The organism is Desulfovibrio sp. ZJ746, assembly GCF_011039155.1.
Taxonomy (GTDB): Bacteria; Desulfobacterota; Desulfovibrionia; order Desulfovibrionales; family Desulfovibrionaceae; genus Desulfovibrio.
The window spans coordinates 115343-224740 of sequence record NZ_JAAKEK010000005.1 but is presented as its reverse complement, the minus strand read 5'-3'; the positions used below and the strand labels follow the sequence as shown (position 1 = coordinate 224740).

The following is a 109398-nucleotide window of genomic DNA, read 5'->3' as shown; positions in this document are numbered from 1 at the left end:
AGCCATTTTGGCAGCCACGGAGTAGAGGGTACACCCGATCCCATTCCGAACTCGGCAGTTAAGCTCTTCCTCGCCGATGATACTGCGCATCTTCGCGCGGGAAAGTAGGAAGCTGCCAAATTCTTCCACCGCCCCCGAAAGGCTCTCGCCTTCCGGGGGCGGTTCGCGTTTAAGGGCGATGGTGAGCCCAGCCCTGCCGGGCCCTTCCCCAGAAGTTCGCCACCTTCACGAAAAAGCTTCGGCACGAGGCCGGCGAGAGCAGGGCCGCACGTCGCCTTGAACTTGCGCCCCGCCCAGCCCGGGGGGCAGCTGGCACACGACTTGTGTCCGTGGGAGGCGCAGCCATAAAGGAGGAGTGGCCAACCCCCTGCGAATGCCGCTCCTGGGCGCTTGAAGCAGTGCCCGCCACTGTCGGCACCACCGGGCAGCCGCTGGCAGGAAACGCCGGACACCAGATACGGGAGCGCATCAGGTGATTCACAGGAAAATGCGCCGCGGGAAGTGGGGGGTGAAGGTGGTAAGGACTTTAACAATTCCTGTGAGGCCTTGTTGCGAAAACAGGCTGGGGAAGTTACAAAAAGGTAACTGGTTGCCTTTTTTCAACTTTGCGGCGATATATCTTGAGCGGTTCCCGCAGTTCCGTTGAATACGTCGAGAAGGGTGGGCCGGGCCGCCAGGGGGGCAGTGGCACCGGACCATCCTCTGCGTCGCGGGCGGCGCATCCGCATACAATCACCCGCTGCCGGAGGAGGGGAAAATGCCGGAGAGCGCAAAGACTCTTGGGCTGCCAAAAAGGTTTCTTGCGGCAGGGTGCCTGCTCTGCATGGTTTTCGCCCTGTGCGCCAATTGCATGGCACGGGAGGGGGGTGGGCCCAGCCAGCTCCGTTACTTCATGCAGCCGCCTCATGTTGAAGGCAGCGCCACGCCCTATGGCAACAATACGGCCGCCGGGCACTACGTGCAGGCGGCCGATGCGAAGATCTGGTATGAAGTCTATGGCGCGGGAAGCCTCATCTTTGTCTTTCATGGCGGGGGCCTGGGCTGCTCCTACGAGCTCGGCGGGCTCATCGACGAACTGCGCAAGCAGCACAAGGTCGTGGTCGTTTCGTCCCGTGGCCACGGGCGTTCGGAAATCGGGCATGGCCCCATGTCGCTCAGGCAGAAGGCCGAAGACATGCTCGCGGTGATGGAAAAGGTCACGGACAGGCCCGCGGCCCTCCTCGGCTTCAGCGACGGCGCGTATACGGCGCTGGAAGTGGCCGCCCTGAAGCCGCAGGCCGTGGAGCGCGTGGTGGCCATTGGCGCCGGCACCCTGGAGCGCGGCTTTTTCCCGGACAAGCTGCCGCTTGTGGGGCTCGAAAAATTGGACAAGGCCTATGTGGCGCAAATGCGGGCCCTGGCGCCCGAGCCTGGGCGGCTGGGCCAGTTCCTGAATGACTACATGCGCATGTGGCACAACACACAGGTGGGCAAGGAGCTCTTCGGCGCCATCCGCTGCCCGGTGCTCTTGGTGGTGGGCGATGGCGATACGCACGCCCCGGTGGGCACGGTGCTCGCGGCGAAGGACATGGCCGCCCATGCCCGGCTGTGCGTCGTGCCCCATGCCGGGCATGCCGCCTTTCTCGACAATTATCCTGTCGCGTGGGCGGCCATCAGCCAGTTCCTGAACGCCCCGTTGCAGGAGCTGGAAGGGGGCGCGGAAAAGGCAAAGCAGTAAGGGAGTGTGCAAGGCGGGTCGAGCCGCCCCCGGCCCTGTTGGCGGATTGCTCCCGCAAGCGGACTCCCTCGCGCGGCCCTAAAAGCCCAGTGAGGTCTCGGGCCCGGGCCTGTCGGGGAGCGGCGCGCGCCCGGCAGTGGCGCTCCCGCCGCCGAAACGCAGCAGGAACATGCCGGAAAAGCGCTTGCCCTTGTAGACCTCCACGCGGAAGAGCCGCCCCCCGCGGTCCACGGAGAAGCGCGGCTGAAAGTCCCTGCGGCGCAGGGCGATGCCGCTTTCATCGGGCCGGCCGCAGTCCATGCCGATGGCATTGACGCGGTAGCCGGGTTCGGGCCGCACCGTGGCCGCGTCGCGCACGTCGAGGATGCTCCCGAAGGGGACGGTCTCCTCGCGGCCGTCCACCTGCACGGTCATGGCGTCGCGGCTCGCGTCCACCTCGCGCCAGTCGGGCCGGATGAGGGTGATGGTGCGGTTGCCGTAGTGGATGCAGATCCTGTCGCTCTTGCCCTCGCAGGGCAGCACCGCCATGATGGGCTTGGAGGTGATGGCGCGGGCCGGGCTGTTCCTCGGCAGGGGCAGGTAGCTGATGGCCGGGCGCACGTCGTCGAGCGGCAGGAAGACGCGGTTCCCGGCAAAGGACACGCCCAAATTGTCCCTGAGGGCCCGGGCCACGCCCGAGGGCGTGAGCTCGAAATCGCGGCTGAAGCGCACGCCCGCGCGCCTGAGGAAGGCCTCCACCATGAGCAGGTGATAATACGCGCGCAGCTCCACGGGAAATTCCTTGCTCGCCTCGAGGCCAAAGGCCGCCTTGCCGTGGCGCACGGCGAAGTAGGAGAGGCTTTTTTCCATCTCCCGGTCGCCCGCTGCAGTGTGCGTGTTGTGCACATGCAGGGCGTGCAGGGGCCGGATGAGGCGGCTGTTGGCCTCCCGGGCCACGGCGTCGGCCTCGGCGGCGAGCGCCCCCATGAAGGTGCCGGGCTCGAGCTCGTCCTGGTCGATGATGACCGACTGCCCCCAGCGCGCCGGGTTGCGCAGCCTGTCTTCGTGGCGGGGACGGTAATAGCCGCTCCCATCGTGCAGGTTGAGCACGAGGCCCACTTCAGGGTGCCGGATGAGCTCCTGGATGCGGCGCACGGTGGCGAATTCCGGGTCGCTCTCAGGAAGGCGGGCGAACTTGCGGTTCATGTCGCCGTAAAGCCCGCGCGAGCGCTTGATGATGCTCGGGAAGTTGAGGTTGGGCACCACCCAGACCGCGCCCTCGGCGATCTCGTAGCGGGTGGCCAGCAGGGTGGCCGCGGAAAAGCCCCCGGGCTCGTCGCCCTGAATGCCACCCACCACGAGCACCGCGCGGGGCGCCGCGCCAAGGCGGATGGTGGTGAAGTCGAGCGGAAAGGTCTCGGCCCGGGCCCAGGGGGCGGGCGCGCACGGCACGAGGGCGCACAACAACAGCGCGAGCCCGCGGAGCAGGGCGCCCATCGTGCGGGTGCCCCGGGCGCCCCCGTGGAGGGCGGAGGCGTGCAAGGAAAGCCCGGGCGCCTGACGGCGGGCCGTGAAAGTTGTGTCTTTCCGCATCACTGCTGCACCATTCCTGATTGGGCGATTTTTACGCCATTCGGCCCCCCCCCGCAAGAGGAAAGGCACCCGGGAGCACCACGGGCGCCGAACCCTTGGCGCGGCTTGACGCGGCCGTGCAAAGCCTCTATAAAGTGCGCTTTCGCCGCCCGTGATCTCTGGTATTTCCGGGCGCTGCGTCGGGGCGTCCCATGCCCTGCCGCGCGCAAGGGCCGCTCCCGGCCGGCGGAGCAAAGAACCTGTTTCGCGCCAGCGGGGAGCCCGCATGTTCGAGAGCCTTTCCGACAGACTTTCCGGCGTTTTCCGCTCCTTCGGGGGGCGCCAGCTCACCGAGGAGAATATTCAGGCGGGCCTGCGGGAGGTGCGCCTGGCCCTGCTCGAGGCGGATGTCAATTTCCGCGTCGTCAAGGATTTTGTGGAAAGCGTGCGCGAAAAGGCCCTCGGCCAGGCCGTGCTCAAGGGCGTGAGCCCGGCGCAGCAGGTGGTCAAGATCGTCCACGACGAGCTTGTCGCCCTTCTGGGCGGCGAGGCGCAGGGGCTCTCCTTCGAGGGCCGCAAGCCGTCGGTGGTCATGCTGGTGGGCCTGCAGGGCTCGGGCAAGACGACTTCCGCCGCCAAGATCGCCAACCTGCTCCGGCGCGGCAAGCACAAGCCCTATCTCGTGCCCGCTGACGTGTACCGGCCCGCGGCCATCGACCAGCTCCAGGTGCTCGCGCGCGAGCTCGACATGCCGGTCTATCCCTCCACGCAGGACATGGACCCCGTGGACATCGCCCGCGATGCCGTGGCCGCGGCCCGGGAGGCCGGCGCCGACGTGGTGCTGCTCGATACCGCCGGCCGCCTGCATGTGGACGCGCCCCTCATGGACGAGCTTTCCGCCATCAAGGAGGCCGTAAAGCCGCAGGAGATCCTCTTTGTCGCGGACGCCATGACCGGCCAGGACGCGGTCACGGTGGCCGAGGCCTTCAACGAGCGGCTCGGGCTCACGGGCGTGGTGCTCACCAAGATGGACGGCGACGCGCGCGGCGGCGCGGCCCTTTCCATCCGCTCGGTGACGGGCGCGCCGGTGAAATTCGTGGGCGTGGGCGAAAAGCTCTCCGAAATGGAGGTCTTCCACCCCGACCGCATCGCCGGGCGCATCCTCGGCATGGGCGATGTGCTCACCCTCGTGGAAAAGGCGCAGGATGCCTTTGACGCCGAGGAAGTGGAAGCCATGGCGCGCAAGATGCGCAAGGCGAGCTTCGACCTCGAGGACTTCCGCACCCAGATGCGCCGCGTCAAGAAGCTGGGCTCGCTGGAAAGCATCCTCAAGATGATTCCGGGGCTCGGCGGCCTCACGGACAAACTGGCCCAGGCCAACGGGGCGCTCCCCGAGGCGGAGCTCGCCCGCACGGAGGCGATCATCAATTCCATGACCCCGGCGGAGCGGCGCGACCCCGACATCCTCAACGGCAGCCGCCGCGCGCGCATCGCCAAGGGCTCGGGCACCAGCGTGGCGCAGGTGAACCAGCTCGTGCGCCAGTTCACCCAGATGCGCAAGATGATGCAGGGCATCATGACCGGCCGCGGGCAGGGCAAGGGACTGCCACGCATGCCGCGCGGCCTGCCCGGCGGGATGCCGGGCGGCTTGCCGGGCATGGGCGGATTTCCCGGGATGCCGCCGATGCCCGGGGGCGCCCCAGCCGGCCATGGCGGCAAGTCGGCCGCGGCGAAGAAACGCAAAAAGAAAGAGCGCCAGCAAAAACGCAAGAAAAAATAACCCGCGGGCACAAGGCCCCGCCCCTTGCCCTTTTTCGGGCGCAACGCTACACTTTGAAACTAACGCAAGGGAGCAGAACACATGGCAGTGAAACTGAAACTTACCCGCCTTGGCAGCAAGAAGCATCCGTTTTACCGCGTGGTCGCCGCCCGGGACGAGACGCGCCGCGACGGGCGCCCGCTGGAATTCCTGGGCTTCTACGACCCCATGACCAACCCCGCGGATGTGCGCCTCGATGCGGACAAGATCCGCGCCTGGCTCGACCGCGGCGCGGAACCCACCAGCACGGTGCGCTCCCTGCTCAAGAAGCACCTGGCCTGACATCCGGCGGGGCCTGCCAGCCAGTCTGCGCCGCGCGTGCCCGTAAGTGGGCGCTGTGGGGCGGATATGCGCCTGCGGCGCGCCTGGCCGCATGTGTGGCCGCCGGGGCAGGCCCAGGCGGCGCCTTTTGGCGTTGCGGTGGAGGTGCCTGATGAAAGCTCTGATCGAAAATATCGCCCGGGCCCTGGTGGACGACCCCGCCGCCGTGGAGGTGCGCGAGGTGGACGGCGACCAGGCCACGGTGCTCGAGCTCAAGGTCGCGAGCGATGACCTCGGCAAGGTCATCGGCCGGCAGGGCCGCACCGTGCGCGCCATGCGCACCCTGCTCGGGGCCGCGTCCATCCGCGCGGGGCGGCGCACCGTCCTCGAGATCCTGGAGTAGGGCGCTGGTGGCCGCACCAGCCGGAAAGCCAGCCCCCGCGAGCCGGGCGGACGCCCCCGTGCCGGAGGGCTTTGTGGACTTGGGCAGCGTGGCCCGGCCCCACGGCATCCGGGGCGAGCTCGCCGTGGACTGGTTTGCGGACGCAGCCCCCGGCGCCTTCAAGCGGCTCTGGCTCTGCCGCGGCGGAAGTGAGCCGCGCGCATGCACCGTGCTTGGCAGCCGGGCGCACAAGGGGCGCCCCCTGCTGCTCCTTGAAGGTGTCACGAGCCGCGACGAGGCCGAGGCCCTGCGCGGCGCGCTGCTGTGCGTGCCCCGCGCCGAGCTTCCCGAGCCTTCCGGGGACGAAGCCTACCTCGCCGACCTCATGGGCGCCGATGTCCTCCTCCCGGACGGCAGCCGCCTCGGGCGCCTCGACCATGTGGAGCTGCCCGCCGGCCAGGAGGTCTGGGCCATCCGCACGGACGACGGCCGCGAGATCCTCTTCCCGGCCCGGCCGGACTTTATCCGCTCCTTCGACCTCAAGGCCCGGCAGGTGTGCATCGACCCGCCCGAGGGCCTTCTGGACGTGTATCTTGCCTGAACTTCCCGAAGTGGAAACCGTGGTGCGCACCCTCGCGCCACATGTGACGGGTTCGCGCATCGTGGGCGCCGAGGTGCTGCGGCCCTCGGCGGTGCATCCGCTGAGCCTCGCGCTGGCGAGCCTCGCCGGCCTTGCCGTCACGGGCGTGCGCCGGCGCGGCAAGCTCATCCTCATGGATGTGGCGCCAGGCCCCGGCCCTGCGCCCGGAAATGCCGGCACCATTCCCACGCTTGTGGCCGTGCACCTGCGCATGACCGGGCGCCTCCTTCCGCGCCCGGCCGGGAGCGCGCCGGGCCCCTATACCCGCTGGTATCTCGACCTTGTGGCGCCGGACGGCACGCCGCAACGCCTGATCTTTGACGATACCCGCGCCTTCGGCACCGTGCTTGCCGCAACCCAGGCCCTGCTGGAACGCTGGGAATTCTGGCGCAGCCTCGGCCCCGAGCCGCTGGAGCTGGACGAAGCCGCCTTTGCGGAGCTCTTGCGCGGCCGCAGGGCCGTCAAGGCGGCCCTGCTCGACCAGCGCGTGGTGGCGGGCATCGGCAATATCTATGCGGACGAGGCGCTCCATCGCGCCGGCATCGACCCGCGCCGCCCGGCGGGTGGGCTCGATGCGCGGGAGCGGCGCGCCCTGCTTGGCGCGCTCAGGGATGTGCTCAGCCTCGCCATCGCCCAGTGCGGCAGCTCCATCCGCGATTACCGCGACGCGGACGGCAATGCCGGCGCCTTCCAGAACAGCTTTGCGGTCTACGGGCGCGCCGGCGAGGCCTGCAAGGGCTGCGGGCGCCCGCTCGCCCGTGTGCGCGTGGCCGGGCGAGCCACGGTGTATTGCCCGCACTGCCAGCGCTGAGGCTGCACAAGGGCCCGGCCGGCGCAGGGAGGAAGGATCCATGGCGGCACAGCCCGTGGTGGACGTTGCGCTCCACATCTTTGGCAAACCGTACCAGACGGCGCTCTGCCTCGCCTCGCTCATGCGGCATATGGGCGACAAGCTGCGCACGGTCTTCTATGTGATGGAACCGAGCCGGCCCAAGTTTGACACGCTTGGGCCCGAGACTCTCGTGGATTTTGTGCCGCGCATGCATTCCTGCATGGTGCCGGAGTGGCTGGTCACCCGGCCGCTGGAGCCGGGGAGGCTGCGCGAAGATGCCTACCGACACTCCCTGCGCTACCAGTACGCGTGGGAAAGCTCCGATGCCGACTGCCTCTTCACCGTGCATAATGACATGGAATTTCGCGGGGATGTGCTTACGCCCCTCTTGGAGGCCCTCCCCGGTCATGTGGCCGTGGGGCCCCTCGGCCAGTGCTGGAACTGCCCGGCGGCGCGCGAGGACATCGTCAAGGCCTGCGGCGTCAACGGGGGCAAGCCCTGCCGGCCGGGGGCCTATGGCGAGTTTCGCTGTTCCGCGGCCGACCTGCAGGCGCTCTATCGCAAGGCCAGGGCCATGGGCATGCGGCTGCGCGTGGAGGGGCGCACCCAGTTCGGGCCGGAGTATGAGCGGCGCCCCTGGCCGCTGCCCGAGTGCCGCGTCAATGAATGGTGCTGCCTCATCGACCTGCGCAAGGCGCGCGCGGCCACGGTGCCCGAGGGGCACGGGCGTCCCTTCGGCTGCTACCTGCCCTTCCAGGACATGGGCGTGGCCTGGTTCCGCGACGTGCACCACCAGGGCATGAAGGCGCGCCATGTGCCCCTGCCGCCCTTTGTACTCCATCGGGGCGGCCACCAGGCGCTCTTTGACGAGGGGGCCTACCGCGCGGCCGAAGCCGACGCCGCGGCCATCCTCGCGCGTGACTATCCCGAACACAGGGCCGAACTTGCCAAACGCGGTTTCGTGCTGCCTGCGGGCTAGGGCGCCTGCCGGGCCGTGCTCACGCGCAGGGGCCCCGTTTCGGGCAGCTCCACGCTGATGCGCCCACGCGTGCCGGTGTCGAGCAGCGGGATGTGCCGCGCCGCGAGCCATGCGCCCAGGCGCCTGCCCGGATAGCCCCAGCGGTTGCGGAAGCCGCAGCCGGCGAGCACCAGTTCCGGCCGCACCGCCTCATGGAAGGCCGGGAGGAAGCTGCGGTCCGAACCGTGATGCGGCGCCACGAGGATGCGCGCGGAGATATCGGCGCCTTCCGCCAGCAGCCGCCGGAGCACCGCGGGTTCCACATCGCCCGTGAACAGCGCGAGACCCTCGCCGTTGCGCGTGAGCCGGAGCACCAGCGAGGCCTTGTTGCCTGCCCATGGTTCCGGCGCGTCGCCTCCGCCATCCCCGCTTTCCGGGGCCATGCGCGGCGGGTGCAGCACTTCCAGCGCATAGCCGCCGGAATCTCCCAACACCAGCTTGTCCCCGGCGGCGAGCGGCGCGCCCGGCGTCCTTTGCCGGGCCTCCCGCCACGGCTGGCGCAGCTCCCCGGCGGCATCGCGGCCGTTGTGGAAGAGCCGCTGCACCCCGAAGCTGCGGAGCAAATGAAAGAGCCCGCCCACATGGTCGAGGTCCGGGTGCGTGTTGATGACGGCATCGAGCCGCGGGGCGTCATTGGCCGTGAGGAGCGGGTCGAGGAGCGCCTTGCCCGTATCGAAGCCGGGCGAGAGCGCGCCGCCGCCATCCACGAGGATGCGGACATGCCCGGGGAGCCGCAGATAAGTGGCAAGGCCCTGGCCCACGTCAAGCACTTCCAGCCGGGGAGTTGGGTCCAGGCGTGACGCCAGCCGCAATGCCGGCCCCACGCAGAGCAGGAGCAGCCCGGCCACGAGCCAGCGCCGCGCCTTGAGCCGCGCTGTGGGGCGTCCGTCCCCGGCCATGACCGCAAGCGCCACGCCGAGGGCCGCGAACGCCGCAAGCGCCGCCCAGTGCGGGCGCAAGCTCCCCGGCCCTTCCAGCAGGCCGTGCCGCTGGAGCATGTCGAGGCAGGCGAGCATGGCCTGGCAGGGGAGTGCGGCCATATCGAGGATGACCCGGGCGCAAGCCTCAAGGCCAGCCACCGCGCAGCCGAGCCCCAGCGCCGCCCCCGGGAGCACCACGAGGTCGACCGCGGGCAGCCAGGGCACATTGAGCGGAAACCAGAGCCCGAGAGTGCCGAAGCGGGCCAGCATGAAGGGCAGCAAGGCGAGCTGGATGCAGAAGGAAACAAGGAAGACGGCCCCGAGCCCGTGCAGGACGGCGCGGCTCCGCCGCGCGAGGCGTGCTTTGAGGGGCGCCCCGGGCGCCGGCGGCCTTCCGCTGCCGGGCGCGGGCCACAGGCGCCGGATGCCCGGCACGGTAAGGCAGATGACCGCCACGCAGAGCACGGAGAGCTGGAGGCTCAGGTCGAAGAGGCTCAGCGGGTCGGCGAGCACGATGCAGGCCAGCGCCCCCAGCAGCGCGTCAAGCGGGGTCGCCGTGCGGCCGCGCAAAAGCCACAGGGTCATGAGGCCCAGCATGCAGGCGGCGCGCAGAAGGGACGCGGGCGCGTTGCCGAGCCAGAGATAGGCCAGAGCCGGAGGCAGGCTCGCCACGGCCACCCACACGGCGCGCGCCCGGAAGAGATAGATGCCGGGACGCACGCGCGCCAGCAGGAGCACGCTGAACAAGCCGACGAGCCCGGCGAGCGCGAGATGCTGCCCGGAAAGGGCGAGGCTGTGCGCGAGGCTCGCGGCGGCGAATTCGTCCACCGTGGCGCGGCTGAGAAAGGAGCGGTCGCCGAAGAGCAGGGCCGGCAGCATGGCCTTGGCCTGCGGCATGTCCATGGAGGGGCCTGCTCCGGCCGTGGGCAGGAGCGCGCGAACCAGATCGCGCCTGAGATCCTCGCGCAGCCGGGCGGACGCCGTGCCAGCCCCTGTGACGGTGGGGCTGCCGCTCCAGCCCCTGCTCCAGAGGCGCCAGAACACGTCCTGCGCGGCCCAGCGGGCTTCCTGCACGGGCTCCGCGCTGTTGGCGAAACCGCGCACGGGCACGGGGCGCCGCTCCAGGCAGACGGACTGCCCGGCGAGCGGCCGGAAGGCGGCTTCGTCCCATGTCCAGGCAACACGCCCGGCAAGAGCTTCCCCACCCGCTTCCGGGCGTACGTTTTCGAGGATGACGCGCAGGCGGCCGTCGGGGAGGCCGGCAACGCGGCGCACTGTGCCGCAGAGGCGCACAGGGGGAGTTTTCGCGGCTTCGCCGGGCGCTCCCGCAAGCCATGCCGGTTCGGCAGGCGGGGAGCGCAGGGGCGCAAGCTGCCAGAGCCCGACAGCGAGGCCGGCCGCGCACACCGCAAGAGCCAGCAGGGCGCGCCGGGGCGCCCTGAGGCGCGGGTCGGCCAGCAGGAGCAGCAAGGCGCCGGTGAGGCCTTCCGCCGGCCAGAGCGCGGCGAGGATGCCCGCGCACCAGAAGAGCAGGCAGACCTGCCAGAAGAGGGGCGGCTGGAGCGGCGGGTGGCGCATGGCGCCTTGGGCTCAGGCGAGCTCGCGCGCCATGTCGCGTTCCTCGGCCCGGCGCTTGAGGGTCTCCCGGTGGTCATGGAGCTTCTTGCCGCGGCCGACGGCGATCTCAACCTTGATCTTGCCGCGGCTGAAATAGAGGCGCACGGGCACCACGGTGAGGCCTTTCTGGGCCACCATGCCGGCGAGGCGCCCGATCTCGCGGGCATGGAGCAGCAGGCGGCGGGGCCGGTCGGGCTCCTGCGGCGCATAGCCCGCATTGGCGTAGGGCGCCACATGCAGCGAGAGGAGCCACGCGCTCCCCTGGCGAAATTCCACGTAGCTGTCGATGAAGTTCACCTTGCCGGCGCGGATGCTCTTGACTTCGGGACCGGTGAGGGAAATGCCGGCCTCGGTGAACTCCGAGAGCTCATAGAGGTGGCGCGCCTTCTTGTTGACGGCGATGGCGTGTGCGGGGGTCTTCTTGCTCATGGCAGGCCGGGTTTTGCGTGGTTGGTGGAGAGGAAGGCGAGCTCCTGCCCGAGCACGCGGTGCAGCCGCTCGTGGATGAGCTGGCGGCCGGCGGCCGCGTCGGGCAGGTTGAGGACGGTATGGACGAGCTCGGCGCAGCCGTCCGCCGAGAGCTTGCGCAACATGTGCTTGATGCCGGGCACGAAGCGCGGCGCCGCCGAGAGCGCGTCCACGCCCATGCCGAGCAGCAGGGCCACGCCATAGGGGTCGGCGGCGAATTCGCCGCAGACCGACACCGGGATGCCCTCGCGGTGGGCCGCGTCCACCACCCGCTTGAGCGAGCGCACCACCGCGGGGTGCAGGGGCTCGTGCAGGTAGGCCACATGGCGGTTGTTGCGGTCGATGGCCATGAGGTAGTGGATGAGGTCATTGGTGCCGATGCTGAAAAAATCGCATTCCCGCGCCAGGGTGTCGGCGGTGAGGATGGCGGCGGGCGTCTCGATCATGACCCCCAGCGGCAGGTGCGCGGCATGGGCCACGCCCCCGGCCGCCAGCTCCTGCCTGAGCTCGTGAAGGATGCGGCGCACGCTCCTCACCTCGCGGGCATCGGTGATCATGGGCAGCATGAGGGCCACGTTGCCGGCCACGCCCGCGCGCAAGAGGGCGCGCAACTGGGTGCGGAACATGTCCTCATGGGCAAGGCAGAAACGGATGCCGCGCAGGCCCAGCGCCGGGTTGGGCTCGCGCAGGGCGGCATGCGCGGCGAGGGCCTTGTCCGCGCCCACGTCCAGCGTGCGAAAGATGACCGGCCGCGGCGCAAGCCGGGCGGCGACGGCGGCGTATTCTCCAAAGAGTTCGTCTTCGCCGGGGAGCTCGCGCCCGAGATAGGAAAATTCCGTGCGGTAAAGGCCCACCCCGTCGGCCCCGCACTCGTCGATGTCGCCGAGCTCGGCGGCGTTTTCAAGGTTGGCGCGCACGGAGAGGGCCACGCCGTCCCTGCTTTCGGCGGGGCGCTGCGCCGCCTGCCGGGCATGGGCCTCCCACTGCCCGTACGCCGCCTTGCGCTCCGCATAGCGCGCAAGGTCGGCCTCGTCCGGCGTGAGCAGGACACGGCCGGAAAGGCCGTCCACGATGGCCGTTTCGCCGTCCCGCGCGGCCTCGGGCAGGCCCGTGACGCCCACAAGGGCCGGCACGCGCAGGCTGCGCGCGAGGATGGCCGTATGCGAGGTGGGGCCGCCCTCGGCGGTGAGGATGGCGAGGACGGTGCCCCCCTCGAGCTCCATGACATCGGCCGGGGCCAGGTCTTCGGCAACCAGAATGCCCGCGTCCTCCCGAAAACCGCCCGCTCCCGAGGCCTCCCCCTGCAGGGCCTCGCCGAGCCTGAGGCCCATGGCGCGCACATCCTGGGCCCGGTCGCGCAGGTAGGGGTCGTCCATGCCGCGAAAGAGCTCGCAAAGCTCCTCCACCGTCTCTTCCAGCGCCCAGGCCGCGCAAATCTTGCGGTGCCGGATGCGCGCGAGCGCCGTGCCCACAAGGCGTGGGTCGCTCGCGAGCTCCATCTGCGCGCCGACGATCTCCGCGTAGTCGGCGAGGGAGGGGGGCATGTCCGCGAGCGTGGCTTCCAGCTCCGCGCGAACGCGGGCCGCGGCCGCGCGCAGGGCCTCCTCTTCGGCGGGGACGGCTTCGTCCGCTATGCGGCGGTGTTCGCCGCGCGGTGCCCCGTGCAGGCGCCGGATTGCCCCGAGGGCCAGGCCCGGAGAAACGGGGATGCCGTAGATGACCGCGCGCGCCATGTCATTCCTGCAGGTCGGCGAACACGGCGCCGAGCTCGAGCAGGGCCTCGCGCGCGTCATCGCCATTGGCAAGGAGGAGTACCTGCGCCTGCGCCGGGGGCGCCAGCGAGAGCAGGTCGAGCATGCTCTTGGCGTCGGCCTCGCCGGTCTCGGTGATGCAGCGGATATCCGCGGAATAGCGGCGCGCCGCCTTGGCGAGCCGCGCCGCGGGCCGTGCGTGCAGGCCGCCGCGCAGGTTGAGGACAAGGTTCAGGGCGAGGCCCCGGGGCGTCTCGCGGATGGAATGGGCCATGGCATCGTCTCCGCCGCCATCTTACATGGAGTGGGCGCCCCCGTCCACGGGGGAGGCCGGGCCGAAGCCCTCAGGCATCGAGGCCCGGGATGAGCGCATAGAGCTCCTTGGCGCTCCAGCCGGAAAGGCGGCTGTGGGCTTCCCGCGCGGCCTCGCGCGGCTTGAGCCCCGCCTCGAGCAGGGCGCGCAGGCAGGCACGGGCCTCCTCTTCGCCGGCACGTTCCGGGGCGCCTTCGGGCGGCCCGATGATGACCGTGATCTCGCCGAGCAGGTCGCGCGCCAGTTCCGCGCCGTCCTCAAGGCGCCCGAGCAGGAATTGCTCGTGCGTCTTGGTGAGCTCGCGGCAGATGGCAAGCTCGCGCGGGCCGAGGATGGCGGCTGCCAGGGCGAGGCTTTCGGCGAGCCTGTCCTTGCGCTCGAAAAAGGCGAGCGAGCCCGGGACGGTGGCATAGGCGCGGAAAAGCGCGCGCCGGCCCCCCACGTCCCGTGGCAGGAAGCCCAGAAAGGTGAAGGGCAAAGGCGGAAGCCCTGCGGCGCTGAGCGCGGCCACGGGCGCGGATGCCCCGGGCACCGGCGAGACCGCGATGCCCTCGCGGCGGCAGGCGCGCACCAGCCGGTAGCCGGGGTCGGCCACAAGCGGGGTGCCGGCATCCGAAATGAGGGCCACCTGCGCGCCCCCGCGAAGCGCCGTGAGCACCTCCTCGCGGCGTTCCTCCTCATTTTGCTCGTAAAAACTCAGGAAGCGGCGGCGGGGCAGGCCCAGGCGGCGAAAGAGCGCGGCCGCGCGGCGCGTGTCTTCCGCAAGCACGAGGTCGGCTGTTTCCAGTACCTCGCGGGCGCGGGGCGAGAGGTCACCAGGGTTGCCAAGCGGCGTGGCGACGATCCAGAGGCGGGGCGAAGTCGAAGGCATGGCGGTAGTGCTCGGCGCTGAAGGTTCCGTCGCGGGCCACGAGGCAGACGACATCGAAACGGCAGGGCGCCTCCCACGCGCCATGGGCGGCAAGCCAGGCCTGGGCCGCGCGGGAGAGGCTGCGTTGCTTGGCGGGCGTGAGCGCGCCTTCCGGGCCGCCGCGCTCCGCGCTTGAGCGCGTCTTCACTTCCACAAAGACCACGGTGGCGCCGTCCTGGCAGACGATGTCGAGCTCGAGGCGCCCGGCGCGCCAGTTGCGGTCGAGGATGCGCAGCCCGGCCCGGCGCAAAAGGCCGCAGGCCGCCTCCTCGCCCCGGCGCCCGAGGACGATATGGCTGCCGTCCCGCTTCAGCACAGGGCGCCCCATGCCGCGGCGCCCAGGGCTGCGGGCCTTTCATCGGCCGGCAAGACGCCGCGGAAGGTGCGCCGGTGGAGGGGGCAGGGGCCGAGGCGCCGCAGGGCTTCCAGATGCTCGCGGGTGCCGTAGCCCATGTGGCGTTCAAGGCCGTAGCCGGGCCAGCGGCGCCCGAGCGCGGCCATGAGGCGGTCACGGAAGGTCTTGGCGAGGACGGAGGCGGCCGAAATGGCCGGTTCGCTCCTGTCGCCGCCCACAAGGGCGCGCTGGCGAGGGGCCGCGCCATGATGCGCCTTGCGCCACATCGTCAGGAGCAGGTCTTCGGGGATGGTCCTGTTGCCGTCGATGAGCAGCAGGGCCGGGGGCGTCCTGAGCGTACAGGCCGCGCGGGCCATGGCCTCGAGCGTGGCCTCAAGGATGTTCACGCGCTCGATGCGCCGGCTCCAGACCACGCCCAGGCCCCAGGCCACGGCGCAGGCGCGGATGGCCGGCGCCAGTTTTTCGCGCTGGCGGGCGCCCAGGAGCTTGGAATCGGTGAGGCCGGGCAAATCGAAGCGGGGGGGGAGGATGACGGCGCAGGCCACCACGGGCCCGGCGAGGCAGCCGCGGCCGGCCTCGTCGATGCCCGCCACAAGAGACGGCTCCTCACGAGGAGCCGCCAGGCCCCCGGAAAATCCGGGCAGATGCGGCCGGGGAGCGTGGAGCCTTCCGGCCATGGTGGACGCCGGGCGCGCCCGGCGTCCCCGGGGGGCGCTCAGTAGCGGGCGCGCGGCTTGATGCGGGCCGCCTTGCCCTTGCGCCCGCGCAGATAGTAGAGGCGGCTGCGGCGCACGCGGCCCTGGGCCACGACCTCCACATGGTCGATGAAGGGCGAGTTGATGGGGAAGATGCGCTCCACGCCCACGCCGTCGGAGATCTTGCGCACCGTGAAGCTGGCATTGGTGGTGCCGCGCTGGATGCGGATGACATTGCCCTGAAAGACCTGGATGCGCTCCTTTTCGCCTTCCACGATGCGCAGGTACACCTTGACGGTATCGCCCGAGCGGAAGGCGGGCATGTCCATGCGCATGTTTTCGCGCTCGATCTTCTTGATGATATCCATGTCAACTCCTTCATCGGGGCCGGCAAAGGGGGCGGGCCGCCGTTTTCAACAAAAATCGCCCAGTATCCTGTCGGCCAGGATGGCCGCCGCGCTGCGCACGGAAAGATGGTTGTCGCCCAAAAAACGCAGGGGCCGCATGCGCCCGTCGCACAGGGCCGTCACTTGGGGCGCGAGGCCGCGCGCCGTGCCGAGCAGGAGCAGCACCGGGCCCTCGCGGCACCAGCCCCGCACCTTTGCGGGCGTGAGCGGCGGCGCGTCGCGCTTTTTCTCCGGCCATGCCGCGGAGGTTGCCACAAGGCGCGGCGCCGTGCCCGCGCGGGCCGTGGCCTCGGCGATGGCCTCCGTGAGCGTGGGCACCCCGCGCACCAGCGAGAGCGCCCGGCTGCGGTCGCGCCGCAAGGGGCCGCGGGCGCCCCAGTGGCGGAGGATGGCCCCAAGCAGCCTTAGCTGGTCCTCAAGGGGCGTCACCACATAGAAGGGGCCCATGCCATAGCTGCGCGAAATCCGGGCTATATCGTGTACGTCAAGATTTGTCAAAGAGGACGCGCCGCATTTTCTCTCTTCGAGGAGGACAGGATAGTGGAGGAGGCAAAAGGAGAGGTTGCGGCCGGGCCGCTCCCGGGGGAGGGCGGCGAGGGCGGCGGCGTCCGCGCGGTCGAGGGGCGCCTCGTCCAGCAGCTCCGGGCGCTGGCGCAGGGTGGCGGCCAGCGCCTCCCTGCGACGCCAGGCCGCGATGGCCGCATGGTCGCCGTTGCGGAGCACGGCGGGAACCTCCAGCCCCTCGAAGACCTCGGGCCGCGTATAGTGGGGGTATTCGAGGACGCCGGCGGAAAAGCTCTCGTCCTCGCCGGAGGCCTCCTTGCCCATGAAGCCGGGCACAAGGCGCCCCACGGCCTCCATGACGGCCAGCGCCGCGGTCTCTCCGCCGTTGAGCACGGCGTCGCCCACACAGACGGGCGTGAGCGGCAGGATGGCGGCAAGGCGCGCGTCAAGGCCCTCGTAGCGGCCGCAGATGAGGGTCAGGTCGGCTTCGCGGGCACATTCGCGGGCGAGGGCCTGGGTGAAGGGGCGCCCCGCCGGCGTGAGGAAGAGGATGCGGCCGGGCGTTGCTATCTCGCGCACGGCCGCGGCCACCGGCCCTGGCTGGAGCACCATGCCCGGCCCGCCGCCATAGGGCCGGTCGTCCACATGATGATGCTTGTCGGTGCTGAACGCGCGGGGGTCGTGAAAGCTCACCTCCACCACGCCGGCCTCGCGCGCGCGTCCCATGAGGCCCGTGGCGAGCGGCGAGGCGAAAAATTCGGGGAAGAGCGTGACCAGATGGAAGCGCATGCCGGGAACTTGCCGGAAAAGCGGCCGCCTGTCCATGCGGGGGAGGGGCTTCAGCAGGGCTTTGTCAGGAGAGGAAGGACTGCCATGCGAGCCAGCGCAGCCCCACGGAAAAGGGTGCGGCCCCCGGGAGGGCAACGCACACCGCATGCCCGGGAACGGCAAGAAAGCGCCATGAGAACGGCGCCCCCGCAAGGGTGCAGCATCCGGCGGCATGCCCTGCCCCGTCATGGGCCGCGCAGGCCGCGTCCTTCCAGCATTCGGGGGCGGCGCCACGGGCCTTGAACAGGGCCTCGGCGAGCAGCCAGCGCCACAGGCCCGCGCGCGGAGTCGGCGCGGGCGCCGCAAAACCCCGGTCAGTGGTGGGGAGGGCGCTTGCCGGCTCGGCGTCCACCGCGCCGTACCCTGCCGGACGTTGCGCCGTCTCCCCGGGCTTGAGCACGAGGCAGAAGGCGGCGGCGCCGCTGTGGCTGAAGGCGATGTGCCAGCCCGGGGCGCCCGCGACGCGCGGGCGGCCGTGGTCATCCCCCTCAAGGGTGGTGCGGCGGGGCAGCGCGCGCAGGGCGAGCAGCCGGGCGAGGAGGCGCGAGGCGCGGGCCCCGGGCGCGCCCCCGCCTTGGCCGAAGCGGCGGCAATGGGCCAGTTGCGCCGGGGCGAGCCGTGGGGCGACGCTCCGCTCCCAGCGGGCGCAGAGCTGCGTGAGGCGTGCTTCGGCCCCGGTGGCGGCGCAATCGGGCAGGGGTGCGGACAGGATAAGTGGCATGGATACTCCGGCGGCCCGGGCACGGCCGCCCGCGCATCCTCGCACAGGGCGGCGCGGCGGGCAAGGGAGCGGCGCCGGCCGCGGGCTGGGGCAGGTCTGGACAAGCGGCGAAATTTCCGCTATGGACTGTCTCCCATAATTCGCCCGTATCGGGCCCGGCGGCGTGCCGCCATGACCAGCCGGCATGGCCAGCCGCCAAAAGGAGACCCCAATGGCTGTTCAGCAAAACAAGAAATCGCGTTCCCGCAAGGGCATGCGCCGTTCCCATGACCGTGTGGCCAAGCCTGCCGTCATCTATTGCTCCTGCGGCGAACCCACCACGCCCCACAGCGTGTGCCCCAACTGCGGCGCCTACCGCGGCCGCCAGGTGATCGCCCGGCCCGAATCCGAGTGATGCGCGAGAAGCCCGTCATCGCCGTGGATGCCATGGGCGGGGATTTCGGCCCCGCCGTGGTCGTTCCCGGGGCCGTGGAGGCGGCGCGCCTCCACGACCTTCATATCCTCCTTGTGGGCGACACCCCCAAGGTGGAGGCCGAGCTTGCCAAGCTCGACCTGGGGGACGCCCGTTGTGACATCGTCCAGGCCGACGACGTGGTGCACATGAACGAAAAGCCGTCGGACATCCTGCGGCGCAAGAAGAACGCCTCCATCCAGGTGGCCTGCCGCCTCGTCCGCGAGGGCGCGGCCGACGGCGTGGTCAGCGCCGGGCATTCCGGCGCCACCGTGGCCTGCGGCATGTTCATCATGGGGCGCCTCCCCGGCGTGGAGCGGCCCGCGCTGGCGGCGCTTTTGCCCACCGAGAAGGACCCTGTGGTCGTGCTCGACGCCGGCGCCAATGTGGACTGCCGGCCCTACCATCTTTTCCAGTTCGGCCTCATGGGCGACGCCTTCGCCCGCGATCTGCTCGGCTATGCCGCGCCCCGCGTGAGCCTGCTCAGCATCGGCGAGGAGGAGGGTAAGGGCAACAGCCAGGTCAAGGAAGCCTATGAGCTGCTGAAGATGGCCCACAACCTGAATTTCATCGGCAATGCCGAAGGCCGCGACATTTTCACCGGCGACGTGGACGTGGTCGTCTGCGACGGCTTTGTGGGCAATGTGGTGGTCAAGATGAGCGAGGGGCTCGCCTCCGCTCTCGTGCGCATGTTGAAGCGCGTCTTCACCACAGGCTTCATCCCCGCGCTCGGGGGCATGCTCGCGCGCGGGGCTTTCCGCAAGTTCGCGCGCACCCTCGACTATGCCGAATACGGCGGCGCGCCGCTTTTGGGCCTCCAGGGGCTCGCCATCGTCTGCCACGGCCGTTCCAACGCCCGCGCCATGACCAACGCCATCCGCATGAGCGGCGCCTATGTCCGCAAGGAGACCAATGCCCGCCTCGCGGAGACCATTCTCGCCAACGAGGAGCTGACGCGGTTTTCCCGCGCCATCTGAGCGCCGCGGGCGCCTTTTTTCCGCAACCTGTACGGACACTTCATGACCCTTACCTGCCATCTGCGCGCCTTGTGCGCCCATGTGCCCGAAACCGTTGTCACCAACGACGACCTGGCCCGCCTGGTGGATACCAACGACCAGTGGATCGTGGAGCGCACGGGCATCCGGCGCCGGCACAGGCTTGCCGATACCGAAAACGCCTCCGACCTCGCCCTTGCCGCGGCGCGCCGCTCCCTCGCGGAGGCCGGGCTTGCTCCGCGCGGCCTCACCCATGTGCTCGCCGCCACCTGCACGCCGGACTATATTTCGCCTTCCATCGCGTGCATCCTCGCGGGCGCGCTGGACGCCGGGCCGGTCATGGCCCTGGATTTCAGCGCGGCCTGCACGGGCTTTATCTATGGGCTTTCGCTGGGGCAGGCCTTCCTCGCCCAGGCGCCGCAAAGCCGCATCCTCTTCGTGTGCGCCGAGGCCATGACGCGGCGTGTCAACTGGCAGGACAGGAGCACCTGCGTCCTCTTCGGCGACGCGGCGACGGCCTGCGTGCTCGACGGCGAGGGCGGCGAGGGCTCGGCGGCGGTGGAGGACGTGCTCTGCCAGAGCGACGGCGCGCAGCGCGACCTCATCATCGTGGGCGGGGGCACCTCCTGCCGCTACGCCGCGGGCGACCCCGTGGACGAGCAGTTCTTCATCACCATGCGCGGGCGCGACACCTACAAGCACGCCGTGCGCCAGATGGTGCAGGTGTGCGAGACCGTGCTTTCCCGCAACGGCCTTGCCATGAAGGACATCGCGCTCTTCGTGCCGCACCAGGCCAACATGCGCATCATTGAGGCCGTGGGCTCGCGGCTCGGCGTCGAAAGGGAAAGGGTATTCGTGAACGTGGCGGAATACGGCAACACCTCCTCCGCCTCCATCCCGCTGGCGCTGGCCGAGGCCCGCGCGGCTGGCCGCATCCGTTCCGGCGACCGCGTGCTGGTCACGGCCTTCGGCGCCGGGCTCACGTGGGGCGCGGCGCTCTTGCGCTTTTAGCGGGTGGCCGGTGCCCCGGCCCGCGCATTGAAATTCCCGGGCGCATGGAGTAGAATGCTCCTTCCCGGCACTGCACAAGGAAGAGGTGGTTCGCCATGACACATTCCAGCACAGGGCAGGCCTCGTGGGCCGAAGCGCCCGTGGCTCTCGTCACCGGGGGTTCGCGCGGCATCGGGCGGGCCATCGCCCGCACGCTCGCCCGTGACGGCTATTTCATTATCCTGACCTATGTGAGCCGCCCCGAAGACGCCGAGCGCACCGTGGAGGACATCCGCGCCGCCGGCGGCGAGGCGCGCGCCTTCGCGCTGGACGTGGGCGACGATGCCGCGGTGGAGGCCTTTTTCGCCTCCGAGATCAAGGACAAGGTCAATCTGGCCGTGCTCGTCAACAATGCGGGCATCACGAGGGACGGCTTCCTCATCCGCATGAAAAGCGAGGACTTTGACCGCGTGCTGGATGTCAACCTCGGCGGCGCTTTCGCGTGCAGCCGCGAGGCAGCGAAAATCATGAGCAGGCGGCGCGCCGGGCGCATCATCAATATCGCCTCGGTGGTCGGCCAGATGGGCAATGCCGGCCAGGCCAACTATTGCGCGGCCAAGGCCGGGCTCATCGGGCTCACCAAGTCCAACGCGCGCGAGCTCGCCGCGCGGGGCATCACGGTCAACGCCGTGGCGCCCGGCTTTATCGAGACGGACATGACGGCCAAGCTCGGCGAGGATGTGGTGAAGTCCTATGTGGAGTCCATCCCCCTGCGCCGCATGGGGACGGCCGAGGACGTGGCCGAGGCCGTGGCCTTCCTTGCGTCGGACAGGGCCGCCTATATCACGGGGCAGGTGCTCGCCGTCAACGGCGGCATGTATTGCTGAGCCGGGGCAAACCGGCGCAGGACGATTCTTGACGATTTTTCAGGGCCGCGCACCGGCGCAGGAAAGCGCCGTGCCGCGCCCCAAAACGAACACGGAACACCGGGAGGATGTCATGTCTGAAGTTGCCGACAAAGTCCAGAAGATCATCGTTGACCAGCTTGGCGTGAGCGCCGACGAAGTGAAGCCCGAAGCCTCCTTTGTGGAAGACCTGGGCGCTGATTCCCTCGACCTCACCGAGCTCATCATGGCCATGGAAGAGGAATTCGACATCGAGATCGCCGACGAGGACGCCCAGAAGATCCTCAAGGTGCAGGACGCCATCAACTATATCGAAAACAACAAGAAGTAGGCCGGGCGCGTCCCGCCGCGGCGCACCATTCGGGGCGCGGCGCTTGGGGGCAGGCCCCGCGCCCCGGCGCCCGGGAATTCCCGGCTGCGCCGGGTGATGCCGTATTCCCCTTTTCCCGCTGGCTCGGCGCCCACGGGCGCCATGATCGGGAATCGGCACGGCTTCGCAGGGCGTGGCGCCTTGCGCCGCCGGCACGGGGCCCCGCTCCCGGCCCATGTCCGCGGCGTCGCGCCCTTGGGCTGCCGATGCGCGGCATGGCGCTGGGGGTTTGGGGCGCAAAAGCCTGTCGCCAAAAGGGCCTGCGGGCACAGGGGCCGGCCAAAGTTGTGGCCGGGAGGGGCAAGACGCCCACCCTGCGCGCGGCCCGGGCGCGCCCATTGCGGTCGCGACCTGCCACGCCCCGGTGCAGCCCGGCGTTGCCGCTGCGCCCGCGGCGAGCCCGGATGTTTCGTTACCAAGGCCAAGGAGCAAGGAGCCGCCCATGAACCGACCCCGCGTAGTGATCACCGGCGTTTCCGGCATCACGCCGCTCGCCAATGACATCGACACCACCTGGAAGCGCCTCCTCGCGGGGGAATCCGGCATCGGCCCCATCACGCTCTTCGATGCGTCCGACTACACCTCGCGCATCGCGGGCGAAGTGAAAGATTTTTCGCCCGAGGAGTGGATACCGGCCAAGCAGGTGCGGCGCATGGACCGCTTCACCCAGTTCGCCGTGGCCGCCGCCAAGATGCTCCTCGCCGACTCGGGCCTTGAGATAACGCCGGAAAACGCCGAAGATGTCGCCGTCATCCTCGGTATCGGCCTCGGCGGCCTGCGCACCATCGAGACCTGGCACGCAAAGCTGCTCGAGGCGGGCCCCAGCAAGATCTCGCCCTTCCTCATCCCCATGCTCATCTCCAACATGGGGCCCGGGCAGATTTCCATCTTCACCGGCGCCAAGGGGCCGAACATCGTCACCACCACGGCCTGCGCCTCGGGCATCCACGCCATCGGCACGGCCTACAGCGAGATAGTGCTCGGCCGCGCGAAAAGCGTCATCACGGGCGGCGTGGAGGCCACCATCACGCCGCTCGGCGTGGCGGGCTTCACGGCGCTCAAGGCCCTCTCCACCCACTACAACGACGAGCCCACCAAGGCTTCGCGGCCCTTTGACGCCAAGCGCGACGGCTTTGTCATCGGCGAGGGCGCGGGCCTCTTGATGCTTGAGGACCTCGAGAGCGCCAAGGCGCGCGGCGCCAGGATCTATGCCGAGGTCGTGGGCTACGGCGCCTCCGGCGACGCCTACCACATGACCGCCCCGCACGAGACGGGCGAGGGCATGGCCGCGGCCATGACGCGCGCCCTGCGCGACGCGGGCCTCAAGCCCGAGGCGGTGGAGCACATCAACGCCCACGGCACCTCCACCCAGCTCAACGACAGCACGGAAACCAAGGCCATGAAGATCGCCTTCGGCGACCATGCGAAAAACCTCAAGATCTCGGCCACCAAGTCCATGACCGGGCATTTGCTCGGCGCGGCCGGCGGCATCGAGTCCGTGTTCACGGCCCTGGCCCTCAGGGACGAGGTGCTGCCCGGCACCATCAACCTGGAATTTCCCGACCCGGCCTGCGACCTCAACTATCTCTCGGGGGGCACGGAGCGCGTGGCCTGCGAATACGGCATGTGCAATTCCTTCGGCTTCGGCGGCACCAACGCCAGCGTCATCTTCAAGAAGTGGACGGACTAAGGTCCACACAGCAGGGGCGCCCCGGCGCCCCTCATTTTGGCGCCCGGGATGCCGCGCGCCCGGCCCTCATGCCCGCGCCGCGCGGGCTGTTTTTCCGCAAAAGGATATGCCTCAATGGATGAACTCATTCTCCAGGACCCCGAACTCGCCAACGCCATCGTTCTCGAATCCGACCGCCAGATGAGCAAGCTCGAGCTCATCGCGTCGGAAAACTTCGTTTCCGCGGCCGTGCGCGAGGCCCAGGGGAGCGTGCTCACCCACAAGTATGCCGAGGGCTATCCCGGCAAGCGCTATTACGGCGGCTGCGAATATGTGGACATGGTGGAGGAGATGGCCCGCGACCGCGCGCGGCGCCTCTTCAACTGCGCCCATGCCAACGTGCAGCCCCATTCCGGCTCGCAGGCCAACATGGCCGTGTATTTCGCCTGCCTCAAGCCCGGCGACACCATCCTCGGCATGAACCTCTCCCACGGCGGCCACCTCACCCACGGCAGCCCGGTGAATTTTTCGGGGCGCCTCTTCAACGTGGTGTCCTACGGCGTGCGCAAGGACACGGGCCGTATCGATTACGACGAAGTGGCGGCGCTCGCGCGGGAGCACATGCCGGCCATGATCGTGGCCGGGGCCAGCGCCTATCCGCGCTTTCTCGACTTCGCGCGCTTCCGCGCCATCGCCGACGAAGTGGGCGCCCTGCTCATGGTGGACATGGCCCATATCGCGGGCCTCGTGGCCGCCGGCCTGCACGAGAGCCCCATCCCCTACGCCCACGTGACCACCACCACCACGCACAAGACCCTGCGCGGTCCCCGCGGCGGCATGATCCTCGCGGACGAGGCCAACATGAAGCGCGTGGACAGCCAGATCTTCCCCGGCATGCAGGGCGGCCCGCTCATGCACGTCATCGCCGCCAAGGCCGCGGCCTTCGGCGAGGCGCTGCGCCCGGCCTTCGCCCGCTACGCGAAGCGCGTGGTGGAGAACGCCGCGGCCCTCGCAGACGGGCTCAAGGCCGCCGGCTTCGAGCTCGTTTCCGGCGGCACGGACAACCACCTGCTCCTCGTGGACCTGACGAACCTCGATGTCACGGGCAAGGATGCGGAAAGCGCGCTGGACGCGGCCGGCATAACGGTCAACAAGAACACCATCCCCTTTGAGACGCGCTCGCCCTTCGTGACTTCCGGCATCCGCCTCGGGAGCGCGGCCCTGACCACGCGCGGCCTCACCCGCGAGGACATGGCGACCGTTGCCGGCTTCATCGCCGAAACTATCGCGAAGCGCGGCGACGCCCAGACCCTTGCGGCCATCCGCGGCCGCGTTACGGAGTTCGCGCGCCAGTTCCCGCTCTTTTCGTGGTAGCGGGCGCCCTTTTGCGAGCACGGCATGGAACGACTGCCCTGGCCTGACTACTTCATGAGCATCACCCGGCTCGTGAGCCTGCGCTCCACCTGCACGAGGCGCCGGGTGGGCGCGGTGGCCGTCAAGGACAAGCGCATCCTCGCCACGGGCTACAACGGGCCCCCGGCCGGCACGCCGCACTGCCTCGAGGTGGGGTGCCTGAGGCAGCGGCTCGGCATCCCCTCGGGCCAGCGGCACGAGATCTGCCGTGGCCTGCACGCGGAGCAGAACGTCATCATCCAGGCGGCCGTCCACGGCATCAGCATCGCCGGGGCCACGCTCTACTGCACCACGCAGCCCTGTGTGCTCTGCGCCAAGATGCTCATCAACTGCGGCATCCGCGAGATCTTCTACGCCGAGGCCTATCCCGACGAGCTCGCCACCACCATGCTCCGCGAGGCCGGCGTGCCCATGGAGCAGCTTGCCGTGGACTGGCTGCCCGAAGGCGCGGGCGCGGCCTGCGCCTGCGGACAGGGGGCGGAATAAGCCATGCAGGGTGCGCCGCAGGGGGCTCACGTGAACCATGAGGCGGGGCGGGAATTCTCCCCCTTCATGCGCGAGGCCATCGCGTTGGCGAAACGCGGACGCTGGCACACCGCGCCCAATCCCATGGTCGGGGCGGTGCTCGTGCGCGATGGCGAGGTCGTTGCGCGCGGCTGGCACCACGGCGCGGGCCAGCCGCATGCCGAGGTGGAATGCCTCAAGGACGCTGCGGAAAGGGGAGTGGACCTCGCGTCGTGCACGCTCGTGGTCACTTTAGAGCCCTGCTGCCATCACGGCAAGACGCCCCCCTGCACGGGCGCCATCCTCGCCGCCGGCATCCGCCGCGTGGTCTACGGCTTCAGGGACCCCAATCCGGTGGCGGGCGGGGGCGCGGCCTTGCTGGCAGCGGCCGGCGTTGAGGTTATCGGCCCGGTGCTGGAGGCGGAATGCCGCGATCTCGTGGCGGATTTCCTCGTCTGGCAGACTACCGAGCGCCCCTATGTGCTGCTCAAGCTGGCCGCCACCCTCGATGGCCGCATCGCCACGCGCAACGGCGTTTCGCAGTGGATCAGCGGGCCCGAATCCCGCCGGAAGGTTCACGGACTGCGCGCGGGTGTGGGGAGGGCCGGCGGGGCCGTGCTGGTGGGCGGGGCCACCTTCCGCGCGGACGACCCGCAACTGACCGCACGGGACGTTGGTGACGCAGATGCGCCCCTGCGCCAGCCGCTCGCCTGCGTCCTCACCTCGCGCCTTCCCGCGCCCGACGGCGCGCGCCTTGTGCGCGAGCGCCCGGAGGAAACGGTCTTCTTCGTCATGCCGGCCGGGGCGGCCTCGGCCGAGGCGCAGGCCCTGCGCGCCATTGGCGTGCGCGTGTTCGCCCTCGCGGCGTCGCCGGGGGGCGTGCCGCATTTTTCCACCATGCTCCGCATCTTGCGGCAGGAGCTGGGCTGCCTCTATGTGCTTTGCGAGGGCGGGAGCTACCTCGCCCTTGGCATGCTCGAGGCGGGCCTCGTGGACGAGTTTCACCTGCACCTCGCGCCGCTCATCTTGGGCGATGCCGAGGCGCGGCCCCTCTTTGCCGGGCGCACGCCGCTGGACCTGGACGAGGGGCTGCGCCTCAGGCTCTGCGGGCTCGAGCGCTGCGGCGAGGACGCGCACCTGCTCCTCCGGCCGCGGCCGGACACCGGGGAGCGGGGCGGGGAGCGGGCCTGATGTTCACCGGCATCATCCAGTGCGAGGGCGAGGTCGTCGGCTTGCGGGAGATGGCGGCGGAACGCCGCTTCCGCATCCGGCCGGCCGAGCCCTTCAGCCACCTCACGGATGGCGAATCCATCGCGGTGAGCGGCGTCTGCCTCTCCGTGGAGGAGCATGACCGCGACACGTTCACGGCCTATGCCTCCGCCGAGACCGTGAGCCGCACCACCCTTGGGGCGCTCGGCGCGGGCGGCCGCGTGAACCTCGAGCGCGCGCTGGCCGTGGGCGACCGCCTGGGCGGCCACATGGTCAGCGGGCATGTGGATTGCGTGGCCGTGGTGAAGAGCATCGGGCGCCGGGGCGAATCCCTGTGCTGCCGGCTCGATTTTCCCGCGGCCTACGGGGGCGAGGTCATCCCCAAGGGCTCGGTGGCGCTCGACGGCATCAGCCTCACGGTGAACGCCTGCGGCCCGGATTTTCTCGAGGTCAACGTCATCCCCGACACGCGGCGGCGCACCACCATGGGCGCCTGGCGCCCCGGGAGCCGCGTCAACATGGAGACCGACCTCGTGGGCAAGTATGTGGCCCACCTGCTCGCGCCCTGGCAGGAAGCGGTGAGGGGAGGGGGCCTTCGCCCCGGCGCGCCCCGCCACAGCGCCCCGGCGGGCGGCCTGACCTTGGACACCCTGCGCGGCGCCGGATTTTTGTGAGCCGGCGCGCCGCGGAAAATTTCTGAACGGGAAACGGAGCGACGCGGCCCCCGGGCCGCGCCTCCACGGGAGCGAACATGAGCGACATCACCACCATCGCCGGGCAGCTCGACGCCCGCGGCCTGAAGGTCGGCCTTGTGGCCGCGCGCTTCAATGACTTCATCGTCGACCGCCTCGTGGCCGGCGCCGTGGACTATCTCACGCGCCACGGCCTCGACCCGGCGACGCTCACCATCGTGCGCGTGCCAGGCGCCTTCGAGCTGCCGCTCGTCTGCCGCAAGCTCGTGACCGCGCACAGGTTCGACGGCCTCGTGGCGCTCGGCGCGGTCATCCGGGGGGCGACGCCGCACTTCGACTATGTGTGCGCCGAGGCCACCAAGGGCATCGCGCACACCATGCTCGAATCGGGCACGCCCATCGGCTTCGGCCTGCTCACCTGCGACACCATCGAGCAGGCCATCGAGCGCGCGGGCTCCAAGGCGGGCAACAAGGGCGTGGAAGCCGCCGCCGCCATGCTGGAGACCGTCCGCGTTTTGGAGCAGCTCTAGGGCATGGCCGCGAACAAGCGCCCCACGCGCAGAAGCGCCCGCGAGCTGGCCTTTCAGGTGCTCTACGGGCTGTGTTTTTCGCCCGCGAAGGACAAGGACGCGCTCTGGCGGCAGTTCGTGCTTTCGCCGCACAACGCGGCCATGAGCGAGGCCGATCTCGACAGCGAGCCCTCGGGCTTCGCCTGGGAGCTCGTGGACGGCGTGTGGAGCCATACGCGGGAGCTCGACGAGGCCATCGGCCGCTTTTCGCACAACTGGCGCGTGGACAGGCTCGGCCGCATCGAGCTCACCATCCTGCGCCTCGCGCTGTTCGAGCTCTTCTGGCGCGACGACGTGCCCCCCAAGGCGGCCATCAACGAGGCCCTGGAGCTGGCGCGCGAGTTCGGCGACGAGAAGGCGCGGGCCTTTCTCAACGGCATCCTTGACGCGGCCGCCCGTTCGGCGGCAAGCCGGGAGGGGGCAGAGGCTCCCGCCCTCCAGAGCGACCGCGAAGCAGGTGGAAAAGAATGATGCAGGAACGCTATCATCCGCAGGAACTGGAAGAAAGGTGGCAGGCCCGCTGGCAGGCCGAAAACGCCTTTGCCTGCACGCACGGCGGCGACAAGCCCAAGTGCTATGTGCTCGAGATGCTGCCCTATCCCTCGGGCAAGATCCACATGGGCCATGTGCGCAACTATTCCATTGGCGACGTGGTGGCGCGGATGCGCCGCATGCAGGGCTTCAACGTGCTGCACCCCATGGGCTGGGACGCCTTCGGCCTGCCCGCGGAAAACGCGGCCATCAAGCATCATGTGCCTCCGGCCGCCTGGACCTACGGCAATATCGCCGAGATGCGCGCCCAGCTCAAGCGCATGGGCTTTTCCTATGACTGGTCGCGCGAGATAGCCACCTGCCGCCCGGAATATTACCGCTGGGAGCAGCTTTTCTTCCTGAAGATGCTGGAAAAGGGCCTCGCCTACCGCAAGAAGGCCCCGCAGAACTGGTGCCCCTCCTGCCACACCGTGCTCGCCAACGAGCAGGTGGAGGAGGGCCGCTGCTGGCGCTGCGACAGCGTGGTGGAGCAGAAGGAGCTCACCCAGTGGTTCCTCGGCATCACGGCCTATGCCGACGAGCTTCTGGCCGACCTCGACCGCCTCGACGGCGGCTGGCCCGACCGCGTGCTCACCATGCAGCGCAACTGGATCGGCCGCTCCGAAGGCGCGCGCATCCGCTTCGGCCTTGAGCGCGACTACGACGGCACGGACCATGTGGAGGTCTTCACCACAAGGCCCGACACGCTCTACGGCGTGACCTTCATGACCCTGGCGCCCGAGCATCCGCTCGTGGAGCGGCTCATCGAGGGCAAGCCCCAGGCCGCTGAGGTGCGCGCCTTTGTGGAGCGCATCCGCAACATGGACCGTCTGGAGCGCCAGTCCGACACGCTGGAGAAGGAGGGCATCTTCACCGGCGCCTATGCCCTGCACCCGCTCACCGGCGAGCGCGTGCCCATCTGGCTCGGCAACTTCGTGCTCGCGGGCTACGGCACGGGCGCGGTCATGGGCGTGCCCGCCGGGGACCAGCGCGATTTCGAGTTCGCCCGCAAATACGGCCTTCCCATCCGCGTGGTGGTGGAGCCCGAGGGCGCGCACCTCGACCCGGCGACGATGCGGGAGGCCTACACGGGCCCGGGCGTCATGGTCAATTCCGGCCCCTTCGACGGCATGGACAACGAGGCCGGCAAGAAGGCCGTGGTGGCCGCGCTCGAGGCAGAGGGCAAGGGCAGCTCGGCCATCCAGTTCCGCTTGAGGGACTGGAACATCTCGCGCCAGCGCTACTGGGGCGCGCCCATCCCGGTGGTCTATTGCGAGCGCTGCGGCATGGTGCCCGAAAAGGAGGAGAACCTGCCCGTCATCCTGCCCCTGGACGTGAAGGTGCGCGACGACGGCCGCTCGCCGCTGCCCGAAACGCCCTCCTTCGTGGACTGCGCCTGCCCGCGCTGCGGGGGGCCGGCGCGCCGCGAGACGGACACGCTCGACACCTTCGTGGAATCCTCGTGGTATTTCTCGCGCTACACCTCGGCGCGCGATACGGAGGCCGCGTTCGACCCGGCCTCGCTTTCCTACTGGATGCCGGTGGACATCTATATCGGCGGCGTGGAGCACGCCATCCTGCACCTGCTCTATGCCCGCTTCTTCACCAAGGCCCTGCGCGACCTCGGCTTCTACCCGGCCGACCTCGCCGAGCCGTTCTCGCGCCTGCTCACCCAGGGCATGGTGCTCAAGGACGGCAGCAAGATGTCCAAGTCCAAGGGCAATGTGGTGGACCCCTCGGAGATGATCGACAAGTACGGCGCGGACACCGTCCGCCTGTTCTGCCTCTTCGCCGCCCCGCCCGAGCGCGACTTTGAATGGACGGACGCCGGCATCGAGGGTTCCTCGCGCTTTCTTGCGCGCATCTGGCGCCTGTTCATGGAGGAACGCGAGCGCCTTGTGCCGCTCGGCGCCTGCGGCGCCACGGGAGAGGACGCGACGACCGAAGCGGCCCGCGACCTGCGCCGCAAGGAGCACGAAACGGTCAAGAAGGTCACGTCCGACATGGCCGTGGGCCGCTTCCAGTACAATACGGCCATCGCGGCCATCATGGAGCTCGTCAACGCGCTCTACCTCGCCCGCGAAAAACTGGGCGCGACGGAGCCGGAGCGGCGCGTCTTCTCCTCGGTCATGGCCACGGTGCTGACCCTGCTCTCGCCGGTGGCGCCGCATATCTGCGCCGAGCTCTGGGAACGCCTCGGCCACAAGGGCGACGTGGGCGCCGAGCCGTGGCCCGTGTGGGACGAGGCCGCCCTCGCGCGCGACACCGTGACCATCGCGCTGCAGGTGAACGGCAAGCTGCGCGGCACCCTTGAGGCCCCGGCCGGCGCCGACAAGGCGGCGCTGGAAGCCGCGGCCCTCGCCGACCCGGCGGCGCAGCGGCACCTCACGGGCCTCACCGTGCGCAAAGTGGTGGTCGTGCCCGGCAAGCTCGTCAACATCGTGGCGTCGTAGGCCGCGCATGGCAGGCCCCGCGCACATGCCCGGCCCGGGGCCGGCCAAGGGGGCGGCGCCCGTCACGGGCGGGGAAAAGCCGGGCTTCAGCTTCCTCGTCTGCCCTGACGGGCACATGCTGCGCCGCGCCCTTGACGACGCGCTCGCCGCCTGCCCGCCGGAGCGCGGCCAGTGGGAGCGCCATGTCTTCTGGGGTGACGAGGAGCCGCCGCCGCGTTTCTGGGAGCTTTTGAGCCTCGAGGAGCTCTTCGGCGCCTCCCGCGCCGTGGTGGTACGGCAGGCGCAGCTCTGGCCCGCGGCCGTGTGGAAAAAGCTCTCCCGGGCCATCGCCCGGCCCTCGGCGCGCGTGTGGCCCGTCTTCTGCCTCGAGGGCGAGTGGGAGAAGCGCCGCCCCAAGATCCCGGCCCATATCACCCGCCTGCGCTGCTTCGCCTTTGCCGACGGGCGCGGCTGGGTGTGGCGCGGCGAGGGCCTCGCCGAGCGCGACGTGCCCCGCCATGTGCGCGAGCGCGCCCGCGCCATTGGCCTCGCCTTCGAGCCGCAGGCGCTGGAACAGTTCTGCGCCTCGGTGCCGCCGGACGGCCTCGCCATCGAGAACGAGCTCGCCAAGCTCAGGCTCATGGCCGGCGACGCGCCCGTAACCTCCGCCATGACCGCCGCCGGCGGCTGGACGCCGGAATGCAATGTCTTCGCCTGCATCCGGCGCATGGAGAGCGGCGACCTCGCGGGCGTGTGGCGCGAGCTTGCGCGCAGCGAGGACGGCGACCGGCTGCTCTTTTCCCTCCTCGCGCTCCTGGCGCGCGAATGGCGCCTGCTCTGGCAGCTCCTGGCGGGCGAGGAGGTGCGGCTGCACCCCTCGGACGCCTCCTTCAAGCGCGCCCTCGCCCAGCGCCTGGGCGCCGCCGGCTTGGCGCGGGGTTTCGCGGCGCTCGCCGATGCGGAATGGCAGGTCAAGAGCGGGCGGCGGAGCCCTTCGCAGTCGCTGGAAAGCCTTGCCGCCGCCATGACCGCGCTCTGCGCGCCGCCGCGCCGGGCCTAATCCCCCCCCACGTCCCCTTCTTTGCTTTTGGGCGGAAGTGCGGTAGACAGGCCCTTCTTCCCCCGAAAGCGCTCTTGTCAAACCCCCAGGACTGCTTACTCTATGTCAGCCGGCCCCAAGGCCCCACCGCCGACCCATACCGGGCACCGCGCCCGGCTCCGCGAAAGGCTTGCCCGCGAACCGCTCGCCGTGGCCGATTATGAGGTGCTGGAGCTCCTCTTGGGCTATGCCCTGCGCCGCACGGATACCAAGCCGCTGGCGCGCGAGCTGCTGCGCCGCTTCGAGACCATCCGCGGCGTGCTGGACGCGAGGCCCGACGAGCTAACGCAGGTACCGGGCTTCGGGCCGGGGCTCCTGGCGTTCTGGCAGGTCCTGCGCGAGGTGCTGGCCCGGCGCGCTTCCGCGCCGCTCAGGCAACGCAAGCAGCTCGGCACGCCAGAGGCCGTGGCCCGCATGGCGCGCGAGCGCCTGTGCGCCTCGCCGCACGAGGAATGCTGGATCGCGCTGGTGGACGGGGCGAACCGCCTCCTCGCGTGGGAGCGCCTCTCCCACGGCGGCGTGAGCGCCGTGCCCCTCCAGCCGCGCAACGTGCTGGAAAGCGCCCTCCTGCGCAGGGCGAGCGGCATCATCCTCGTGCACAACCACCCGGGCGGCGACGCGTGGCCCTCGCAACCCGACCTGGCGCTCACGGCGGAGCTGCAACGCCTCGCCCCGCGCCTCGGCCTCCGTTTCGTGGACCATGTCATCGTCACCGAGGGCGACTGCTACAGCATCACCCAGTGCAAGGTTCTCTGAGTTTTCAGGGGGAAAAATGACCGAAGATACCAAAGATCCCGCCATCTTCCCGGACGGCGCGGAAGATCTCGACGCCGCCCGGACGGCTCCCGCCGCCGATGCCGCCCCGGGCGCCGCTGCCGCCCCCGGGGAGGGGGACGGCCCGGCCGCTGACCGGCCACTGCCGCCCGTGCTGCCCGTGCTGCCCGTGCGCGACGTGGTGGTGTTCAACTACATGATCCTGCCGCTCTTCATCAGCCGCGAAAAATCCGTCAGGGCCGTGGAGGCCGCGGTGCGCCGCGGGCGCCAGCTGCTCGTGGTGGCCCAGCGCGAGGAGGGCGTGGAGGACCCCGGCCCGGCCGACCTTTACCAGACCGGCACCGTGGTGCAGGTCATGCGCATGCTCAAGATGCCGGACGGCCGCATCAAGGTGCTGGTGCAGGGCGTGAGCCGCGCGCGCGTGGCCGGGTACCGCCAGGCCGAGCCCTTCCTCGAGGCCCGCGTGGAGCATGTGGCCGAGGCGCCCGTGCCCGCTGGCGCGGACGTGGAGGCGCTGTTGCGGTCCGTGCGCGAGCAGAGCGAGAAGGTGCTCTCGCTCAGGGGCATCTCCTCGCCGGACATCCTCGGCGTGCTCCAGGGCGTGGACGACCCCGGGCGCCTCGCGGACATCATCGCCGCCAACCTGCACATGAAGATGGCGGAGGCGCAGGCCATCCTCGAAGCCGGGGACCCGCTGGAGCGCCTGCGCCTCGTGCATGAGCGCCTGCAGCACGAGCTCGAGGTGGCCACCGTGCAGGCGCGCATTCAGGGCGCGGCCCGCGAGGGCATGGACAAGGCGCAGAAGGAATATTTCCTGCGCGAACAGCTCAAGGCCATCCGCCACGAGCTCGGCGACGGCGAGGACGATGCCGACGACGACCTCGCGAGCCTCAAGGCGGCGCTGGACAAGGCCGGCCTCAGCGGCGAGGCGCGCACCGAGGCCGACCGGCAGCTCAGGCGCCTTTCCACCATGCACGCGGATTCCTCCGAGGCGTCCGTGCTGAGATCCTATCTGGAATGGCTCGCCGACCTGCCGTGGAAGAAGCAGTCCCGCGACCGGCTCGACATCGCCCGCGCGCGCGACATCCTCGACGAGGACCATTGCGGGCTCGAGAAGGTCAAGGAGCGCATCCTCGAATTCTTGAGCGTGCGCAAGCTCAACCCGCGTTCCAAGGGCAGCATCCTCTGCTTCTCCGGCCCTCCGGGCGTGGGCAAGACCTCGCTCGGCCGGTCCATCGCGCGCGCCCTCGGGCGCAAGTTCCAGCGCCTCTCCTTGGGCGGCATGCACGACGAGGCCGAGATCCGCGGGCACCGGCGCACCTATATCGGCGCCATGCCCGGCCGCATCCTCCAGGCCCTGCGCCAGGCCGGCACGCGCAACCCGGTCATGGTGCTGGACGAGGTGGACAAGCTCGGCGCGGACTTCCGCGGCGACCCCTCCTCGGCGCTTTTGGAGGTGCTCGACCCGGAGCAGAACAACACCTTCAGCGACCATTACCTCAACGTGCCCTTCGACCTCTCGCGCGTGCTCTTCATCTGCACGGCGAACCACGTGGATTCCATCCCCGCGGCCCTGCGCGACCGCATGGAGGTCATCACGCTCCCGGGCTACACGCGGCAGGAAAAGGCCGAGATCGGCAAGCGGCACCTGTTGCCCAAGCGCGTGGAGGACACGGGCCTCAAGGAGGGCGACGTGCGCCTCTCGGACGCGGCCCTCGACAAGATCATCGCCGAATACACGCGCGAGGCCGGCGTGCGCAACCTTGAGCGCGAGCTCGGCGCCGTGTGCCGCAAGCTGGCGCGGCGCAAGGCCCAAGGGGCAAAGGGGCCCTTCCGCGTCAGCCCGGCGGAAGTGGAGAAATTGCTGGGCGCGCCGCGCTTTCTGGAAGACGAGAGCGAGGCCGAGCTCGAGCCCGGCATGGCGCTCGGCCTCGCCTGGACGCCGGCCGGCGGCGAGGTGCTGACCGTGGAGGCCTCGGCCGTCAAGGGCAAGGGCGCGCTCCTGCTGACAGGGCAGCTCGGCGATGTCATGAAGGAGAGCGCGCAGGCAGCCATGAGCTATATCCGCTCCCGGGCGGATGTGCTCGGGCTCGACCCGGCCTTTGCCGCCCGGCGCGACATCCACATTCATGTGCCCGCGGGCGCCACGCCCAAGGACGGTCCCTCGGCGGGCGTGACGCTCACCACGGCGCTCATTTCCGCGCTCACCGGGCAGCCGGCCCGCGCGGACCTGTGCATGACCGGCGAGATCACCCTGCGCGGCCGGGTGCTCCCCGTGGGCGGTATCAAGGAAAAGATCCTCGCCGGCGTGGCGCGCGGCCTCAGGCATGTCATCATCCCGCACCAGAACGTGAAGGATCTGGAAGACGTGCCCAGGGAGCTGCTGAAGCGCATCAAGGTGCATCCCGTGCGCAAGTATGACGAAGTGCTCTCCCTGGCCTTCGCCGGCGGAGCTTTGGCCGGCAACAGCGCCAAGCCCGCCAGCACATGCGGCGAAAAGGCGCCCGCAGAAAAGAAGCGCAAGGAGGCCGTGCCCCCGGCGCCGCCCAGGCGGCGCGCCCCGGCCACGCGGCTGCCCGACAGGCCCTCGGCCTGAGACACGGCCATGCGCCTTGGCGAATACGAGCGAAAGATCGCCCGGCAGTTGACAGAGGCGGGGGTGGACAGCCCCCGCCTTTGCGCGCGCCTGCTCTGCGCGCATGCGCTGGGGCTCACCAAGCTCGGCGTGGCGCTGGCGCCGGAGCGGGAGCTGGACGACGCCGAGGCGGCGCGGCTTATGGCCCTGGCAGCGCGGCGCGCCACGGGCGAGCCCCTGGCGCACATCACGGGCACGCGGGAATTTTTCGGCCGCGATTTCCGCGTCACGCGGCATACGCTGGTGCCGCGGCCGGAAACCGAGCTTCTGGTGGAGACGGCGCTGGAGCTCTTGCCCACAGGCCCGCTCCTGTTCGCGGACATGGGCACGGGCAGCGGCTCAATCGGCGTCACCCTCGCCTGCGAGCGCCCGCTGTGGCGCGGCGTCCTGCTGGAAAAGAGCGCCGAGGCGCTTGCGGTTGTCCGGGAGAATGCCGCGCAACTCCTCGCGGGGGAGGGCGCCGGGGAGGGCCCGGAGCACGGGGCCAGCCGGCTGGCACTGCTGCGCGCCGACCTCTTCGCCCCGCCGCTGCGGGCAGGCGCGTTGGATCTCGTCATCAGCAATCCTCCTTATATAAGTGAACGGGAGCGGGGCTGCGTCATGGACGAGGTGCTCCGCTTCGAGCCGGCATCCGCGCTGTTTTCGCCGGCGGATGGCCTTGCGCATCTCGCGGCCGTGGGCGAAGCGGCCCGGCGGCTGCTCAGGTGGGGCGGCCTCGTCATCCTCGAGCATGGCGCCGGCCAGGGGCCGCCCGTGCGCGGCCTGCTGGCGCAGCAGGGCTTTACGGGCATCGGGACGCGGCGCGACCTCGCGGGCCTCGAGCGCTGCACTTTTGGGCGCCTCGGCTGACGCATTAAGCTCCCGCGGCGGAAAAGATATTTTTTACTTGCCAAGAAAAGGGAAAGCGGTTAAGAAAGCAACTTGCCGCTGGCGTAGCTCAACTGGCAGAGCAGCTGATTTGTAATCAGCAGGTTGCGGGTTCGAGTCCCATCGCCAGCTCCACGAGACGCTGAACAAAAGCCCGAGCGGCTTTTGCGGCACTGTGGGGAGGGGTTCCCGAGTGGCCAAAGGGAACAGACTGTAAATCTGTCGTCGTAAGACTTCGGTGGTTCAAATCCACCCCCCTCCACCAGCCCTGCACATCGCGGAAGCCCGCTTCCGCGCAAGGCCCCAAAGGCCGTGCGGGGTGATACACTGGCTGCCTTGGCTGTAGGAGACAGGACGACTGTCGGGGAACTACGGCGCGGCGGACGCCGGGGCTTGAGGCCCCGGTGCGCGAAAATGCGCCGCCACTGTGCGGGAATAGCTCAACGGCTAGAGCATCAGCCTTCCAAGCTGAGGGTTGCGGGTTCGAATCCCGTTTCCCGCTCCATTCCTGCAAGATTCCCCCCCGTACCGACTCCCGCCAATGCGCTTCCCTGGGAACAGGGAAAGATTCGGGCGCCATGCGCCCATGGTTACGCGAAAGACGCCCCTGCCCCTCCGGCAGCGGCGGAGTGGAACCGCAACAGCAATTTTTTTCCAGGGAGACGTAAGATGGGCAAAGCGAAATACGAACGCAAGAAGCCGCATGTCAACATCGGCACCATCGGCCACATCGACCACGGCAAGACCACCCTCACCGCGGCCATCACCAAGATCGCCGGCCTCAAGGGCGAGGGCAGCTTCGTCTCGTATGACGAGATCGACAAGGCCCCCGAAGAAAAGGAACGCGGCATCACCATCGCCACGGCCCACGTGGAATACGAGACGCCCAAGCGCCATTACGCCCATGTGGACTGCCCCGGCCACGCCGACTACATCAAGAACATGATCACCGGCGCCGCCCAGATGGACGGTGGCATCCTCGTGGTGGCCGCCACCGACGGCCCCATGCCGCAGACCCGTGAGCATATCCTGCTCGCCCGCCAGGTGGGCGTGCCGCAGCTCGTGGTCTTCCTCAACAAGTGCGACCTCGTGGACGACGAGGAACTGCTTGAGCTCGTCGAGCTGGAAGTGCGCGAACTGCTCTCCCAGTACGACTTCCCCGGCGACGAGGTGCCGGTCATTCGCGGCTCCGCCCTCAAGGCGCTGGAGTGCGACAAGGCCGACGACCCGGCCGCCAAGTGCGTGGACGAGCTGCTCGAAGCCTGCGACTCCTTCATCCCCGACCCGGTGCGCGACATCGACAAGCCCTTCCTCATGCCCATCGAAGACGTGTTCTCCATCTCCGGCCGCGGCACCGTGGTGACCGGCCGTGTGGAGCGCGGCGTCATCAAGGTGGGCGACGAAGTGGAGATCGTGGGTATCAAGCCCACCCAGAAGACCACCTGCACGGGCGTCGAAATGTTCCGCAAGCTGCTCGACCAGGGCCAGGCCGGCGATAACATCGGCGTGCTCCTGCGCGGCACCAAGCGTGACGAGGTGGAGCGCGGCCAGGTGCTCGCGGCGCCCAAGTCCATCACGCCGCACAAGAAGTTCAAGGCCGAAGTGTACGTCCTCTCCAAGGAGGAAGGCGGCCGCCACACGCCGTTCTTCTCCGGCTACCGTCCGCAGTTCTACTTCCGCACCACGGACATCACCGGCGTCATCGACCTGCCCGAAGGCGTGGAAATGGTCATGCCCGGCGACAACTCGCAGTTCATCGTCGAGCTCATCGCGCCCATCGCCATGGAAGTGGGCCTGCGCTTCGCCATCCGTGAAGGCGGCCGCACGGTGGGCTCCGGCGTCGTCACCGAGATCCTCGAGTAGGGCCATGAGAGTCAACGTCATCCTGGCTTGCACCGAGTGCAAGCGGCGCAACTACAGCACCCGGAAGAACAAGAAGAACACCACCGGGCGTCTGGAAATGAAAAAGTATTGCCCCTGGGACAAGAAGCACACGGTGCATCGCGAAACCAGGTAGTCACTTTCCGCCGGGAGCGGGTCCCTTCCTCTCCCGGCGGCGCGCAGGGCAGTAGCTCTAACGGCTAGAGCGGCGGTCTCCAAAACCGCAAGTTGGGGGTTCGAATCCCTCCTGCCCTGCCATTTTTTATCTTCCGGGATGCACGCTATGGCAAAGAAACAGGCGCAGGCCGCGGACGACAGGGCCGAATCGGCGCCGAATCCCATCACGCGCTTCATCCGCTATGTGGAAGCCTCCAAAGCCGAGCTGCGCAAGGTCACCTGGCCCACGCTCAAGGAGACGCGCAAGGCGACCCTCGCCGTGCTGGGCTTCGTGGCCGTCATGGCCGTCATTCTGGGCCTGATAGACCTTGGTCTCTCAAGCCTGATCAAGACCATCCTGTCCTGAAGGCCGCTATGAACGATTCCGTCGCAGATACCGCCCCCGAGGGGGTGGCCGCGCCCGCGGCCGCAAACCCGGAAACGGCGGCTCCCGATACGCCCGCCGGCAAAAGGGCGCGCTGGTACATCGTGCACACCTACTCGGGCTTTGAGCAGCGTGTGCAGAAGACCATTGCCGAAATGCAGCGCACCGGCCAGGACCAGGGCCTCATCGAGGAAGTGGTGGTGCCCACCGAAAAGGTGCAGGAGCCTTCCCGCCACGGCGAAAAATCCCGCACGACCACGCGCAAGTTCTATCCCGGCTATATCATGGTGCGCATGGTCATGACCGATCTTTCCTGGCATCTCGTGCAGTCCATCCCCAAGGTCACGGGCTTCGTGGGCGGCAAGAACCGCCCCGCGCCCATGCGCGACGGCGAGGCCGAGCGCATCCTGAAGCTCATGGAGATGCGCCAGGAGACGCCCCGGCCCAAGTTCAACTTTGAGGTCGGCGATGATGTGCGCGTCATTGAAGGGCCTTTTGACGGCTTCAATGGCGTGGTTGAGGAAGTGAACCACGACAAGGGCAAGCTGCGCGTCTCGGTGTCCATCTTCGGGCGCCAGACCCCTGTCGAGCTGGATTTCGGGCAGGTCTCCAAGGGCTAGGCCCGGGCCTCCCCCGCGCGTCCCCCACGGGGCGCGCCTCATGATGAAGGATGTGAGAAATGGCCAAGAAAGAAGTTGCCAAGATCAAGTTGCAGATCCCTGCCGGCGCCGCCAATCCGTCGCCCCCGGTGGGCCCGGCCCTGGGCCAGCACGGCCTGAACATCATGGGCTTCTGCAAGGAATTCAATGCCCGCACCCAGGACCAGAAGGGGATGATCATCCCCGTGGTCATCACCGTCTATGCCGACCGTTCCTTCACCTTCATCACCAAGACGCCGCCCGCGGCGGTGCTGATCATGAAGGCGGCGAAGATCGAGAAAGGTTCCGGCGAGCCCAACCGCAACAAGGTGGGCAGCCTCACCCACGCCCAGGTGGAAGAGATTGCCAAGCTCAAGCTGCCGGACCTCAATGCGGCGAGCCTTGAGGCGGCCGTGAAGTCCATCGCGGGCACCGCCCGGAGCATGGGCATCGACGTGAAGTAGGCGCCGTACGCCATACCGACGGCGGCCGGCTCTCCGCGACGTTGCGCGAGCCCGCCGCCCTGTATCGCCATCACTTGTACTGCCCTGGCCGACCCAGTTCCGGCAACGGCAGGAGATAAGCAAAGGATCGAGACATGCCCAAGCATGGCAAGAATTTTCGGAAGGCGGTGGAAGCCTGTGACGTGCAGGAGCGCTACAGCGTTGAGGACGCGGTGGCCAAGTCACTCGACGCCTCCTTCGCCAAGTTTGACGAAACGGTGGACGTGGCCCTGCGTCTCGGCGTTGACCCCAAGTATTCCGACCAGATGGTGCGCGGCGCCGTGACCCTGCCGCACGGCCTTGGCAAGACGGTACGCGTGGCCGTCTTCTGCAAGGGCGAGAAGCAGGCCGAGGCCAAGGCCGCCGGCGCGGACATCGTGGGCGCGGAGGACCTTGTCGCCAAGATCAAGGACGGCTGGCTCGAGTTCGACGCGGCCGTAGCCACCCCTGATGTCATGGCCCTCGTGGGCCAGATCGGCCGCGTGCTCGGCCCTCGCGGGCTCATGCCCAATGCCAAGACGGGCTCCGTCACCTTCGATGTGGCCAAGGCCGTGAACGAGCTCAAGGCCGGCCGCGTGGACTTCAAGGTGGACAAGGCGGGCGTCCTGCATGCGCCGCTCGGCAAGGTCTCCTTCGGGCCGGAGAAGGTGCTCGGCAACCTGAAGGCCCTGCTCGAGGCGGTCAACCGCCTGAAGCCTTCCGCCGCCAAGGGCAACTACATGCAGTCCATGGCCATTTCCACCACCATGGGCCCGGGCCTCAAGGTGGATATGCCCCAGGTGAAGAAATTTCTTGAAGGCTAGGGCGCGGGGCTTGCCCCGCGCGTTGCCGGGCCACAGCGCCGGGCGCGCCTTCAAGGGTTGCATCGCAACCACAGGCAGAGGAAACGGAATACGGGTCGAAGACGGCAGGCGGGCTTGCCCTCAATTTCCTGCCCAGACTTCTCTTTGGCTCGGCATTCCACCTGGCACCCCTGACGTGAGAGGTATCACGTGCAAAGGTCTGAAAAAGCCGTAATCATCGAGGACATCAAGTCTCGCGCAGATGCTTCCTCCTTTGCGGCGCTCACGGACTTCAAGGGCATGTCGGTGGAAGAGCTGACGAACCTTCGGGTGCGCCTGCGCGGCGCCGGCGGCGAATACCACGTCGTCAAGAACACCCTGGCTCGCATCGCTCTTACCGGCGGCAAACACGACGCCATCAAGGACAAGTTCCATGAGAACTGCGGCGTGGCCCTCGGGTTCGACGACCCTGTGGCGGTGGCCAAGGCGTTGAGCGACTTCGCCAAGCAGAGCAAGCTGTTCAGCCTGCGCTGCGCCAGCCTGGACGGCAAGGAGATGTCCGCCGAACAGGTGGAGGCCCTGGCGAAGCTGCCCGGCAAGGAGCAGCTGCTCGGCCAGCTGCTCGGCACCATGAACGCCGTGCCCACCAACTTTGTGTCGCTCTTCGCCAATATGCTGCGCGGGCTGCTCTACGCCCTCAAGGCTATTGAGGAGAAGAAGGGCAACGCCGCGGCCTAGCCGCGCGAACGCGCAACAACCAGCCAAAGACCAGGAGACCCATCATGGCCGTTACCAAGGAAGAAGTGGTTGAATTCATCTCCAATATGACCGTTCTCGAGCTCTCCGAATTCATCAAGGAGCTTGAGGAGAAATTCGGCGTGTCCGCCGCGGCCCCGGCTGCCGCCATGGTCATGGCCGCTCCGGGCGCCGGCGCCGACGCCGCCCCGGCCGCCGAGGAAAAGACCGAGTTCGACGTGGTGCTCAAGGCCGCCGGCGCCAACAAGATCGGCGTCATCAAGGTCGTGCGCGCCCTGACGAGCCTGGGCCTCAAGGAAGCCAAGGAAAAGGTGGACGGCGCCCCCTCCACCCTCAAGGAAGGCGTTTCCAAGGAAGAGGCCGAGGAAGCCAAGAAGCAGCTCACCGAGGCCGGCGCCGAGGTGGAGATCAAGTAAGCCTTCCGCCTTTCGGCGGTGCAGGATTTACGATAGGACGGCGGTCTTTCGGGGCCGCCGTTTTTTGTTTTGTGGCTTGAGTGAAGGAACAGCGGGAACAGGTGGGGGAAGCGCTCGCGTGCTGCCGAAGGGGGCAGAGGTGAAGTGGAGCGGGCGTGCTATCCCTGAGCCGCAGCGGGGGCAGGAGGGAAGATGTGGATCGGGGAACGGGGGGCGACACGAAATCCCGTGCAGTATGGGGAAAGTGCGTGCGTGCTAAACGGCCCCGAAGCCCGGGATGTGGGCGCGCCGCTCCAGCCAGTGCAACAGCCAGCTCGCCAGTGTTACCATGATGAGGTAGTAGGCGCCGACGGTGAGAAAGACCTCGGTGAAGCGGAAGGTGTCGGACGCGACCACCTTGCCCTCGCCCATGAGCTCCATGCAGGTGACGAGATAGGCGAGGGAGCTGTACTTGATGAGGTAGACGATCTCGTTGCCGCAGCCCGGGAGCGCCCGGCGCGCGGCCTGCGGCACCACGATCCAGAGGATGGTCTGCCACTGGGTGAAGCCGAGGGACTGCGCGGCCAGAATCTGCCCGCGCCGGATGGAGAGCAGCGCCCCGCGCACATATTCCGACTGGTAGGCCGAGGTGCAGAGGATGAAGGCGGTGAGGGCCGCGCCATAGGGCGCGAAATAGATGCCGAGCTTGGGCAGCGCGTAGTAGATCATCATGAGCTGGATGGCGAGCGGCACACCGCGCAGAAGCGCGGTGTAGGCGTTGCCGAGGCGCCGGAGCCAGCGTGGCCCGAAGGCGCGGGCGCAGCCCAGGGCCACGCCGCCCACGAAGCCCAGGGTCGCCGCCGGGATGATGAGCGCGAGCGAGACCATGAGCCCCTTGTTGAGGGCGGGCAGAAGCTCCTGGGTGAAGAAAACCGTGTCCAGCATGGGTTTTGCGCGATCCTTTGCCCGGCGGCCGAAGCAGGCTCTCGCCGGCGTCATCCAGCCTTTGGTGCAGGCCGTTACGGTAGGGGATTCCGCCCATCCGCGCAACAAAAAACAGCTTCCCGCCGCGCGGGGCTGGTGAAAGCCCCGGAACGGCGGGAAGCGGCGGAGACGGGCCTGGCGGCTGTTATTTCGCTGCCGCGCACTTCTTCTTGAGCGCGTCGGCCACGGTGGCGCCCAGGGCGTAGCAGGCCTTCATGTCGTCTTTGGTGGGGCGCCACGAGCACTTGACGGGCTCGGCCGGCATCTCCATGTGCATGGCCGCAAGGCGCGCCTGGAGCTGCTTCGGAGCCTCGCCAGACCACCCGAAGGAGCCGAAGGCGCCGCCAATGCGGTTTTGCGGGCGCAGCCCTTCCATATAGGTGAGCATGGCGGCCACCAGCGGCAGGATGCCGTTGTTGTGCGTGGGCGAGCCGGCGAGCACGGCGCCGCAGTCGGCCAGTTCGGTCATGATGGCGCTGTGGTGGTTGTGCTTGACCGACATGATGCGCGCGGGCACGCCGTTTTCCGCAAGGCCGTTGCACACGGCATAGGCCATGTGCTCGGTGGACTTCCACATGGTGTCGTAGAAGATGACGGCGCGCTGCTGCGGCTTCTGCTCGGCCATCTTGCGGTACATGTCGATGATGAAGCGCACGGCGTCGCGGCCGCGGTGGATGAGGCCGTGGTCGGGCGCGATCATGTCGATGTCGAGGCTCTCCACCACGGGCAGCGCCTTGAGCACCGTGGGCGAATAGGGGAGGACGATGTTGTAGTAGTATTCCTTGATGCGGCGCACGAATTCGCCCTGGTCATCAAAATCGTCCGTGAAGCGGGCGGTGCTCGCGATGTTCTGGCCGAAGATGTCGTTGCTGATGAGCAGCTTTTCTTCCGGGATGTAGGAGACCATGCTGTCCGGCCAGTGGAGCATGCGCGTTTCCTGGAAGATGATGCGCCGGCTGCCCAGCTCCAGCACGTCGCCGCTTTTCACGGCCTGGATGGGCCAGTCCTTGCCGGCGAAATAGCCGGCCATGGTCTTCAGGCCGAGCTGGGACACGAAGATCTTTTCCGGCCGGACGCGCTCCACGATCTCGGCGAGCGCGCCCTGGTGGTCCAGCTCCATGTGGTTGCAGACGATATAGTCCACCTTGTCCGGCGGCATGGTCTTGGCGAGGCGGCAAAGCAGGGCGCCTTCCTTGCCGGAGGGCACGCAGTCGACCAGGGTGTTTTTTTCGTCCTTGATGAGGTAGGCGTTGCAGGTGGTGCCGTCGGGGCAGCGGGAATAGCCGTGGAAGTCGCGGTGGTCGAAATCGACCTCGCCGACCCAGAAAATATCCTTCTTGATTTCAATGGGCTGCATGATGTCCTCCGAGCAGGGCAGGGGCGCCTCGGCGCCGGAACGAAAAACCGCGCCGTTCCCGGCGCGTATCCGCAAACGCCCCGCCTCGCCGGTGGGGCAAGACGGGGCGGTGTCAGTTTGTCGCGCCGCGGTGCGCGCTACATTTTGTTGAACTGGTCCTTCCCCACGCCGCAGACCGGGCAGGTCCAGTCGTCGGGCAGGTCTTCAAAGGCCACGCCGTCGTGTTCCTTGGGTTCGTATTCGTAGCCGCAGACGCTGCAAACATAGTTGGCTGCCATGATGTTCACTCCTTGGGCGCCGAGGCGCCGGGGCTTCAGTTTTCGGCCTTCCAGAGACCGTGCAGGTTACAGAATTCGCGGGCCGTCACCTTGTCGGCCTCCACCTCGTCGAAGAAGGCTTCGGGCTCGTCGGCCGGGGTGAGGAAGCGGCGGTAGACCTTGCCGTCGTCGGTGACGAGCTCGATCCACTCGATATAGTGCTTCTCCTCCATGGGGTGCCGGGCGCTCCCGATCTTGACGTGGTAGCCCTTCTTCCACTTCTCGATGACGGGCACATGCTTTTCGGTGGCGCCGTCGGTGGAGCCGGCCTGCATGAGCTTCATGGGCTGCCCGCAGCACACGAGCTCTCCGTCGCCGGGGTGGAGCACTTCGACGATATTGCCGCACACATTGCACTTATACACTTCAAGCCTTTTGGTCATACCGCAACCTCTCGGGTAAGGGGTCTCATCGGACCTTCATGGGAGCCGGCGCGTTGGCGGCTGCGGCTCCGGGGGCGGGAGGCGCCACATCGGGCTGTCTCCTACCGGCCTGCTAAGATTATGGCGGAAAGCGGCCTCTTTGTAAAGGCGTTTGTCAGGGGCCGGGAGGCGTGGGTTCGGGGCCGGCAGGCGCCGGAGCGGCGGGGAAGGGCTGCCCGGCGCCTGCCTTGCGGCGCACGCCGAGCACATTGGGGAGCTGCGCCTTGAGATTGCCCGTCACGAGCAGCGAAGGCGCGTGCATGCCGCCCATCTCGCGGCGAAGCGAGTGCGAGCGCACGAGCAGGCCGGCCTGCGCGCCGCCCTCCACATACATGACCGTGCGCACGTCCAGCGGCAGGTGGAGCAATTGCTGGGCGAAGGCATAGGCCTCAACGGGCGCGCGGCTGTGGAGGAAGAGGATGCGCCCCTCCCCGTCCTGCGCCACGGCGGAGATGGAATAGAGCGGGCCGCCCGGGCTCCAGAGGATGCGGCGGTCGGCATTGATCATGCGGTAATTCTGGATGACGAGGTCATATTTCCCGATGCGCTCCTGCCAGCCGGGCATGTCGCGGTCGACGATGGCGGCGGGGGGCAGCCCGGCGGTGCCCGGGCCGGCCACGAAGAAGGCGCCGAAGCGGTCCACGAGCCGGCCATTGTTGACGTGGCCCGCGCCGCGCATATAGCCCGTGCTGGTGGAGCCGTCCTCGCGGTACATGCTGGCATTGATGGCGGCCACGAGGCCGCGCTCCTCGCCCCAGGCGTCGAGAGTGCGCGGGCCCTTGCCGTCGGCGGAGCTCGCGCAGAGCTCGAACTCGAAGTGTTCCGGGTCGATGCGCAGGGCCGTGAGCCGGAAGTCTCCGCCTTCGAGGCGGAACTCGCCGAACTCCAGCCCCGGTTCGAGCGTTAGCCACTGGGCGCCGCCCTCGGCGTCGATGCCCACCCTGTTCCTGCCGGAAGCGTTGCGGGCCTTGGGGGCGGGCGCCGGGGTTTCCTCCGGGGCGGCCGGGGGCGGCTGGGGAGGCGCGGGGGCGAGGCCCCTGTCCGCGCGCAAGGCCTCGGCCGCGGCTTCGGGGGCTTGGGCAGGCAGGCCGCCGGCGGGAGCTTCCGCCCAAGCCGTGACGGGCGCGGCGAGCAGGCACAGCCCGAGCGCGCAGAGCGCCGCCAGGGCGCGAAAGCGGCGGGCGCGGCTGGTCTGGAGAACTGACTGGCAAATGCGGCGCATGGCGGTGAGGAAAGGGCCACGCACATCGCGTACCCTGCGGCAGTGGCTGGGCGCCGGCAGCCTTTCCTGCCTGAGTTTTTAAGCCCCGGCCGCGGCTTTGGCAAGGTTTTGCGCCGTGGAGATTGACATATCAATATATCTTGATATAGAAATACTTTGTCCGGGATCAATCATCCACGGCGTACAACCATCCAAAGGGCATCTTTCGGGCGGCAACCCGGCGCAGCACCGCGTCGTCGGCAATTCCCGCCATAAAGTCCAAGGAGCGACCCATGCGTATCGGCACCCTGATCCGCCAGGCGGAGCGTCCGTTCTTTTCCCTCGAATTTTTCCCGCCGGCCGAGGAGGGGCAATTGCCCGCCTTTTACGCCACCGTGGAGGAGCTGCGGGCGCTCCGGCCGCTCTTTGTGTCCGTCACCTACGGGGCCGGCGGCTCCAGACAGCGCAACACCCTGGCCGTCACGGCGGAGCTCGCGCGGCGCGGCTTCACGGCCATGGCGCACCTCACCTGTGTGGGTGCGCAGCCCGGGGACATCGCCGCCTTTTTGCGCGAGCTGCGCGCCCACGGCGTGGCCAATGTGCTCGCCCTGCGCGGCGACCCGCCCAGGGGGACGACGTGGGAAAGCACCTGCGGCGCCTTCCGCCATACCGCCGAGCTCGTGCGCTTCATCCGGGAGTGCGAGCCCGACATGGGCATCGGCGTCGCGGCCTATCCCGCGCCCCATCCCGAGTCCCCCACTTTTGCCCTCGACCGCCGCTATACGGCGGAAAAGATCGCCGCCGGCGCGGATTTCGCCATCACCCAGCTCTTTTTTGACGTGCGCGAATACGAAGCCTTGGTGGAGAGCCTGCGCGAACACGGGCTGGACGTGCCCGTGGTACCCGGCATCCTGCCCATCCAGAGCCTGGATTCCCTGCGCCGGGTGCTCTCGCTCTGCGGGGCCAATATCCCGGGCAAGCTCTACCTCGACCTGGAGGAGGCCCACAAGGCCGGCGGCGCCGAGGCCGTGCGGGAGGCGGGGCTGGCCTTTGCCGTGCGCCAGATCCGCCGGCTCATGGACATGGGCGCCCCGGGCATCCATCTCTATACCCTGAACAAGCCCGGCCTCTGCCGCCGCATCGCGGAGGAAGTCCGGTTCTAGGGGCAGGCGAGGCCCCATCCTCAGCTTGACCGCCGGCGCCAAGGCCCCTAGGCTTGCGCCATGAGTATCGAGAAAAGCCACCGGCCGCTGCTGGCGGCCATTTGCGCCTCCCTGTTCTGCATGCCCTTCATGCTCGCCGGGGTGAACGCGGTGCTGCCGGCCATCGGTGAAAGCCTGGACGCCAGCGCCCGGCAACTGAGCCTCATCGGCGCCTTCTACTCGCTGGGCCTCGCCGTGTTCCAGCTCGCTTCCGGGAGCCTTGGCGACATTTTCGGGCGCCGGCGCATCTTCCTCCTGGGCATCGCCATGTTCGCCGTGTGCGGCGCGGCCCTGGGCTTCGTGCGCTCGGTGCCGCTCTTCATCGCCCTGCGCTTCTTCCAGGGGCTCGGGGGCGCCATGTTCAACGCCAGCGGCCTCGCGCTCCTGGCCTCGGCCGCGCCGCCGGAAAAGCGGGCGGCCTATCTTGGCTTCAGCGGCGCCGCCGTGTACGCGGGCATCGCCTGCGGGCCGCCCATCGCCGGCTTCGTGACCGGCGTGCTCGGCTGGCACTGGCTGTTCTGGGGCAATGCGCTCGCCTTTGTGGGCGTTTTCTGGCTGATGAAGGCTACAGTGCGGCAGGAGTGGCGCACCGCCGCCGGCCAGCCCTTCGACGCCTCGGGCTGCGTCATTTACGGCTGCGCCATGATCGCGCTCACCTTCGGCGCCTCGGAGCTCGCAGAGCAGCCCGGCCTCGCCTGGTGCCTGCTGGCGGCCTTCGCCGGGCTCATCTTCTTCTTCTGGCTGCACGAGCTCAAAAGCCGGTATCCGCTGCTCGACATGCGCCTGCTCGCGCAAAACCGGGTCTTCGCGCTGTCCTCGCTGGCGGCCTTCGTCAATTACAGCTCCTTTTTCGGCATCCTCTTTTTCTTCAGCCTCTATCTCCAGGTGGGCCGCGGCCTTGAAGTGGAGGAGGCCGGCTTGGTGCTCGCCTTCCAGTCCGTGGTGCAGGCCCTCACCACGCCGCTCGCCGCGCGCCTGTGCAGGAGCTGGCGCCCGGGCCATGTGAGCGCCGTGGGCGTGGCCTTGTGCGGGGTGGGCCTCGCCGTGGCGGCCTTTTTGACACTGGAGTCGCCGCTTGCGCTGATCTTCGTCATCCAGGCCTTTCTCGGGGCCGGCATGAGCCTCTTTGCATTGTCCAACACGTCCATCATCCTCGAAAGCGCGGGCGAGACGCACGTGGGGCAGGCATCCGGGCTCACCGGCGCTGTACGCACGGCCGGCCAGCTCTTCAACATGGTCGTCATTACCCTGACGCTCGGCTTCTTCCTCGGCAATGCGCCGGTGGACGCCGCAACCCTGCCGGCCTTCATGCGCTGCATGCGGGTGGACCTCGTCATTTTCTGCCTCTGCAACCTCGCGGCAATCTGGTGCGTGCTGGCGCGGAACAGGAACTGATTTTCCCGCTTTGCCGGGAACTTGGAGGCAACTTGCGCCCCGCCTGTAAAAAGCATAAAAAAAGTCTAAAGTTTTGCCGGCCATGGCCGTAAAGAGCTGCAGGATGGTGTCTCATGCCTGATATGCGCAGCCTGCAAATGCGGATCATGCTCCAGAGCTATGAGCAGCAACTGCTCGCGGCACGCCGGCTGGCGCGTTTCCGCGTCAAGCGGCGCCTGGCCGCGGGCGAGAAGCCCCAGGACCCGGACCCGTCCGTTAATCGCCGTGTCTTTGTGGAAAAAGTGGCACGGGAATTGTATGAGACCCTCATATTCACGGGAAGCGCCAATCCCGTGGTGGAGGACATCCGCGCGGAGCTCAGCGAGGCCATGGGCCTTGAAGTGGGCTTCACCTACCCGCCGGGGGCGCGGCTCCGCATCGTGGCCATTGAGCCGGAAGGTCAGCGGCCGTTGAGCGCGGAGGAAGAGCGGCGCGCGCGGCATGCCTTGTGGCGCATCACGCGCCAGAAAGTTGACCAGGGCATGCTGGAGAAGCCCGAAAGGGCCGAAGCCGTCTGCTGAAAGGCCAGGGCGCCGGGCGTGGGACGGCGCGAAGCATGAGACCCGCCGCAGGGGAGAACCCCTGCTGAAGGAGCAGAGAATGGAAATCCGCAATGCCGGCATGGGCTACCCGCTGCTTGACCCTTATGCCAACAGCTCCGCGGCCAACGCGGCGGAGAAAAGCGGCGAGGCCGCCGCGGGCCGGGCGAAGCCGGCCGAAGAGAACAGCTCCGGCGGCGACACCATCAGCGTTTCGCGCGATGCCCTCCTGCTCACCGAGGCGCGGCGCACGGCCCAGAACACGCCCGACGTGCGCGCCGACCGCGTGGCCGAGCTCCGCGAGCAGGTGGCCAACGGCACCTACACTATCGACGCCCAGGCCATCGCCGAGAGCCTGGTGCGCGAGGAGCCCTCGCTCTTCCGCATCGTGTGAGCGGGCGCACCACAGCAGCCGAAACTACCAGCCAGAATGCGGCCGTTCCTTTGGGAGCGGCCGTTTTTTATTTTAGGCATGGTTTCTGCATATTGAGGGCAAGCACAGCCAGAGCGCCGCTTTCCAGACCCCCCGGATAAGGGCGGGAACACCGCAATCTCAGGCCATGGGCCGGCGGCGCGGAGGGAGTATCCATGCAATCGTTCTTCAAGATTTTGACGCCGCTGTTCCGCTGCCTGTGGGCCCTGGCCCTCGCCGTGAGCATCCTTGGCTGGTCCGCGCCGGCGGAGGCCGTGCGCATCAAGGACATCGCCACCTTCTCCGGCGTGCGCGACAACCAGCTCATCGGCTACGGCCTCGTGGTGGGCCTCGCGGGCACGGGCGACAAGAAGGATTCGGCCTTCACCATGAGCTCCATGAAGAACATGCTCGACCGCATGGGCATCGGGCTCAATTCCTCGGCGCTCAAGGTCAAGAACGTGGCCTCGGTCATGGTCACGGCGCGCATGCCCGTCTCCTCCAAGCCGGGCACGCGGCTCGACGTGACCGTCTCCTCCGTGGGCGACGCGACCTCGCTGCTCGGCGGCGTGCTGCTCCAGACGGCGCTCAAGGGCGTGGACGGCAAGACCTACTGCCTCGCCCAGGGCGCGCTCACCGTGGGCGGCTATTCCGTCAACGGCGAGGCCGCGACCACCTCCAAGAACGTGAGCACCGTGGGCCTCATCCCCGGCGGCGGCATCGTGGAGCGGGCCATCCCCTTCGAGTTCAACCAGCAGGACAAGCTCACCCTCAACATGCGCGTGGGCGACTTCACCACGGCGCAGCAGATCGCCGAGCGCCTCAACACCGCCATGGGCGGCTCCTTCGCGCGCGCCGTGGACGCCATGAGCGTGAGCCTCGACGTGCCGCCGCAGTACCGCAACAATCTCGTCCCGCTCATGGCCTCGGTGGAAAACCTCGAGGTCACGCCCGACACCGCCGCCAAGGTGGTGGTGGACGAAAAGACCGGCACCGTCGTCCTCGGCAAGGACGTGCGCATCACGCGCGCGGCCGTGGCCCACGGCAATTTGCAGATAACCGTGCAGGAGAACGAGCAGGTCTCGCAGCCCGGGCCCTTCTCGCAGGGGCAGACCGTTGTCACGCCCGAGACGGACATCAATGTCCGCGAGGAGAGCCGCCGCCTGCACATGGTGGAAGGCGCCACCCTGCAGGAGCTGGTGGACGGCCTCAACGCCATCGGCGCCACCCCGCGCGACCTGATTTCCATCCTGCGCAGCCTGCAGGTTTCCGGCTCGCTGCATGCGGATCTGGAGGTAATCTAAGATGACCACGCCCCTTGACGCCACGGCCCTCGTGACCTCCCAGACCGGCGCCGCCGACCAGTCGCGCCGCGAGCTGCAGGCCAAGCTCACCGGCCTTGGCGGCATCAATGGGCGCAAGCTCTCGCCCGAAGCCCAGGAGAAGAAGCTGCGCGAGGCCTGCGAGGGCTTCGAGTCGGTCTTCATCCAGAAGATGTGGCAGGAGATGCGCAACACTATCCCCAAGGGCGGCCTCATGCACGGCAAGGAGGAGCGCTTCTGGCAGGACATGTATGACCAGGAGCTCTCCAAGTCCATGACCAGCGCCGGCGGCATCGGCCTTGCGGACATGATGTACGCCCAGCTCTCGCGCAATCTCGTTTCCGCCAGCCGCAGCGCGGCCGGCGCCAGCCAGGGCCGGGCCTTCGCGCCCGAGGCCGCGCCCCTGCTGGACGCTCCGGCGCCTGAGGCCCCGGCGGCTGACGCCCCCAAGGCGCAGCCGGCGCAGGCAAAGGCGTCGGCGCAAGCGGCGGCCTCCATCTATGACGGCGCCGCGCCGGGCGTGGCCGCCGTGGCGGAAGATGGACAGAACGCCCCCGCCGCTCCGGCCGCAGCCCCCGCGGTGAACGGCCAGACGGCCCAGGCTGTGGCCGCCGCTGCCGCCCCGGCCGCCCAGACCGCGGGCACCGCGGAAGAGGCCGTCGAGCTCAACCCCGAGGTGGAGCGCGCCCTCGCCGCCCTGCGCGCGCGCCAGGCCCTGCACCACAAGGAAGAGGCCGGGACGGCCCAGCCGCAGGGCGCCCCCGCCGCGGCTTCGGCCGGAGCGCAGGCCGTGGCCGGCGCCCAGCACAAGCGGCCCGCGCCGGCTTCGGCCCTCGAGCTCGCCCAGGTGGCGCGCCGCGAGGCCGGGGACAAGCTCGGCTCGCATGCCGTGCGGCCGCCCCTGCACCAGCCCTCGCCGCGTCACAGCGCTGACGCCGCCCAGCAGGTGGCGCAGCCCGCCCAGGCTGAAGGCGTCCCTGCCGCTTCCGCCCAGGCCGTGGCCGATGCGGAGAGCGCGCAGGCCCCCGGCCGCGCCCGCAACGTGCGCTTCTCAACCAACATGAGCACGGCCGAGCGCAACAGGCGCGGCCTGAAGCCCATCCGGGTGCTCAATGTGGACAATGTGGGCGTCAACAGCAAGGCCGGCGCCGGCATCGCCGCCTACCACGCCGCCAATGAGGCGCAGGCCGCGGCTGCGGCCTCCGCTGAAGCGGCGCAGCCCGCCCCGCTCACGGCCCCGGTCGCACCCCAGGCCGGCCCCCAGGTCACCCCGGCGTCTGCTCCCGCCGAAGCCGCGGCCTCGGGCAACTTCACCATCCCGCCGCTGACCGCGGCGGATGCGCGGGGCTAGGCCGTGCGGATGCTGACAGCTGGCCGCCCCCTCACGCCGGAGCGGGCGTCCTATCCATGGCATAAATTTTGCTTTGTTACTGGCACAGCCAGATTTTTCGGCAGGTTCTGCCTGCCATGTCCGCAAGAGAGGACAGGATGTACCAGATAATCCACGAAAGTTTATCCCGCCAGGACAAGGCCCTGGCGCTGTTGCACGAGCTCCTCGAGGAGGAGTACGGCATCCTCATGAGCCGCAATACGGACGGAGTGGCCGCGCTGGAGTTCTCCATCCAGGAGCTCATCCGCCAGGTCGCCGTGGAAAAGACCCTTGTCATCCGCACCCTTGGCGGCGTGCGGGTGAGCGAGTACGCGGCGAAGCTCCCCGAGGGCGAGGGCGCCGCTCTTTTGACGCTGTTCGCTTCCATTGACGACGGCGAGCAGCAGGTGTCGCGCCAGGCTTCGCGCAACGCGCAGCTTTCGCTCGCGCTGCTCGACCAGAGCACCCGCACCCTGCAGGCGCTGACCAGCCAGGCCGCGCCGCCGCGCGCGGGCGTCTACGGGCGCCGGGGCGGGATGCGCCATGAGATGCACCCGCAGGCCGCGCTCATCTCCGGGAGGCTCTAGGCCATGCTCAACGGACTGCTCAATATCGGCCAGTCGGCCCTCAACGCATCGCAGGCGTGGATCTCGGTCACGGGCAACAACCTTGCCAACGTGGATACCGAGGGCTATTCGCGCCAGTATGTGGACCAGAAGGACGCCGGCGGCCTCAAGTACAAGCCGGGGGCGCAGCCGCTGGGCGTCAATGCCCAGCAGATCATGCGCTTCTTCGACGCATTTCTTGAGCGCTCCTATGTGAAGCAGTCCACCAATTCGTCGCGTTGGGACCAGCAGGACACCATCATGGCCTCGCTGGAAAACATCTTCAACGAAGCCAACCGCGCGGGCATCAGCTCCTCCCTGACCAGCTTCTTCAACGCCTGGCAGGATCTCGCCCTGCGCCCGGACGACACGGCCGTCCGCGAAAGCCTGCTCTCCTATGCCGACAACCTGAGCGACATGTTCGGCAACACCATGGACGCCATCAAGAACATCCAGAACGAGATGGATGTGTCCATCAAGCAGGGCGTCAACCGCGTCAACGACATCGCGGTGGCCATTTCCGACCTGAACCGCCAGATCACCGCCCAGACCGTGGACGGCATCAGCAACCCCAATTCGCTGCTCGACAAGCGCGACCAGCTGGTGCGCGAGCTCGCCACCCTCGTGGACGTGGAGACCATCGACCACGGCAAGGGCAATTTCCGCGTGCAGCTCTCCACCGGGCAGCCCCTCGTGGACGGCATCGTGACCTACGAGCTTGAGGTCATGGGCCCGCGCGCCGAGAACCACCTCAAGTCCGGCTCGACCTACGCGGGCAGCATCAATTTCACGGGCAACGACAGCCACGAATACACCGTGGAGATCGTGCGCGGCGGCGATGCCGGCGGTGACGAGCCCCCGCAGTTCCGCGTGTCCCTTGACGGCGGCAAGACCTGGCTGCGCGGCGACGACGGCCAGGAACTGCGCTTTGACATCACCAACAGCGGCAAGACCGACGAGAACGGCAACCCCGTCACCGACGAGGTGCTGGTCAAGGACCTCAAGATCTCCTTCTCCTCGGTGGAGAATTTCCACGAGGGCGACCAGTTCGACATCATCCCCAAGGACGGCCTCTACTGGATCGAGCCCTCGCGCGGCCCCCAGAACATCACTCCGCAGATCGGCTTTGACGGGCAGGACAACAAGAACCGCGTCACCGGCGGCAAGCTCGCGGCCTATTACAATATCCGCGACGACAATTGCGGCCGCTACATGGACGAGCTCAACGCCGTGGCCTCCTCGCTCATCTGGGAGGTCAACCGCATCCACAGCCAGGGCGCGGGCCTTTCCAAGCTGACCTATGCCCAGGGCCAGCAGCGCGTGGAGGACACCAAGCAGGCCCTCGGCTCGCCGCAGGCCATCCTGCCTTTTTCCGACAAGCTCCAGGCCGGCAATGTCAACTTCCATTTTTATGACAGCGTCACCGGGGACCACCTTGATTCCGCCATGCTCGATTTCGGCGGCGGCGCCAATTTCGACCCCTCCGTCCACACTCTCGAGGATGTGCGCGACGCCATCAACAACATGAGGCTTGAGGACGGCCGGCAGCCGCTCGTGGCCAGCATCCAGGACGGCAAGCTGCTCATCGAGACGCAGGCCGGCGCCAATATCGAGTTCGCCATGGGCGCGGACAGCTCAGGCCTCATGGCGGCGCTCGGCATCAACACCTTTTTCAGCGGAAGCGACGCCACCGACCTCGCGGTCAACACCCAGGTCCACAGCAATACGCACCTCATCGCGTCCGGCCAGGTGAACGGCCAGTTCCAGACCAATGTGGGCGACAACATCACGGCCACGGCCATCGGCAAGCTCATCGACAAGCCGGTGACCATTTCCACGCTCTGGAAGACCGTCGACAACCAGACCATTTCGCAATACTACGCCAACCTCGTCACCACCGTGGGCGCGGACAGGCGCCTTTCCAAGACCAATACCGAATACCATACCGCCCTCACCGAGGATCTTTCCGAACGGGTGGAGTCGGTCACTGGCGTGAACATGGACGAGGAGATGAGCAATCTCATCAAGTACCAGCATTCCTACACGGCGGCAGCCAAGCTCATCACCACCGCTGACCAGATGCTGCAAACCCTTCTCGGCCTCAAGCAGTAAGGGGGGAGCAAGATGGCCATTCGCGTGACTCAAAAGACCATGTACAACGACATGGTCGGCCAGATGCAGAAGAATCTGGCCGGATATATGGAGAGCGTCCAGCAGGGCTCCACCCAGAAAAAGATCAACCGGCCCTCGGACGACCCGGCGGGCACCTATCGCGTGCTCACCACGCGCGTCGACCTCACCAATACGGCCCAGTACCAGGAAAACGTGGATACCGCCAAGGGCTGGCTCAACCTTGAGGACAGCGTGCTCTCCACGCGCGTGCCCACGGTCATCCGGGATCTCATCACCCTCGCGGAGCAGGCCTCCACCGGCACCTATGACGCGAGCCAGCGCAAGATCATGGCCGACCAGGCGCGCCAGCATTTCGGCAGCCTCCTCGAGCTCGCCAACACCGAGTTCGAGGGCAAGAGCATCTTCGCCGGCCACCGCTACGACTACAACGCCTTTGAGCAGGGCCTCGCCGTCACGAGCTGGGACGAGGACTGGGACAAGGCCATCAAGGGGGGCGCCTGCCAGTTGCAGGGCGCGAGCGCGGATACGGTCATCGTGCAGTTCCTCAAGGATGACACCCTCGAAAACCAGCCCGCGTTCCGCTGGTCCAACGACGGCGGCGACACCTGGCAGGAGGGTACCTATGAGCCGGGCGTTGCGCCGGGCAGCGACACCATCAACCTTTCGGCCAATGGCGTCATCCTCACCGTGCCCAAGGACATGGCGGTGAAGGCGGCCAACCCGGACGAAGGCCCGGGCGCCAGGAACGGCACCCTGCTCTATATCCGGCCGGCTGCCATGTATCAGGGCGACGACAAGGACCCGCCGCTCGACATCACCCAGATGGGCGCGCCCCAGGGCCTCGAAGTCTCGGCCACCGGCGATTTCGGCAAGAATCTCCTCGTGCGCATGGATACGGACGCCGACCTCTCGGCGCCGGGCAACGAGTTCACGTGGTCCTACAGCACGGACGGCGGCTCCAACTGGGTGACGCTCAAGGGCCAGACCACCGGCGGCGACAAGCTGCGCCTGCCCGTGCCCGGCGGCTATGTGGATTTTGACGCCGCCGCCGTGGGCGACAAGACGGTCACGGCCGGCAGCCAGGTCATGGTGCATCCCTCGCGCGCCGATCTCAAGTTCGAGATCATGAAGGACACCTACCTCTCGGTGAACGCCGTGGGCAAGGACATCTTCGGCGGCTACTACGAGGGCAAGCCAGCCCTCGACGGCGACAACAACCTCTTCGAGGTGGTGGGCGCCTTCATCGGCTATCTTGAGGGTAACAACCAGGAGGGCGCGCAGAAGACCCTCGCGGCCCTCAAAGTGGCGGAAAAGCAGGTTCTCTCCGCGGCCACGTCCATCGGCGGCAAGGAAAACCGCATCCAGACGGCCTCGGACGTGCTCTCGTTCCAGAAGCTGGACCAGCAGGAGCGTTTGAGCTACACTGAGGATATCGACCTGACGGAACTGCTGACCAAGCTGACGCGCCAGCAGCTCACGTACCAGACGGTCCTGCAATCCTCGTCCATGATCATGAAGCTGAGCCTCGCCAACTATGTGTAAGCGCGCCCCTGGCGCATCGGACGCCATGCCATGCTCATTCTGACGCGACGCCCCGGCGAAAGCCTGTATTTGGGCGAAAACATCCGCATCACCGTGCTCGGTATCCAGGGGCGGCAGGTCAAGCTCGGCCTGGACGTGCCCAGCGATACCACGGTGTACCGCGAAGAGGTCTATAAACGGGTCATTGAGGAAAATCGCCGCGCCCTGGCGACCAAGAACGAAGATTTGATGGTGGCTGCTGAACTATGGCAAGCGAAAAAGAGCTAGAGATCGAAACCCGCCTCGGGCGGCGCGTCATCGATCCCGACAAGATCATTCGTTTTCCCCGCGGGCTGGCCGGTTTTGAGGAGGAGCACGACTTCATCCTCCTCCAGTTGAGGCCCGACGCGCCCCTGCTCATCCTCCAGAGCGTGACCAACCCGCAGGTGGGACTGCTCGTGGCCGACCCGTACAGCTTTTTGTCATCCTACCCGGTGATGCTCGGCGACGCGGAGCAGGCCCTGCTCGAGATCCAGAACACCGAGGACGCGGCCATCCTCGTCACGGTGTCCATCCCCCCGGGCGAGCCGGAAAAGGCCGCCCTCAACCTCACGGGGCCCATTGTAATCAACCACCCGGCGCGCATCGGCATCCAGGTGCCGCAGGGCTTTGACGGGCCATCGCAGGTCAACATGCATTCGCTGGAGCCCCAGCCACAGGACGCGGCCGCCTTGGCGCCGGACGACGGCGCAAAAGAGCGCCCCGCCGGAGAATAGGACCCCTTGGGGGACGACCCCGCGATATGCAGGCCCCCGCGGCACACGCTGCGGGGGCCTTGGCGTTTTGGGGAGGCTCCTGAGGAAGGGGAAGGCGGAAAGCCAAGAAAATTCAATAATGATGTCAGTAAGTTGCTTTGACACTAGGAGACCTTTTTTTCGCCCCTGCATTGACGCGCCGAAAAGTTTTGAATAGTTCTAGACACGCGAGAGCGCCACGGGCTTAATAGGGAATCCCGTTAAAATCGGGAGCGGACCCGCCGCCGTCAGCCATCGCGCGCGCCGCAAAGAGCGGCCGCGCCCCGTTTTCCACTGTGCCACTGGGCCAAAGGCCCGGGAAGGCGGAAACACGGGCGGCAAGCCGGAAGACCTGCTTTCGCGTGACGTGCGCCCGAGGGGCGCATATGAAAAGGGCCGCCGCAACGGGCTTTTGCCGCGGTTCTCACGCCCTGCGCCGCGCTCGCGGCAAAAGCACGGCACTGCTTGGTAAAAAGCCCCCCTGTTTGGGAGTAGACCATGCCCGCGACAATCATCAAACGGGACGGCACAGCCGTGCCCTTTGACTCGAAGAAGATCCTGAGCGCCATCACCAGGGCCAACCAGGCCGTGGAGGGGGAGGACATGTCCCCGACGGATCTGCTCTTCGTCACGGAAAAGGTCTGCCGCACCCTCGACGAGCGCAACCTGCGCCATGTGGAAGAAATTCAGGACGTGGTGGAGGAAAGCCTCATCCGCTTCGACTATGCCCGCACGGCCAAGGCCTATATCCTCTACCGGGCGGAGCACGCCAAAATCCGCAACGCGGAATCGGCCCTCATGGAGATCTACCAGCGCCTGACCTATTCCCCGGCCGTGGCCGAGGACATCAAGCGCGAAAACGCCAATATCGACGGCGACACCGCCATGGGCACCATGCTCAAGTATGGCTCCGAAGGCTCCAAGTATTTCGTGGACAGCTATATCCTGCCCAAGGACGCCTCGGCGGCGCACATCAACGGCGATATCCACATCCACGACAAAGATTTCTACATGCTCACGGAGACGTGCTGCCAGATCGACTTGATCCCGCTGTTCCGCAACGGCTTTTCCACGGGCCACGGCTTTTTGCGCGAGCCCAATTCCATCGAGAGCTACGCCGCGCTCGCCTGCATCGCCATCCAGGCCAACCAGAACGAGATGCACGGCGGCCAGAGCGTGCCCAATTTTGACTGGGCCATGGCCGAGGGCGTGGCCAAGACCTGGCGCAAGGAATACCGCCGCGGCCTCGAGGCCTGCCTGCGCCTCGCCGGCGGCATGGATGCGGGGGCGGCCAGGGCCCTGGCCGACCGCCTCCTCGCCGGGCGCGGCCCGCGCATGGGCGAGGCCGGGGCCCTGGGCGAGGCCCTTGTGGCGGCTGCCGCGCCCGGGCAGCGGGAGCTCGTGGCCCGCGCCCACGCCTATGCCGTGGAGGAAGCGCTCACGCGGACGGAGACGCGCGTCTACCAGTCCATGGAGGCGCTCATCCACAACCTCAACACCATGAATTCCCGCGCGGGCGCGCAGGTGCCCTTCAGCTCCATCAACTACGGCACGGACACGTCGCCCGAGGGCCGCATGGTCATGAAGAACCTGCTGCTCGCCACGCAGGCCGGCCTCGGCAACGGCGAGACCTCCATCTTCCCGGTGCAGATCTTCAAGGTGAAGGAGGGCGTCAACTATAATCCCGGCGACCCCAACCACGACCTCTTCCAGCTCGCCATGGAGACCTCGGCCAAGCGGCTCTTCCCCAATTTCAGCTTTCTCGACGCGCCCTTCAACCTCCACTACTACCGCCCCGGCGACTACAACAGCGAGGTGGCCTACATGGGCTGCCGCACGCGCGTGCTCGGCAATGTGCACGACCCCGACCGGCAGGTGACCTGCGGCCGCGGCAACCTGAGCTTCACCACCATCAATTTGCCGCGCCTCGGCATCGAGGCGAAGGGCGACGTTGATGCCTTTTTCGGCCTCCTCGACGACGCCATCGACCTCGTCTTCCGCCAGCTCATGCACCGCCTCAAGATCCAGAGCGCCAAGAAGGTGCGCAACTATCCCTTCCTCATGGGCAACGGCATCTGGATAGATTCCGGCAAGCTGGACATGGAGGACCGCATTGGCGAGGTGCTCAAGCACGGCACGCTCACCGTGGGCTTCATCGGCCTCGCCGAGACCCTGGTGGCCCTCATCGGAGAGCACCACGGCCAAAGCGAGGCCGCCCAGAAGCTGGGCTTGCGCATCATCGGCCACATGCGCCGCCGCGCCGACGCCGAGGCGGAAAAGACGAAGCTCAATTTCTCGCTCATCGCCACGCCCGCCGAGGGCCTGAGCGGCCGCTTCACGGCGCTCGACAAGGCGCGTTACGGGGAGCTCCCGGGCATCACCGACCGCGGTTACTACACCAATTCCTTCCATGTGCCCGTGTATTTCCCCATCCGCGCGCACAGGAAGATCGCCATCGAGGCCCCGTACCACGCGCTCACCAATGCCGGCCACATCACCTATGTGGAGCTCGACGGCGACACGGCGAAGAACACCGCGGCCTTCGAGCGCATCATCCGCTGCATGCACGACGCGGGCGTGGGCTACGGCTCCGTGAACCACCCGCTGGACCGCGACCCGGTGTGCGGCTACACGGGCGTCATCAACGATGTCTGCCCGCGCTGCGGGCGCCGCGAGGGCGAGGGCGTGAGCGAGGAAAAACTGCGCGAGCTGCGCAAACTCTATCCCAATATGCCGCGCTGGAACTGAGACCTGGCCGCCGCAGGGCGGCAGGGATTTTTTTGAACACTCCCGAGGAGGAAGAAGCCATGCTGATGAAATCGCGCCTGTTCGAGGAAGCGCAGAACGAGGAAGCGGCCGCGGCGCCCGCGGCGCACGCGCTCGTGGGCGAGGGCGTGGGCTTTGAGCGCATCCGGCGCATCACGGGCTATCTCGTGGGCACGCTCGACCGCTTCAACAACGCCAAGCGCGCCGAAGAGCACGACCGCGTGCGCCATGCCTGAAGCGGCGCGCCCCGCGCCCGGGCTGCGGCGCGCAGGCTTTCGCGCCCCTGTGGGCCGGGGGGAGGCCGCCCCCCGGCTGCGGCTGGCCGGCATCGTGGAAGACTCCATCGTGGACGGGCCGGGGCTTCGGCTCACCGTCTTCACCCAGGGCTGCCCGCACGGCTGCCCGGGCTGCCACAATCCCGAGACGCATCCCGTCAACGGCGGCAACTACCATTCCCTCGACGAACTGGTGGCCCGCTACCGGGAAAATCCGCTGCTTTCCGGCGTGACCTTTTCCGGGGGTGAGCCCTTTCTCCAGGCCCGTCCCCTCGCCCTGCTCGCCGCCCGCATCCATGCCCTCGGGGGCACGGTCATCACCTATACCGGCTATATCTTTGAGGAGCTGGCGAGCCGCGCCCGGATGGATGCGGCCGTGGCCGCCCTGCTGGACGCCACGGACCTGCTCATCGACGGTCCCTATATCGAGGCCTTGCGCAGCCTCGACATCGCCTGGCGCGGCAGCTCCAACCAGCGCCTCTTGGACAGGGAGCTGCGCGCGCGGCTGCTTTCCCTGCCCGGATAGTCCTCGCCTCTTTTTGTCCTCGCGCCTTTTGCCTGCCCTTTATCCCGCAGTCTGCGAGACGGCTTGACGGCTGTTTTGCAAATAATTACATTGTGCTCACGAGGTAAACGATGGATATTCCTCTTGTGCCCATCGGCAATTCGCGCGGCATCCGTTTGCCCAAGGCGCTCATTGCCCAGTGCGGGTTCGGTGATATGGTCTCCCTCACTGTCACCGATGCGGGCCTCCTGCTCTCGCCGGTGAAGCAGGGCCGCGCCGCGTGGGAAGAGGCGCTTCTTGCCGTCCCTGCCGCTGAAAGAGCCGTGGATGCGCGGGAATTTGCGGAATTCGACCAGTTGGATTCGGGCTTCGATGCCGCGGAGTGGACATGGCCCCAAAAACCGTGAGCCGCTTCGAGGTGTGGTGGGCCAACCTCGACCCGACCATCGGCCATGAAATCAGGAAAACCCGCCCCGTGCTCATCATTTCCCCGGATGAGCTCAACAGGCATCTCGGCACGGTACTGGTGGCGCCGCTCACGTCGACCATCCGGCCCTATCCCTTCCGCGTGAAGACCGTGGTATGCGATATTCCCGGCCAGGTCGCCCTGGACCAGATACGGGCGCTGGACAAGGCCCGGCTCACCAGGCGCATGGCGGTCCTCCCGGAGGAGGCGCGCCGGGAAATCGTCTCCGTGCTTCAGCTCATGTTTGCCGAATAGGCCGGGGACGGCACACGATAAAAGCGCCGGGAGTCTCCCCCCGGCGCTTTCCGTATTCTTCCGTTCTTTCTTTTCTTTCTTTCCACTCAGTCCGTCAGCGTCAGGCGCTGCTTGTTGGCGAAGATGGTCTCGCTCGGGCTTTCGCTGCGGTCGGAATAGGCGGTGTGCAGAAGCTCGTGGGCCTTGTGCGAATTGGGCTCGCCCAAAAAGTCCTCATAGAGCTTCTTCACCTGTGGGTTCTTGTGCGACTGGCGGCGCGGCATGGCGCGGTCAAGGCTGTAGAGGCCCTGCTGGCGCGTGCGCGCGTGGGGGTGATAGTCGCCCTTGACGCGCGAGGTGCCCCCGCCGTCCGCACAGCCGCCGGGGCAGGCCATGACCTCGATGAAGTCATAGGGCGACTCGCCGGCCATGGCCTGCTCGGCCAGGGCGCGCGCGTTGCGCAGCCCGTGGCAGATGGCGACGCGGATGCTGCCATTGCCCTCGCCGAGGTCGATGACGGCCTCGCGCACGCCGTCCATGCCGCGCAGGGGCGTGACCTCGATGTGCTCGAGCTCCTTGCCTGTCACCACGGCATAGACGGTGCGCACGGCCGCCTCCATGACGCCGCCGGTGGAACCGAAGATCACGGCCGCGCCCGTGGACGCGCTCATGAAGGGATTGTCGAAGGGCTCGGGCTCCACGTCCGCGAGGTCCACGCCCATGCGCCGGAGCAGGCGCGCGAACTCGCGCACCGTGAGCACCACGTCCGTGTCGGGCACGTCCTCGCGCGCGAGCTCGGGGCGCGCGGCCTCGTCCTTCTTGGCCACGCAGGGCATGATGGAAACGGTGCGCAGGCGCTCCTTCTCAAGCCCCATGGCCTCGGGCAGGTAGCTCTTGGCGAGCGCCCCGAGGATGGCCTGCGGCGAGCGCGTGGAGGAGATGTGCGGCAAAACGCCCGGGCAATGCTTTTCCGCATAGTTGATCCAGCCCGGGCAGCAGGAGGTGAACATGGGCCCTTTCGCGCCCTTCTTGAGCCGGCCCAGAAGCTCCGTGCCTTCCTCCATGATGGTCACGTCCGCGGCGAAGTCCGTGTCCAGCACCACGTCCGCGCCGATGCGCCTGAGCGCGCCCACGATCTTGCCCTCCACGTTGACGCCCGGGGCGAAGCCGAATTCCTCGCCCAGGAGCACGCGCACGGAGGGCGCGAAGCTGAAGACCGTGGTGACCTCAGGGTCGGCCAGCATGTCGAGCACGAGGTCGTTCTGGTCGCGCTCGGCGAGCGCCCCGGTGGGACAGACGAGGGTGCACTGGCCGCACTGGATGCAGGCCGAGGCGCTGTGGTCGTCGGCCATGCCCACGCCGATGCAGGTGCCGAGGCCCTGCCCGTCCACGGTGAGCGCGGCCACACCCTGGATCTGGCGGCAGACCTCCACGCAGCGCAGGCAGCGGATGCACTTGCTCATGTCGCGCGTCATGCCGGCGGCGCTGTCGTCCAGCGGGCGCTCGGCCGCCGTGGGGCGCAGGCGGTGGGTGAAGCGGTTGCGCGTGAGGCCCACAGCCTCGCCCAGGTCCTGCAATTCGCAGTCGCCGTGGCGCGCGCAGGAGACGCATTCCTGGTCATGGTCGGCGAAGATCATTTCCACCTGGGTACGCTGCATGTCGCGCACATGGCGGGAGAGGGTGTCGATGCGCATGCCGTCCGCAAGCGGCGTCTCGCACGAGGCCACCATGCGCGTGCCCGCGCCGTCGCTCACCTCCACGAGGCAGACCCGGCAAGTGGCGGGCTTGTGGCTGAGGGGCTCGAAGCGGCAGAGCGTGGGGATGAAGACGCCCGCGCGCCGGGCGAGCTGGAGGATGGTTTCCCCTTCCTCGAACGCATATTCCTGACCATTGAGATAGGCTTTCATGAGTATCCTCTTTCTGCGGCTCACGTCGCTCAGGCGGGATTGCCGGGGATGGGGCTCTCGGTGATGACGGAAAGCACGCGGTAGCAGCGCATGCAGCGCGAGGCCTCGGACCACGCCTCCTCGCGGGTCATGGTCTGTTCCACCTCGTCAAAATTGTGGTCGCGCTCTCCGGGCGAGATCTCGCGCACGCCCACGCGCTCCTGCCGGGGCTTGGCCGGCGCGGGCGCGGCGTCGTCGAGCAGGCGCCCCCTGGCGATCCATTCGCTCAGGCGCCAGCGCGAATCAAAGGGCACCTGGTCCGTGGAAAGGAACTGGTCGATGGAGCGCGCCGCAAAATAGGCGTGGCCCATGCCCATGATCATGGTGGTGGGCCCCGAGGCGCGCGGGCCGCTGGTGCAGTCGCCGCCGGCGAAGACACCCTTGCGGCTCGTCTCGTGCGCGGCGTTGATGACGATGCAGTTCTTGCGGTCGCGCGCGATGCCCTCGTCGTCGCGCAGCATGGCGGCGTCCGTCTTCTGGCCGATGGCCGCGATGACGTGGCGGCAGGGGATGACATGCTCCGAGCCCGGGATGGGCCTCACACCGCGCCTGCCGCTGGCGTCGGGCTCGGTGCGCTCCATGTTGACCACCCTGAGGCCCGTGATCTCGCCGTTTTCCACCACCAGGGCGTCCTGCCCGCAGAGGAAGTGGAAGTGCACGCCTTCTTCCTTGGCGGCCTTGATTTCCTCCGGGTCGGCCGGGGCGTCGGCCTCGGTGCGGCGGTAGATGAGGTGGGTGACGCCGGTGGCCACGCGCGCGGCCGCCCGGCAGCAGTCCATGGCCACGTTGCCGCCGCCCACCACCACCACATCGCCCTCGAGCACGGGCGGCTCGCCCGCCTCCACGCCCTCGTACACGCGCTCCAGGAAGGCGATGCCGTTCTCGTAGCCGGCAAGCGACGCATCCTCGCCCTCCATGCCGAGATAGGCGCCGCTCGGGCAGCCGCAGCCGATGAACACCGCGTCGTAGCCGCGCCGAAAGAGCTCGTCCACGTCAAAATCCCGGCCGAGCTTCTGGTTGAAGAAGAAGCGCGCGCCCATGGCGGCCACTATGTCCGTCTCTTCCTGGAGGGTCGTCTTGGGCAGGCGGTAGATGGGGATGCCGTAGCGGATCATGCCGCCGGCCTTGGGCTTGGCCTCGAAAATATCCACCGGGTAGCCGCGCTCGAGCAGGTGATACGCGCAGGAGATGCCCACGGGCCCCGCGCCCACCACGGCCACGCGCTTGTTCTTGGCCGGGGCGGCGTCCTGCGGCTTGAGCATGCCCGAGGCGATGGCCCTGTCCGCCGCGTAGCGCTTGAGATTGCGGATGGAGACCGGCGCATCCACCTTGGCGCGCCGGCAGGCGCGCTCGCAACTGCGCACGCAGACGCGGCCGCAACTGCCCACCAGCGGATAACTGCGCAGGACGGTATTGGCGGCAAGGTCGTCGTGGCCGTCCTTGATGTAGTCGATATAGCGGGGGATGTTGACAAGGCCCGGGCAGGCCTCGATACAGGGGCTTGTGATGGCGCTGTAAAAGCCGCGCGTGTCGCCGCTTTCGCCGGGCTTGAGCTCCGCCGGGAAGTGCGTGAGCGCCGCCAGGAGAGGCAGGGCGCCGGTCTGGCCCACGCCGCAGAGCGAGGTGGCGCTCATCTGCATGGCGATGTCGCGCAGGTCCTGCCAGTCCACGGCGGCGCCGTCGCGCGCCGCGGCCAGCACATCGCGCACGAGGGGCGCGCCGGTGCGGCAGGGCGAGCACTTGCCGCAGGACTCGGAGGCCACCTTGTCAAAATGTTTCCACAGGGCCCAGAGCAGGGGAAGCTCCGGGTCGAAGACGAGAAAGCCCCTGTCGGAGAGGAAAGAGCGGGCCGGATTGCCTTCGCTGAAGCTGTCAAAGACGGAAAGATCCAGTCCGGGGGGCGTGGCGTCGCCGCCATTGCGGTTGTCATAGACAGTGCCGTCCCAGACTCCATAGACAAGTCGCGGCATGGGCGATCTCCTCCACAGCGGCGCGGGGTGTGCCGGCGCCGCCCGCTTGGCTTGGGGTAAAGCCGTGAGAGTATGTCCATGCCCATACCACACGCAGGGCGACAGTTCAATGGTTTGCCGGGGAAAGACGGTAAGTGCCCGAAATAGAGCCGGATACAGGGCGATAGAGACCCCGTGGGAGCCTTGCGCCGCCCCCAAAAAGAAGGAGCAGGCATGATCCTCGCATGCCTGCTCCTGAAGTGGTGGGGGCTGCCGGGGGCAGCCCGGGCGGTCTGTGCCGCCGCGAATCCTTTCCGCTCCCGTCCTTGGGGTGATTTTCCGGCCCCGGGCCCATCCTGGGGCCGGAAAACCTTGTGGGGAGGGGAGAAGTGCCGCCGCGCGGACGGGGCGGAACCCGTTTACGCGGCCATGGTATCGAAAAGTTCTTTCGCGCTGCTGTTGGCCGGGTTCTCGCCGAGCACGGCTTCCAAGTGCTCGCGCGCCTCGTCGTTGCGGCCGAGATAGATGAGGCAGCCGGCCAGGGTCACGCGCACGGCCTCTTTTTCCTCGCAGGTGTCGAGGGCCGCGGCAAGATAAGGCAGGGTGGCTTCCACCTGGCCCGTCTGGTACGCCTCGCGCACAAGGCAGTTCAGCGCGACGATGTTGGCGGCGGATTTTTCGAGGGCGCGGCAGAAGTAGCCGAAGGCTTCCTCATGGTTGCCCTGCTCCATGTGCACGAGGCCGATGCCGCACAGGGCCTTGTCGGTCTCTTCCACGGCCGCGGCTTTCTGGTAGAGCACCAGCGCCTTGTCCAGCTCGGAGCGCTGCACGGCAACGGTGGCGAGGCCCATGTAGGGAGCGGCGCTGCGGGAATTGCCCGCGGCGGCCTTGCGGTAATACTCCTCGGCCTTGTCAAAGTCGCCCATGAACAGGTAGCACTCGCCCAGTTCCTTGTTGATTTCGTAGTCCAGCTGATTTTCCATGGTATCCTCCCCTTTTGAGGCTTTTCCCACATGGCGCGATGGCGCCGGTGATGTGCCCGGAATTATGCACGGAGCATGCCATGGAAAGGAAAGGGCGGAAAATCAGATAGTTATCAATGGGGAGTCTGGGACGGACGGGAAAAATCTGACTCTTTCGTGCCAAAAACTGCCCTTTCAGGGGGCGCCGGCCTCCCGGCGCGTCGTGCCCTTGACGCGGGAACGGCAAATCTTGCCGCCGGTGGTGGGGGTGGTCAGCGGCCAGCGAGCGCGGCGCGGCCGCCATGGGCCTCGATGTGCCGCATGAGCGCCTGGAACACGCCCTCGATGTCGAGCGAGGAAGTGTCCACGATGAGCGCGTCCGCGGCCGGCCGCAAAGGGGCCACGGCGCGTTGGCGGTCCAGGGTGTCGCGCTCGCGGATTTGCCCGGTGAGCACGGCGAGGTCTTCGTGCCGCCCGCGTTGCGCAAGGTCGCGCTGGCGCCTGAGGGCCCGCGTTTCCGGTGTGGCGTCGAGAAAGAACTTGAAGCGCGCGTCCGGGAAGACGGCCGTGCCCATGTCGCGCCCTTCGGCCACCAGCGGGCCGCGCTCGCCCATGCGCCGCTGCGCTTCTTTAAGGATGTCGCGCGCCGCCGGCACGGTGCCCAGGCGCGCGGCCAAAAGGCCCACGGCCTCGGTGCGGATCTCGTCGCCAACCGGCACGCCCGCGCAGGAAAGGCGGCTCTCGGCCCCGCTCCCCTCGAGGGTAAAGGGCCACGCCGCGCAGCGCGCCCGCAGTTCCTCCGGCGCAAGGGCCGTCGCATCCGGCCCGAGGCGCAGGGCCAGGGTGCGGAACATGGCCCCGGTGTCCAGATAGGGCAGGGAAAGGGCTTGAGCCAGGCGCCGCGCAAGGGTGGTCTTACCCACGCCGGCCGGCCCGTCCAGCGTCACCACGGGGAGCAGCGGGGCGGTCATGCGCCGAGCTCCTGCTCAAGAGCGCGCAGAAAGGCCGCGTTCTCCTCCGGGGTGCCCACGCTGACGCGCAGGTGGTCGGGAAGGCCATAACTGCGCAGGGGCCGGATGATGATGCCGCGCCTGAGCAGCCCTTCAAAGCAGGCGCGGGCGTCGTGCCCCTCCGGCAGGCGGAACATGAGGAAGTTGGCCTCGCTCGGCCAGACTTGGCAGCCGAGCCTGGTGAGGCCGGCCGCAAGCTCGCGGCGCCCCTCGCGCACGGTCGTGAGCGTGGCCGCGCGGAAGGCCATGTCTTCCATGGCGGCCAGCGCGGCCTCCTCCGCGAGCACATTGACGGAGAAGGGCAGGCGGCTGCGCCAGAAGCCGTCCGCGATGGCCGGCGGCACAATGCCATAGCCGAGCCTGAGCCCCGCGAGCCCCCAGCTCTTGGAAAAGGTGCGCAGGACGGCCACGTTTTCCGGCAGCTCCCCGGCATGGAGCAGGGAAGTGGCGGCTTCGTCCTCCGCGAAGTCCATATAGGCCTCGTCCACCACCAGAAGGGCCCCGGGCGCCGTTTCGGCGAGGCGGCGCGCAAGGCGGAGCACATCCTCCCGAGGCGGGCAATAGCCGGAAGGATTGTCCGGCGTGGTGACGAAGACAAGGCGCGTGGTCGCGTCGGCGAGGTCGGCGAGGCCGGCGAGATCCTGGGAAAAATCTTCCCGCAGGGGGCGGCGGCGCAAGTCCACGCCGGCCACGCGCGCCTGGATGGGATAGATGCTGAAGCAGGGCTCGCAGCAGACGATGTTGTGCTCCCCGTCGGCTGCGAGCATGCGGATGAGGAGGTCGATGATCTCGTCCGAACCGTTGCCCACCACGATGCGCTCGGGCGCCACGCCGTGCAGCCTGGCGAGGGCCTCCCGCAGGCGCGGGTTGCCCCCCTGCGGATAGCGGAAGGCGAGGCAGGCGTTGCGGCGCACGGCTTCCTGCGCCAGCGGCGAGGCGCCCAGGGGGTTTTCGTTGCTCGCGAGCTTGATGACCTTGGCGAGGCCGTGGCGGCGCCGGATCTCGGCGATGGAAAGCCCCGGCGCATAGGCGTCCAGCGCCCGGATGCGCTCAAGGACCGATGGTGCGGACATGATGACCTCGATGAGAAGCGGCGCACTTGGCGGCGATGCCGGGAGCGCCCCGGAAAGCCCCTGAGGCCCCGGGTCGCTCCCGGCTGGGGGAACGTGTCAGGCCTTGGGGGCTTCGGAAGGCCGGATGGTGAGCACGGGCATGTCGGCGTTCTTGACCACCTTTTCGGCCACGGAGCCGAACAGGATGCGGTCGATGCCCTTCCTGCCGTGGGTGCCCATGACGATGATGTCCACCTTTTCCTCGTGGGCGCGGTTGAGGATCTCCTCGGCGGCGTAGCCGATGAGCACCTGGCCGCGGGCCTCGATGCCCGAGAAGTTTTCGGCCACAAAGGCCTCCATGGACTTTTCGGCGCCGGTGACGATCTCGCCGACGAAATTCTCGATGGTGTTGGGCGGCACATGGAAGCCCACATACTGGCTCAGCGAGGGCGCGGTATAGACCACGATGACGCTGGCCCCCATGCCCTTGGCCAGCATGGCGGCATACGCGGCCACATCCTTGCTATGGTCGGAAAGGTCCACCGCGCACAGGATCTTCTTGATTTCCTTCTTGGCCATGGCATCCTCCTCGGCGTGGCCCCGCGCGGGCGCGCCGGGCCTTTGGGATTCAACGTCCGAATATAGATAAGGATAGGGGCTTTTGAAAAAATAGACAAGTGCCCGGCTTGAAGCTAGACTGTGCCAGGAAGACATGGGCGCAAAGCACAGCGCGGAAGCGCCCCCGGCGGGTGCCGCACGCCCGCGCCGGGCAGAAATTGCCGGCGCCTTTTTTGAAAAAGTCTTGAAAAATGCCGTCTTGCGGCCGGCGCCTTCTTGGCAGGCTTATTGCACATTGCCGGGAAACGCCAACCCTGGAGGCGACTATGGAAATAAATGCCGAACAATTGGAAGCGTTGCTGCGCGTACAGGAGCAACAGGCGCAGGGCACCCGCAAAACCGCGGCCCAGCCCGGTGTCTTCGATGCCCTCCTGACCGAGCAACTGGCCGGCCAGGACGCCGGCGCGGCGGCCACAAGCCCGCTTCCTCCGGGCGCGCAGGCTGCGCTCTTCAGCCAGATCATGCTGAACGGCGTCGGCGCGAGCGAGGCGACGGACCCGGATACCGCGGTGTTCCAGGCGGCCTTTGACCAGGCCTCCGGCACCCTTGATATGTGGGATACCTACGCCAAGACCCTGGGCTCGTCCCCGACCGACAGCTCCCTGCGCGAAGCCTACGCCCTGCTTGAGGGCATAGACAGCGAGGTGACGCGGATCAGGGCGGATACCGCCGGCGTCCGGGGCAAGAACCCCGGGCTCGACAGCCTGCTCAACGAACTGGAAGTGCTGACCGCCACGGAAAAATTCAAATTCAACCGCGGCGACTACCTCATGTAGCCGCCAGCAGTCCAATGCTGAAAAAAACCGCAGGTTTCAGGGAGCCTGCGGTTTTTTTGCGGCATTTTTCCGGGCGCCTCAACAAGTGCCCGCGGGCGGGGCCGGGGCGGCGGCCACAGCGGCCAGCCGGGCGAGGAGTTCCGCGCGGATGGCGCCGTAAGGCGCGTCTTCCGGCAGGTCCTCAATGAGGCGCCGGGCATGGCCGGCAGCGGCGAACTGGCGCCGGCTGGCGGCAAAGTGCATGTCAAAGAGCCAGCTCCCGAGGAGCACGCGCAGGTCGTTGACGCTCGTAAGATCGGAATAGGAGGCCACGCGTCCTTCGCGGGCGGCGCCAAGCACCGTGGTGCTCACGAGGGCCCGGTCGTCGGGAAGGCCCAGCACCACGGTGGGGTGGTAAGGCTTGGGTCCGCTGAGGTTTTCGTGCATCACCCGGAGGATGTCCAGCTTGTCCGCGTCGCGCACCACATGCGTCACCAGGGCCGCGTCCTCCGGGAGCGCCGGGGGCAGCATGAAACGGTTGTGCAGGCCCACGGCCGTGAGCACGCGCCGGCGCAGGGCCGGGCTTTCATCGTCAAGGCGGCGTTCGCGCTTGAGGATCTTCACCCCCATGAGGCCGTGATTGCAGGATTCCCGGTCGCGGAAGGTGCGGTAGCGGCGGTATTGCTCGAAGCGCGCCACGTCATGATAGAGCGCCGCGAGGTGGCAGGCGCGCGCAAGCCCGGGCTCCGGGCCGCTTTCGGCGGTGATGGCGCGCGCCGTGGCCAGCACCTCGCGGGTGTGCCGGAGCTTGAGGTCTATGGGGCCCGCATCGCCGGTCTCGAGGGCGCGCTGCTCCTGCGCATAGCTCTCGAACCATGCTTCGTGTTCCGCAATATCCATGCCCGTCCTCTACGCTCTGCGCGGCGCACTGGCAAGCGCCGCGGCCGGGGCAGGGGGCGTCCGCGCCTTGCATATTTTCTGAAACAACGTATGCTTGGCGGCGAAACCGGCGGCGCCGCGCGGCGCACGTTTCCGGCGCGAGGGCATTGGCCGCGCTGCCGAAAGCCGGCTTCGCAAATTTTTCCGGGCGCCTTGCGGGCGCCCACATATAAGGAACTGCATGACTTCCGAGCAAGATTTCCCCAGCCCGTCGAGCCCTGAAACCCCAATCTCCAGCCAGCAACTTCCCGCCGAGAGCGCCCCCCAGGGCGCGGAAGAGATCCCGCGCCCGCGCCGGCGCGCGCCCCGGCGCGCGACCCACGCCGCGGACAGCGCCGCCATGGACACTGCGGCCGCCGGCGGGGCGGCGCCCCAGAGGCGCGGCAGGCCCGGCCGCGCAAAGCCGGGGGAGACAGCCAGCGCGCAGGCGCCTGACGCGGGCGCGGAGAACGCAACGCCGGAAAACGGCGCGCCCAAACGCGGCCGCCCGCGTGGACGTGGCAGGAGCGCGGCCGCCGCTGAAACGGCCCCTTCGGCCCCCGGGGAAACTGCACCCGAGGCTCCCGTGCAGGAAGCGGAAAAGCCGGCACGAGGCCAGCGCCGCGGTCGGCGCCCGCAAGCCGTCGGTGAGGCCGCCGGGGGAGCCGATACGGCCGCCCAGGCCGAGGCGCCGGCGCCCCGCAGGCGCGGTCGCCCCACAAAGAGCGCGGCCGTCGCTGAAATTTCGGCCCCGGCGGAAGAGAGCCCCCAAGGGGCACAGCCCCAAGCTGATGGCGCGGAACCGGCCGGGGCCGCAACGCCGGCCCGGAAGCCCCGCAGGGGGCGCGCTGCCCGGGAAGGGGCTTCGGTTGAGGCTCCGGCCCCGCAGGCGGAAGCCGCCCCCGGCATGGGCGATGCCGGGGCGCCTGAAGTTGCCGGCGCTGAAGCCCCCGTGGCCGAAACGGGCGCAGCTGAATCCGCCGGGGCCGAGGCCGGCGAGCCTGCGCGCCGCAAGAGCCGGCGCGGCCGGCGCGGGGGGCGCGGGCGCGGCCAAAAGAACCGCGCGCCTGAAGGCCAGAACGATGCCGCCAAGGCGCAGGAGCCCGGGGCGGAAGCGGCCCCCGAGGCTCAGGAAGAGGGCGCCCCGGCCGGCCCCGCTGAAGGGCAGGAGGGCGCGGAGGCTGCCGATGCCGAATCCCGCGACAGCGGCACCGCCAAAAAAAGCGGCGCCAAAAAGCCGCGCGAAAAGGCAACCCCGGCCAACAAGCGCATGTTCATCAGCGTGCTCCCGGGGGAGCAGGTGGAAGTGGCGCTGGCGGAAAACGGCGTCCTCCTCGAGTATTATCTGGACATGCTCCACCAGCGCAAGCTCAAGGGCAATATCTACAAGGGCGTCATCCACAATATCGACGCCAACCTGCAGGCGGCCTTCGTCAACTACGGCACCGGCAAGAACGGCTTTCTCCAGATCGACGAGGTGCACCCCGAATACTGGCTCGCGCCGCACGAGCCCGCCAAGGGCAAGAAATTCCCGCCCATCCAGAAGGTGCTCAAGGCCGGGCAGGAAGTGCTCGTGCAGGTGGTCAAGGAGCCCACGGGCAACAAGGGCGCCTTCCTCACCACGTGGCTCTCGCTGGCCGGGCGTTTTCTCGTGCTCACGCCCGGGCAGGAGCAGATCGGCGTCTCGCGCAAAGTCAACGACGAGGAGGAGCGCGCCCGCCTGCGCGAGATGATGAACGGCATCGACCCGGGCAGCGGCCTCGGGGTCATCGTGCGCACGGTGAGCGCCGGCACCACCAAGGCCACGCTCAAGAACGACCTCCAGTATCTCAAGCGCCTCTGGAAGGACATCCGCAAGAAGGCCACCGAGGTGGCGGCGCCCGCGCTGGTGCATCAGGAGCCGGGCCTTTCCGAGCGCGCGGTGCGCGACTACCTCACCGAAGACGTGGGCGAGATCTGGGTGGACAACGAGGCCGAGGCCGAGAACGTGCGCGGCATGGTGAGCCTGCTCTTCCCGCGCAAGAAGGATCTCGTGCGCCTCTATGACGATTTCCGCCAGTCCCTGTGGGACCGCTTCAACCTGCGCCGCCAGCTGGAGCAGATCTATTCGCGCGAGGTGGTGCTGCCCTCGGGCGGCCGCCTCGTCTTTGACCAGACCGAAGCCCTCATGGCCGTGGACATCAATTCCGGCAAGATCTCGGGCAAGGGCAATTTCGAGGCCATGGCCTTCAAGACCAACATGGAGGCCGCCGAGGCCATCGCGCGCCACCTGCGCCTGCGCGACATCGGCGGGCAGGTGGTCATCGACTTCATCGAGATGCGTGACAAGAAGCATGTGGTGGAGGTGGAAAAGACCCTGCGCCAGGCCATGAAGAACGACCGCGCACGGCATGACGTGGCCCGCATGAGCTCCTTCGGCCTCTTGGAACTGGTGCGGCAGCGCATGGGCTCGTCGGCGCTTTCCATCACGCTGGAGCCCTGCCCGGCCTGCGGTGGCACGGGCCTTCGGCGCAACCTGGAGTGGCGCGCGCTCCAGGCCCTGCGTGACCTGCGCGGCCGCCTCCAGAACACCCACGCCCCCACCTGTGTCTTTGAGACCGAGCGCGAGCTGGGCCTCTATTTGCTCAACCACAAGCGCGACACCCTGCGCGACATGGAGCAACTGTTCGGCAAATGCCTGGAAATCTCCATCCAGCCGTAGCCCCGGAGGGCGCCCCAAGCGCGGCGGTGCCCCCGGGGGCCGGCCCGGAGCTGCCCCCCGCCCCGCGCGAGGGCACGCCGCTCCTGCTCCACGCCTGCTGCGGGCCCTGCGCCATCATGCCGGCGCTGCGCCTCAGGGACGCCGGCTTTGCCGTGACGCTCTGGTACAGGAACCCCAATATCCACCCGCTCGCGGAATACCTGAGGCGGCGCGAGGCCGTGGGCGAATGCGCCACGCGCCTCGGCGTGCCGGTGATTTATGACGACGCCGCGTGGGATGTGCGGGCGTGGCTGGCCGCGCCCGGGGCGCGGAAAGAGCCGCCCGCGCGCTGCGAATGGTGCTGCGAAAGCCGGGTGCGGGCCGCGGCGGCCGCCGCGAAAGCGCTGGGCTTTGCGTATTTCACCACGAGCCTGCTCTATTCCCGCTACCAGCCGCACGAGGCCATCGCCGCCGTGGGGCGTCAGCTTACGGCCGGCGGGGGCCCGGCATTCGTGTACGGCGATTTTCGGCTGGACTGGCAGGCAGGCATCGATCGCTCCAAAGAATGGGGGCTCTACCGGCAACCTTATTGCGGCTGCGTCTTCAGCGAGGCCGAGCGCTACCACAAGAAGCTCGCGCGGTGCATCCGGGAAAGCGGCGGGAATTGAGCCGGCGATGGATTTTTTTCTTGACCTCGGACCGCGATTTCCGTACAAACACTCCTGCCAATGATCCCCGATAGCTCAATCGGCAGAGCGGGTGACTGTTAATCACTAGGTTGGCGGTTCAAGTCCGTCTCGGGGAGCCAGAAAGTTTCAGGGGCCGCAGTAGAGATGCTGCGGCCCCTTTTCGTCTGGGCCGTTCGGAAAATTTCCCTAAAAATACCAAATGTTCTTGGCCCTCAGTCTTCCGCGCCAAGCCTTTGGGCCAGCACCGTGCGCGTCCTCGGGCCGTCGCCTTCATAAAGATAGATGCTCTGCCAGCGGCCGAGGCAGAGGGAGCCCCCGGCGAGCGGCACGAGCAGCGAAGCGCCAAGGAGGCTTGCGCGGATATGGGCGTCGGTGTTGCCCTCGGCGTGGCTCCAGCCGTGGGTGTGCGGGGCGATCTCATTGAAAAAGCGGATGAGGTCGCGCTTCACGTCCGGGTCGGCCCCCTCGTTGATGGTGAGCCCGCAGGTGGTGTGCGTGCAAAACAGCATGAGGGCGCCATCCGCCCAGCCCTGCCGGCGCACGAGTTCCGCCACGGCCCCGGTGATGTCGAGCATTTCCTCGCGGCGCGTGGTGCGCACTTCCAGTTGTTGCATGCCGTCCTCCGCGTTCAGGGTTTTTTGACCATGAGCCAGGCCTGGATCTCGTGGTTTTCTTCCGTCCAGTGGCGCTTGTATTCCATGCGCGGGCCCGTGACGGGCCCCATGTCGTAGCGGGCCGCGCCCTCTTCACAGAGCCATTTCAGCGTCTCGAGCTGGAGCAGGTTGCCGAGGGAGAGCTTGTGCTCCCCGGCGGCATAGCTGAACTGCTGGCCGCGATAGGTGGCCCCGCACAGGCCGCCGAAAATGAAGCCGATGTCCCGGCCGTCGCGTTGCGCCATGATGGCGCGCAGCTTGCCCTCCCCGGCCAGTCGTTGCACGAGCAGCGCATAAAATTCGCGCGCCGGGGCCTCGCCCATGCCGCACTGCGCAAGGCCCTTCCAGCTTTGCGCCTCCACGGCCTGCATGCGCGCATACAGGGTCGCTGCCTCGCCGGGCGTGGACGGGTGCTCGCGCGTAAAACTGACGCCCGCGGCATGCGCCTTGCGCGCGGCCTTTTTGAGCTTGGCGCGGTGGTTGGCCGAGCGCCGCGAGAGGTAGCCGTCCACCCCGCCGGCAAGCGAGGCCGCGCACTGGACGGAACTGCCGTGGCGGAAAAAGGCGTAGGCCCCGCCGAAGCGGTGCAGGAGCATGGCCGCGAGCGGCCCCCGCGGCTGGATGCCGCTTAGGATGAGATGGGGCACCGCGTCCGGGTAGGCCGCGTCAAAAGCGCTGAGGGACGCGGCGAGCGCATCCCCGGCGGCCGCCCCGAGCAGCGGGCAGCCGAAGAGCCAGCCGTTTTCCGGCGGGGTCAGGAAGACGCGCTGCCCCTCCGCCAGGACTTCCGTGAACACGGCGAGGCCATGGGCTTCCGCATGGAAGAAGAGCTTTTTGCCCGGCGTGACGGTCTCGCTGAAGGTGAGCTGCCACGCCGGGGCGCAACAGAAGGGGTCGGCCTGGCCGGTGGTGGCGGCAAGGTGCTCCCAAAGGGGGAGCACGCCCGTCAGGGCCTGCGCGCCGGCCGTCCCGCCCCCTTCAGAGGGACTGTCCGTCAGCGGGAGAAAGGGCATGGAGCCTCCGGGGCCGGGAAAGGGCGGGCGCACATGGCGGAAAAGTCCCATGGATGGGCGCCCCGGTCAAGGGCAGGCGCCGGGGGAAGTGGGGCGCCCGCATTGACAGGCGGGCGCACAGGTCTTAACTAGGTGATGCCCGCATTTTGCGGCCAAAACCTGGAGGACATGATGCTCGAACTCACCGAAAGCGCCCGCAACGAGCTTGAGGCGTATTTCAAGGATAAGGACAAGGAAACCATCCGCATCTACCTGGCGCCCGGCGGCTGCTCCGGCCCGCGCCTCGCCCTCGGGCTCGACCCGGCCGGCGATGACGATGTGAGCGAAGAGGCCGGCGGCTTCACCTTCTGCATCAACAAGGAACTCCTCGACCAGATCAAGGGCGCCAAGATTGACCTGACCCCCATGGGCTTCCTGGTCGATCCCACCGTGCCCCTGTCTGAAAGCGCGGGCGGCGGTTGCGGCGGCTGCTGCGGCGGCTGCGGCTCGCACTAGTCTTCATCCGTTTGCGGCCCTGGCCTTCATGGGGCCGGGCCGCAGGCATTTTTGACCAGGCCGGGGGCGCCATGGCGCTCTCCCGGTCTGGGCGCGTTTCCGCGGGGCGGCCAAGGCGCCGGCCGCGGCCTCCACTCCCTATCCGTTCCCTCCTTCGCAGGCTCCCATGCAGGATTTCGACGCCATCCTCGCCAGCGCTGAAACCAGGGTCTACCTAGAGCGCAGCGGCATGGCGACGCGCTGCCGCCTGGCGGCCCAGGCGCTCGCTTCCGGGCGCACGGCCGTGCTGCTCGCCCGCGGCCGCGAAGAGCTGCACACGGCCTCGGCGCTGGCGCGCCTCTTCCTCCCCGAGCTGTCCGTGGGTGACGGCGATGTGGCGAGCCCTGTCTGGGAGCGCCCCCTGCTCGTCATGCCGCGCCTGCGCGACTGGGCCGACCGCGACGGCTGGAGCGGCCGCCTCGCCGCCCTCTACGCGCTCGCCCAGGGGAGGCCCCGCTGCGTGGTGGCCTCCGTGGCGAGCCTCATCCCGCGCTACATGCCCACGGACTTCTTCAGCGGCCGCAGCCTCGATCTTGCGCTGGGCATGGACTTCTCGCCCGAGCTCATCATCGAGCAGGCCGTGGAATGGGGCTACGAGCGCGTGAGCATGGTGACGCGCCCGGGCGAGCTCGCGCGGCGCGGCGACATCCTCGATATTTACGCCCCCGGCTATGGCCGCCCGGTGCGCCTGGAATTTTTCGGCGACTCCATCGAGGAGATGCGGCTCTTTGATGCCGAGAGCCAGCGCTCCCTGCGCAATATCGAGGAACTGACCCTGTTGCCCGTGAGCCCGCTGCCGCTGGACACCAAGGGCCGCGAAGCCGCCCGCGCGCGCTGCGAGACGCTTGTCCGCGAGGGCCGCATCAGCGAGAACGACGCCTATACCTACCGCAAGGCGCTTGAGGAGGGCGGCGCCGGCCTCTTGCCCGGCCTCCTTTGGGAAAAGGCGAGCCTGTTCGAGAACTGGCTCCACCCGGAGAGCCTGTGGATACTCCCCGGCGAGGCCGACAGCGCCGAGGCCCTGCGCGCCGTGCGCCAGAGCCTCAAGGAAGAGCTCGAGAAAGAGGACGCGGCCCTGCCGCAGCCCGCGAGCCTCGTGTTCCGCCGCTCCTCCCAGCCCGCGCCGTGGAACGGCTTTCAGTGCGTTTTCGACGAGCCGCTGGTGGTGGGTGTGGAGGCGCGGGGCGTCTCCCTGCAGGAGCGGCCGTTGCACCAGTTCGCCGAGCTCTTTCCCGCGCCCGGCGCGCAGGACAGGCCCTGGCAGCACCTGGCGGCCGGCCTCAAGGCCTGGCAGCGCGAGCGGCGGCAGGTCATCCTCAGCTTTTCTTCCGAGCGCGGCCGCAACAAGTTCCTCAAGCTGGCCGAGCAGGACGGCATCGCCCCGGCCCTGCGCTACGCCCCGGGGCAGGGGGGGCTGTTCGCGCTCATCTCGCCCTTTCGCGGCGGCGCGGAGCTCGCCTGGGACAATAGCCTCGTCCTCGGGGAGGACATCCTCTATCCGCGCGCCGAAAAGACGCACCGCGCGGCCACGCGCGCCTTCAAGGGGCTGGACAGCTTCGAGAGCCTGAAAGAGGGCGACCTGCTCGTCCACCGCGATTACGGCATCGGCCGCTTCGCCGGGCTGCACCACCTCGATGTCAACGCCGCGGCCAATGACTTTCTCCTGCTGGAATACGCGGGCCATGACAAGCTCTATGTGCCGGCCGACCGCCTCGGCCTCATCCAGCGCTTCAAGGGCGCCGAGGGCGCGGAGCCGCCCCTCGACAAGCTGGGCGGCCCCTCCTGGGCGGCCGGCAAGGAAAAGGCCCGCAAGGCCATCGAGAAGATCGCGGCCGACCTTGTGGAGATGTATGCCTACCGCAAGGTCGCCAAGGGCTTCCGCTACGACCCGCCGGGCGAGCTCTTCCGCGAGTTCGAGGCCACCTTCGGCTATGAGGAGACGCCCGACCAGGCCCGCGCCATCCAGGACGTGCTCGACGACATGGACGGCGAGCGCCCCATGGACCGCCTCGTCTGCGGCGACGTGGGCTTCGGCAAGACCGAGGTGGCCCTGCGCGCGGCCTTCCGCGCCGCCTCCGAGGGGCGGCAGGTGGCGCTGCTCTGCCCGACCACGGTGCTCGCCGAGCAGCATTACCAGACCTTCAGGGCGCGTCTCGCGGGCTTTCCCATCAATGTGGGGCTCCTGAGCCGTTTCGTGCCCCGCGCCAAGCAGAAAGAGACCCTCAAGGCCGCCGAGGCCGGGCAGGTCGACATCCTCATCGGCACGCACCGCCTGCTTTCCAACGACGTGAAGCTCCCGAACCTCGCGCTGCTCATTCTCGACGAGGAGCAGCGCTTCGGCGTGCGCCACAAGGAAAAGCTCAAGGCCCTGAAAAAGAATGTGGACGTGCTCACGCTCACGGCCACGCCCATCCCGCGCACGCTCCAGCTCTCCATGTCCGGTATCCGCGAGCTCTCCATCATCGAGACCGCCCCGCAGGACCGCAAGCCCGTGGCCTCGGCCGTGCTCGGGCGCGACGACGCCACCCTGCGCAAGGTGCTCCAGCGCGAGCTCGATCGCGAGGGTCAGGTGTTCTGGGTCTACAACCGGGTGCAGGGGCTCGAGCGCGTGGCTGAATATGTGCGCAAGCTCGCGCCGAACGCGCGCGTGGGCATGGCGCACGGCCAGATGGCCGAGGCCGAGCTCGAGGCCACCATGCGCAAGTTCTGGCACGGCGAGCTCGATGTGCTCGTCTGCACGTCCATCGTGGAGTCCGGGCTGGACTTTCCCCGCGCGAATACCCTCGTGGTGGACCAGGCGCAGATGTTCGGCCTTGGGCAGCTCTACCAGCTTCGGGGCCGCGTGGGCCGCAGCGACCGGCAGGCCTACGCCTTCTTTGTGGTGCCCGACGCCTCGCGCCTCACGGAAACGGCGGAAGAGCGCCTGCGCGTCATCCTCGACATGGACTATCTCGGCGCCGGCTTCCAAGTGGCCATGGAAGACCTGCGCCTGCGCGGCGCGGGCAATATCCTGGGCGAGGTGCAGTCCGGCCACATGACGCGCGTGGGCCTTGACCTGTACCTCGAAATGCTGGAGGAGGCGGTGGCGCGCCTCAAGGGCACGCCCGCTGCCCTCGCCGCAGAGACCGAGCTCAACCTCGGGCTGCCGGCCCACATCCCGGCCACATATATAGATGACGGCCGCGAGCGCCTGCGCTGCTACAAGTCCCTGACATCGGCCGTGGGCGGCGCGGCCCGCGAGGAAGTGGCCCTCGGCATCCGCGACCGCTTCGGTGCCTTCCCCGAGGAGTTCCGCAACTTTCTCGCCGTGCTGGACTTCAAGGAATTCCTCACTGAGCTCCAGGTGCAGAAGGCCGATATCCACCGCAACAGCGTGCGCCTCGTCTGGGCGCAGGGGCAGACCGCCGTTTCGCCCGAGCGCATCGTGGAGCTCGCCGCCAGCGAGCCCGGGGTCAAGCTGCATCCGCCGGCCGGGCTCTCCCTGCCGGTTTCCGAGGATGTGCCCTTCAGCGAAGGCCTTGCGGCCGTGCGCGCCCTGCTGGAAAAGATCCGCGCCCCGAGGCTGGCGCCCCCGGCTGTCTCGCAGGCCATCCCTGATGAGGCTTCGGAAGCCGCCGCAGCAGGAGGTGCCGCATGACGGGACGGGCCTTCCGCGCCCTTGGGCTCCTCTGGGTGCTCGCGTGTTCGCTGGCGCTCGCCGGCTGCTTTGAAAGCCGGCTGCCGGACGGGGTGGTGGCCAGCATCAACGGCGAGCCCATCCGGCTTTCCGCCGTGCAGGCGCTCATGGACAGCCGCTCCTCCTCGCTGGGCATCCCGCACCGGCCTTCGCTCGAAGCCATGAAAAGCCGCTACGGCGGCGCCCTGGGCACGCTCATCGTCCATGCCCTCGTGCGCCAGGACCTCGAGCGGCGGGGCATGGCCGTCACCGACGCGGCCCTTGAGCACGCCGTGGCCCAGGTGCGCGAGGATTTCGGGCCCGGCGGGCTCGAGCAGTTCCTCACCGCCTCCTCCCTGCGCGAGGCCGACTGGAAGGCGCTCATGCGCGACCATCTCGCCATGGAGGTCTTCAGGAAACGGGTGCTCCTGCCGGCCATCCAGGTCTCCATGGCCGAGGCGCGCGCGTATTATGAGGAGCACAAGGCGGACTTCGTGCTCCCCGGCTATCTGGATATCTGCTTCGCCGCCGCCCCTGAGAAGCAGGCACTCGCCGCCTATTGCCAATCCTTCACGGCGCGCTTCCGCGAGCGGCCCGAGGCGGACGCCGAGGCCGATTTCGCGGTGCTTTCCGGCGCGGCCGCCAGCGATTCCGGCGCGCTCGCGCAATGCCTCGAGGTGCAGCCGGACGAGGTGCCCCCGGCATGGCGCAAGGAGGCCGCGGCGCTCAAGCCAGGCGCCTGCGGCGAGCCGCGCCAGCAGGACGGCGAATGGCGGGCCATCGCGCTCGCCGGGCGCCAGAAGGGCCACGCGCTGGAACTCACCGAGGCCTATCCGCTCATTGAGGCCATCCTGCTGGAGGAAAAGAAATCCGCCGCTTTCGGGGAGTGGCTGGAGGAGAGCCTCGGCCGCTCGGAGATACTGGTCGCCCCGGAGCTCAAGGAATCGCTGCTTACGCCCGGGCTCGCGGGCTTTGTCACCGAGGAGCCGGACGAGGGCGAGGATCTCGACCACCCGGAGAGCCAGCGTGAGCGAGAGGACGATGCCGCCGCTGCGGGCGCCGAAGGCGCGCCCGATGTACAGAATGCTGTGCGGGAGGGTGCGCGGGACGGCGGGGACGGCGCGCGCAGGGGCGCCCGGCGCATGGGAGCGGGCCGTCCGGCGCCCCGGCCTGCCGGCCGCTAGGCGGGAATTTTCCCGGTGATTGCCACCGGGCGCCTTTTGCAGTAGGCATGAAAGCCGACATCCCGTTGCGCCCCGGTGGCGCGCGCCCGACCCGTTGCGCGCGAAGGGCCATTCCTTCGCGCGCGGAGCAAGGAGAGCTCTGGTGAAAATGCGTCTTCTCTTCCCGGCGTTCGTGATCGCCATTCTCTGTATCCTTTGCGGCGGCTTTGAGAGTGCTTCCGCGGCCCAGTTGAACAAGGTGGCGGCCGTGGTCAACGGCCAGGTCATCACCATGTTCGACCTCCAGAAAGAGGCACTCCCCGAACTCGCCCGCGCGCGGCTCAACCCCAATGACCCGGCGCAGGCCAAGGCCGTGGACGCGGTGTTCCGCAAGGTGCTCGACCTCATGATCATGGACATCCTCATCGCGCAGGAGGCCAAGCGCCTCAAGGTCACGGTGAGCGAGGCCGAGGTGGACAACGAGCTCAAGCGCATGATGCTCGCGCGCAAGCTCACCAAGGAGCAGTTCGAGGCGCAGCTCAAGCAGCAGAAGATCCCGCTCGCCGGCCTGCGGGCCAATATCGAGAAGAGCCTTTTGCGGCAGAAGGTCATGGGCATGGAGGTCGGCCGGCGCGTGGTGGTCACGCCGGACGAGATCAAGGCCTATTACGAGGCCCACAAGGACACCATGTTCGACCGCAACGGCCTGCGCATGGGGCTGCTCGTCTACCATCCCAAGGCCAATCCCGCGGCCGTGGCCGCGCAGATCAAGGCCGGCAAGCTGAGCTTCGAGGAGGCGGCCGCCAAGTATTCCATCGCGCCCAACAAGGACAAGGGCGGCGATATGGGCCCGGTGGAGTGGGACAGGCTCAACCCCGAGTGGGACGGGCGCCTCTCCCAAATGAAGCCCGGGGACGTGACCGAGCTTTTCGACCTGCAGGGCCACAAGGCGCAGGTGCATCTCTTCCGGCCCGGCGGCGGCGCGGAGACGCCGCTGACGCTGGAGCAGGCCACCCCGCAGATCGACGCCATCCTGCGCCAGCCCAAGGCCAAGGGCCGCTTTGAAGACTATTCCCGCCAGTTGCGGGAAAAGGCCGTTATCGACATCAGGCTCAACTAGCCCGCGCAGGCACGGCCCGTGCCCGCACGCGCGACAGCCGCCCCGGCGGCGAGGGACTGTGATGAACTTTGACGAACTGGGCGCGGCCCTGCGCGCCGAACGCGAGCGGCGCGGCCTGCGCATCGAGGATGCCGCCGACCACCTCAAGATCAGCGCGCGCCACCTGCGCGCCCTGGAGGAGGGCGATGCCGCCGCCCTGCCGCACCCCGCCTATGCGCGGGGCTTCATCCGCTCCTATGCGGCCTATCTCGGCATGTCGCCCGAGGAAATCCACAACGCGCTCAATGGCGTGAGCGCTCCCGAAGCGGCCCCGCAGGCGCCCGTCAACATGGCCGAAGCGGTCCCGCGCGTGCACCGCAGCGGTGGGCGCAGCGGCGGGGGCAAGGGCGCGCTCGTTGTCCTCGTCCTGCTGCTGGTGGCCGCGGGCGCCTATGCCGGCTGGCGCTGGGGCCTGCCCCTGCTCTCCGGGCTGGAGCAGCAGCGCCTGGCGCAGCCATCGCCGCCGCTCAGCTCCGCGCAGCCCGCGCCGGTGGCGGAGCCCGTGAAAAAGGCCGAAAGCGCGAGGCCGGCGCCCGCCCGCAGCGCCCAGCCGGCCCCGGCGGCGACCGTGCAACAGGCACAGCCACAGGCGCAGCGCCCCGAAGCGGCGCCACCGGCCCCGCAAGCCAGCCCGCAGCCCGCCCGGCCCGCAGCTGTGACATCCCGACAGGAGGAGCAGGGCGCGCCAGCGGCCGCTCTCGCGGCTTCCGCGGCCGGCGCCTCTTCCGCCCCCGGGCAGGAGGCAGCCGCCGCTCCGGCCCAGGCCGGCGACGACGCGGCGGCCCCGGGCCAGCACAAGGTCATCATCACGGCCACGGAAGAATGCTGGATTCACTCCAACGCGGACAGGACGGACACGCGCCAGTTCTCCCTGCGCAAGGGCGACACTTTCGCGCTCACCTTCGCCCGCAGCCTTGAGCTCAAGCTCGGCAACGCCGGCGGGGTGCGCATCCGCTATGACGGGCAGAGCATGCCGCCCGCCGGGCAGTCCGGGCAGGTGCGGACGCTCACCTTCCCGCCGCAAGACGGCCAGTGAACGAGTGGCGGGACGAGGCGGTGGTGCTCCGCATGGGGCATTTCCGCGAATCTGACCTTTGGCTCCGGCTCCTCTGTCGCGGCCGGGGCGCGCTCACGCTCTTCGCCTTCGGGGCGAGCCGCAGCAGGCGTCGTTTCTGCGGCTGCCTCGATGTGTTCAACACCCTGCAATGCCGGGTCAAGGTGTCGGGCCGGGGGGACTTCCTCAATCTTGAGGAGGCCGCCCTGTTGCGCGGCCCCCGGGGCCTGCGCGCCGACTGGCGGCGCATGGGCCTTGCCGCCAACTGCCTGCGCTTTCTCGAGGCCCTGGGCGTGGACGGCGAAGGCGCCCCGGAGAGCTTCGCCCTGCTCGAAGACCTGCGCGAGCTGCTGGAGGGCGGCGCCCCGGTGCCGGCGCTGCTGCCGCTGTTTTTCCGCCTGCGGCTCGCCGGTGCCCTGGGTTTCGCGCCCAATCTCGGCCAGTGCGGCCTCTGCGGCGCGGACGTGGAAGAGAGGGCGAGCTTCGTGGTGGACGAGGGCCTGTTGCTCTGCCCGCGCTGCCGTGCGGAGCGCCCGCTCGCCGAAACGCGTTATTGCGTGGAGGTCTCGCGGGCCGGGCTTGACGTTTTGCGCGCCGTGCAGCAAACTTTTCCGTCCGCATGGCCGGCGGAGGCGCTCTCCGCGCCCGAGCGGCGCGCCTGTGCGCGGCTCATCGACGGCTTTGTGCAGTACCATCTCGGCCTCGCCTGGGAGAACGGCCGTTTCCGCCGCGTGTGATGCGGTTGTTGCCGCGGCGCGGGCCTTCCCCGGCTGGGGGCCGCAAGAGGGAGAACCATGTATTTTCAGGATGTCATCCTCACGCTTCAGCGATACTGGGCGGGGCAGGGCTGCGTCATCGAGCAGCCCTCCGGCGTGGAGTGCGGCGCCGGCACCTTCAACCCGAGCACCTTTTTGCGCGTGCTCGGGCCCGAACCGTGGAAGGTGGCCTATGTGGAACCCTCCCGCCGCCCAACGGACGGCCGCTACGGCGAGAACCCCAACCGCCTCCAGCGCTATTTCCAGTTCCAGGTCATCCTCAAGCCCTCGCCGGACAATGTGCAGGAGCTCTACCTGCAAAGCCTGGCCGCCCTCGGCATCGACCCGGCGGCCCACGACATCCGCTTCGTGGAGGACGATTGGGAGTCGCCCACGCTGGGCGCGTGGGGCCTCGGCTGGGAGGTGTGGCTCAACGGCATGGAGGTGAGCCAGTTCACCTATTTCCAGCAGGTGGGCGGCATCGACCTTTCGCCGGTGAGCGTGGAGCTCACCTACGGCCTCGAGCGCCTCGCCATGTACCTGCAGGGCGTGGAATCCGTCTATGACCTCGCCTGGAACAAGGATGTCACGTACGGCCACATCTACCACCAGAACGAGGTGGAACAGTCGCGCCACAATTTCGAGGCCAGCAATGCGGAGATGCTGCTTCGGCAGTTCAACGATTTCGAGGGCGAATGCAAGGCCATGCTCGAGCTCGACCTGCCCTGGCCGGCCTATGACTATTGCCTGAAGTGCTCCCACACCTTCAACCTCCTTGATGCCCGTGGGGCCATTTCCATCACCGAGCGCACCGGCTATATCGGCCGGGTGCGCGCGCTTGCGGCCGGCGTGGCCGCCCGCTACGCTGCGCAGCGCGAGCGGCAGGGCTATCCCCTGCTCACCGAAAAGGCCGGGAGGTAACATGGCGACCTTTGTGCTGGAGATCGGCAGCGAGGAGCTGCCCGCCCGTTTCCTGCCCGGCGAGGAGGCCGAGCTGGCCGCCCGCATGTCGGCCGCGCTCGACAAGGCCGGCCTCGCGTACGGGAATGTGCGCGTCATGAGCACGCCCCGGCGCGCCGTGGTCATGGTGGAAGAGCTCGACCCGGTGCAGCGGGAGCGGGAGGAAGTCATCGTCGGGCCGCCCGCGCGCGTGGCCTACGGTCCGGACGGCGCGCCCACAAGGGCGCTGGAGAGCTTCGCCCGCGCCAACGGGGTTGATGCGGCGGAAATCTTCCGCACAAAGACCGATAAGGGCGAATATGTGGCGGTGAAGAAGCGTAGCGGCGGCGCCGCGGCAAGCGCGCTGCTTGCCGAGATTTGCCCGGAGCTCATTCAGGGGCTCCCCTTTGCCAAGCGCATGCGCTGGGGCGCCCATTCGCTCGCCTATGCCCGGCCCCTGCGCTGGGTGCTCGCCCTGCTCGACGGCGAGGTGGTGCCCTTCAAGGTGGGCCATCTCGAGTCCGGCCGGGAGACCTGGGGCCACCGCGTCCACGGCGAGGGCCCGCACAAGGTGCCCGCGGCGGCCGACTATCTGGCCGTGGCCGAACAGGCCGGCGGCATCGTGGTCGACCCGGCGAAGCGGCGGCAAACCATCATCGAGGGCGGCAATGCCCAGGCGGCCGCCATGGGCGGCACCGTGGTCTGGAAGGAGGGCCTGCTCGACGAGGTGCAGGGCCTCGTGGAGCATCCTGTGCCGCTTCTCGCAGATTTTGACCCCGCGTATCTCGAAGTGCCGGCCGAGGTGCTCCTGACGAGCATGGAGAGCCACCAGAAGAGCTTTGGCATCCGCCGGGCGGACGGCGCGCTCTTGCCGCATTTCCTCACCGTGCTCAACCTGGCCCCGCGCGACATGGCGACGGTCAAGCGCGGCTGGGAGCGGGTGCTCAGGGCCCGCCTTGAGGACGCGCGCTTCTTCTGGCGCGCGGATTCGCGCGAGAGCTTCGACACCTGGCTTGAAAAGCTCGACCATGTCATCTTCATCGGGCCCCTCGGCAGCATGGGCGACAAGACGCGCCGCCTCGAGGCCTTGTGCCGCTGGCTCGCCGGGCGCGTGCCCGGCGCCGACCCCGCGCTGGCAGCCCGGGCCGGGCGGCTCTCCAAGGCCGACCTCGTGAGCGGCATGGTGGGCGAGTTCGACACCCTGCAGGGCATCATGGGCGGCATCTACGCGGCCAACAAGGGCGAGGCGCCCCAAGTGGCCGAAGCCCTGAAGGAGCAGTACCTGCCCGCCGGGCCGGACACGCCCGTGCCGCAAAGCCTCACCGGGGCGCTCCTCTCCATCGCCGACAAGGCGGACACGCTGGCCGGCTGCTTCGGCCTCAACATGATCCCCACCGGCGCGGCCGACCCCAACGGGCTCAGGCGCTGCGCCCTCGGCATCATCCGCATTCTCCTGGCCTTCGACCTGCACCTTGATGTGCGCTCGCTCTTCGCCGAGGCGCGCAAGCTCTATGGCGAGCGCCGCTGGAAGCTCGCGCCCGAGGTGGCGCTGGACAAGCTCATGGAGTTTTTCCGCGGGCGCCTGCGGCAGTATTTCGTGAGCCGGGGCGATGACACGGTGCTCGTGGATGCGGCCCTCGGCGCCGGGGTGGACGACGTGCCGGCCTGCGCCGCGCGCCTCGCCGCGCTCTCGGCCTTCGTGCGCGAGGCGGAAAATGAGGGCGCGCTCCTGGCCTTCAAGCGGGTGGATAATATCCTCCGCAAGCAGGGCGCCAAGGAGGACATCCCCGGCGAGTGGGACGCGGCCCTCTTGCGGGAGCCGGCGGAACAGGCCCTTGCCGGTGCGCTTGCGCAGGCGCTCCCCAAGGCGGACGCCCTGCTCGCCACGGGTGATATGGCCGGGGCGCTTCGGGAACTCGCGGCCCTCCGGCCCGCGGTGGACGGCTTTTTTGACGGCGTCATGGTCATGGCGGAGGACGCGGCCCTGCGCCGCAACCGTCTCGCCCTGTTGCGGGCTCTCGGGGCGCGCGTGGCGCGCGTGGCCGACATTTCGGCCCTCCAGATATGAGCGGCCCCGCGGTGAAAGGGCTTGACAAGCCCCTGGGATGCGGATAAGAACCCTGTTTCGTATTTCTGGCAACACCATCGCGGCGTAGGCCGCGTGCGGAACGACAGATTGCGCGGGCTGGTCCCCGGCGGCGGCAGCGCAAGGAGTGGAGGAAGAACGTGGCCAATCATAAATCCGCCATCAAGCGGCACAAGCAGAGCCTCAAGCGGGCCGCCCGCAACCGCGCCCAGCGCACCCGCGTCAAGAACGCCGTCAAGGATGTGCGCGCCGCCATTCAGGGCAACGACAAGAGCCTCGCGCAAAAGCAGCTGAGCGAAGCCTCCTCCGTGCTCGCCAAGGCGGCCGGCAAGGGCGCCGTGCACTGGAAGAAGGCCGCCCGCAAGATCTCCCGCCTCGCCCGGGCCGTCAACGCGCTCGCGGCGGAGTAGGGCCGAGCCCGCAGATTTTTCTTGACAGCCCGCGCCGTCAGGAATAAAAGGTTCACTTACGCGCCCGTAGCTCAGCTGGATAGAGCACCAGGCTACGAACCTGTAGGTCAGGAGTTCGAATCTCTTCGGGCGCGCCATTTTTGAGACGCCTGCGGGAAAAACCGCAGGCGTCTTTGCGTAAGGAAGCACGGGATGGCTCCACCCTCCGGCCGGGGCGACCCCGCCGGGAGGCCCGCTGGGGCCGGGCGCGGCCGTGTTTCCGTCCAGCGCACAAGCGGCAAGGAGAACTTCATGGCGCCCGTCAATACCCTGGTCATCACCGGCTACGGCACCAATTCCCATCTGGAGACCGCGCATACCGCGCGGCTTGCCGGCTCTGACCGGGCGGACGTGGTGCATTTCTCCGACCTCATTTCCGGGGAGTGCCGCCTCACGGACTATAATTTCCTTATCTTCCCCGGCGGCTTCCTGGACGGCGACGACCTCGGCGCCGCGCAGACGGCCGCCATGCGCTGGCGCTGTCTTCGCGACGCCGGCGGCAAGCCCCTGCTCAGGAGCCTTGAGGAATTCCTGGACGCCGGGGGCCTCGTGCTCGGCATCTGCAACGGCTTCCAGCTGCTCGTCAAGCTCGGCGTTTTGCCGGCGCTGGACGGCGCGCGCTTCGAGCGGCAGGCCTCGCTCGGGCACAATGATTCCGCGCGTTTTGAAGACCGCTGGGTGCATCTTTTGCCCAACCCGGAAAGCCCCTGCGTGTTCACGCGCGGGCTTTCGCTGCTCGCCATGCCCGTGCGCCACGGCGAGGGCAAGCTCGTCTGCCGCGACGAGGCCACCCTTGCGCGGCTTGAGGCCGAAAACCTCATCGCCCTGCAATATGCCGACCCCGAGGGCCGGCCCACGCAGGAATATCCGTGGAATCCCAACGGCTCGCCGCTCGCCATCGCGGGCCTCACCGACCCCACGGGCCATGTGCTCGGGCTCATGCCGCATCCCGAAGCCTTCCACCACGTCACCAACCATCCCGGCTGGACGCGCGGCGAGCTCGACCCGCCGGGGACCCTGCTTTTCGCCAACGCCGTGCGCTATTTGCGGGCGCAAGAGGCCTGAGCGCCGTTTTCGGGGGCAGCATGCAACTTGCCGAACTTATCGCGGGCATAGAGCGCATCGCCAGGCCGGAGTTCGCCGCCTCGTGGGACAAATCGGGCCTGCAGGTGGCCTCCGCGCGCACCGGGGTCGCGAGGCTCGCCGTCTGCCTCGACCCGACGCCGGATTCCGTGCGCCGCGCGCTTGCGGCCCGCGCGGACTGCATCCTGAGCCACCATCCGCTCTTGCTTTCGCCCGATTTGCCGCGCCGGCAGGACGCCTATTGGGAGGTCTTGCGCCTTCTCCTCGGGGCCGATGTGCCGCTCTATGCCGCGCACACCACCCTCGATGTCAACGCTGCGGGGCCGGCCGCGTGGCTTGCTGACGAGCTCGACCTGCGCAATCGCGCCGTCCTCGAGCCGGTGGCCCCCGCGCCGGCGCCCGGCAGGCTGCCCTTCGGCTACGGGCTTGCCGGCGATTTGCCGAAGCCCATGGCCTTCGAGGAGTTCAACGCCCAGTTGTCGCGCCTCCTGGAATTTCAGGGCGGCACGGCGTGCGGCCCGGTGCCTGAGCGCGTGGAGCGCGTGGCCTATTGCACGGGCTCGGGCTCGTCGCTCTGGCGCGAGGCGCGGGACGCCGGCGCCCGGCTTTTCATTACCGGCGACGTCAAGTACCATACCGCGCTGGAGGCCCGCATCGGCATCCTTGATGTGGGCCACCACAGCCTTGAAGAAGAAATGATGCGCCGCATGGGCCTCTTGGTCGCGGCCATGTTTGCCGGGCTGGAGGTCATCTTCGTGGCCTCGGCCTCCCCCCTGCGCCCGCGTTGCGCCGCGGGGGACGCGGCCCCGGCTTTGTGAGACGAGGAGGAACGCCATGAGCGATGCCGTGTATCTGGACCAGATCCAACAACTTGTCGAACTCCAGAAGGTGGACGACGAAATCTTTGCCGTGCGCCAAGAGCTCGATGCCGCGCCCCGGCAACTGGAAGAGCTCGAAAAGCGCTTTTCCGCCGTGGAGGCGCGCCGGGCGCGCATCCTGGACAAGCTCTCCCACCTGCAGGAGCAGAAAAAGCGTCTCTCCCTCGAGATCGACGACGATTCCGCCCGCATCAAGAAGAGCAAGAACAAGCTCATGCAGGTGGAAAATACGCGCGAATACCATGCCATGATGCGCGAAATGGACAGCATGGAGAAGATCAACCGCACCCGCGAGGAGGAAAAACTCACCCTCCTCGAGGAATTGCAGATCCAGGAGGGCGCCCTCGCGGACTGCGACCAGGAGCACGGCGCGCTGAAGGCCGAGCTCGACGCCGCCCGCGCCGGCCTTGACGCGCGCCTCGCGCAGGCCCGGGAACAACTCGAGAAGCTGAGCAAGAAGCGCGAGACCGTGGGCAAGGCCATCCCGCGCCCGGTCTTCATGCGCTACGAGTTCATCCGCAAGCGCCTGGAGCACCCGGTCATCGTGGCCGTGCGCGAGGGCGTGTGCTCGGGCTGCAATATCGCCGTGCCGCCGCAGGCCTTCATCGATCTCCAGCGCGGCCAGCAGATCCAGAGCTGCCCCAATTGCCAGCGCCTTATCTTCTGGTGCGAGCATTTCGAGGAGGCCAAGCCCAAGGAAGCCGCACCGGCCGAGGCCGCCGTTGAGGTGGCTGAAGCGGAGGCGCCGGAAGAGGCCCCGGCCGAATAGCATTCAAGGCGCAGCGGCCGCGCCTCCAACAAGGCCGCGCACGGGAGGCGGACAGACCGTCGCTGCGGGCTCGGGCGCATGCCCAGGGCCCGGGGAGGAAAGTCCGGGCTCCGCAGGGCAGGACGCTGGGCAACACCCAGGAGGGGCGACCCTCGGACAGCGCCACAGAAAGCAAACCGCCACGCCATGCGTGGTAAGGGTGAAACGGTGGGGCAAGAGCCCACCAGATGCCGCGGCGACGCGGCATGCTCGGCATACCCCGTCCGGAGCAAGACCAAGTAGGGAAGGAGGCCGGCCCGGCCCATGCCTTCCGGGTAGGTTGCTTGAGGGCGCGGGCAACCGCGCTCCTAGAGGAATGACGGTCACCGCGCCAGGCCTTGCGCCCGGGGCGGGACAGAACCCGGCTTATCGTCCGGCTCCCGTGCGTTTTATGGCTTCAATCGCGCCTTCCCCTCCGGCGCCCCGTAACTTCGGGGAGGAACTTCCCTGGGCCGTCCTGCTCGCGGCCGGCAGCGGCAGGCGCCTCGCGGCGGCGCTGGATGGGCGCCCCAAGCAGTTCCTCCTCTTTGAGGGGGTGCCCCTCTACTGGCGCCCGGCGCAGGTGTTCGCCCACAGCGGGGCCGTGGGCGGCATCGTGCTCGTTTTTCCCGAGGCCGCTCTTGAGGTCGAAGCGCGCCGCCTGGACGCCCTCGGCGCCGCCGATGACCTTGGCATCCCGTGGCTCGCCGTGGCCGGGGGCCCCCAAAGGCAGGATTCCGTGCGCCTCGGGCTCGCCGCGGTGCCGCGTCATGTGCGTCAGGTGCTCGTCCACGATGCCGCGCGGCCCTTCGTGAGCGCGGCCCTCGTGCGCCGCATCTGCGCCGCGCTTGCCGGGGGCGCCCCGGCCGTCATCCCCGGCCTCCCCGTCACCGACACCATCAAAGTGGTGGATGCCGACGAGCCGGAACTGGCCGTTGGCACGCCGCCGCGCGCCCTCCTGCGCGCCGTGCAGACGCCGCAGGGCTTTGACGCCGCCCTCCTGCGCGAGGCGCACGAGCGCGCCCGGGCCGACGCGCCGGCCACCGATGACGCGGCCCTCATGGAAGCCCTGGGCGTGCCCGTGCGCATCATCCCCGGAGAGGCGGAAAACGTGAAAATCACCAACCCCGAAGACCTGGCCCTGTTGCGCGGGGATGCGCCCGCGTCCCTCCCCTGCAACGGCCTGGGCTACGATGTGCACCGCTACGGCGGCGGGCGGCCGCTCAGGCTGGGCGGCGTGGAGATACCCGGGGCGCCCGGCGTGTTCGCCCATTCGGACGGCGACGTGCTCCTGCATGCGCTCATGGACGCCATCCTCGGCTGCGCTTCCCTCGGTGACATCGGCCAGCATTTCCCGGACAGCGACCCGGCCCTTGACGGCATTTCCTCGGCCCTCCTGCTCGACCGCGTGCTGGAGCTCGCCGCGGGCGCCGGCATACGCCTCTGCCATGTGGACCTCACCGTGGTGGCGCAAAAGCCGCGCCTGGCGCCGTGGCGCGAGGAGATCCGCAATACTGTGGCCTCCCTGCTGGGGCTCGCACGGCATGAGGTCAATCTCAAGGCCACCACCGAGGAGGGGCTGGGCTTCACCGGCCGCGTGGAAGGCATCAAGGCCTGGGCCCTCGTGAGCGGCCTGCGCCCCGCGAAGGATTGAAGCATGGACACCGATGTTTTGCGGCCGTGGCTCGCCCATTATGAGGATTTCGTGCCCCACGAGGTCAAGCCCTGGGACAGGCCCCTCTACGCCATGCTCGACGACGCGGCCGAGGCCTATCCCAAGAGGCTCGCCGTCATCTTCCAGAACACGCGCATCACCTACCGGGCGCTGCGGGAAAAGGCCGAGCGCTTCGCCGGCGCCCTCAGGCGCATGGGCGTGCGCCCGGGCGAGCGCGTGGCCATCATGCTGCCCAACCTGCCGCAGACCATCATCGCATTCTGGGGCGCGCTCAAGGCCGGGGCCGTGGCCGTGATGACCAATCCGCTCTACATGGAGAAGGAGCTCGTCCAGAACCTCACGGACGCCGGCGCCAGCCACATGATCCTGCTGGACCTGCTCTGGCCGCGCGTGGCCGCCCTGCGCGGGCGCCTGCCCATCCGCAACTTCATCGTCACCGGCATCGCGGACGCGCTCTCCTTCCCGCTGGACCTGCTCTACCGCCTGAAAGAGCGCCGCAACCGGCCCGACGTGCCCCGCAACGACAGCGCGGTGCATTTCTGGAGATCGTTCACGCGGGGGGCCGAGCGCCATTCCGAGCCCGTGGCCTCGCCCAAGGACGATCTTGTGCTGCTCCAGTACACAGGGGGCACCACGGGCATCTCCAAGGGCGTGGAGCTCACGCACGCCAATATCGGCACCAATTGCCGGCAGGTGCTGGACATCATCAATATCAAGGCGAGGGAGCACCAGACCTTCATCTCGCTCCTGCCTTTCTTTCATGTTTACGGGCTCACCATCGCACTCATCATCCCGGTCTATATCGCGGCCACGGTGCTGCCGCTGCCGCGCTATGTGCCGCAGGACGTGCTCAAGCTCATCGCGAAATACCGGCCCTCGGTCTTTCCCGGCGCGCCCTCCATCTACATGTCCCTGCTCCAGCAGAAGGATCTCGCCCGCTACAACCTGCACAGCATCCGCATCTGCGTTTCCGGCTCGGCGCCGCTGCCGCGTGATGTGTTCCTGCGCTTCCAGGAGGTGACGGGCGCGTCCATCCTCGAGGGCTACGGGCTCACCGAGGCCTCGCCCATCACCCACTGCAACCCGCTCGGAAAGGAGGGGCAGCGCGCCAATTCCATCGGCATGCCCATCCCGGGTACGGACGCGCGCATTGTGGACATGGAGGCCGGCGGCCTTTCGCTGCCCCCCGGCAAGCTCGGCGAGATGGTGGTGCGGGGCCCGCAGGTGATGAAGGGCTACTGGAAGCGGCCGGACGAAACGGCCAACGCGCTGCGCAACGGCTGGCTCTATACCGGCGACCTCGCCACCATGGACGAGGACGGCTACTTCTATATCGTGGACCGCAAGAAGGACATGGTCATCGTGGGCGGCTACAATGTCTACCCGCGCGAGGTGGACGAGGTGCTGCTGGCGAACCCGAAGATCGCCGACGCCGTGACCGTGGGCATCAGCGACGGCATGCGCGGCGAGACCCTCAAGGCCTATGTGGTGCCCGAGCCCGGGGAGGCGCTCACCAAGGCCGATGTGGTGTCATGGTGCCGCGCGCGGCTCGCGTCCTACAAGGTGCCGCGCCTCGTGGAATTCCGGGAGGAGCTGCCCAAGACCATCGTGGGCAAGGTGCTCAGGCGCGCATTGCGCGAAGAGGAAGAGGCCAGGCGCGGGAAGGGCCGTGCGGAGGCGGCAGGCAGCGACGGGGCCGATGCGGACGGCGCGCCCGCGCGGGCTGAAGCCCCGGCGCAGCAGGACACCGCGCCGAAAAAACAGGCCTGAGCCGGCTCAGAAGGCCGACGGGTCCACGATGGAAAGCAGGCGCGAACAGCCGCCGAGCAGGAGCAGGGTGAGCAGGGCGGCAAACGCACGCCATGCCGCCGCGGGGCGCCCGGCTCTTCGCGGGGCGCCTCCCCGTCTCTTGAAACTGTCCATGCGGGCCTAGCCGAGGTCCCAGTCCAGGCCGAAGGTGTCGTGGAGGATGCGCACGGCGAGCTCCACATACTTCTCCTGGATGAGGATGGTGATCTTGATTTCCGACGTGCTGATCATGAGGATGTTGATGCCCTCCTGGGTCAGCGCGGCGAAGGCGCGGGCGGCCACGCCCGAATGGTTGCGCATGCCCACGCCGATGGCCGAGACCTTGGCCACGCTCACGTCGTGCAGCACTTCCGAGGCGCCGATCTTGCGCGCCACCTCGTCCATGATCTCCAGCGTCTGGGGCAGGTCCTTGCGGGTGATGGTGAAGGTCATGTCCGTGTGGCCGTCCAGGCTCGTGTTCTGGACGATCATGTCCACGAGCACGCCCCGTTCCGAGAGCGGGCCGAAAACGGCCGCGGCCATGCCGGGCACGTCGGGCACGTCGCGCAGGGTCACGCGGGCCTGGTCCTTGTCATATGCGATGCCGGAAACAAGAACCGCTTCCATGCTGGAATCCTCCTGGGTGACGAGAGTGCCGGGGTCGTCGGTGAATGTGGAGCGCACATGCACGGGCACCTTGTACTTCTTGGCGAACTCCACGGAACGGATGTGGAGCACCTTGGCGCCCATGCTCGCCATTTCCAGCATTTCGTCATAGGCCACGCGCTCCATCTTGCGCGCGGCTGAGCAGATATTGGGGTCGGTGGTGTAGACGCCGTCGACGTCGGTATAAATCTCACAGTCCGCGGAATCCAGCGCCGCGGCGAGCGCCACGGCCGAAGTGTCCGAGCCGCCGCGCCCGAGGGTGGTGATGCGGCCGTCGGCGGTCACGCCCTGGAAGCCGGCCACCACCAGCACGTCGTAGTGCCCGAAAAGGCGCCGCAATTCCTCGCTGTTGATGGCGATGATGCGCGCGCGCCCGAAATCGTCGTCCGTGGTGATGGGCACCTGCCAGCCCAAAAGCGAACGGGCGCTTACGCCCGCATCCTTGAGCAGCATGGTGAAGAGACTGACGGACACCTGCTCGCCGGTGGAGACAAGCACGTCGCATTCCGCCCTGTCCGGCGCGGGCGACCACTCGTCGGCCAGCGCCAGGAGGCGGTTGGTCTCGCCGGCGCGCGCCGAGAGCACGGCGATGACCTTGTTGCCGCGCGCGAGGCCGTCCAGCACCTTGCCGCGCACCATCTTCATGCTCTCCAGCGTCGCCACCGAAGTGCCGCCGAACTTTTGCACCAGAATCTTCATGCCCAACCCCGGTTAGCCATTGCGCGGCAGTGTGCCGCCTGCGGGAGCCTGTGGCCGTGCCCCTCTGTGGCTGGTGCCCGGGCCGCCTTCAGGCCATGGCCCTTGCCAGCGCGGTGGCAAGGGCTTCGCCGCGGGGGCCGGCACCTTTGAGGAGCAGGAGCCTCGCATCATCCTCCATCTTGAAGGAGATGTCCAGAAAATCCTCGGGGAGCAGGCTGGCGTCAAGGCTGTCGGCCCATTCCACCACCGCGAGCGCGTCCCCGGCGTCAAGGGCGTCCGCGAGCTCCTCCGGCGCGTGCCCTGGCGAGCGGTAGAGATCGCAGTGCACAAGGGCGGGCGTGGTGGGGTAGATATTGCAGAGCGTGAAGGAGGGGCTTGAGACCTCGGCCTCGTCCCCGCCCGGGAGCGCGCGCACGAGCGCGGCCGTGAGCGTGGTCTTGCCGCTGCCGAGCCTCCCGCGCAGGAGGAGCGCGCGCACGCCGGAGGCGGGCAGAAGCTCCCCGAGCAGGCGCCCGAAGCGCCCGGTATCCTCAAGATTTTTCAGCCTCACGCGGGCCATGGCAGGCGACGCTCCCAAACGCCGGCGGAGTCTGGAGCAAGCCCCGCGCGCACCTGCGGCAGCGCGTCGGCAAGCTCCGAGGCGCGGCAGCCGCGAGCGGGGAAAGCACACCCGAGTTCGCGCCCGGCGAGCGCATGCAGGGCAACGCCAATGGCCGCCGCGCGCAGGGCCGCGCCCCCCTGTCGGCTGCCTTGGGCGAGCAGGGCGGCGATGCAGCCGGCCAGCACATCGCCGGAGCCGCCCATGGCCAGCGCGGGCACCGCATAGGGCGAAAGGAACACCGGCGACCCGGCCTGCCCCACAAGGGTGCCGGCGCCCTTGAGGACGACAGCGGCCGGGGAGAGCCCGCACAGGGCGGCGAGGGCTGCGGGGCGATCCCCCTGGATATTGGCGGTGTCGGTGGCGAGCAGCGCCGCAGCCTCGCCGGGATGCGGCGTGAGGACATCGGCTGCGGTCAGCCGCGAGAAGAGCGACCGCTCATGGGCAAGCAGGATGAGCGCGTCCGCGTCGATGACCGCCGGCGGCCGCCCAGGGAGCGCCAAGAGCGCCGCGAGAAAGGCGGCGGCATCCTCGCCTCGGCCCATGCCCGGCCCCACGGCGAGCGCCGTGGCCCGGCCCAGCGCGGTGAGCAGGTTTTCCGGCAGTTCCCGGGGCCAGAGTTCGGCGTCCTCCGGGCCGAGGCCCACGGTCATGATCTCGGGCCAGCCGCTCCTGATGGCCGCAAGGGCGCTTCCCGGCGCGGCCGCGCTCACGAGGCCCGCGCCCGCGCGCAGGGCCGAAGCCGCCGCCAGGTGCCCGGCGCCGGACAGGCCCGGTGCGCCGCCAATGACGAGCACATGCCCGAAGCTGTTCTTGTAGCTCTCCGGCGCGGGCGCGGGGAGCGCGCCGAGGGCGTGCCCGTCCAGCAGGTAGTGGCGCACGGGCCGGCGCACCGGCGCCGGCATGCCGATGTCGCCCACATGGAGGCAGCCCACCCAGGGGGCGGCATGCGGCGGCACGAGGCCGGGCTTGGCCGCGGCGAGGCTCACGGTGGCGTGGGCGCGCACGGCCACCGGGGAGGGGCGCCCGCTTACGGCATCGAGCCCGGAGGGGATGTCCACGGCGAGCACGAAACAGCCGGGAAGCCCCGCGGAAAGGGCGTTCATCCGCTCGATGGCGGCCTGCATGTCAGGCCTGAGCGTGCCCGAAAAGCCGGTGCCGAGCAGGCCGTCCACAAGGATGCGCGGCGGCGCGCCCCCGGCGGCGAGGGCGGACGAGATGGCGGCGTCAAGTTCCGCGAGGGGCGCCGTGCGCACCCCGTTGGCGCGCGCGAGCGAGAGATGGAGGCCGCTTGCCCCGCCCGCGGCTTCCAGCGGCCGCGCGTGGAAGAGCAGGGGCTGCGCGCCCCTGTCCGCCAGCAGGCGCGCGATGCAGGCGGCGTCGCCGCCATTGTTGCCGCTGCCCATGAAGAGCCACACGGGCGCGCCCTCCACGTCCGGGCAATGGCCGAGCAGCACATCCAGCGCCGCATGGCCGGCATTTTCCATGAGCATGGCCGGGGAAAGGCCGAGCGCCGCCGCGTCCGCGTCCCATTGCCGCATCTCTTCCGGGAGGGGCAGGGGAGGGAGCAGGGCGCAAAAGTCCGCACGTGTGTCCATTAGGCCTCCAGCACCACCACGGCCACGGCGTGGGAGCGTTCATGGCTGATGGAGAGATGGGCCGCGCGCACGCCCAGTTGCCCGGCCCTTTGCCGGGCGTGCCCGTGAAAGACGAGGCCGGGCGCGCCCGTGGGGGCGGGCACCACTTCTATCTCGCAGGGGCCGATGCCCCCGGAAAAGCCCGTGCCGAGAGCCTTCGCCGCCGCCTCCTTGGCGGCGAAACGGCCCGCGAGCAGGGAGGGGCGGGGCGCCTTGGGGAGCGCGGCCAGCTCCCCGGGCGCGAGGAATTTTTCGAGGAAGCGGCGCCCGAAGCGCGCATGCGCCGCCCGGATGCGCTCAAGCTCCGTCATGTCGATGCCCAGGCCCACGATCACCGGCCTCACCTCCGCTCGCTTGCCCGCCGGGGAAAAATCGTCTATGAATGCCGGCTGCGGCAACGCATTCTGGCGTCATCCCGGGCGCGGCGTCAAGTCGCCGGGGGGCCAGGCGCGGGCCGCATGCCAGCAAGAACGCCAAGCGCGGGGAGAGCGAAAAATATGAAGTTGTGTATCGTCGGTACGGGCTATGTGGGCCTTGTCAGCGCCGCCTGTTTTGCGGAAATGGGCAATACCGTCACCTGCGTGGACGTGAATCCCGCAGTTGTGGAAAAGCTCAATTCCGGCTCCGTCCATATCTATGAGCCCGGGCTCGAGCCCATGGTGCGCCGCAGCCGCGCCGACGGGCGCCTTACCTTCACCACCAGCCTCGCGCAGGGCATCGCCGACGCCGACTGCGTCTTCATCTGCGTGGGCACGCCGCCGCTGCCCGACGGCTCCTGCGACTTGAGCTATGTGCGCCAGGTGGCGCGCGAGATCGGTGAGACCATGCGGAAGGACCTCGTGGTGGTGGACAAGTCCACGGTGCCGGTGGGCACCGCCGACATGGTGCGCGGCATCATTGAGGAAGAGCTGGCGGCGCGCGGCGCCGACCTCAAGGTGGAGGTCGTCTCCAACCCCGAATTTTTGAAGGAAGGCGACGCCATCGCCGACTTCATGAAGCCCGACCGCGTGGTCATCGGTACGGAATCACCCCGGGCGGCCGAACTCATGCGCGAGCTCTATGCGCCCTTCGCGCGCACCCGCGACAAGATCATCGTCATGGCCGTGCGCAGCGCCGAGATGACCAAGTATGCCGCCAACTGCATGCTGGCCACCAAGATTTCCTTCATCAACGAGATCGCCACCATCTGCGAGCATGTGGGCGCGGACGTGCGCGACGTGCGCGTGGGCATCGGCTCGGACTCGCGCATCGGCTACCAGTTCATCTACCCGGGCGTGGGCTATGGCGGCTCCTGCTTCCCCAAGGATGTGAAGGCGCTCATCCAGACCGCCGAAGACGCCGGCGTGGACCCCATGCTCCTCAACGCGGTGGAGGCGGTGAACGCCCGCCAGAAGGCGCACATGGCACGCCGCATCGAGGAATATTTCGCGCCGCAGGGCGGCGTGGCCGGCAAGACGCTGGCCCTCTGGGGGCTCGCCTTCAAGGCCAATACGGACGACATGCGCGAGGCCGCTGCCATCAGCATCGTGAACGCCCTCACCGGCGCCGGCATGAAGGTGCGCGCCTTTGACCCGGTGGCGGCCGACAACGCGCGCCGCATCTTCGCCGGCAACCCGCTGGTGGAAATCGTGGACGACCAGTACGCCGCCTGCGACGGCGCCCAGGCGCTGCTCGTGGTGACGGAGTGGAACCAGTTCCGCAACCCGGATTTCGCGCGCATCAAGTCGCTCTTGACTGCGCCCATCCTCTTTGACGGCCGCAACCTCTATTCGCCGCAGGCCATGGCCGACCGGGGCTTCGCCTATTTCTGCATCGGCCGCGCGCCCGGGGCGTAAAGCCCTGTCAGGGACGGGCGAAGGCCCGCCACCACGCGAGCACAGGCAGCAAGATGGCCAGCGTTGCCCACAGCCACTGGGGCGGCGCTGGCCATTTCCGTTTCTGCGAGAGGCCCTCCCCCATCCCCAGCACGAGCCCGGCGCAGAGGCCGGCCACATGCGCGAGATAGTCGGTGCGCTCGCCCTCCGTGCCCAGCATGGCGAGCAGCGCCGCGCCGGCGGCCACGGGCAGCAGCATCTCGCGCCGCCCGGCCTGGCGCAGGGCCATGAGCCCCGAGAGCGCGCCGATGCAGGCGAAAAGCGCGGTGGAAAAGCCGATGCTTTCCACCGGCTGGCGCCTTAAGATAACGGCCAGGCAATTGCCGGCGATGCCGCCCGCAACAGTGAGCCACAGGGCGCGCCCGAGGCCGGCGCCGCGCGCGAGCAGCGCCAGGAACAGCGCCCCGAAGGCGAGATTGCCGCAGAGGTGGGCGGCATCCGCATGCAGGGTGAGGGCCGTGACCGTGCGGTACCATTCGCCGTGCAGCCGCACCTGCAGGGTGTCCAGCGCGCCGGCCGTGAGCCACAGCCGCGGCGGCGGGAACGCTTCCGGCGCCGGCCACCAGCCCACGCGCATGCCGTGCCAGACGAGCAGCGGCAACAGAAAGCAGCCGGCGAGCTTCCAGCCCCGGTGGACGGGGGGCGGCGGTGCCGGGGGCCGGCGGCGCTCGGCGTCAAAATCCGTAAGTTCCCGCAGGGCCGCGCTTTCCAGAAGCGGCGGCACATAGAGATATTCCCTGCCGCCGAACTGGGAAAGCCGGTACGGGATCGCGCAGGCGCTGAGCACGAGGCGCCAGTCGCGCCGCTGGCGATAGCTCGTGAAGCCGTGGGCGCCCGTGATATTGCGCCAAAAGGCGGGGATGAAGGCCGGCCTGACGCGCCAGTGGCAGCCGTGGACGCGGGGCAGACTTGGCGCGTCCGCGCGGGGGTGGGCATGCGGCATGGAGAAAAGAGGAAAAGAGCCCCGGCATCCACTGCCGGGGCTCCCGGGATCATTCGGAGGGCCCGGGCCTAGTCCGCCTTGCGGACAGCGGGCTTGGACACAAGGCCGGAGCGCAGGCAGCGGGTGCAGACCGTGAGCGTCCGCACGCTGCCGTCGGGGAACTGGTGGCGCACGCGCTGCAGGTTGGGGTTGAAGCGGCGCTTGGTCTTGATGTTGGAGTGGCTCACCAGGTTGCCCACCTGGGGCTTTTTGCCGCAGAAATCACATTCCTTGCTCATGTGTTCCTCCATATATGCGCTGAAAACTGTCCCACATGGGAGGCACTCCCGGCGGGGAACGCATTACCGTCAGGCGCTTACCGCGTGAACGGCGAACATAGTCCCTTCCTGAAGAAAATTCAAGTATTTTCCCGAGGGCCGCGGATGCGGAACACTGGCGCCCCGGGCGGAGCCGCCGGCAGGGAGGCGCAGCGAGCTTGACAAGCGTGCGCGCCGGCCTTAAGTACCCCGTCTTCTCCGGCGCGGGTCGCGCCGGGAAGTCGCCGGGAATTCCCCTGTGCGAGAAGCGGCGGCCCTGTGCCGCCACAGAGGAGTCATGCTGAAATGTTGAGTTTTGCAAGAAACGAGCGCGGCATCCGTCTTGCTTCCGCTGCCATCGTTCTCCTGCCCGTCGTTGCCCTGATCGTCTCCACCAGCCGGTCGGCGCTGCTTGACCTCACGGTGGCCCTCGTCTACTGCGCCTTCGCGGCCGTGGCCTTCATGGGCCTCTTGCTGGAGCGCGCCGAGGAAGAGGAAGGCAAGGAATAGCCCTAAAGCGGGGGCCGCCCCGCGCCGCCTTTCGGCGGATGTGTTCACCTGAGATGAGCCCGGTCTTCACAAAAGGCCGGGCTTTTCTCCGCGCGGCACCCTGCGCGGCCGGGGAGGGCCGACAAGGGCGGCTTGCAAGGCCGGGCGTTTCCGGCTAGCTTGCTCCTTTATTCTCAGTTATTTCGCAGCGCGGAGACAGTATGAGCGACTTTTCGGGAGAGCGGGGCCGGCCCCGCCAATCAGGCGCGCCGGCTGAACGGCGCCGGCACGCGGGCCCGGGCGCGGGCGGCAAGGCCCCCCGGGATACGGGCCAGGGCCGGGAGCGCCGCACTGAAAAAAGGGCCCCGGGCGCGCCTTCGCTGAAAGACGCCGTGGTTGACATCGACCGCGACATCCTGCGCCTGCTGCTCAAGCGCCACAACCTGCTGGAGCGCATGCGCGGCGGCAAGCCCCGGCTGGACCCGGCCGAGGAGAAATTTCTGCGCGAGGCGTGGCAGAAGGCCGTCGCCCGCGTGAGCCGCGATGCCGACCTTTCCGGCCGCTTTTTCGCCCTGATGCAGGATGCGGCCTTTCTGCCGCGCCCCGTGGCCCCTGAAAGCGAGGGCGGAGGGTCGGAAACGCCGGCCCACGGGGGCGAGCGACGGGAAGCGTTCAACCTGGCGCCCCCGCACAAGCCGGTGGAGATCGCCCTCACCGCGCCGCTTTCCTGCCGCGAGACGCGGGCGTGGCTCTTTCTCGCCGCGGCCTCGGGGCGGCCCTTGCAGCTCACGCCCTGCCTGATGAACGACCCTCTCGTGGACCTCATCAAGGCCCTGAACCAGCTCGGGGCATCGGTCACGCGCGAGCAGGACGCGGTCGTGGCCCGGCCGGCGGAGCCCATGGGCCGCCCCGACAAGGTCGTTTATGTGGGCGACAGCCTCTGGAACCTCTTTCTCCTGCTCGCCTTCTATGTGGGGCGCCCCTCCCGGGTGAAATTCCTCGGCGAGACGGAGCTCAAGCTCGTTGATCTCTCCTCCACGCGGCGCTTTTTGCCGCAGCTCGGCGCCCGCTTCACCCATGTCATCCCCCGCAGTTCCGGGTTGCCCGCGCGGCTGGAGTGCTCCGGCATCGTGCCCGGCCGGGCCGACCTGCCGCCGGATGTGCCGGCCGCCCTCGGCGCGGCGCTGCTCCTGGCCGCGCCCTTCTTTGAGCGCGAGTTCACGCTCGGGCTTTCCGGCCATCCCGGGCGCGACGAAGTGCTCGCCTTCGCCCTGCCGCTGCTCAGGAGCGCCGGCATCGCCGTGACCGAACAGGACAGCGCCGTCACCGTGCAGCCCGGCATGCCCAGGCTGCCGCAGGCGCCCGCGCTCCCCATGGATGCCGGGCTCGCGGCCTGCCTCCTGGCCCTCGCCATGCCCCTGGGCGGGGAGGTGCGCCTTGCGGGGGCGTGGCCCAAGGGGCCCGAAGCGGCTGCCGCCAAGGAGGTTCTGGAGGCCCTGGGGCTGCCGCTGGCGGCCCGGGAGGGCGCCCTTGGCGTAAAACTGGAGGCGCCCCGCGCCCCCGCGCGGCTTTCAACGCTGCCGCTGGCGGCGCTGACGGCCCTTCCTGAAGGACTCACGCCCCTGCCGCTGGCCCTCGCTGCCTGCGCGGCCCTCTCCGGCGCCGAGGCGGATACGCCCGAGGCCGCGCTCGCGGCCCTGCGCTGCCCGCCGGCCCTTGCCGCGGACTTTTTTGCCGCCGCGGGGCTGGAGCTCGTTGACGGCGCCCTGCGGCGGAGCCCGGAGCTTCAGCGTGACGCCGGCAAAGAGTTTTCCGCGCCCGTCTGGAACGCCCCGGCCCCGGCCTGGGCCCTGGCCCTCGCGCTCGCCGCCTGTGCGCGGCCCGAGCGCTGCCACGGATTCCGGCTCGGGAATCCCGGGGTGCTGACGGCGCTGTATCCCGGCTTCTGGGCCTTGTATAACGGCCTGCCCAAGCCGTCGCCAGGGAAGCGGGAAGAGCCCGAAGCCGTGGCCCCGGCCCGTGGGCGGCGCATCCGCACAACCCTGGCAGCGGTGCTGCCGCCCGAGCCGGAGGCCGACGAATGGTGAGCAACGACGAAGCCCAGGCGCGGCACCCTGCGCGCGAGCGCATGCTCCGGCGCCTCTATGCCGTTGACCGCGCCAATGGCCGGCTCTTCCGCATGCTTGCGCGCCGGGCATCCGCCAAGGGCCCGCATGTGCTGCTGGACAGGCTCGCCTTTCATTGTGACCAGCGCCTCACCGTCATCCAGCAGCACATGGAGGGGCCGCTCCCCCCGAAGCGCCTTTCGGTGCGGCTGGCGCTGTGCCTCTTGCGCGTCCTCTTCTGGGGGCTCGCCCTGCGCATCATGGAGCGGCGCCTCCAGCGCCAGTCGCGCCGCTACAGCCGCCTCGAGCGGCACTATCCCCTCATGCCCGGCGCCGTGGAGGCCGTGGACGCCGACGCCGAAAAACTCGGGGCCTTTCTCGGCGACAGCGATGCCGACACCTTCATGAGCGCCGTGGTATTGGGCCTCAACGACGCGCTGGTGGAAATGACCGGCGCGCTCGCCGGCTTCACCATGGTGCTCCAGAACAACCGGCTCATCATGCTGGCCGGCTTCACCACGGGCATCGCGGCCACGCTCTCCATGGCGGCCTCGGAGTTTTTCTCGCAAAAGGCGGCGGCCGACGGCGGCCAGCCGCGCCTCGCGGCCATGTATACCGGCCTCGCCTATCTCGTCACCGTCCTTTTGCTTCTCCTCCCCTTCATGCTCGTGCCCAACGCGCTCACGGCCCTGGCCATCTGCATGGTCATCGCCTGCCTCATCATCCTGGTCTTCACCTGGGTGGATGCGCTCCTGCGCGGCACGAGCTTCTGGAGGGGCTTTCTCCAGATGGCCGGCATCAGCTTCGGCGTGGCGTTGGCCATCTTCCTCCTGAGCTGGCTCGTGCGGGCGTGGCTCGGTATCGAGATCTAGCGGCGTTTTTCCGGCATTTCAGCTGAAAAAAGGAGCCCGCAGAACTTGCGGGCTCCTTCGCTATGTTCACCGTTTGCGCGCCGTCACTACTTGGCGGCGGCCTCCTGCTGCGTCACCGGGCGGTAGTCCTGCCCGAACCAGACCTGCGGCGCCTCGGGGAAGGTGGGCAGGATCTTGGTCCACGGGTTCTGCTGCAGGAATTCGTGGTCCTGCTGGAGCTTGCGGCTCATCTTGAGCATGGGCGGCACCAGCTTCTTGATGTCCTGCGCCATGATGGGCGCGATGCCCCAGTTGGTGGCCTGCTCGGCGAGCTCCACGGCCTTCTGGCTGCACTCCATGGAGGTCATGAGCGTGTCCAGCGACTTGGAGGGATTGTGGAAGCCCACGCCGTTCTCGGCGGAGACATAATCCCAGAACATCTGGCCCTTGCGGTTGATCTCGCGCGCCTCGGCCATGAGCTTGTCATAGTCGGGCGACTTGGGGCCGTCCCAGAGCATGGCCTGGCGGATGGCCTCGTGCGCGCGCACCGAAGCCTCCTCGGCCTTGAGCAGCTGGTTATACGTCTTGGACTGGACATAGAGCACCCGGCCCTTGAGGTATTCGGGCGTCTTGTCGTAGTGGCACTGGCGGCAGGCGCGCAGTTCCGGGTCCTTCAGGGGCGAGGTCATCCAGTGGCTCGAGAACTTCGCCCCGCCCTGGCGCATGTAGGGCATGTGGCAGTCGGCGCAGGTGACGCCTGCCGAGCCGTGGGGGCCGTTGCTCCACATCTCGTAGTCCGGGTGCTGCATCTTGATGCACGGCGTCTTGGAGGCGGCGTGCACGAAGTCCACGAACTGGGTTTCCTTGCCCTCGGCGTTCTTGGGGCCGTGCGACTTGTAATACTGGTACATGTCCTCGGGGTCGAGGCCGTTGTCCCACGGGAAGACCGGCTTGGCCGTGGGGCCGTTGCCCTTGGCCGTGAAGTAGTATTCCACATGGCACTGGGCGCACACGAGGCTGCGCTTCTCGTTGCGCGAGATCTTGCTCCACTCGCGGCCCGAGCGCTTGAGCCAGTCCTGCAGGGGCACGGAATAGAGCCTGAGCTCCATGGTGGCCGGGTCATGACAGGTGGCGCAGGAGATGGAGTTCTGGATCTCGTTGATCTTGTCGGGCGCGCGGAAGCTGTTCACGTCCTTGGCCCAGAATTCGTCGCCGTATTCCTTGATCCAGTTCATCATCTTGGGCGTCTTGCAGTTCCAGCAGGTCGCCGGCAGGCCGCCCTTTTCCGCATAGCGGTTGATGCGGTCGATGTTGACGAAATCCTCGATGGCGCGGGTGTGGCCCCTGGTCTCGTTGTATTCATACATGAAGGGGTAGCCGAGCCACAGGTTCTTCAAGTAGGGCTGGGCGTACTTGTAGCCCACGGGCAGGGGGTTGACGTTGTCGTTCTTGTGATAGGGGATGGAGCCCTTGTAGACCGTCATCTCCTTGTCACGGTTATTCCACATGTAGGTTTCGTACTGGTTGGGGAACTGCTGCTTGAAGGCGTCCATGGAGATGTTGTCCGGGTTGATGCCCGTCTTGTAGGTGGGCGCCTTCAATTCGGTATTGACATCGTTGCAGCCGCACACGAGCAGCGCCGCGAGGGCGATGCAGCTGAGAGAAAAGCCTTTCCTAATCATAGCCCACCGTCCTTTCGCTTATGGGAGTGAGACGCCTGTGCGCGACGCTTCTGTGGCAATCCGTGCAATAGGGCTTGACGGCCATGCTGGCCACCGTGGCATTGACCGGCGCGTGGCAGTTGATGCAGTTCTGGTTGACCACGTCGCGGTGCCTTTTGGAGGCCGGGATGGGAATGCTCTTGCCCTGGAAATTGCCGATGATGTCTTCAGCACCGGCCTGGGCCTTGAAGGGTATCTTGGCGAGCAGGGCATGCGGCGCGTGGCACTCGTTACAGGAAAGTTTCGCGTGCATGCCCATTTTCTGCGTCACCGCCGCCTCGTGCATGATATGGCAGGTGGCGCAGAACTGCCGCTGGTCGGTTGCGTTCAGCGCCCAGGCGAACACCGCGGAGAGCACAACGCCGATGACAAGGCCGCTGAACAAAAATCTCCACACATGGGACGCAGGCTTTTTGCCCGGCCCGTTCCTGGCACCATCCATGAGTCCCCCCTTGATCAGGCAGTTCAGGTTGCGTGGGCCTTTTCCTGAAGTATAGCTGCTTTGGAAAATTTTTGCAAGAGGCGGTTTCAACATTGACAGAAAGGCGGCCTCGGGCCAAGCTGCCGATTATTGCGTTGATAAAACAGGAAGTTATATGCAGCAGGGCTTTCTCGGCTATGGCAGCGCGTTGCTCGCCACCATCATCTGGTCGGGCAACTTCGTGGCCGCGCGCGCCGTGGCCGCCCTCATCCCGCCGTGGCAGTGCAATTTCTGGCGCTGGCTCGTGGCGCTTTTGGTCATCCTGCCCTTCGCATGGAAGGGCCTTGGCAGGGACTGGCCCGCCATCCGCCGGGAGTGGCGCTACCTCTCGTTCATGGCGATTCTCGGCGTGACGCTCATGAACACGCTCATCTACAAGGCCGGGCAGACCACGGCGAGCCTCAACATGGCGCTGCTCGTGCCAACGGCGCCCATCGTCATCCTCGTGTTTTCGCGTGTGCTCTATGGCGAGCCCATCACGGCGCGGCGCCTTGCCGGCGTGCTGCTCGTGCTTGCCGGGGTGTGCCTTCTGGTGAGCCGGGGCGACCTCGCCACGCTCACAGGGCTCACCTTCGCGAGCGGCGATGCCTGGGCGCTTGGCGGCGCCTTCTGCTTCGGCCTGTATTCGCTCTTCATGCGCCGGCGCCCGCGGGAGCTCTCGGCCCTGGGCTTCAATGTGGCGACCTTCGCCCTCGGCCTCCTGTTCTCGCTGCCCTTCACCGTGGCCGAGGCCTGCCTTTTGCCGTTGCCAAAACCTGAGCCGGCGGTCATCATCAGCATCATCTATACCGGCGTGGGCTGCTCCTTCGTGTCGTTCTGGCTCTGGACGCTGGCCGTGGACAGGATAGGCCCGGTGAAGGCCGGCATCGTGTATTACAGCCTTCCGGTCTTCGCGGCCGTGGGCTCCTTCCTCATATTGGGCGAGCGCGTGACCGGGGCGCAGCTCGCGGGCGGCTCGCTCGTCATCGGCGGCATCCTCGCGGCCACCTGGCCGCACAGGGACGCAACAGCACAACAAGGAGAAAAGGAAGATGGACGCACAAAATAAGGCCGAAGCCGCGGGCGCCCGCCCGCGCGTGGTGCTCGCCACGCGCAATGCCGGCAAGATCGCCGAGCTCTCAGGCCCGCTCGCGGCCTTCGGCGTGGAGCTCGTGGGTCTCGATGCCTTCCCCGAGATCGGCGAGATCGAGGAAAACGGCGCGACATTTGAGGAAAACGCGCTCATCAAGGCCCGCGCCGTGGCCAAGGCCACGGGCCTGACAGCCATCGCCGACGATTCGGGCCTCATGGTGGAGGCGCTTGGCGGCGCGCCCGGCGTGTATTCGGCCCGCTATTCGGATGATTGGGAAATGCTGCCCGGCGAAAACCGCGACCGGCGCAATATCCGCAAGCTGCTCGCCGCCATGGCCGACGTGCCCGAGGGCGAACGCGGCTGCCGCTTCGTGACGGCCATGGCCGCGGTGCGGCCGGACGGCCGCGAGCTCACCGTGCGCGGGGAGTGGCCCGGCACCCTCCTTGCAAGCCCGCGCGGGAGCAACGGCTTCGGCTATGACCCCGTGTTCCATGACGCGGAAGCGGGCCGCACGGCGGCGGAGCTCAGCCGGGAGGAAAAAACTGCCCGGAGCCACCGGGGTAGGGCGGCCGCGGCCCTGTTGGCGCGCTGGGCGGCCTTCATGGGTGCCTGAGGACCCAGGGCCCCGGCCTCTCCCGGTGCCGGCATTCCGTCGCCGGCGCCAAATGTTTGAAAGGCTCTAAACTTTTTCTCGCAAACGCCGATTGCCCTGAAAGAGGCGCCCATGCTTGTCCCGCGGTTGCGGGGGGGGCCGGCGCGCCCCCCGGCCCGGCCCGGATGCGGCGAACATGTTTGCACACATCTTGCAAAGCATTGGGCGCAAGAACAGGCAAGCAAAGTTTTCCGTGTACCGGCCCCGGGGCGGGGCAGAATATTTCACGGCAAGAGGCGACCATGGGCATCAGTATTTCCGGTTCCAACTCCATTTCCGGTCTCGGCGGCAACGATACCGATTTTGACAAGGTATTGACGCAGCTCAAGCAGATCGAGAAGACCCAGCTGAACCGCCTGGAAGCCTGGAAGAGCGACTGGAAACTGCGCTATGACGGCTTCACCCAGATCATCGAGCAGATCCAGGCCGCCAGCAGCATGCTCTCGCAGTTGAGCGACAGGAACAACTTTGTCTCCAAGCTCGTCAATTCGAGCAATGACAATATCCTCACCGCCGTGGCCAATGCCTCGGCCCAGGACGTGCAGCACACCGTCAAGGTGAACCAGGTGGCGAGCAACGCCATCTGGGCCAATACCGGCCATATCTTCGAGTCCAAGACGGACATCATCAACACCACCGGCGAGAACCAGTATTTCAGCTACACCTACGCCGGCAAGCGCCACGACTTCAAGGTGCCCCCCAACACCACGCTGGATTCCTTTGTCAGCATGGTGAACAATTCCTCGGAAAATCCGGGCATCAAGGTGAGCCTCATCCAGACGGGCTCGGGCTATGTCTTCCAGGTGGCCGGCAAGGACACCGGCGCCGCCAACGACCTCATCATCCATGACAGCAAGCTCGTGGGCATGGACGCCTCGGGCTCCACCTCCACCTGGCAGACCAACGCGGCCCTCGACCTTGACCAGTCCATGACCGCGCCCACCAAGTATGTCTTCGACCTCGTGCTCGCCAACGGCACGAAGAAGACCGTCACCGTGAGCGGCGACAAGTCGCCCGAAGACCTGTGCGTGGCCCTGGAGAATGCCGCCGGCAAGGGCGTCATCAAGGCGTCAGTCGATGAAAACGGCACCCTCACCGTGTCGGGCGTGCAGTCCATCAGCCGGCGCACCAACAAGGACGACGCCTATGTGCCCGCCTCCACCCAGGTGACGCTTTCTGGCGAGCTCAAGAACAACAAGGGCGAGTACGTCAAGCTCAATGCCACGGGCGGCCTCGCCGAGGGCCTCGGCGACGACGACCTTATCTCCTTCACCATGGAGATGGAGGACGGCACCACCCGCACCTTCGAGATCAAGGCCGGCGCCACCAAGCGCGACCTGCTCGTGCAGATGGCGCAGGCGACGCAGGAGGGCTCGAGCCTCGATATCGGCCTCTATGGCAGCAGCTGGGGCACCAATCTTTCCGGCGTCACGGGCGTGACCTTCGCGGCGCAGAACGGCGACCCGCTCAACGAATCCGCCCTCAAGACCAAGACCACCGAAGCCAAGGGCGTCAAGGACACCCTCGGCGGCAGCGTTTCCGCCACCACCACCCTGACCTTCAAGAGCGGCAAGCTCTCTGACCGTCTCGACGGCAAGGAGGCGGGAAAGGATACCGAAGACCTCGTCTACACCCTGACCACCAGCTCCGGCGAAGTGCTCTACCTGAAGGGCCTCAAGAGCGACATGACCAACGAGGAGTTCCGCGACGCCATCAAGAACGGCGACGGCCTCGTGGATGCCGACGGCAATGCCGTCACCTGGGCGGAGAAGGGCATCAGCATGGCCTTCGACGAGGACGCGGGCACGCTCGCCATGGACGGCATCCGCGGCTTCACCCTCACCACGGGCGCGCTCACGCCCTCGGGCTATACGGCCAGCCTTTCGGCCACCACCA

106 protein-coding genes, 6 tRNA genes, 1 rRNA gene, 1 other RNA gene and 1 riboswitch (1 of these 115 running past the window's edge) are annotated in these 109398 nt (G+C 68.3%); of the genes, 80 read left to right on the top strand and 34 right to left on the bottom strand.

Translation table 11 applies throughout. The annotated features are described in order from the left end of the window. Nucleotides 1-6: 6 nt before the first annotated feature. Nucleotides 7-121: ribosomal RNA gene (gene rrf, locus G7Y54_RS09560) — 5S ribosomal RNA — on the top strand. A gap of 636 nt (nucleotides 122-757) precedes the next feature. Beyond that, entirely contained in the window at nucleotides 758-1717 is a 960-nt protein-coding gene (locus tag G7Y54_RS09555) for an alpha/beta hydrolase (protein WP_165079073.1), read from the top strand. A gap of 78 nt (nucleotides 1718-1795) precedes the next feature. On the opposite strand, the gene G7Y54_RS09550 is transcribed toward G7Y54_RS09555, so the two are convergent. Continuing rightward, nucleotides 1796-3193, bottom strand: coding sequence for a M14 family metallopeptidase (locus G7Y54_RS09550; RefSeq protein ID WP_165079090.1), 1398 nt, complete (start codon nucleotides 3191-3193; stop codon nucleotides 1796-1798). 361 nt (nucleotides 3194-3554) lie between these two features. Here G7Y54_RS09550 and ffh point away from each other — a divergent pair, with 361 nt between their 5' ends. The 6 genes from ffh (at nucleotide 3555) to G7Y54_RS09520 (ending at nucleotide 8181) form a co-directional block, all read left to right on the top strand. Beyond that, nucleotides 3555-5048, top strand: coding sequence for a signal recognition particle protein (gene ffh / locus G7Y54_RS09545; protein WP_165079072.1), 1494 nt, complete (start codon nucleotides 3555-3557; stop codon nucleotides 5046-5048). Between the two features lie 81 nt (nucleotides 5049-5129). Next, complete coding sequence (rpsP, locus tag G7Y54_RS09540) at nucleotides 5130-5369, top strand: 30S ribosomal protein S16 (protein ID WP_165079071.1); 240 nt, start codon at nucleotides 5130-5132, stop codon at nucleotides 5367-5369. A 148-nt stretch (nucleotides 5370-5517) separates the two neighbouring features. Beyond that, nucleotides 5518-5751, top strand: coding sequence for a KH domain-containing protein (locus G7Y54_RS09535; protein ID WP_206214944.1), 234 nt, complete (start codon nucleotides 5518-5520; stop codon nucleotides 5749-5751). A 58-nt stretch (nucleotides 5752-5809) separates the two neighbouring features. Further along, nucleotides 5810-6331 carry a ribosome maturation factor RimM gene (gene rimM / locus G7Y54_RS09530; RefSeq protein ID WP_241159445.1) on the top strand — a complete coding sequence of 174 codons (522 nt, stop codon included), beginning with the start codon at nucleotides 5810-5812 and terminating at the stop codon, nucleotides 6329-6331. Further along, nucleotides 6324-7181 carry a bifunctional DNA-formamidopyrimidine glycosylase/DNA-(apurinic or apyrimidinic site) lyase gene (mutM, locus tag G7Y54_RS09525; RefSeq protein ID WP_165079068.1) on the top strand — a complete coding sequence of 286 codons (858 nt, stop codon included), beginning with the start codon at nucleotides 6324-6326 and terminating at the stop codon, nucleotides 7179-7181. The genes rimM and mutM overlap by 8 nt, the downstream gene beginning before the upstream one ends. A 40-nt stretch (nucleotides 7182-7221) precedes the next feature. Further along, nucleotides 7222-8181: a hypothetical protein gene (locus G7Y54_RS09520; protein ID WP_165079067.1), complete on the top strand. Its 960-nt coding sequence runs from the start codon at nucleotides 7222-7224 to the stop codon at nucleotides 8179-8181. On the opposite strand, the gene G7Y54_RS09515 is transcribed toward G7Y54_RS09520, so the two are convergent. The 10 genes from G7Y54_RS09515 to G7Y54_RS09470 all read right to left on the bottom strand — a co-directional run bounded on the left by G7Y54_RS09515 (nucleotide 8178) and on the right by G7Y54_RS09470 (nucleotide 17709). Then, nucleotides 8178-10718, bottom strand: a complete 2541-nt coding sequence (locus tag G7Y54_RS09515; protein ID WP_165079066.1) for a ComEC/Rec2 family competence protein — start codon at nucleotides 10716-10718, stop codon at nucleotides 8178-8180. The two genes, G7Y54_RS09520 and G7Y54_RS09515, sit on opposite strands and share 4 nt — an antisense overlap. Before the next feature lie 12 nt (nucleotides 10719-10730). Next, a complete protein-coding gene (gene smpB, locus G7Y54_RS09510; RefSeq protein WP_165079065.1) occupies nucleotides 10731-11186 on the bottom strand; it encodes an SsrA-binding protein SmpB in 456 nt (151 codons plus the stop codon). Next, nucleotides 11183-12958, bottom strand: coding sequence for a phosphoenolpyruvate--protein phosphotransferase (gene ptsP / locus G7Y54_RS09505; RefSeq protein WP_165079064.1), 1776 nt, complete (start codon nucleotides 12956-12958; stop codon nucleotides 11183-11185). Before ptsP ends, smpB begins: the two co-directional genes overlap by 4 nt. 1 nt (nucleotide 12959) lies before the next feature. After that, complete coding sequence (locus G7Y54_RS09500) at nucleotides 12960-13250, bottom strand: HPr family phosphocarrier protein (RefSeq protein WP_165079063.1); 291 nt, start codon at nucleotides 13248-13250, stop codon at nucleotides 12960-12962. A gap of 70 nt (nucleotides 13251-13320) precedes the next feature. Further along, nucleotides 13321-14160 (bottom strand): 16S rRNA (cytidine(1402)-2'-O)-methyltransferase, encoded by an 840-nt coding sequence (gene rsmI / locus G7Y54_RS09495; RefSeq protein ID WP_165079062.1) that lies wholly within the window; start codon nucleotides 14158-14160, stop codon nucleotides 13321-13323. Next, nucleotides 14102-14515, bottom strand: a complete 414-nt coding sequence (locus tag G7Y54_RS09490) for a YraN family protein (protein ID WP_241159444.1) — start codon at nucleotides 14513-14515, stop codon at nucleotides 14102-14104. Before G7Y54_RS09490 ends, rsmI begins: the two co-directional genes overlap by 59 nt. Further along, complete coding sequence (locus G7Y54_RS09485) at nucleotides 14509-15231, bottom strand: ribonuclease HII (RefSeq protein ID WP_165079060.1); 723 nt, start codon at nucleotides 15229-15231, stop codon at nucleotides 14509-14511. The genes G7Y54_RS09490 and G7Y54_RS09485 overlap by 7 nt, the downstream gene beginning before the upstream one ends. Before the next feature lie 38 nt (nucleotides 15232-15269). Continuing rightward, a complete protein-coding gene (gene rplS, locus G7Y54_RS09480; RefSeq protein ID WP_165079059.1) occupies nucleotides 15270-15617 on the bottom strand; it encodes a 50S ribosomal protein L19 in 348 nt (115 codons plus the stop codon). A 45-nt stretch (nucleotides 15618-15662) separates the two neighbouring features. Then, entirely contained in the window at nucleotides 15663-16949 is a 1287-nt protein-coding gene (gene trmD / locus G7Y54_RS09475; RefSeq protein WP_165079058.1) for a tRNA (guanosine(37)-N1)-methyltransferase TrmD, read from the bottom strand. Between the two features lie 64 nt (nucleotides 16950-17013). Next, on the bottom strand, nucleotides 17014-17709 hold the full coding sequence (locus G7Y54_RS09470) for a hypothetical protein (RefSeq protein ID WP_165079057.1): 696 nt from the start codon (nucleotides 17707-17709) through the stop codon (nucleotides 17014-17016). A 211-nt stretch (nucleotides 17710-17920) separates the two neighbouring features. Between G7Y54_RS09470 and rpmF the strand changes: the two genes are divergently transcribed. From rpmF to rplL, 29 genes are all read left to right on the top strand, one after another. Further along, a complete protein-coding gene (rpmF, locus tag G7Y54_RS09465; protein ID WP_165079056.1) occupies nucleotides 17921-18103 on the top strand; it encodes a 50S ribosomal protein L32 in 183 nt (60 codons plus the stop codon). Next, nucleotides 18103-19137 carry a phosphate acyltransferase PlsX gene (plsX, locus tag G7Y54_RS09460; protein WP_165079055.1) on the top strand — a complete coding sequence of 345 codons (1035 nt, stop codon included), beginning with the start codon at nucleotides 18103-18105 and terminating at the stop codon, nucleotides 19135-19137. The genes rpmF and plsX overlap by 1 nt, the downstream gene beginning before the upstream one ends. A gap of 42 nt (nucleotides 19138-19179) precedes the next feature. After that, nucleotides 19180-20166 (top strand): beta-ketoacyl-ACP synthase III, encoded by a 987-nt coding sequence (locus G7Y54_RS09455; protein ID WP_165079054.1) that lies wholly within the window; start codon nucleotides 19180-19182, stop codon nucleotides 20164-20166. Nucleotides 20167-20261: 95 nt separating this feature from the next. Further along, a complete protein-coding gene (gene fabG / locus G7Y54_RS09450) occupies nucleotides 20262-21032 on the top strand; it encodes a 3-oxoacyl-[acyl-carrier-protein] reductase (protein ID WP_165079053.1) in 771 nt (256 codons plus the stop codon). A 112-nt stretch (nucleotides 21033-21144) separates the two neighbouring features. Continuing rightward, on the top strand, nucleotides 21145-21381 hold the full coding sequence (acpP, locus tag G7Y54_RS09445) for an acyl carrier protein (protein WP_165079052.1): 237 nt from the start codon (nucleotides 21145-21147) through the stop codon (nucleotides 21379-21381). Nucleotides 21382-21862: 481 nt separating this feature from the next. Continuing rightward, entirely contained in the window at nucleotides 21863-23110 is a 1248-nt protein-coding gene (fabF, locus tag G7Y54_RS09440) for a beta-ketoacyl-ACP synthase II (RefSeq protein WP_165079051.1), read from the top strand. 114 nt (nucleotides 23111-23224) lie between these two features. Continuing rightward, on the top strand, nucleotides 23225-24463 hold the full coding sequence (gene glyA, locus G7Y54_RS09435; protein WP_165079050.1) for a serine hydroxymethyltransferase: 1239 nt from the start codon (nucleotides 23225-23227) through the stop codon (nucleotides 24461-24463). 24 nt (nucleotides 24464-24487) lie between these two features. Beyond that, nucleotides 24488-24988, top strand: coding sequence for a cytidine/deoxycytidylate deaminase family protein (locus G7Y54_RS09430; RefSeq protein ID WP_165079049.1), 501 nt, complete (start codon nucleotides 24488-24490; stop codon nucleotides 24986-24988). A 66-nt stretch (nucleotides 24989-25054) separates the two neighbouring features. Beyond that, the gene (gene ribD / locus G7Y54_RS09425) at nucleotides 25055-26197 is read left to right on the top strand and encodes a bifunctional diaminohydroxyphosphoribosylaminopyrimidine deaminase/5-amino-6-(5-phosphoribosylamino)uracil reductase RibD (protein WP_241159448.1); all 1143 of its coding nucleotides are present in this window, start codon (nucleotides 25055-25057) and stop codon (nucleotides 26195-26197) included. Next, the gene (locus G7Y54_RS09420) at nucleotides 26197-26889 is read left to right on the top strand and encodes a riboflavin synthase (protein WP_165079047.1); all 693 of its coding nucleotides are present in this window, start codon (nucleotides 26197-26199) and stop codon (nucleotides 26887-26889) included. The genes ribD and G7Y54_RS09420 overlap by 1 nt, the downstream gene beginning before the upstream one ends. Nucleotides 26890-26966: 77 nt before the next feature. Beyond that, nucleotides 26967-27437, top strand: a complete 471-nt coding sequence (ribE, locus tag G7Y54_RS09415; RefSeq protein ID WP_165079046.1) for a 6,7-dimethyl-8-ribityllumazine synthase — start codon at nucleotides 26967-26969, stop codon at nucleotides 27435-27437. Nucleotides 27438-27440: 3 nt separating this feature from the next. Next, the gene (nusB, locus tag G7Y54_RS09410; protein ID WP_165079045.1) at nucleotides 27441-27947 is read left to right on the top strand and encodes a transcription antitermination factor NusB; all 507 of its coding nucleotides are present in this window, start codon (nucleotides 27441-27443) and stop codon (nucleotides 27945-27947) included. Then, nucleotides 27944-30460 (top strand): leucine--tRNA ligase, encoded by a 2517-nt coding sequence (leuS, locus tag G7Y54_RS09405; protein WP_165079044.1) that lies wholly within the window; start codon nucleotides 27944-27946, stop codon nucleotides 30458-30460. The genes nusB and leuS overlap by 4 nt, the downstream gene beginning before the upstream one ends. Before the next feature lie 7 nt (nucleotides 30461-30467). Then, on the top strand, nucleotides 30468-31499 hold the full coding sequence (gene holA / locus G7Y54_RS09400; protein ID WP_241159443.1) for a DNA polymerase III subunit delta: 1032 nt from the start codon (nucleotides 30468-30470) through the stop codon (nucleotides 31497-31499). A gap of 102 nt (nucleotides 31500-31601) precedes the next feature. Continuing rightward, complete coding sequence (gene radC / locus G7Y54_RS09395) at nucleotides 31602-32294, top strand: DNA repair protein RadC (protein ID WP_165079043.1); 693 nt, start codon at nucleotides 31602-31604, stop codon at nucleotides 32292-32294. 16 nt (nucleotides 32295-32310) lie between these two features. After that, complete coding sequence (lon, locus tag G7Y54_RS09390) at nucleotides 32311-34908, top strand: endopeptidase La (protein WP_165079042.1); 2598 nt, start codon at nucleotides 32311-32313, stop codon at nucleotides 34906-34908. A gap of 9 nt (nucleotides 34909-34917) precedes the next feature. Then, the gene (prmC, locus tag G7Y54_RS09385) at nucleotides 34918-35796 is read left to right on the top strand and encodes a peptide chain release factor N(5)-glutamine methyltransferase (RefSeq protein ID WP_165079041.1); all 879 of its coding nucleotides are present in this window, start codon (nucleotides 34918-34920) and stop codon (nucleotides 35794-35796) included. Between the two features lie 77 nt (nucleotides 35797-35873). Continuing rightward, a tRNA-Thr gene (locus tag G7Y54_RS09380) sits at nucleotides 35874-35949 on the top strand. Between the two features lie 44 nt (nucleotides 35950-35993). Continuing rightward, nucleotides 35994-36079: transfer RNA gene (locus G7Y54_RS09375), tRNA-Tyr, on the top strand. Between the two features lie 164 nt (nucleotides 36080-36243). Further along, a tRNA-Gly gene (locus G7Y54_RS09370) sits at nucleotides 36244-36319 on the top strand. Between the two features lie 164 nt (nucleotides 36320-36483). Then, nucleotides 36484-37677, top strand: coding sequence for an elongation factor Tu (tuf, locus tag G7Y54_RS09365; protein WP_165079040.1), 1194 nt, complete (start codon nucleotides 36484-36486; stop codon nucleotides 37675-37677). A gap of 4 nt (nucleotides 37678-37681) precedes the next feature. Next, nucleotides 37682-37831: a 50S ribosomal protein L33 gene (gene rpmG, locus G7Y54_RS09360; RefSeq protein ID WP_165079039.1), complete on the top strand. Its 150-nt coding sequence runs from the start codon at nucleotides 37682-37684 to the stop codon at nucleotides 37829-37831. A gap of 45 nt (nucleotides 37832-37876) precedes the next feature. Next, nucleotides 37877-37953 (top strand) — tRNA-Trp (locus G7Y54_RS09355). 25 nt (nucleotides 37954-37978) lie between these two features. Further along, on the top strand, nucleotides 37979-38218 hold the full coding sequence (gene secE, locus G7Y54_RS09350) for a preprotein translocase subunit SecE (protein ID WP_165079038.1): 240 nt from the start codon (nucleotides 37979-37981) through the stop codon (nucleotides 38216-38218). 8 nt (nucleotides 38219-38226) lie between these two features. Beyond that, nucleotides 38227-38856 (top strand): transcription termination/antitermination protein NusG, encoded by a 630-nt coding sequence (gene nusG, locus G7Y54_RS09345; RefSeq protein ID WP_165079037.1) that lies wholly within the window; start codon nucleotides 38227-38229, stop codon nucleotides 38854-38856. A 59-nt stretch (nucleotides 38857-38915) separates the two neighbouring features. Next, nucleotides 38916-39338: a 50S ribosomal protein L11 gene (gene rplK, locus G7Y54_RS09340; protein WP_165079036.1), complete on the top strand. Its 423-nt coding sequence runs from the start codon at nucleotides 38916-38918 to the stop codon at nucleotides 39336-39338. A gap of 134 nt (nucleotides 39339-39472) precedes the next feature. After that, nucleotides 39473-40180 (top strand): 50S ribosomal protein L1, encoded by a 708-nt coding sequence (gene rplA, locus G7Y54_RS09335; protein WP_165079035.1) that lies wholly within the window; start codon nucleotides 39473-39475, stop codon nucleotides 40178-40180. Between the two features lie 189 nt (nucleotides 40181-40369). Next, entirely contained in the window at nucleotides 40370-40897 is a 528-nt protein-coding gene (gene rplJ / locus G7Y54_RS09330; protein ID WP_165079034.1) for a 50S ribosomal protein L10, read from the top strand. A gap of 44 nt (nucleotides 40898-40941) precedes the next feature. Beyond that, nucleotides 40942-41331: a 50S ribosomal protein L7/L12 gene (rplL, locus tag G7Y54_RS09325; RefSeq protein ID WP_165079033.1), complete on the top strand. Its 390-nt coding sequence runs from the start codon at nucleotides 40942-40944 to the stop codon at nucleotides 41329-41331. Nucleotides 41332-41586: 255 nt separating this feature from the next. Here the strand turns inward: rplL and G7Y54_RS09320 are convergent, their stop codons facing one another. The 5 genes from G7Y54_RS09320 to G7Y54_RS09300 all read right to left on the bottom strand — a co-directional run bounded on the left by G7Y54_RS09320 (nucleotide 41587) and on the right by G7Y54_RS09300 (nucleotide 45636). Further along, on the bottom strand, nucleotides 41587-42255 hold the full coding sequence (locus G7Y54_RS09320) for an amino acid ABC transporter permease (RefSeq protein WP_165079032.1): 669 nt from the start codon (nucleotides 42253-42255) through the stop codon (nucleotides 41587-41589). Nucleotides 42256-42439: 184 nt separating this feature from the next. Continuing rightward, complete coding sequence (locus tag G7Y54_RS09315; protein WP_165079031.1) at nucleotides 42440-43651, bottom strand: FprA family A-type flavoprotein; 1212 nt, start codon at nucleotides 43649-43651, stop codon at nucleotides 42440-42442. Nucleotides 43652-43788: 137 nt separating this feature from the next. After that, complete coding sequence (locus G7Y54_RS09310) at nucleotides 43789-43929, bottom strand: rubredoxin (protein ID WP_165079030.1); 141 nt, start codon at nucleotides 43927-43929, stop codon at nucleotides 43789-43791. Nucleotides 43930-43964: 35 nt separating this feature from the next. Next, nucleotides 43965-44351: a desulfoferrodoxin gene (locus G7Y54_RS09305; RefSeq protein ID WP_165079029.1), complete on the bottom strand. Its 387-nt coding sequence runs from the start codon at nucleotides 44349-44351 to the stop codon at nucleotides 43965-43967. Between the two features lie 154 nt (nucleotides 44352-44505). Then, nucleotides 44506-45636: a phosphodiester glycosidase family protein gene (locus G7Y54_RS09300; protein WP_241159442.1), complete on the bottom strand. Its 1131-nt coding sequence runs from the start codon at nucleotides 45634-45636 to the stop codon at nucleotides 44506-44508. Nucleotides 45637-45884: 248 nt separating this feature from the next. Here G7Y54_RS09300 and G7Y54_RS09295 point away from each other — a divergent pair, with 248 nt between their 5' ends. From G7Y54_RS09295 to G7Y54_RS09220, 16 genes are all read left to right on the top strand, one after another. Continuing rightward, nucleotides 45885-46754, top strand: a complete 870-nt coding sequence (locus tag G7Y54_RS09295; protein WP_165079028.1) for a methylenetetrahydrofolate reductase — start codon at nucleotides 45885-45887, stop codon at nucleotides 46752-46754. A 60-nt stretch (nucleotides 46755-46814) separates the two neighbouring features. Continuing rightward, nucleotides 46815-48188, top strand: coding sequence for an MFS transporter (locus G7Y54_RS09290; protein ID WP_165079027.1), 1374 nt, complete (start codon nucleotides 46815-46817; stop codon nucleotides 48186-48188). 113 nt (nucleotides 48189-48301) lie between these two features. After that, nucleotides 48302-48748: a DVU0524 family FlgM-associated protein gene (locus tag G7Y54_RS09285; RefSeq protein WP_165079026.1), complete on the top strand. Its 447-nt coding sequence runs from the start codon at nucleotides 48302-48304 to the stop codon at nucleotides 48746-48748. Nucleotides 48749-48827: 79 nt separating this feature from the next. Continuing rightward, nucleotides 48828-49160, top strand: a complete 333-nt coding sequence (flgM, locus tag G7Y54_RS09280; protein WP_165079025.1) for a flagellar biosynthesis anti-sigma factor FlgM — start codon at nucleotides 48828-48830, stop codon at nucleotides 49158-49160. Between the two features lie 194 nt (nucleotides 49161-49354). After that, nucleotides 49355-50482 (top strand): flagellar basal body P-ring protein FlgI, encoded by a 1128-nt coding sequence (locus G7Y54_RS09275; RefSeq protein WP_165079024.1) that lies wholly within the window; start codon nucleotides 49355-49357, stop codon nucleotides 50480-50482. A 1-nt stretch (nucleotide 50483) separates the two neighbouring features. Next, nucleotides 50484-51851 carry a rod-binding protein gene (locus G7Y54_RS09270; protein ID WP_165079023.1) on the top strand — a complete coding sequence of 456 codons (1368 nt, stop codon included), beginning with the start codon at nucleotides 50484-50486 and terminating at the stop codon, nucleotides 51849-51851. A gap of 137 nt (nucleotides 51852-51988) precedes the next feature. Then, a complete protein-coding gene (flgN, locus tag G7Y54_RS09265; protein WP_165079022.1) occupies nucleotides 51989-52456 on the top strand; it encodes a flagellar export chaperone FlgN in 468 nt (155 codons plus the stop codon). Between the two features lie 3 nt (nucleotides 52457-52459). Then, nucleotides 52460-54586 (top strand): flagellar hook-associated protein FlgK, encoded by a 2127-nt coding sequence (gene flgK / locus G7Y54_RS09260; RefSeq protein WP_165079021.1) that lies wholly within the window; start codon nucleotides 52460-52462, stop codon nucleotides 54584-54586. Between the two features lie 12 nt (nucleotides 54587-54598). After that, complete coding sequence (locus tag G7Y54_RS09255) at nucleotides 54599-56149, top strand: flagellar hook protein (RefSeq protein WP_165079020.1); 1551 nt, start codon at nucleotides 54599-54601, stop codon at nucleotides 56147-56149. 30 nt (nucleotides 56150-56179) lie between these two features. Further along, a complete protein-coding gene (gene csrA / locus G7Y54_RS09250; RefSeq protein ID WP_165079019.1) occupies nucleotides 56180-56416 on the top strand; it encodes a carbon storage regulator CsrA in 237 nt (78 codons plus the stop codon). Next, a complete protein-coding gene (fliW, locus tag G7Y54_RS09245; RefSeq protein WP_165079018.1) occupies nucleotides 56395-56904 on the top strand; it encodes a flagellar assembly protein FliW in 510 nt (169 codons plus the stop codon). Before csrA ends, fliW begins: the two co-directional genes overlap by 22 nt. 193 nt (nucleotides 56905-57097) lie before the next feature. Next, nucleotides 57098-57297: riboswitch (cobalamin riboswitch) on the top strand. A gap of 123 nt (nucleotides 57298-57420) precedes the next feature. Continuing rightward, a complete protein-coding gene (locus G7Y54_RS09240; RefSeq protein ID WP_165079017.1) occupies nucleotides 57421-59670 on the top strand; it encodes an anaerobic ribonucleoside triphosphate reductase in 2250 nt (749 codons plus the stop codon). Nucleotides 59671-59804: 134 nt separating this feature from the next. Then, nucleotides 59805-59924 (top strand): anaerobic ribonucleoside-triphosphate reductase, encoded by a 120-nt coding sequence (gene nrdD / locus G7Y54_RS12665; RefSeq protein WP_241159447.1) that lies wholly within the window; start codon nucleotides 59805-59807, stop codon nucleotides 59922-59924. Continuing rightward, nucleotides 59917-60489 (top strand): 4Fe-4S single cluster domain-containing protein, encoded by a 573-nt coding sequence (locus G7Y54_RS09230; RefSeq protein ID WP_165079015.1) that lies wholly within the window; start codon nucleotides 59917-59919, stop codon nucleotides 60487-60489. Before nrdD ends, G7Y54_RS09230 begins: the two co-directional genes overlap by 8 nt. Before the next feature lie 110 nt (nucleotides 60490-60599). Continuing rightward, nucleotides 60600-60875 carry an AbrB/MazE/SpoVT family DNA-binding domain-containing protein gene (locus G7Y54_RS09225; RefSeq protein WP_165079014.1) on the top strand — a complete coding sequence of 92 codons (276 nt, stop codon included), beginning with the start codon at nucleotides 60600-60602 and terminating at the stop codon, nucleotides 60873-60875. Further along, nucleotides 60857-61189 carry a type II toxin-antitoxin system PemK/MazF family toxin gene (locus G7Y54_RS09220; protein WP_165079013.1) on the top strand — a complete coding sequence of 111 codons (333 nt, stop codon included), beginning with the start codon at nucleotides 60857-60859 and terminating at the stop codon, nucleotides 61187-61189. Before G7Y54_RS09225 ends, G7Y54_RS09220 begins: the two co-directional genes overlap by 19 nt. 86 nt (nucleotides 61190-61275) lie before the next feature. Here the strand turns inward: G7Y54_RS09220 and G7Y54_RS09215 are convergent, their stop codons facing one another. The 6 genes from G7Y54_RS09215 to G7Y54_RS09190 all read right to left on the bottom strand — a co-directional run bounded on the left by G7Y54_RS09215 (nucleotide 61276) and on the right by G7Y54_RS09190 (nucleotide 68666). Next, nucleotides 61276-63075, bottom strand: a complete 1800-nt coding sequence (locus G7Y54_RS09215; RefSeq protein WP_165079012.1) for a [FeFe] hydrogenase, group A — start codon at nucleotides 63073-63075, stop codon at nucleotides 61276-61278. Nucleotides 63076-63104: 29 nt separating this feature from the next. Beyond that, on the bottom strand, nucleotides 63105-65084 hold the full coding sequence (locus G7Y54_RS09210; RefSeq protein ID WP_165079011.1) for an FAD-dependent oxidoreductase: 1980 nt from the start codon (nucleotides 65082-65084) through the stop codon (nucleotides 63105-63107). A gap of 398 nt (nucleotides 65085-65482) precedes the next feature. Continuing rightward, nucleotides 65483-66046, bottom strand: a complete 564-nt coding sequence (locus G7Y54_RS09205; RefSeq protein ID WP_165079010.1) for a tetratricopeptide repeat protein — start codon at nucleotides 66044-66046, stop codon at nucleotides 65483-65485. Between the two features lie 251 nt (nucleotides 66047-66297). Continuing rightward, a complete protein-coding gene (cmk, locus tag G7Y54_RS09200; RefSeq protein ID WP_165079009.1) occupies nucleotides 66298-66996 on the bottom strand; it encodes a (d)CMP kinase in 699 nt (232 codons plus the stop codon). Beyond that, complete coding sequence (gene hisC, locus G7Y54_RS09195; protein ID WP_165079008.1) at nucleotides 66993-68108, bottom strand: histidinol-phosphate transaminase; 1116 nt, start codon at nucleotides 68106-68108, stop codon at nucleotides 66993-66995. The genes cmk and hisC overlap by 4 nt, the downstream gene beginning before the upstream one ends. 96 nt (nucleotides 68109-68204) lie before the next feature. After that, nucleotides 68205-68666 carry a universal stress protein gene (locus tag G7Y54_RS09190; protein WP_165079007.1) on the bottom strand — a complete coding sequence of 154 codons (462 nt, stop codon included), beginning with the start codon at nucleotides 68664-68666 and terminating at the stop codon, nucleotides 68205-68207. Between the two features lie 305 nt (nucleotides 68667-68971). On the opposite strand from G7Y54_RS09190, the gene G7Y54_RS09185 reads away from it, so the two are divergent. Beyond that, nucleotides 68972-69481 carry a hypothetical protein gene (locus G7Y54_RS09185; protein ID WP_165079006.1) on the top strand — a complete coding sequence of 170 codons (510 nt, stop codon included), beginning with the start codon at nucleotides 68972-68974 and terminating at the stop codon, nucleotides 69479-69481. A gap of 78 nt (nucleotides 69482-69559) precedes the next feature. Here G7Y54_RS09185 and G7Y54_RS09180 read toward each other — a convergent pair whose 3' ends face one another. After that, nucleotides 69560-70360 carry an HD domain-containing protein gene (locus tag G7Y54_RS09180; protein WP_165079005.1) on the bottom strand — a complete coding sequence of 267 codons (801 nt, stop codon included), beginning with the start codon at nucleotides 70358-70360 and terminating at the stop codon, nucleotides 69560-69562. Between the two features lie 925 nt (nucleotides 70361-71285). Here G7Y54_RS09180 and G7Y54_RS09175 point away from each other — a divergent pair. The 3 genes from G7Y54_RS09175 (at nucleotide 71286) to G7Y54_RS09165 (ending at nucleotide 73866) form a co-directional block, all read left to right on the top strand. Further along, nucleotides 71286-73079, top strand: coding sequence for an Rne/Rng family ribonuclease (locus G7Y54_RS09175; protein WP_241159441.1), 1794 nt, complete (start codon nucleotides 71286-71288; stop codon nucleotides 73077-73079). Further along, nucleotides 73052-73726, top strand: a complete 675-nt coding sequence (locus G7Y54_RS09170; RefSeq protein WP_165079003.1) for an epoxyqueuosine reductase QueH — start codon at nucleotides 73052-73054, stop codon at nucleotides 73724-73726. Before G7Y54_RS09175 ends, G7Y54_RS09170 begins: the two co-directional genes overlap by 28 nt. 64 nt (nucleotides 73727-73790) lie before the next feature. Continuing rightward, nucleotides 73791-73866: transfer RNA gene (locus G7Y54_RS09165), tRNA-Asn, on the top strand. Between the two features lie 93 nt (nucleotides 73867-73959). On the opposite strand, the gene G7Y54_RS09160 is transcribed toward G7Y54_RS09165, so the two are convergent. Further along, nucleotides 73960-74361 (bottom strand): secondary thiamine-phosphate synthase enzyme YjbQ, encoded by a 402-nt coding sequence (locus G7Y54_RS09160; protein ID WP_165079002.1) that lies wholly within the window; start codon nucleotides 74359-74361, stop codon nucleotides 73960-73962. A 14-nt stretch (nucleotides 74362-74375) separates the two neighbouring features. Beyond that, complete coding sequence (locus tag G7Y54_RS09155) at nucleotides 74376-75413, bottom strand: GNAT family N-acetyltransferase (RefSeq protein ID WP_165079001.1); 1038 nt, start codon at nucleotides 75411-75413, stop codon at nucleotides 74376-74378. Between the two features lie 171 nt (nucleotides 75414-75584). Between G7Y54_RS09155 and G7Y54_RS09150 the strand changes: the two genes are divergently transcribed. The 16 genes from G7Y54_RS09150 to G7Y54_RS09075 all read left to right on the top strand — a co-directional run bounded on the left by G7Y54_RS09150 (nucleotide 75585) and on the right by G7Y54_RS09075 (nucleotide 93400). Beyond that, complete coding sequence (locus G7Y54_RS09150; protein ID WP_165079000.1) at nucleotides 75585-75908, top strand: IscA/HesB family protein; 324 nt, start codon at nucleotides 75585-75587, stop codon at nucleotides 75906-75908. A gap of 166 nt (nucleotides 75909-76074) precedes the next feature. Next, nucleotides 76075-79584, top strand: coding sequence for a transcription-repair coupling factor (mfd, locus tag G7Y54_RS09145; RefSeq protein WP_165078999.1), 3510 nt, complete (start codon nucleotides 76075-76077; stop codon nucleotides 79582-79584). After that, entirely contained in the window at nucleotides 79581-80786 is a 1206-nt protein-coding gene (locus tag G7Y54_RS09140) for a peptidylprolyl isomerase (protein ID WP_165080245.1), read from the top strand. The genes mfd and G7Y54_RS09140 overlap by 4 nt, the downstream gene beginning before the upstream one ends. 148 nt (nucleotides 80787-80934) lie before the next feature. Continuing rightward, a complete protein-coding gene (locus tag G7Y54_RS09135) occupies nucleotides 80935-81885 on the top strand; it encodes a SurA N-terminal domain-containing protein (protein WP_165079088.1) in 951 nt (316 codons plus the stop codon). 61 nt (nucleotides 81886-81946) lie between these two features. Further along, nucleotides 81947-82960 (top strand): helix-turn-helix domain-containing protein, encoded by a 1014-nt coding sequence (locus G7Y54_RS09130; protein WP_165078997.1) that lies wholly within the window; start codon nucleotides 81947-81949, stop codon nucleotides 82958-82960. Beyond that, complete coding sequence (gene recO / locus G7Y54_RS09125) at nucleotides 82957-83715, top strand: DNA repair protein RecO (RefSeq protein WP_165078996.1); 759 nt, start codon at nucleotides 82957-82959, stop codon at nucleotides 83713-83715. The genes G7Y54_RS09130 and recO overlap by 4 nt, the downstream gene beginning before the upstream one ends. Before the next feature lie 57 nt (nucleotides 83716-83772). Further along, complete coding sequence (gene glyQ / locus G7Y54_RS09120; RefSeq protein WP_165078995.1) at nucleotides 83773-84654, top strand: glycine--tRNA ligase subunit alpha; 882 nt, start codon at nucleotides 83773-83775, stop codon at nucleotides 84652-84654. Between the two features lies 1 nt (nucleotide 84655). Further along, entirely contained in the window at nucleotides 84656-86740 is a 2085-nt protein-coding gene (gene glyS / locus G7Y54_RS09115; RefSeq protein ID WP_165078994.1) for a glycine--tRNA ligase subunit beta, read from the top strand. A 158-nt stretch (nucleotides 86741-86898) separates the two neighbouring features. Then, complete coding sequence (gene rpsT, locus G7Y54_RS09110) at nucleotides 86899-87168, top strand: 30S ribosomal protein S20 (protein ID WP_165078993.1); 270 nt, start codon at nucleotides 86899-86901, stop codon at nucleotides 87166-87168. A 60-nt stretch (nucleotides 87169-87228) separates the two neighbouring features. Next, nucleotides 87229-87305 (top strand) — tRNA-Arg (locus tag G7Y54_RS09105). A gap of 154 nt (nucleotides 87306-87459) precedes the next feature. Beyond that, nucleotides 87460-88272: a phosphoribosylformylglycinamidine synthase subunit PurQ gene (locus G7Y54_RS09100; protein ID WP_165079087.1), complete on the top strand. Its 813-nt coding sequence runs from the start codon at nucleotides 87460-87462 to the stop codon at nucleotides 88270-88272. A 20-nt stretch (nucleotides 88273-88292) separates the two neighbouring features. Further along, nucleotides 88293-89108 carry a Nif3-like dinuclear metal center hexameric protein gene (locus G7Y54_RS09095; RefSeq protein WP_165078992.1) on the top strand — a complete coding sequence of 272 codons (816 nt, stop codon included), beginning with the start codon at nucleotides 88293-88295 and terminating at the stop codon, nucleotides 89106-89108. Nucleotides 89109-89124: 16 nt separating this feature from the next. After that, nucleotides 89125-89937 (top strand): C4-type zinc ribbon domain-containing protein, encoded by an 813-nt coding sequence (locus G7Y54_RS09090; RefSeq protein WP_165078991.1) that lies wholly within the window; start codon nucleotides 89125-89127, stop codon nucleotides 89935-89937. Between the two features lie 43 nt (nucleotides 89938-89980). After that, nucleotides 89981-90361, top strand: an RNA gene (gene rnpB / locus G7Y54_RS09085) — RNase P RNA component class A. Nucleotides 90362-90367: 6 nt separating this feature from the next. Beyond that, nucleotides 90368-91609, top strand: a complete 1242-nt coding sequence (gene ispD / locus G7Y54_RS09080) for a 2-C-methyl-D-erythritol 4-phosphate cytidylyltransferase (protein ID WP_165078990.1) — start codon at nucleotides 90368-90370, stop codon at nucleotides 91607-91609. A 3-nt stretch (nucleotides 91610-91612) separates the two neighbouring features. After that, entirely contained in the window at nucleotides 91613-93400 is a 1788-nt protein-coding gene (locus G7Y54_RS09075) for a long-chain fatty acid--CoA ligase (RefSeq protein ID WP_165078989.1), read from the top strand. 6 nt (nucleotides 93401-93406) lie between these two features. Here G7Y54_RS09075 and G7Y54_RS09070 read toward each other — a convergent pair whose 3' ends face one another. The 5 genes from G7Y54_RS09070 to G7Y54_RS09050 all read right to left on the bottom strand — a co-directional run bounded on the left by G7Y54_RS09070 (nucleotide 93407) and on the right by G7Y54_RS09050 (nucleotide 97353). Next, a complete protein-coding gene (locus tag G7Y54_RS09070) occupies nucleotides 93407-93553 on the bottom strand; it encodes a hypothetical protein (RefSeq protein WP_165078988.1) in 147 nt (48 codons plus the stop codon). 6 nt (nucleotides 93554-93559) lie between these two features. After that, entirely contained in the window at nucleotides 93560-94783 is a 1224-nt protein-coding gene (locus G7Y54_RS09065) for an aspartate kinase (RefSeq protein ID WP_165078987.1), read from the bottom strand. A gap of 88 nt (nucleotides 94784-94871) precedes the next feature. Further along, on the bottom strand, nucleotides 94872-95342 hold the full coding sequence (gene tsaE / locus G7Y54_RS09060; RefSeq protein ID WP_165078986.1) for a tRNA (adenosine(37)-N6)-threonylcarbamoyltransferase complex ATPase subunit type 1 TsaE: 471 nt from the start codon (nucleotides 95340-95342) through the stop codon (nucleotides 94872-94874). Continuing rightward, nucleotides 95330-96979, bottom strand: coding sequence for an NAD(P)H-hydrate dehydratase (locus tag G7Y54_RS09055; protein ID WP_206214942.1), 1650 nt, complete (start codon nucleotides 96977-96979; stop codon nucleotides 95330-95332). Before G7Y54_RS09055 ends, tsaE begins: the two co-directional genes overlap by 13 nt. Next, nucleotides 96979-97353, bottom strand: a complete 375-nt coding sequence (locus G7Y54_RS09050; protein WP_165079085.1) for a holo-[acyl-carrier-protein] synthase — start codon at nucleotides 97351-97353, stop codon at nucleotides 96979-96981. Before G7Y54_RS09050 ends, G7Y54_RS09055 begins: the two co-directional genes overlap by 1 nt. A 162-nt stretch (nucleotides 97354-97515) precedes the next feature. On the opposite strand from G7Y54_RS09050, the gene G7Y54_RS09045 reads away from it, so the two are divergent. Then, complete coding sequence (locus G7Y54_RS09045) at nucleotides 97516-98853, top strand: UDP-glucose/GDP-mannose dehydrogenase family protein (RefSeq protein ID WP_241159440.1); 1338 nt, start codon at nucleotides 97516-97518, stop codon at nucleotides 98851-98853. A gap of 7 nt (nucleotides 98854-98860) precedes the next feature. Here the strand turns inward: G7Y54_RS09045 and G7Y54_RS09040 are convergent, their stop codons facing one another. Both G7Y54_RS09040 and rpmB read right to left on the bottom strand, forming a co-directional pair. Then, entirely contained in the window at nucleotides 98861-99835 is a 975-nt protein-coding gene (locus G7Y54_RS09040; protein WP_165078984.1) for a rhomboid family intramembrane serine protease, read from the bottom strand. 68 nt (nucleotides 99836-99903) lie between these two features. Continuing rightward, nucleotides 99904-100113 (bottom strand): 50S ribosomal protein L28, encoded by a 210-nt coding sequence (gene rpmB / locus G7Y54_RS09035; RefSeq protein WP_165078983.1) that lies wholly within the window; start codon nucleotides 100111-100113, stop codon nucleotides 99904-99906. A 324-nt stretch (nucleotides 100114-100437) separates the two neighbouring features. Between rpmB and G7Y54_RS09030 the strand changes: the two genes are divergently transcribed. From G7Y54_RS09030 to G7Y54_RS09020, 3 genes are all read left to right on the top strand, one after another. After that, nucleotides 100438-100641, top strand: a complete 204-nt coding sequence (locus G7Y54_RS09030; protein WP_165080242.1) for a hypothetical protein — start codon at nucleotides 100438-100440, stop codon at nucleotides 100639-100641. A gap of 371 nt (nucleotides 100642-101012) precedes the next feature. Further along, a complete protein-coding gene (locus tag G7Y54_RS09025) occupies nucleotides 101013-102707 on the top strand; it encodes a 3-phosphoshikimate 1-carboxyvinyltransferase (RefSeq protein ID WP_241159439.1) in 1695 nt (564 codons plus the stop codon). After that, nucleotides 102701-103597, top strand: coding sequence for a VIT1/CCC1 transporter family protein (locus G7Y54_RS09020; RefSeq protein ID WP_165080239.1), 897 nt, complete (start codon nucleotides 102701-102703; stop codon nucleotides 103595-103597). Before G7Y54_RS09025 ends, G7Y54_RS09020 begins: the two co-directional genes overlap by 7 nt. Nucleotides 103598-103683: 86 nt before the next feature. Here the strand turns inward: G7Y54_RS09020 and G7Y54_RS09015 are convergent, their stop codons facing one another. Then, nucleotides 103684-105258, bottom strand: coding sequence for an ammonia-forming cytochrome c nitrite reductase subunit c552 (locus tag G7Y54_RS09015; protein ID WP_165078979.1), 1575 nt, complete (start codon nucleotides 105256-105258; stop codon nucleotides 103684-103686). Beyond that, nucleotides 105251-105739: a NapC/NirT family cytochrome c gene (locus G7Y54_RS09010; protein WP_165078978.1), complete on the bottom strand. Its 489-nt coding sequence runs from the start codon at nucleotides 105737-105739 to the stop codon at nucleotides 105251-105253. The genes G7Y54_RS09015 and G7Y54_RS09010 overlap by 8 nt, the downstream gene beginning before the upstream one ends. Before the next feature lie 154 nt (nucleotides 105740-105893). On the opposite strand from G7Y54_RS09010, the gene G7Y54_RS09005 reads away from it, so the two are divergent. From G7Y54_RS09005 to fliD, 3 genes are all read left to right on the top strand, one after another. Continuing rightward, nucleotides 105894-106826, top strand: coding sequence for a DMT family transporter (locus tag G7Y54_RS09005; protein WP_165078977.1), 933 nt, complete (start codon nucleotides 105894-105896; stop codon nucleotides 106824-106826). Then, the gene (gene rdgB / locus G7Y54_RS09000) at nucleotides 106810-107463 is read left to right on the top strand and encodes an RdgB/HAM1 family non-canonical purine NTP pyrophosphatase (protein WP_165078976.1); all 654 of its coding nucleotides are present in this window, start codon (nucleotides 106810-106812) and stop codon (nucleotides 107461-107463) included. Before G7Y54_RS09005 ends, rdgB begins: the two co-directional genes overlap by 17 nt. Before the next feature lie 281 nt (nucleotides 107464-107744). Further along, a protein-coding gene (gene fliD, locus G7Y54_RS08995) for a flagellar filament capping protein FliD (RefSeq protein WP_165078975.1) crosses the window boundary here: on the top strand, nucleotides 107745-109398 show its 5' portion. 1652 nt of this gene lie beyond the right edge of the window; 1654 of the gene's 3306 nt are visible here — the first part of the coding sequence; it begins with the start codon at nucleotides 107745-107747; its stop codon lies beyond the right edge, outside the window.

Coding starts and splice junctions, on each gene's coding strand:
- G7Y54_RS09315 (WP_165079031.1), bottom strand. CDS start 43,651: ATGCAGCCCATTGAAATCAAGAAGGATATTTTCTGGGTCGGCGAGGTC.
- G7Y54_RS09180 (WP_165079005.1), bottom strand. CDS start 70,360: ATGGATATTGCGGAACACGAAGCATGGTTCGAGAGCTATGCGCAGGAG.
- flgK (WP_165079021.1), top strand. CDS start 52,460: ATGCTCAACGGACTGCTCAATATCGGCCAGTCGGCCCTCAACGCATCG.
- G7Y54_RS09055 (WP_206214942.1), bottom strand. CDS start 96,979: ATGGACACACGTGCGGACTTTTGCGCCCTGCTCCCTCCCCTGCCCCTC.
- G7Y54_RS09215 (WP_165079012.1), bottom strand. CDS start 63,075: ATGAAAGCCTATCTCAATGGTCAGGAATATGCGTTCGAGGAAGGGGAA.
- lon (WP_165079042.1), top strand. CDS start 32,311: ATGACCGAAGATACCAAAGATCCCGCCATCTTCCCGGACGGCGCGGAA.
- G7Y54_RS09225 (WP_165079014.1), top strand. CDS start 60,600: ATGGATATTCCTCTTGTGCCCATCGGCAATTCGCGCGGCATCCGTTTG.
- ribD (WP_241159448.1), top strand. CDS start 25,055: ATGCGCGAGGCCATCGCGTTGGCGAAACGCGGACGCTGGCACACCGCG.
- G7Y54_RS09290 (WP_165079027.1), top strand. CDS start 46,815: ATGAGTATCGAGAAAAGCCACCGGCCGCTGCTGGCGGCCATTTGCGCC.
- G7Y54_RS09500 (WP_165079063.1), bottom strand. CDS start 13,250: ATGGCCCATTCCATCCGCGAGACGCCCCGGGGCCTCGCCCTGAACCTT.
- G7Y54_RS09240 (WP_165079017.1), top strand. CDS start 57,421: ATGCCCGCGACAATCATCAAACGGGACGGCACAGCCGTGCCCTTTGAC.
- G7Y54_RS09550 (WP_165079090.1), bottom strand. CDS start 3,193: ATGGGCGCCCTGCTCCGCGGGCTCGCGCTGTTGTTGTGCGCCCTCGTG.
- glyA (WP_165079050.1), top strand. CDS start 23,225: ATGGATGAACTCATTCTCCAGGACCCCGAACTCGCCAACGCCATCGTT.
- G7Y54_RS09100 (WP_165079087.1), top strand. CDS start 87,460: ATGGCGCCCGTCAATACCCTGGTCATCACCGGCTACGGCACCAATTCC.
- ispD (WP_165078990.1), top strand. CDS start 90,368: ATGGCTTCAATCGCGCCTTCCCCTCCGGCGCCCCGTAACTTCGGGGAG.
- G7Y54_RS09185 (WP_165079006.1), top strand. CDS start 68,972: ATGGAAATAAATGCCGAACAATTGGAAGCGTTGCTGCGCGTACAGGAG.
- G7Y54_RS09015 (WP_165078979.1), bottom strand. CDS start 105,258: ATGATTAGGAAAGGCTTTTCTCTCAGCTGCATCGCCCTCGCGGCGCTG.
- G7Y54_RS09030 (WP_165080242.1), top strand. CDS start 100,438: ATGTTGAGTTTTGCAAGAAACGAGCGCGGCATCCGTCTTGCTTCCGCT.
- G7Y54_RS09005 (WP_165078977.1), top strand. CDS start 105,894: ATGCAGCAGGGCTTTCTCGGCTATGGCAGCGCGTTGCTCGCCACCATC.
- fliW (WP_165079018.1), top strand. CDS start 56,395: ATGGCAAGCGAAAAAGAGCTAGAGATCGAAACCCGCCTCGGGCGGCGC.
- rplL (WP_165079033.1), top strand. CDS start 40,942: ATGGCCGTTACCAAGGAAGAAGTGGTTGAATTCATCTCCAATATGACC.
- G7Y54_RS09130 (WP_165078997.1), top strand. CDS start 81,947: ATGAACTTTGACGAACTGGGCGCGGCCCTGCGCGCCGAACGCGAGCGG.
- G7Y54_RS09485 (WP_165079060.1), bottom strand. CDS start 15,231: ATGGCCGGAAGGCTCCACGCTCCCCGGCCGCATCTGCCCGGATTTTCC.
- G7Y54_RS09095 (WP_165078992.1), top strand. CDS start 88,293: ATGCAACTTGCCGAACTTATCGCGGGCATAGAGCGCATCGCCAGGCCG.
- G7Y54_RS09020 (WP_165080239.1), top strand. CDS start 102,701: ATGGTGAGCAACGACGAAGCCCAGGCGCGGCACCCTGCGCGCGAGCGC.
- fabG (WP_165079053.1), top strand. CDS start 20,262: ATGACACATTCCAGCACAGGGCAGGCCTCGTGGGCCGAAGCGCCCGTG.
- G7Y54_RS09455 (WP_165079054.1), top strand. CDS start 19,180: ATGACCCTTACCTGCCATCTGCGCGCCTTGTGCGCCCATGTGCCCGAA.
- ribE (WP_165079046.1), top strand. CDS start 26,967: ATGAGCGACATCACCACCATCGCCGGGCAGCTCGACGCCCGCGGCCTG.
- G7Y54_RS09520 (WP_165079067.1), top strand. CDS start 7,222: ATGGCGGCACAGCCCGTGGTGGACGTTGCGCTCCACATCTTTGGCAAA.
- rpsP (WP_165079071.1), top strand. CDS start 5,130: ATGGCAGTGAAACTGAAACTTACCCGCCTTGGCAGCAAGAAGCATCCG.
- flgN (WP_165079022.1), top strand. CDS start 51,989: ATGTACCAGATAATCCACGAAAGTTTATCCCGCCAGGACAAGGCCCTG.
- leuS (WP_165079044.1), top strand. CDS start 27,944: ATGATGCAGGAACGCTATCATCCGCAGGAACTGGAAGAAAGGTGGCAG.
- rplA (WP_165079035.1), top strand. CDS start 39,473: ATGCCCAAGCATGGCAAGAATTTTCGGAAGGCGGTGGAAGCCTGTGAC.
- rpmB (WP_165078983.1), bottom strand. CDS start 100,113: ATGAGCAAGGAATGTGATTTCTGCGGCAAAAAGCCCCAGGTGGGCAAC.
- G7Y54_RS09155 (WP_165079001.1), bottom strand. CDS start 75,413: ATGCCCTTTCTCCCGCTGACGGACAGTCCCTCTGAAGGGGGCGGGACG.
- G7Y54_RS09170 (WP_165079003.1), top strand. CDS start 73,052: ATGCCTGGAAATCTCCATCCAGCCGTAGCCCCGGAGGGCGCCCCAAGC.
- G7Y54_RS09295 (WP_165079028.1), top strand. CDS start 45,885: ATGCGTATCGGCACCCTGATCCGCCAGGCGGAGCGTCCGTTCTTTTCC.
- G7Y54_RS09320 (WP_165079032.1), bottom strand. CDS start 42,255: ATGCTGGACACGGTTTTCTTCACCCAGGAGCTTCTGCCCGCCCTCAAC.
- radC (WP_165079043.1), top strand. CDS start 31,602: ATGTCAGCCGGCCCCAAGGCCCCACCGCCGACCCATACCGGGCACCGC.
- rplK (WP_165079036.1), top strand. CDS start 38,916: ATGGCCAAGAAAGAAGTTGCCAAGATCAAGTTGCAGATCCCTGCCGGC.
- G7Y54_RS09305 (WP_165079029.1), bottom strand. CDS start 44,351: ATGACCAAAAGGCTTGAAGTGTATAAGTGCAATGTGTGCGGCAATATC.
- G7Y54_RS09270 (WP_165079023.1), top strand. CDS start 50,484: ATGACCACGCCCCTTGACGCCACGGCCCTCGTGACCTCCCAGACCGGC.
- rplS (WP_165079059.1), bottom strand. CDS start 15,617: ATGGATATCATCAAGAAGATCGAGCGCGAAAACATGCGCATGGACATG.
- G7Y54_RS09430 (WP_165079049.1), top strand. CDS start 24,488: ATGGAACGACTGCCCTGGCCTGACTACTTCATGAGCATCACCCGGCTC.
- rsmI (WP_165079062.1), bottom strand. CDS start 14,160: ATGCCTTCGACTTCGCCCCGCCTCTGGATCGTCGCCACGCCGCTTGGC.
- G7Y54_RS09070 (WP_165078988.1), bottom strand. CDS start 93,553: ATGGACAGTTTCAAGAGACGGGGAGGCGCCCCGCGAAGAGCCGGGCGC.
- G7Y54_RS09190 (WP_165079007.1), bottom strand. CDS start 68,666: ATGGCCAAGAAGGAAATCAAGAAGATCCTGTGCGCGGTGGACCTTTCC.
- G7Y54_RS09045 (WP_241159440.1), top strand. CDS start 97,516: ATGAAGTTGTGTATCGTCGGTACGGGCTATGTGGGCCTTGTCAGCGCC.
- plsX (WP_165079055.1), top strand. CDS start 18,103: ATGCGCGAGAAGCCCGTCATCGCCGTGGATGCCATGGGCGGGGATTTC.
- prmC (WP_165079041.1), top strand. CDS start 34,918: ATGCGCCTTGGCGAATACGAGCGAAAGATCGCCCGGCAGTTGACAGAG.
- G7Y54_RS09075 (WP_165078989.1), top strand. CDS start 91,613: ATGGACACCGATGTTTTGCGGCCGTGGCTCGCCCATTATGAGGATTTC.
- rdgB (WP_165078976.1), top strand. CDS start 106,810: ATGGACGCACAAAATAAGGCCGAAGCCGCGGGCGCCCGCCCGCGCGTG.
- nusG (WP_165079037.1), top strand. CDS start 38,227: ATGAACGATTCCGTCGCAGATACCGCCCCCGAGGGGGTGGCCGCGCCC.
- G7Y54_RS09420 (WP_165079047.1), top strand. CDS start 26,197: ATGTTCACCGGCATCATCCAGTGCGAGGGCGAGGTCGTCGGCTTGCGG.
- G7Y54_RS09140 (WP_165080245.1), top strand. CDS start 79,581: ATGACGGGACGGGCCTTCCGCGCCCTTGGGCTCCTCTGGGTGCTCGCG.
- G7Y54_RS09210 (WP_165079011.1), bottom strand. CDS start 65,084: ATGCCGCGACTTGTCTATGGAGTCTGGGACGGCACTGTCTATGACAAC.
- G7Y54_RS09175 (WP_241159441.1), top strand. CDS start 71,286: ATGGGCGATGCCGGGGCGCCTGAAGTTGCCGGCGCTGAAGCCCCCGTG.
- secE (WP_165079038.1), top strand. CDS start 37,979: ATGGCAAAGAAACAGGCGCAGGCCGCGGACGACAGGGCCGAATCGGCG.
- G7Y54_RS09205 (WP_165079010.1), bottom strand. CDS start 66,046: ATGGAAAATCAGCTGGACTACGAAATCAACAAGGAACTGGGCGAGTGC.
- tuf (WP_165079040.1), top strand. CDS start 36,484: ATGGGCAAAGCGAAATACGAACGCAAGAAGCCGCATGTCAACATCGGC.
- G7Y54_RS09160 (WP_165079002.1), bottom strand. CDS start 74,361: ATGCAACAACTGGAAGTGCGCACCACGCGCCGCGAGGAAATGCTCGAC.
- G7Y54_RS09255 (WP_165079020.1), top strand. CDS start 54,599: ATGGCCATTCGCGTGACTCAAAAGACCATGTACAACGACATGGTCGGC.
- acpP (WP_165079052.1), top strand. CDS start 21,145: ATGTCTGAAGTTGCCGACAAAGTCCAGAAGATCATCGTTGACCAGCTT.
- mfd (WP_165078999.1), top strand. CDS start 76,075: ATGCAGGATTTCGACGCCATCCTCGCCAGCGCTGAAACCAGGGTCTAC.
- G7Y54_RS09220 (WP_165079013.1), top strand. CDS start 60,857: ATGGCCCCAAAAACCGTGAGCCGCTTCGAGGTGTGGTGGGCCAACCTC.
- G7Y54_RS09275 (WP_165079024.1), top strand. CDS start 49,355: ATGCAATCGTTCTTCAAGATTTTGACGCCGCTGTTCCGCTGCCTGTGG.
- csrA (WP_165079019.1), top strand. CDS start 56,180: ATGCTCATTCTGACGCGACGCCCCGGCGAAAGCCTGTATTTGGGCGAA.
- ffh (WP_165079072.1), top strand. CDS start 3,555: ATGTTCGAGAGCCTTTCCGACAGACTTTCCGGCGTTTTCCGCTCCTTC.
- G7Y54_RS09150 (WP_165079000.1), top strand. CDS start 75,585: ATGCTCGAACTCACCGAAAGCGCCCGCAACGAGCTTGAGGCGTATTTC.
- G7Y54_RS09310 (WP_165079030.1), bottom strand. CDS start 43,929: ATGGCAGCCAACTATGTTTGCAGCGTCTGCGGCTACGAATACGAACCC.
- rpmF (WP_165079056.1), top strand. CDS start 17,921: ATGGCTGTTCAGCAAAACAAGAAATCGCGTTCCCGCAAGGGCATGCGC.
- G7Y54_RS09515 (WP_165079066.1), bottom strand. CDS start 10,718: ATGCGCCACCCGCCGCTCCAGCCGCCCCTCTTCTGGCAGGTCTGCCTG.
- G7Y54_RS09010 (WP_165078978.1), bottom strand. CDS start 105,739: ATGGATGGTGCCAGGAACGGGCCGGGCAAAAAGCCTGCGTCCCATGTG.
- trmD (WP_165079058.1), bottom strand. CDS start 16,949: ATGCGCTTCCATCTGGTCACGCTCTTCCCCGAATTTTTCGCCTCGCCG.
- flgM (WP_165079025.1), top strand. CDS start 48,828: ATGGAAATCCGCAATGCCGGCATGGGCTACCCGCTGCTTGACCCTTAT.
- G7Y54_RS09065 (WP_165078987.1), bottom strand. CDS start 94,783: ATGAAGATTCTGGTGCAAAAGTTCGGCGGCACTTCGGTGGCGACGCTG.
- G7Y54_RS09040 (WP_165078984.1), bottom strand. CDS start 99,835: ATGCCGCATGCCCACCCCCGCGCGGACGCGCCAAGTCTGCCCCGCGTC.
- smpB (WP_165079065.1), bottom strand. CDS start 11,186: ATGAGCAAGAAGACCCCCGCACACGCCATCGCCGTCAACAAGAAGGCG.
- rpmG (WP_165079039.1), top strand. CDS start 37,682: ATGAGAGTCAACGTCATCCTGGCTTGCACCGAGTGCAAGCGGCGCAAC.
- G7Y54_RS09555 (WP_165079073.1), top strand. CDS start 758: ATGCCGGAGAGCGCAAAGACTCTTGGGCTGCCAAAAAGGTTTCTTGCG.
- tsaE (WP_165078986.1), bottom strand. CDS start 95,342: ATGGCCCGCGTGAGGCTGAAAAATCTTGAGGATACCGGGCGCTTCGGG.
- ptsP (WP_165079064.1), bottom strand. CDS start 12,958: ATGGCGCGCGCGGTCATCTACGGCATCCCCGTTTCTCCGGGCCTGGCC.
- cmk (WP_165079009.1), bottom strand. CDS start 66,996: ATGACCGCCCCGCTGCTCCCCGTGGTGACGCTGGACGGGCCGGCCGGC.
- glyQ (WP_165078995.1), top strand. CDS start 83,773: ATGTATTTTCAGGATGTCATCCTCACGCTTCAGCGATACTGGGCGGGG.
- G7Y54_RS09230 (WP_165079015.1), top strand. CDS start 59,917: ATGCCTGAAGCGGCGCGCCCCGCGCCCGGGCTGCGGCGCGCAGGCTTT.
- G7Y54_RS09285 (WP_165079026.1), top strand. CDS start 48,302: ATGCCTGATATGCGCAGCCTGCAAATGCGGATCATGCTCCAGAGCTAT.
- G7Y54_RS09090 (WP_165078991.1), top strand. CDS start 89,125: ATGAGCGATGCCGTGTATCTGGACCAGATCCAACAACTTGTCGAACTC.
- glyS (WP_165078994.1), top strand. CDS start 84,656: ATGGCGACCTTTGTGCTGGAGATCGGCAGCGAGGAGCTGCCCGCCCGT.
- holA (WP_241159443.1), top strand. CDS start 30,468: ATGGCAGGCCCCGCGCACATGCCCGGCCCGGGGCCGGCCAAGGGGGCG.
- nusB (WP_165079045.1), top strand. CDS start 27,441: ATGGCCGCGAACAAGCGCCCCACGCGCAGAAGCGCCCGCGAGCTGGCC.
- hisC (WP_165079008.1), bottom strand. CDS start 68,108: ATGTCCGCACCATCGGTCCTTGAGCGCATCCGGGCGCTGGACGCCTAT.
- G7Y54_RS09470 (WP_165079057.1), bottom strand. CDS start 17,709: ATGCCACTTATCCTGTCCGCACCCCTGCCCGATTGCGCCGCCACCGGG.
- G7Y54_RS09135 (WP_165079088.1), top strand. CDS start 80,935: ATGCGTCTTCTCTTCCCGGCGTTCGTGATCGCCATTCTCTGTATCCTT.
- fabF (WP_165079051.1), top strand. CDS start 21,863: ATGAACCGACCCCGCGTAGTGATCACCGGCGTTTCCGGCATCACGCCG.